The 115,343-nt window shown below is 53.6% G+C and carries 75 protein-coding genes, 1 pseudogene and 1 riboswitch (1 of these 77 only partly in view); of the genes and pseudogenes, 27 read left to right on the forward strand and 49 right to left on the reverse strand.

Annotated features, from left to right (window positions below):
- Positions 1-99 precede the first annotated feature (99 nt).
- The 5 genes from MKY86_RS21065 (at position 100) to MKY86_RS21085 (ending at position 8,125) form a co-directional block, all read left to right on the forward strand.
- Positions 100-1,923, forward strand: a complete 1,824-nt coding sequence (locus MKY86_RS21065) for a sensor histidine kinase (RefSeq protein WP_076085894.1) — start codon at positions 100-102, stop codon at positions 1,921-1,923.
- Between the two features lie 100 nt (positions 1,924-2,023).
- On the forward strand, positions 2,024-3,646 hold the full coding sequence (locus MKY86_RS21070) for a response regulator transcription factor (protein WP_076085897.1): 1,623 nt from the start codon (positions 2,024-2,026) through the stop codon (positions 3,644-3,646).
- A 44-nt stretch (positions 3,647-3,690) separates the two neighbouring features.
- The gene (locus MKY86_RS21075) at positions 3,691-4,218 is read left to right on the forward strand and encodes a phosphotransferase-like protein (protein WP_076085899.1); all 528 of its coding nucleotides are present in this window, start codon (positions 3,691-3,693) and stop codon (positions 4,216-4,218) included.
- A 500-nt stretch (positions 4,219-4,718) separates the two neighbouring features.
- Positions 4,719-5,714, forward strand: a complete 996-nt coding sequence (locus tag MKY86_RS21080) for a LacI family DNA-binding transcriptional regulator (protein WP_076085902.1) — start codon at positions 4,719-4,721, stop codon at positions 5,712-5,714.
- A 116-nt stretch (positions 5,715-5,830) separates the two neighbouring features.
- Entirely contained in the window at positions 5,831-8,125 is a 2,295-nt protein-coding gene (locus MKY86_RS21085; protein WP_076085905.1) for an alpha-galactosidase, read from the forward strand.
- A 117-nt stretch (positions 8,126-8,242) separates the two neighbouring features.
- Here MKY86_RS21085 and MKY86_RS21090 read toward each other — a convergent pair whose 3' ends face one another.
- Both MKY86_RS21090 and MKY86_RS21095 read right to left on the reverse strand, forming a co-directional pair.
- Positions 8,243-9,667, reverse strand: a complete 1,425-nt coding sequence (locus MKY86_RS21090) for a flotillin family protein (protein ID WP_076085908.1) — start codon at positions 9,665-9,667, stop codon at positions 8,243-8,245.
- Positions 9,668-9,685: 18 nt separating this feature from the next.
- Complete coding sequence (locus MKY86_RS21095; RefSeq protein ID WP_340827421.1) at positions 9,686-10,042, reverse strand: hypothetical protein; 357 nt, start codon at positions 10,040-10,042, stop codon at positions 9,686-9,688.
- Positions 10,043-10,909: 867 nt separating this feature from the next.
- A riboswitch (cyclic di-AMP (ydaO/yuaA leader) is annotated at positions 10,910-11,092 on the reverse strand.
- Positions 11,093-11,692: 600 nt separating this feature from the next.
- On the opposite strand from MKY86_RS21095, the gene MKY86_RS21100 reads away from it, so the two are divergent.
- The 3 genes from MKY86_RS21100 (at position 11,693) to MKY86_RS21110 (ending at position 15,407) form a co-directional block, all read left to right on the forward strand.
- Positions 11,693-12,313, forward strand: a complete 621-nt coding sequence (locus MKY86_RS21100) for a TetR/AcrR family transcriptional regulator (protein ID WP_036731586.1) — start codon at positions 11,693-11,695, stop codon at positions 12,311-12,313.
- 29 nt (positions 12,314-12,342) lie between these two features.
- The gene (locus tag MKY86_RS21105; RefSeq protein WP_340827422.1) at positions 12,343-14,784 is read left to right on the forward strand and encodes an MMPL family transporter; all 2,442 of its coding nucleotides are present in this window, start codon (positions 12,343-12,345) and stop codon (positions 14,782-14,784) included.
- A gap of 200 nt (positions 14,785-14,984) precedes the next feature.
- Positions 14,985-15,407, forward strand: a complete 423-nt coding sequence (locus MKY86_RS21110) for a GNAT family N-acetyltransferase (RefSeq protein ID WP_076084426.1) — start codon at positions 14,985-14,987, stop codon at positions 15,405-15,407.
- A 77-nt stretch (positions 15,408-15,484) separates the two neighbouring features.
- Here the strand turns inward: MKY86_RS21110 and MKY86_RS21115 are convergent, their stop codons facing one another.
- From MKY86_RS21115 to MKY86_RS21125, 3 genes are read right to left on the reverse strand one after another with little or no spacing between them, the layout of a single operon-like run.
- The gene (locus MKY86_RS21115; RefSeq protein ID WP_076084423.1) at positions 15,485-15,934 is read right to left on the reverse strand and encodes a DUF1877 family protein; all 450 of its coding nucleotides are present in this window, start codon (positions 15,932-15,934) and stop codon (positions 15,485-15,487) included.
- Between the two features lie 48 nt (positions 15,935-15,982).
- Positions 15,983-17,425 carry a cardiolipin synthase gene (gene cls, locus MKY86_RS21120; protein WP_076084420.1) on the reverse strand — a complete coding sequence of 481 codons (1,443 nt, stop codon included), beginning with the start codon at positions 17,423-17,425 and terminating at the stop codon, positions 15,983-15,985.
- A 36-nt stretch (positions 17,426-17,461) separates the two neighbouring features.
- The gene (locus tag MKY86_RS21125) at positions 17,462-17,833 is read right to left on the reverse strand and encodes a winged helix-turn-helix transcriptional regulator (RefSeq protein WP_036731582.1); all 372 of its coding nucleotides are present in this window, start codon (positions 17,831-17,833) and stop codon (positions 17,462-17,464) included.
- Between the two features lie 169 nt (positions 17,834-18,002).
- On the opposite strand from MKY86_RS21125, the gene MKY86_RS21130 reads away from it, so the two are divergent.
- Entirely contained in the window at positions 18,003-18,590 is a 588-nt protein-coding gene (locus tag MKY86_RS21130; protein ID WP_076084417.1) for an NAD(P)H oxidoreductase, read from the forward strand.
- 22 nt (positions 18,591-18,612) lie between these two features.
- On the opposite strand, the gene MKY86_RS21135 is transcribed toward MKY86_RS21130, so the two are convergent.
- From MKY86_RS21135 to MKY86_RS21235, 21 genes are all read right to left on the reverse strand, one after another.
- Complete coding sequence (locus MKY86_RS21135) at positions 18,613-19,500, reverse strand: PhzF family phenazine biosynthesis protein (RefSeq protein WP_076084414.1); 888 nt, start codon at positions 19,498-19,500, stop codon at positions 18,613-18,615.
- 662 nt (positions 19,501-20,162) lie between these two features.
- Positions 20,163-21,653 carry a beta-N-acetylhexosaminidase gene (locus MKY86_RS21140; RefSeq protein ID WP_340827425.1) on the reverse strand — a complete coding sequence of 497 codons (1,491 nt, stop codon included), beginning with the start codon at positions 21,651-21,653 and terminating at the stop codon, positions 20,163-20,165.
- A gap of 43 nt (positions 21,654-21,696) precedes the next feature.
- The gene (locus MKY86_RS21145; protein WP_076084408.1) at positions 21,697-24,498 is read right to left on the reverse strand and encodes an alpha-mannosidase; all 2,802 of its coding nucleotides are present in this window, start codon (positions 24,496-24,498) and stop codon (positions 21,697-21,699) included.
- Between the two features lie 6 nt (positions 24,499-24,504).
- Positions 24,505-25,503: a glycoside hydrolase family 130 protein gene (locus tag MKY86_RS21150; RefSeq protein ID WP_076084405.1), complete on the reverse strand. Its 999-nt coding sequence runs from the start codon at positions 25,501-25,503 to the stop codon at positions 24,505-24,507.
- A gap of 71 nt (positions 25,504-25,574) precedes the next feature.
- Entirely contained in the window at positions 25,575-26,894 is a 1,320-nt protein-coding gene (locus MKY86_RS21155) for a glycoside hydrolase family 125 protein (protein ID WP_076084402.1), read from the reverse strand.
- A 295-nt stretch (positions 26,895-27,189) separates the two neighbouring features.
- The gene (locus MKY86_RS21160; protein ID WP_076084452.1) at positions 27,190-30,339 is read right to left on the reverse strand and encodes an alpha-mannosidase; all 3,150 of its coding nucleotides are present in this window, start codon (positions 30,337-30,339) and stop codon (positions 27,190-27,192) included.
- Positions 30,340-30,356: 17 nt separating this feature from the next.
- Positions 30,357-32,651 carry a glycoside hydrolase family 3 N-terminal domain-containing protein gene (locus MKY86_RS21165; RefSeq protein ID WP_076084399.1) on the reverse strand — a complete coding sequence of 765 codons (2,295 nt, stop codon included), beginning with the start codon at positions 32,649-32,651 and terminating at the stop codon, positions 30,357-30,359.
- Between the two features lie 95 nt (positions 32,652-32,746).
- Complete coding sequence (locus MKY86_RS21170) at positions 32,747-33,664, reverse strand: carbohydrate ABC transporter permease (RefSeq protein WP_076084396.1); 918 nt, start codon at positions 33,662-33,664, stop codon at positions 32,747-32,749.
- Between the two features lie 29 nt (positions 33,665-33,693).
- Positions 33,694-34,620 carry an ABC transporter permease gene (locus MKY86_RS21175; RefSeq protein ID WP_076084393.1) on the reverse strand — a complete coding sequence of 309 codons (927 nt, stop codon included), beginning with the start codon at positions 34,618-34,620 and terminating at the stop codon, positions 33,694-33,696.
- Between the two features lie 94 nt (positions 34,621-34,714).
- On the reverse strand, positions 34,715-36,220 hold the full coding sequence (locus MKY86_RS21180) for an ABC transporter substrate-binding protein (protein WP_076084390.1): 1,506 nt from the start codon (positions 36,218-36,220) through the stop codon (positions 34,715-34,717).
- 206 nt (positions 36,221-36,426) lie between these two features.
- On the reverse strand, positions 36,427-37,944 hold the full coding sequence (locus MKY86_RS21185; RefSeq protein ID WP_076084388.1) for a response regulator transcription factor: 1,518 nt from the start codon (positions 37,942-37,944) through the stop codon (positions 36,427-36,429).
- Positions 37,937-39,760, reverse strand: coding sequence for a cache domain-containing sensor histidine kinase (locus MKY86_RS21190; RefSeq protein ID WP_076084384.1), 1,824 nt, complete (start codon positions 39,758-39,760; stop codon positions 37,937-37,939). Before MKY86_RS21190 ends, MKY86_RS21185 begins: the two co-directional genes overlap by 8 nt.
- A 146-nt stretch (positions 39,761-39,906) precedes the next feature.
- Positions 39,907-42,705: an endo-beta-N-acetylglucosaminidase gene (locus MKY86_RS21195; protein ID WP_076084382.1), complete on the reverse strand. Its 2,799-nt coding sequence runs from the start codon at positions 42,703-42,705 to the stop codon at positions 39,907-39,909.
- 929 nt (positions 42,706-43,634) lie between these two features.
- Positions 43,635-44,630 carry a glycoside hydrolase family 43 protein gene (locus MKY86_RS21200; protein ID WP_076084379.1) on the reverse strand — a complete coding sequence of 332 codons (996 nt, stop codon included), beginning with the start codon at positions 44,628-44,630 and terminating at the stop codon, positions 43,635-43,637.
- Positions 44,627-46,150, reverse strand: a complete 1,524-nt coding sequence (locus MKY86_RS21205) for a glycoside hydrolase family 43 protein (protein WP_340827430.1) — start codon at positions 46,148-46,150, stop codon at positions 44,627-44,629. The genes MKY86_RS21200 and MKY86_RS21205 overlap by 4 nt, the downstream gene beginning before the upstream one ends.
- 309 nt (positions 46,151-46,459) lie before the next feature.
- Positions 46,460-52,420, reverse strand: coding sequence for an S-layer homology domain-containing protein (locus tag MKY86_RS21210; RefSeq protein ID WP_076084376.1), 5,961 nt, complete (start codon positions 52,418-52,420; stop codon positions 46,460-46,462).
- A gap of 217 nt (positions 52,421-52,637) precedes the next feature.
- Complete coding sequence (gene treR, locus MKY86_RS21215) at positions 52,638-53,357, reverse strand: trehalose operon repressor (protein ID WP_076084373.1); 720 nt, start codon at positions 53,355-53,357, stop codon at positions 52,638-52,640.
- Positions 53,358-53,554: 197 nt separating this feature from the next.
- Complete coding sequence (gene treP, locus MKY86_RS21220; protein ID WP_076084370.1) at positions 53,555-55,537, reverse strand: PTS system trehalose-specific EIIBC component; 1,983 nt, start codon at positions 55,535-55,537, stop codon at positions 53,555-53,557.
- A gap of 94 nt (positions 55,538-55,631) precedes the next feature.
- Positions 55,632-57,350, reverse strand: coding sequence for an alpha,alpha-phosphotrehalase (gene treC / locus MKY86_RS21225; protein WP_083685682.1), 1,719 nt, complete (start codon positions 57,348-57,350; stop codon positions 55,632-55,634).
- 574 nt (positions 57,351-57,924) lie between these two features.
- Positions 57,925-59,028, reverse strand: a complete 1,104-nt coding sequence (locus tag MKY86_RS21230; RefSeq protein ID WP_076084367.1) for a Gfo/Idh/MocA family protein — start codon at positions 59,026-59,028, stop codon at positions 57,925-57,927.
- A gap of 24 nt (positions 59,029-59,052) precedes the next feature.
- Positions 59,053-59,712, reverse strand: a complete 660-nt coding sequence (locus MKY86_RS21235; RefSeq protein ID WP_076084364.1) for a ThuA domain-containing protein — start codon at positions 59,710-59,712, stop codon at positions 59,053-59,055.
- Positions 59,713-59,936: 224 nt separating this feature from the next.
- Here MKY86_RS21235 and MKY86_RS21240 point away from each other — a divergent pair, with 224 nt between their 5' ends.
- From MKY86_RS21240 to MKY86_RS21280, 9 genes and pseudogenes are all read left to right on the forward strand, one after another.
- Positions 59,937-60,764 (forward strand): AraC family transcriptional regulator, encoded by an 828-nt coding sequence (locus MKY86_RS21240; protein WP_076084361.1) that lies wholly within the window; start codon positions 59,937-59,939, stop codon positions 60,762-60,764.
- 121 nt (positions 60,765-60,885) lie between these two features.
- A pseudogene (locus tag MKY86_RS21245) lies at positions 60,886-61,074 on the forward strand (BclA C-terminal domain-containing protein); the annotation flags it as partial.
- 234 nt (positions 61,075-61,308) lie between these two features.
- The gene (locus tag MKY86_RS21250; protein WP_076084355.1) at positions 61,309-62,511 is read left to right on the forward strand and encodes a collagen-like protein; all 1,203 of its coding nucleotides are present in this window, start codon (positions 61,309-61,311) and stop codon (positions 62,509-62,511) included.
- A 178-nt stretch (positions 62,512-62,689) separates the two neighbouring features.
- Entirely contained in the window at positions 62,690-64,945 is a 2,256-nt protein-coding gene (locus MKY86_RS21255; protein ID WP_340827435.1) for a hypothetical protein, read from the forward strand.
- A 283-nt stretch (positions 64,946-65,228) separates the two neighbouring features.
- Complete coding sequence (locus tag MKY86_RS21260) at positions 65,229-66,944, forward strand: hypothetical protein (protein WP_076086883.1); 1,716 nt, start codon at positions 65,229-65,231, stop codon at positions 66,942-66,944.
- Between the two features lie 113 nt (positions 66,945-67,057).
- A complete protein-coding gene (locus MKY86_RS21265) occupies positions 67,058-68,104 on the forward strand; it encodes a tetratricopeptide repeat-containing glycosyltransferase family 2 protein (protein WP_076086880.1) in 1,047 nt (348 codons plus the stop codon).
- Positions 68,105-68,297: 193 nt separating this feature from the next.
- Positions 68,298-69,530: a hypothetical protein gene (locus tag MKY86_RS21270; RefSeq protein ID WP_083685847.1), complete on the forward strand. Its 1,233-nt coding sequence runs from the start codon at positions 68,298-68,300 to the stop codon at positions 69,528-69,530.
- Between the two features lie 369 nt (positions 69,531-69,899).
- Positions 69,900-72,041 (forward strand): hypothetical protein, encoded by a 2,142-nt coding sequence (locus MKY86_RS21275; RefSeq protein ID WP_340827440.1) that lies wholly within the window; start codon positions 69,900-69,902, stop codon positions 72,039-72,041.
- Between the two features lie 363 nt (positions 72,042-72,404).
- Positions 72,405-73,604 (forward strand): MFS transporter, encoded by a 1,200-nt coding sequence (locus MKY86_RS21280; RefSeq protein WP_076084224.1) that lies wholly within the window; start codon positions 72,405-72,407, stop codon positions 73,602-73,604.
- A 102-nt stretch (positions 73,605-73,706) separates the two neighbouring features.
- On the opposite strand, the gene MKY86_RS21285 is transcribed toward MKY86_RS21280, so the two are convergent.
- Positions 73,707-74,387, reverse strand: a complete 681-nt coding sequence (locus MKY86_RS21285; RefSeq protein WP_076084189.1) for a GDSL-type esterase/lipase family protein — start codon at positions 74,385-74,387, stop codon at positions 73,707-73,709.
- 240 nt (positions 74,388-74,627) lie between these two features.
- Between MKY86_RS21285 and MKY86_RS21290 the strand changes: the two genes are divergently transcribed.
- The 4 genes from MKY86_RS21290 (at position 74,628) to MKY86_RS21305 (ending at position 77,839) form a co-directional block, all read left to right on the forward strand.
- Positions 74,628-75,311 carry a pectate lyase gene (locus MKY86_RS21290; RefSeq protein ID WP_036731535.1) on the forward strand — a complete coding sequence of 228 codons (684 nt, stop codon included), beginning with the start codon at positions 74,628-74,630 and terminating at the stop codon, positions 75,309-75,311.
- Positions 75,312-75,618: 307 nt separating this feature from the next.
- Complete coding sequence (locus MKY86_RS21295; RefSeq protein WP_076084186.1) at positions 75,619-76,392, forward strand: amino acid ABC transporter substrate-binding protein; 774 nt, start codon at positions 75,619-75,621, stop codon at positions 76,390-76,392.
- Between the two features lie 28 nt (positions 76,393-76,420).
- Entirely contained in the window at positions 76,421-77,080 is a 660-nt protein-coding gene (locus tag MKY86_RS21300) for an amino acid ABC transporter permease (protein ID WP_076084183.1), read from the forward strand.
- A 15-nt stretch (positions 77,081-77,095) separates the two neighbouring features.
- Entirely contained in the window at positions 77,096-77,839 is a 744-nt protein-coding gene (locus MKY86_RS21305; protein WP_076084180.1) for an amino acid ABC transporter ATP-binding protein, read from the forward strand.
- 584 nt (positions 77,840-78,423) lie between these two features.
- Here the strand turns inward: MKY86_RS21305 and MKY86_RS21310 are convergent.
- The 9 genes from MKY86_RS21310 to MKY86_RS21350 all read right to left on the reverse strand — a co-directional run bounded on the left by MKY86_RS21310 (position 78,424) and on the right by MKY86_RS21350 (position 90,052).
- On the reverse strand, positions 78,424-79,578 hold the full coding sequence (locus tag MKY86_RS21310; RefSeq protein WP_083685659.1) for an AI-2E family transporter: 1,155 nt from the start codon (positions 79,576-79,578) through the stop codon (positions 78,424-78,426).
- Between the two features lie 206 nt (positions 79,579-79,784).
- Positions 79,785-80,849, reverse strand: a complete 1,065-nt coding sequence (locus MKY86_RS21315; protein WP_076084221.1) for a suppressor of fused domain protein — start codon at positions 80,847-80,849, stop codon at positions 79,785-79,787.
- A gap of 174 nt (positions 80,850-81,023) precedes the next feature.
- Positions 81,024-82,208 carry an NAD(P)-dependent malic enzyme gene (locus MKY86_RS21320; protein WP_076084177.1) on the reverse strand — a complete coding sequence of 395 codons (1,185 nt, stop codon included), beginning with the start codon at positions 82,206-82,208 and terminating at the stop codon, positions 81,024-81,026.
- A gap of 268 nt (positions 82,209-82,476) precedes the next feature.
- The gene (locus MKY86_RS21325) at positions 82,477-83,835 is read right to left on the reverse strand and encodes a 2-hydroxycarboxylate transporter family protein (RefSeq protein ID WP_076084174.1); all 1,359 of its coding nucleotides are present in this window, start codon (positions 83,833-83,835) and stop codon (positions 82,477-82,479) included.
- 836 nt (positions 83,836-84,671) lie between these two features.
- Positions 84,672-85,379 (reverse strand): response regulator, encoded by a 708-nt coding sequence (locus MKY86_RS21330; RefSeq protein WP_076084170.1) that lies wholly within the window; start codon positions 85,377-85,379, stop codon positions 84,672-84,674.
- Between the two features lie 49 nt (positions 85,380-85,428).
- Complete coding sequence (gene dcuS, locus MKY86_RS21335) at positions 85,429-87,027, reverse strand: DcuS/MalK family sensor histidine kinase (RefSeq protein ID WP_076084167.1); 1,599 nt, start codon at positions 87,025-87,027, stop codon at positions 85,429-85,431.
- An 85-nt stretch (positions 87,028-87,112) separates the two neighbouring features.
- Positions 87,113-88,705, reverse strand: coding sequence for a sensor domain-containing diguanylate cyclase (locus MKY86_RS21340; RefSeq protein WP_076084164.1), 1,593 nt, complete (start codon positions 88,703-88,705; stop codon positions 87,113-87,115).
- A 182-nt stretch (positions 88,706-88,887) separates the two neighbouring features.
- Positions 88,888-89,445 carry a 5' nucleotidase, NT5C type gene (locus tag MKY86_RS21345; protein ID WP_076084161.1) on the reverse strand — a complete coding sequence of 186 codons (558 nt, stop codon included), beginning with the start codon at positions 89,443-89,445 and terminating at the stop codon, positions 88,888-88,890.
- 460 nt (positions 89,446-89,905) lie between these two features.
- On the reverse strand, positions 89,906-90,052 hold the full coding sequence (locus tag MKY86_RS21350) for a lmo0937 family membrane protein (RefSeq protein WP_143803867.1): 147 nt from the start codon (positions 90,050-90,052) through the stop codon (positions 89,906-89,908).
- A gap of 234 nt (positions 90,053-90,286) precedes the next feature.
- Between MKY86_RS21350 and MKY86_RS21355 the strand changes: the two genes are divergently transcribed.
- Positions 90,287-91,312, forward strand: coding sequence for an alpha/beta fold hydrolase (locus MKY86_RS21355; protein ID WP_143803866.1), 1,026 nt, complete (start codon positions 90,287-90,289; stop codon positions 91,310-91,312).
- Between the two features lie 33 nt (positions 91,313-91,345).
- Here MKY86_RS21355 and MKY86_RS21360 read toward each other — a convergent pair whose 3' ends face one another.
- The 9 genes from MKY86_RS21360 to MKY86_RS21400 form a co-directional block, all read right to left on the reverse strand.
- Complete coding sequence (locus MKY86_RS21360) at positions 91,346-92,002, reverse strand: class I SAM-dependent methyltransferase (protein ID WP_076084158.1); 657 nt, start codon at positions 92,000-92,002, stop codon at positions 91,346-91,348.
- A 382-nt stretch (positions 92,003-92,384) separates the two neighbouring features.
- Positions 92,385-95,162, reverse strand: coding sequence for an alpha-mannosidase (locus MKY86_RS21365; RefSeq protein WP_076084155.1), 2,778 nt, complete (start codon positions 95,160-95,162; stop codon positions 92,385-92,387).
- Positions 95,163-95,177: 15 nt separating this feature from the next.
- Complete coding sequence (locus MKY86_RS21370; RefSeq protein ID WP_076084152.1) at positions 95,178-95,999, reverse strand: carbohydrate ABC transporter permease; 822 nt, start codon at positions 95,997-95,999, stop codon at positions 95,178-95,180.
- Positions 96,000-96,020: 21 nt separating this feature from the next.
- Positions 96,021-96,887 (reverse strand): carbohydrate ABC transporter permease, encoded by an 867-nt coding sequence (locus MKY86_RS21375; protein ID WP_076084149.1) that lies wholly within the window; start codon positions 96,885-96,887, stop codon positions 96,021-96,023.
- A gap of 67 nt (positions 96,888-96,954) precedes the next feature.
- Positions 96,955-98,337, reverse strand: coding sequence for an extracellular solute-binding protein (locus MKY86_RS21380; protein WP_076084146.1), 1,383 nt, complete (start codon positions 98,335-98,337; stop codon positions 96,955-96,957).
- Between the two features lie 99 nt (positions 98,338-98,436).
- Positions 98,437-99,729, reverse strand: coding sequence for a glycoside hydrolase family 125 protein (locus MKY86_RS21385; protein ID WP_445669905.1), 1,293 nt, complete (start codon positions 99,727-99,729; stop codon positions 98,437-98,439).
- A 302-nt stretch (positions 99,730-100,031) separates the two neighbouring features.
- Positions 100,032-101,180, reverse strand: a complete 1,149-nt coding sequence (locus MKY86_RS21390) for a GntR family transcriptional regulator (protein WP_076084143.1) — start codon at positions 101,178-101,180, stop codon at positions 100,032-100,034.
- A 111-nt stretch (positions 101,181-101,291) separates the two neighbouring features.
- A complete protein-coding gene (locus tag MKY86_RS21395; RefSeq protein ID WP_076084140.1) occupies positions 101,292-102,572 on the reverse strand; it encodes an MFS transporter in 1,281 nt (426 codons plus the stop codon).
- Positions 102,573-102,668: 96 nt separating this feature from the next.
- Positions 102,669-103,118, reverse strand: coding sequence for a CBO0543 family protein (locus tag MKY86_RS21400; RefSeq protein WP_076084137.1), 450 nt, complete (start codon positions 103,116-103,118; stop codon positions 102,669-102,671).
- A gap of 174 nt (positions 103,119-103,292) precedes the next feature.
- Here MKY86_RS21400 and MKY86_RS21405 point away from each other — a divergent pair, with 174 nt between their 5' ends.
- From MKY86_RS21405 to MKY86_RS21420, 4 genes are all read left to right on the forward strand, one after another.
- Positions 103,293-103,904, forward strand: coding sequence for a LysE family transporter (locus MKY86_RS21405; protein ID WP_340827446.1), 612 nt, complete (start codon positions 103,293-103,295; stop codon positions 103,902-103,904).
- Between the two features lie 168 nt (positions 103,905-104,072).
- Positions 104,073-106,334 (forward strand): beta strand repeat-containing protein, encoded by a 2,262-nt coding sequence (locus tag MKY86_RS21410; RefSeq protein WP_076084134.1) that lies wholly within the window; start codon positions 104,073-104,075, stop codon positions 106,332-106,334.
- A 31-nt stretch (positions 106,335-106,365) separates the two neighbouring features.
- Positions 106,366-108,564: a hypothetical protein gene (locus MKY86_RS21415; RefSeq protein ID WP_076084131.1), complete on the forward strand. Its 2,199-nt coding sequence runs from the start codon at positions 106,366-106,368 to the stop codon at positions 108,562-108,564.
- Positions 108,565-108,602: 38 nt separating this feature from the next.
- Positions 108,603-110,804: a pyocin knob domain-containing protein gene (locus tag MKY86_RS21420; protein WP_340827447.1), complete on the forward strand. Its 2,202-nt coding sequence runs from the start codon at positions 108,603-108,605 to the stop codon at positions 110,802-110,804.
- 59 nt (positions 110,805-110,863) lie between these two features.
- Here the strand turns inward: MKY86_RS21420 and MKY86_RS21425 are convergent, their stop codons facing one another.
- The 4 genes from MKY86_RS21425 to MKY86_RS21440 form a co-directional block, all read right to left on the reverse strand.
- Positions 110,864-112,267, reverse strand: coding sequence for an amino acid permease (locus MKY86_RS21425; protein WP_076084128.1), 1,404 nt, complete (start codon positions 112,265-112,267; stop codon positions 110,864-110,866).
- A 258-nt stretch (positions 112,268-112,525) separates the two neighbouring features.
- Complete coding sequence (locus tag MKY86_RS21430) at positions 112,526-113,470, reverse strand: NAD-dependent epimerase/dehydratase family protein (protein ID WP_076084125.1); 945 nt, start codon at positions 113,468-113,470, stop codon at positions 112,526-112,528.
- Positions 113,467-114,939, reverse strand: a complete 1,473-nt coding sequence (locus MKY86_RS21435; protein ID WP_083685655.1) for a glycosyltransferase — start codon at positions 114,937-114,939, stop codon at positions 113,467-113,469. Before MKY86_RS21435 ends, MKY86_RS21430 begins: the two co-directional genes overlap by 4 nt.
- Positions 114,940-115,062: 123 nt before the next feature.
- Positions 115,063-115,343, reverse strand: the 3' end of a protein-coding gene (locus MKY86_RS21440; protein WP_076084119.1) for a hypothetical protein. It continues 628 nt past the right edge of the window; only the last 281 of its 909 coding nucleotides appear in the window; the start codon falls outside the window, past its right edge; it ends in the stop codon at positions 115,063-115,065.

Here is a 115,343-nt window from a genome sequence, read left to right on the forward strand (position 1 = left end):
TCTCCGCACGGCCTGCCCCGAACCTGTAATTTCTTATCCGAAACCTGTAAAATTCTCAGCTTCTCCCCCTGGCTCTATAATGAAACGCAGGAATATGCTATGGTAGTTGAAAACGCTTTAAATAGGTTCATTATTCTTGAAGGAGTGTTCACCACGGTACGTAAATCTACTATTAAAAGCCGCATTATTCTGCTCATGACCGCCTTTGCGCTGCTGATTGCGACGCTGCTGTCCTGGTTTAGCTACGAACTGATTACGTATTACCAGCGCAAAACAACGATCCAGGCGACGGAATTCAACCTCCAGCTCGTCTCCCATATTATCGAACAGGATCTGATTAATCTAACTACGCTGGCGATGACCAGCAGCACCAACTCGTCCACGAACACCCTGCTTACCGAATATTTCGGTTCGGCGGAGGCCAGCCCCAAGCAGGCGCTGAATGTCTTCAATGCGATGCAGGACGATGTGCGGATTAACCGTTCCTACAGCTATGTACGCCGCCTGATTGCCACAGATAACAGCGGAAAGTTCCTGCAGGTGGAGAATTTCGGCACCTCCATTCCGCTTACGATCCATAATATCGGTCAAGTGACCGGTCTGACGAATGATGCCCAAGAGCAATGGGACCGCGTCATTAAGGACCCGCTCTCCAATTCCTACGGTATTCCCTTCGTGTTCCCGATCTATGGCCGGGGGGCCACCCGGGTGGGGACTGTCTACCTGCTCGCGAATACCTCCGTCATTACGGACAAGCTGAAGGGCTATGCCCTGCCAGAGCACTCCCGGCTGCTGCTTACGCTTGGCGAGCATCATTATCAGCTTAACGGAGATCAGGTCAGAGCCATCGAAGAGCCGTATGAGCCGGTAGCCTATACCAGTGACAAGCCTGTCGGCCCCGATACCGAGCTGTCCATGGTGAAAATGCAGGATGATGGGGAAAGCCATATCGTGGTATCGTATCCGGTACGCAGCGGTGTCATGCTCTCGCAGACCTTATCCAGCGACCAGTTCGCGCCCCGGAGCAATATATGGATTCTCGTCCTGCTCGGCGTCTGTCTGCTCGTGCTTGTCTTAAGCGCGATCATTACGCTGTATTTGACCCGCACGATCAGCCTTCCAGTCGAGAAGCTGAAGAAGCGTATGGACAAGATCGCCCAGGGCAACTTCCTGCTCGACCGTAATATTGAATGGAACAGCGAGCTGGGCGATGTCGGCCGGGGTATTAACCGCCTGTCCCAGGATATCGTAGCCCTCATGGACAGCCGGCTCGCGGACGAGAAGCAGAAGCAGGAACTGGAATACCGGATGCTCCAGAACCAGATTAATCCGCACTTCCTCTACAATACCCTGAATTCGATCAAATGGATGGCTACGATCCAGAACGCCACCGGCATTGCGGAGATGACGACCTCCCTGTCCCGGCTGCTCCGCAGCATTGCCAAGGACAACCGGCGGCTGATGCCGCTGAAGGATGAGCTGAGCCTGCTGGAGGATTATTTCCTGATTCAGAAATACCGGTACGGCAGCACGGTTAGCATGGTCACAGAGATTGAAGAGGAGGCGCTGCTCGGCGGGCTTATTCCCCGCTTCACGCTCCAGCCCCTGGTGGAGAATGCGATTTTCCACGGCATCGAGCCCAAGGGCCGGGGCGACATTGTTGTCCGGGTCACGAAGAGCGGATTCACGGATCTGCTCATCACGATCGAGGACAACGGGGTCGGGATGACGGCGGAGCAGATTGCCACCATTCTAACCGTTCCCGGGGACGAGGCTAAGGGAATGCTGGAGAATATCGGGCTGCGCAGTGTGAACGAACGGCTGCAGCTCGCTTTTGGCAGAGAGTACGGCTTGTCCATTGAGAGCGAGCCCGGCCGCTATACCTTAATGAAGCTGCTGCTCCCCTTCCGGCAGAAAGAATAGCTAAGAATCCCCCACAAAGTGAGGCCTTAGCTTCGATGAGTACTCAGGTACTTTGCGGGGACCCCAAAACAATAGCATACCGAGCAAGGATGTGATGAGCTTGATCAAATTATTAATCGCAGATGATGAAGCCCTGGTCTGCATCGGACTCCAGTCCATGCTGAAATGGGAGCAATATAACATTGAGATTGTCGGCATCGCCCACAACGGCGCACAGGAGGAAGAAATGATCGACACCCTCCGCCCGGACATTGTGATCAGCGATATCAAAATGCCGATCAAAAGCGGCCTGGAGGTCGCCGGCTCGGTCCGCCGCAAGTACGGGCGGCTTCCGCTATTCATCATGCTGACCAGCTATGAGGAATTCCAGTATGCGCGCGGAGCGATCGAGATCCAGGCTACCGATTACCTGGTGAAGCTGGAGCTGACCCCGGAGGCGCTGGCGGAATCGATCCGCCGGGCCACCAGTATCCTGGAGGAGTACCAGACCATGGAGAGCTATCCGAAGCTGGTCCATCGCGGCAACCTCCAGGCCCAGCGGGATAAATTCTTCATCCGGCTGTTAAGCGGCCTGTTCGAGAACAAGAACCAGTATCTGCTGCAAAAGGAGGATCTGGAGATGGACCTCTCCGCGCCGGCTTATCTGGTCTGTACCTGCCGCATTCTCGGGCCGGACACCGTCCCGCCGCGCGGGGATAAGCTGGTGGCCTTATGCTCAAGCACCGTGCAGATGGCAAAGGATACACTGGCCTCCAGAAGCGCCTGCTACGTCACCAGCCTGGATCTGCGCAACTTCGCGCTGACCCTGCCTGTGCCGGGCCCGGACCCGCAGCTCTGGATGCAAGACATCCAGAAGCTGCTGGCGGACATGGCCTCCGTACTGCATAATTACTTCAATGTGACCATTATCGGGGCGATCGGCTTCGCAGTGGAAGATCCGTTTTTGCTGCAGGGGAGCTATCTCGCCGCCCGGAAGGCGCTGCCCGCCGCTGTGAAGGAGCGCTCCTTCGTCTTCTTCACGGAAGGCGAAGCCCCGCTGCAGGAGCACCTGCTGTTTGATTTCTCGGAATCGCGGCTTGAGATCCGCAGAGCTTTTGAAGAAATGGATACCCGCGCCCTGCACAGCATCATCTCCCGGATGATCGAGATCTTCGACGGACGGGCCGATCTGCTCGTTCCCGCCACCGATGCCGCCTGCAACATTCTATATATGGCGACCTCCCTGCTCGCGGACGGGGAGAACATGGTGGAGCAGATCTTCGAGCAGGAGCCGGAGGGCTACCGGGCGATCTATCAGATGCATACCATTGAAGAGATTACCGGCTGGCTCGTCCAGTTCCGGGACGGCTGTGTCCGGATGCTCGCCACCCGCAGACAGAGCTATAAGGAGCAGGTGGTGAAGAATGTCCAGGAGTATATCAAAAGAAATCTCGGTACCAAGCTGTCGCTTAATCAAGTTGCGGATGTGTTCAACTTCAGCCCCAACTATCTAAGCCACCTGTTCTCCAAGGTCGCCGGGGTGAACTATGTTGAGTATATCACAGAGACCAAAATCACCGCCGCCAAGGAAATGATGGTCCGCGGCGAAGGCCGGATCTACGAAATCTCCCAGAAGCTGGGCTATGAGAGCGCCTTCTATTTCAGCAAGGTGTTCAAGAAGGTCACCGGGCTCTCTCCCCGGGATTATATGCAGCAGATTGAAGGGAATGCGGGAGGAGACTAGATGAAGAACGAAATTAAGCGAAGCATGAGAGGAAGGAAAAGCAAATGAACCAAGGACAAATCGTGTTTCTGAACGGAGTGACCAGCTCCGGCAAAACCTCAATAGTTGAAGCAATACAATCGAGATCGCCGGAATTTTTTTATGTGGTCGCCAATGATCTGTTCGAAGAAACGATCGGGGAGCGTTACCTGCGTGAAGATTACTGGAAGTATCTTAGTGAGGCAATTATCATGATGTATCATACCGCCAAATTATTCTCGGATCATGGCAAGCATGTGCTGATTGACGGCATCCTGGTGGAGCGGCCCGGACTTGAGCCTCATTATGAGAAGGTAAAGGAGATTTTCAGCGGATACCCGCTATCCATTGTGGAAGTGTTCTGTCCCCTGGATATCTGCCGCCAGCGCAACCTGGCCCGGGAGCACCGGAGCGAAGATCAGTCGGAGGAGCAGCACAAGCTGATGGCCCGTGACATCGGGTATAGCTATAGGGTGGATACGCATGAGAACACCTCTGAAGAGTGCGCGGATCTGATTGTGGGGCATGTGTTCGGTGCGCGTACTGTAGAATGATATGGATGAGATGGCGTAATAATGCGGAAAAGTAGACAGGGCTGCCGGTATAGGCAGCCTCTTTTTTATTTGCGTACAAACGGAATCATGAGCTGAGGCCTAGCTGTTTCCGCAGAGCAAGAGCCGAACAACAAAGTAGGACTTGCTGTAACCTTGGTCCAAACTCCTCTTAGCCTTATTCAGCATCTAGCGGACTCAGATGAAGCTATAACGCGAAAAAACCAACTTTTCTTGTGCTTCCGGACTCAAGAGCGCTTATGTTGCCATTTGCAGCTATAAATGAGGAGTAATGGGTTAGTTAACGGCCTCTGAGTCCGCCTGGCCTGCCTAATGGTGTAATTTAGCGCTGATAAGGTCTTTCCAGTCCGCGAGGATGCTGGGGCGGGGCACCACCTCCCTAATGTAAGCGCTCCTCAAAATCTGCTTGAAAGAACTCTAAAGAGATGATAGGATTAAGACGAATATTTAGTAAATTTATTAACTAAAAAGGCGTGAGCAGCTTGGCAACGATTAAAGACATCGCCCGCGAGGCCGGCGTATCGGCCGCAACCGTATCAAGAGTACTAAATAATGACCTGTCTCTGGCGGTCAGTGAGGAGACGCGCAGCCGGGTGTTCGCTGTGGCCGGGCAGCTTGGCTACAAGCCCTCACGAGTACGGCAGCTGAAGCGGGAGAACGAGCTAGGCAGCAAGACCGTCACGCTTCTGCTCTGGTGTACAGCCGAAGAGGAACGGGACGACCCTTATTACGGCTCGATCCGGCGCGGCGTGGAGCTGCGCTGTGAGGAGCTGGGCATCCGGCTCGGCCAGACGCTGCGCGGACACAGCACGCCAGCCCCGCTCCGGCCCACAGGTGACGGGCTTATTGTAGTCGGCGGGAGCTTCCAGCCGGGAGAGCTTGCGAAGCTGCACCCGGATTCAAGCACCACCGTACTGGTCGACCATTATTCGGAGCGCACGGAATATGACTCCGTGCGGACACATTTCCGGCAGGCTGTCGATCAGGCGCTGGGCCATCTGCTGGAGCTCGGTCACCGCGAGATCGCCTTCATCGGAGGCGGCAGCGAGGAGGAGCGCCGCAGGCATCATTACACCCGGATTATGCAGAGCCAGGGTTGCTATGATCCGGCGCTGATCCGCACCGGAAGCTGGACCAGTGCTGACGGCTACCGGATGATGAGCGAGCTGCTGGCAGGGGTAAAGCGGCCTACGGCCTGCTTCGCCGCCAGTGATCCGCTGGCGGTCGGCGCTCTGCGCGCCCTGCATGATCACGGGATACAGGTGCCTGCCGGGATGGCTGTCGTCGGCTTCGATGATATCGAGATGGCGGCCTATGTTCAGCCTCCGCTGACAACGGTCCGCGCCTATCCCGAGCAGATGGGCAAAGCTGCGGTTCAACTGCTCGCCGAGCGGTTCGAAGGACGCGAAGCCCCTTCGCATTCGATGATCGGCACGAAGCTGATTGTCCGGGAGACCAGCGGCGGGATAGCGGATTAACCGCAGCCCGACTGCACAGCAATCGTTGATTGCCTTTTCTAAGGTATCAGCAGAAATAATTCTCAGTTGGTCCAGATATCCGGACCTTATCCCATCACACAAGGAGTGTTATGATCATGAACATTTTTGCAGACGAATCACGTGGATTGTTCCACCTTCAGTCCAAAGATACCAGCTACATTATCCAACTGATTGAAGGTTATCCTGCCCATGTCTACTGGGGAGCGAGGCTCCGCCATGACAGCAGCCTGACTGGAGTGCTTGAGCTGCGCGAACGTGCCTCCTTCTCGCCAACCCCGGTGCTAACGCGGCCTTCGCTCTCTCTGGATGCCCTCTCTCAGGAGTATCCGCAGTATGGAACGAGCGACTTCCGGCGGCCGGCCTATCAGGTTCAGCTAGCGGACGGCACGCGGATCTCTGAACTCAAATATGCGGGATATACCATTACACCAGGCAAGCCGGCACTCGAAGGACTGCCTGCCGTGTATGCGGAGAATGAAGAAGAAGCACTGACACTGGAGCTTACCCTGAAAGATGACTACGCTGGTCTAACGGTTAGACTGCTCTACACCGTATTCGCCGATCATAACGCGATTACCCGTTCCGTCCGCTTCGAGCATAACGGCGAAGCCCCGCTCCGGCTGGAGCAGGCGCTTAGCGCATCCGTCGATTTCGCCGATTCCTCTTACGATACGCTGCATCTGAGCGGCGCATGGGCCAGAGAGCGCCATGTTCAGCGCCGTCCGCTTACTCCGGGCGCTGCCTTGTCACTGGAGAGCCGCCGCGGCTCAAGCAGCCACCAGACCAATCCGTTCATTGCGCTGCTACGTCACGGCGCAGATGAAGACCAGGGGGATGTCTACGGCTTCAGCCTCGTCTACAGCGGCAGCTTCGCCGCCACTGCCGAGGTTGAGCAGTTCGGACAGACCCGTGTAAGTATCGGGATTAATCCGTTCGACTTCTCCTGGCTGCTGGAGCCGGGCCAATCCTTCCAGACCCCGGAGGCCGTGCTCGTCTATTCCGGTGAAGGTCTCGGCGGCATGTCGCGTACCTATCACCGGCTGTACCGGACCCGGCTCTGCCGCGGTGTTCACCGTGATCAGGCCCGGCCGATTCTGGTCAACAACTGGGAGGCGACTTACTTCGACTTCGATGCGGACAAAATCGCAACCATCGCCAAAGCAGCAGGCCCGCTCGGCATTGAGCTATTCGTCCTTGACGACGGCTGGTTCGGCAGACGCGACAAGGATAACAGCTCACTCGGCGACTGGTTCGAGGACCGCCGCAAGCTGCCTGAAGGTCTGGCGGATCTGGCCGGCCGGGTCAACAAGGAAGGCGTACAGTTCGGTCTATGGGTGGAGCCGGAGATGGTCTCGCCGGACAGTGAGCTGTACCGCAAGCACCCGGACTGGTGCCTGCATGCCGCAGGACGCCGCCGCACAGAAGGCCGCAACCAGCTAATCCTGGACCTCTCCCGCCCGGAAGTCTGCGACTATCTGTATGAGACCTTAAGCGCCGTATTTTCCAGTGCCCCGATCCGCTATATCAAGTGGGACATGAACCGTAACATGACCGAGATAGCTTCTGCCAAAGCCAGCCCTGAGCGGCAAAAAGAAACCGCCCACCGCTATATGCTGGGGCTGTACAATTTGCTGGAGCGCCTGACCTCGCGCTTCCCGGACATTCTGTTCGAGAGCTGCTCCGGCGGCGGCGGCCGGTTCGATCCGGGAATCCTGTTCTATATGCCGCAGACCTGGACCAGTGACAACACCGATGCGGTAGAACGCCTAGCGATTCAATACGGCACCAGTATTGTCTATCCGGCCAGCAGCATGGGCGCACATGTGTCTGATGTTCCGAACCATCAGGTAGACCGCATCACCACCCTAGCTACACGCGGGGATGTGGCGATGAGCGGCAACTTCGGTTATGAGCTGGACCTCACAAAGTTCACCGAAGCGGAGAAGGACCTGGCTACCCGGCAGATTGCCCAGTACAAGGAGATCCGCACACTGGTGCAGCAAGGGGATATGTACCGTCTGCTGAGTCCGTTCGAGGGTAGTGGCGACACCGCCTGGATGTTCGTCAGCGAGGACAAGACCGAAGCCTTCGTCGCTTATTTCCGCGTGCTGGCCATACCGAATCCTCCGATCTCGCGCCTTACGCTCAAAGGACTCAATCCCGAGCTGGATTATGTCATTGAGACGGGGGCAAAAGGCAGCAACGGGCATGTCCACGGCGGCGCAGAAGCCTCTGCACCTGCAGATGGCGTCAGCTCCGCTCCATTCCAGCCCGCCTTTGACGGCACACCGCTGGGCGGTGACCGCCTGATGCGTATCGGTCTTGTGGTCTCCGACCTGCGCGGGGATTACGCAAGCTGCACTTACCGCCTGAGAGCGGTGCAGCGCTGATCTACAGCTTCAGACATACCACAGGCGTCAGCCTCCTTTTGGAGATTGACGCCTTTTTTTTTGTGGAGAGATGCAGTCAGGAAGGCGGCTTACTGCCGGTTTATTAACGACTAACGCCTACTCCTGTTCCTGTTTCCGGCCAAGCAGTCCGCTGAGCGCCTCGGTTACGTTCATGCCGGTAAGTGTCTGCGTCAGCTCTGGAACCTGAGCCATGATTTTGGCGATATCACCCGTAATCTTGTTCACGCCTGAGGAAGCCCCGTCCTGGGAGATGACGGTGATCTTATCTACCTTGGCCAGCGGGGAGGCGATTTTCTCAGCCAGCTCCGGCAGGATTTTCAGGAATTCCACGGTCAGGGCGGCTTGAGTGAACTGTTTGTACGCCTCAGCCTTCTTCTGCAGCGCTCCCGCTTCCGCCGCTCCGGCGAGCTGGACGATCTCCGCATTCGCCTTCCCTTTTGCCAATTCCGCCTCCGCTGTTGCCAGTCCGCGCTTGGTCGTCGTAGCGGCTTCGGCTTCCGCCTCCAGAATCTGCCGCTGCTTGGCGGCTTCTGCTCTCATAATCGTCGCTTGATTCTCCGCCTGGGCCGGCTTGATCACTGTCGCCTCCAGCTCCCGCTGTCTCAGCTCGACCTCGATCTCCCGGACCGTCCGGTTAGCCTCCGCTTCCATCTGTGTGATTTTGACCTGCTCGGTAACCAGCGACTGCTTGATCTTATTCTGCTGCAATTCGTACGCCAGATCCGCCTGCGCCTTCTTCACCTCGGTCTCCAGTTTGAAGTCCGCCTGCTTAATGTTCAGCTCCTTCTCGAACAGCGATTCCTTCGCACGGGCAGCGGTTCCTGCTTCAATTGTCGCCTGATGCGCATTGGCTTTGGCAATGGAGGATTCCTTCTCCGCCTCGGCCTGCTTGATCTGAATATCGCGTTCGGCTTCGGCCTTAGCAATACTAGCGTCGCGGCGGATACGCTCAATCTCGGGCACCCCCATATTGTCGATGTACCCTTTGTCGTCGGTAATCTTCTTGATGGTGAAGCTGACGACCTCCAGCCCCATCTTGTCGAGATCCTCCGAGCAGGTCTCCCGCATCTTGCTGTTGATTTCGTCTGGGGTCTTGAGTATAGATTCTACACTGAGCTGCCCGATCAGGCCGCGCAGATGGCCCTCCACCGAATGCAGAATAATCGTCTCACGGTCCTCTTCCGGCCGGTCAATGAACTGCTCGCTGGCTGTGAGAATAGCGGTTGGATCGCTTTTGATCTTAATCTGGGCGACCGCCTCCAGGTTCAGCTTGATGCCCTGGCGGGAAAACATGGCCTGCGCCGGGATCACATCGAAGCTCATCAGCATCATGGAGATGGTTTTATTGTTCTGGAAGCCGGGGATGACGAATGTCCCGCCGCCCTGAACCACTCTTTTGCCGCCGAGACCGTATACGATCATGGCCTGATTGGGCGGAACCTTTTTATACGCGGTCACAATACTGGTTAAAGCCAGCAGAATCACAACAACAATAGCTCCGGTTACATATAAAATTAACATTTGTTCCGACACTCCCCGTTAGTTTTGTTCCATTTCCCTCTCGAACAAAGTGACCGCTGCGATCCCCTTATCCGTCTTCACAATAATTACCCGATCGCCCCGCAATAGCGACTGACCGGATTCGGCCCGCACGCCGATGGAGCGCATGGTCCCGTGCAGCACATACTTCATCTCTCCCACGGTCCCATCCGCTGCAGCAATGCTGATATAGCCGAGCTGGCCTGCCGGATCATAATCGAGTTCACTCATACTGCTGTCATACCGGGTCATCACCCGGGCCAGTACCGTGTAGAGCAGGATGCCCGGCAGCAGGGCGATCAAGGTACAGACCAGTACTACGGCGAGCAGTTGCATCCCGCTGTACTTGACAAGCATATACCCCGTGCCGCCCCAGACGGTGACAAACACCATCAGCGGAAGAATCGGCAGAAAGCCCGGCCCCCCGGCATCGCTTCCCCCTACATGCAGATGGCCTGCCAGGCCGTGCCCATGAATACTGCCACTAAGAATAAGCAGAAGTCCAACCCAAAAGCAGACGATAAATACAGTAGCGATGGTAACCCCCTCCTTTCAATGTAATATGGCTATAAGAAAACTGACTGTAGTGGCGATGCGGAAACTGACTAATGTGGTACATAAACTGAATAATTAGTGTTGTTATAAGATTCAATTGTGCTTCCACCTGTCACTATTGCCCCTAATTTTCACTTTAGACTGCTTGGTTGTGTATGGCAGAGGCGCAATTGGATTCAGGTGCACTTGTGCTCTTCATTTGCTCGTTTAGCCAACATTCCCGGAATTCAGGGGCACTTGTGCTCTTCATTTGCTCGTTTAGCTAACTTTCCTGGAATTCAGGTGCACTCGTGCTCTTCATTTGCTCGTTTAGCTAACTTTCCTGGAATTCAGGGGCACTTGTGCTCTTCATTTGCTCGTTTAGCCAACTTTCCCGGGATTCAGGGGCACTTGTGCTCTTCATTCGCTCGTTTAGCCAACTTTTCTGGAATTCAGGGGCACTTGTGCTCTTCATTTGCTCGTTTAGCCAACTTTCCCGGGATTCAGGGGCACTTGTGCTCTTCATTTCCACTTCCAGCACACTTCCAGCGCAATCAGTAGGATTTATCCCTCTCATTTCCGCATCCAGCCCATTTTCAGGGCATTCAGTGGGATTAATCCCCTTCCCTACACAGCAAAAAGACCACAGCAGCAGGGCTCTCCGTGGTCGGTTACTCGATCATGGCGCTCATCCTCTCTCTTCGAGGCTTACGGGGTTAGCTGACGGATTCGGGCAGCGAGATTGCCCTACCTTACCGGAGCCATAGTAGCACACTGGCAAGGATTCACCCCGGGTATTCAGCAGCCTATCCTTAAGCCGCCTGCACCAGTTGGTTCCCCCGTTCCCGTTACGGAATTCAGCCATTTCAAGAACAGTGTCATTTCATTCGGTTGTTGATTGAATCTTACGCCTGCAGCCATTTAATGTAAAACCTCACGGATGACAAAAGAAGTCAATAATGCTGTCCCTTCGTGAATGAAGGCGCATTCTTCAGCTCTGCTCTTATCCGCCCGGGGATTTGCTCGCGCTATCGTCTGTTTACACCCATGTTACTCTTCCTCTCACGTACTGCTCATTTGCTCACCTAATCCCCTCCCACTCTCATACTCACTTATTCCCCTACTCTTACTCCCACACTAACTCTCACTTACCTACTTACTCATCTACTCATCTACTCACTTACTCACTTACTCACTTACTCACTTACTCACTTACTCACTTACTCTCCTTCAATTACTCCCACTCTAGCTCTCACTCCTCATTTACTCACTTACTTCCCACTCCCTTCCCCACGCCCTTCTAACTTAATCTCCTAACCCCCCACCTTTCTTTCTCAGCCCATTACTCCAAATTTAAAATATTCACATTTCCGTCACTCGATGCTCATTGTGCAATCTTTCCCTTTGAGCAATAATAGAACCTATAGATTCTCTAGAGCTTATAGATTCCAGAGAAAGGAGGAACATTGACATTTGAATTCCAAACTGAATCTGCGGGACAAAAAAAAAGAAGCCACCGCCTATGCCTTAGCCGTAGCGGCCTTCGAGCTTGCGCTTGAGCATGGGATGGATGGCTTCATTGTGGATGATGTAGTTCAGAAGGCTGGATATTCCCGGCGGACTTTTGCGAATTACTTCTCCTGTAAGGAGGAAGCAGTCGCCGCCTATTTCATTGGCATTATTGCTGTCCAAGAGAAAGAGAATAACCCGCTGGCTGCTCTGCCGTCGGATGCTACACCGCTCGATGCCCTGTACAATCTGCTGAAGCTGCAATTCACCTCGGAGTTCCTGCATAAGCTGCGGCAGTTTGTCTCCCTGGCAAATCAATATCCGTCCCTGGAGCCTTACATTCTCAATGTCTTCCGGCATTTGCAGATCACCGCCCAGGAGACACTGGAGCAGTTCACCCGTGGACGGTATGCCGATGGATATACCCACCTGCTGGTAGGTGCCGTCTATGGGGCCTTCGTGCCTATCCTGGACGGACGGCTGAACGTCATGCTGCCGGGTGAGCAGCAGAGCGGGGACTCCGGGGCTATGCCGTTTGAACAATACCTGAATTCCATGTTTGCTTATTTACGCAACGGCTTCTAAATTCACAGATAAAGAGGAGAAACCACTACATGTCTACCTTTCTATACCGCTTAGGTAAATCGGCTTATGCCAAGCCCTGGGCCTTCATTGCAGTCTGGATCATTGTACTCGGAGTTGTAGGCACCTTGATTGGAGTCAATGGCATTCAATCCAGCTCCGAGATGAAAATTGAAGGCACAGAGTCGCAAAAGGTGCTGGATAAGCTGACAAAAGAGCTGCCCGCTGCGGCCGGAGGCCAGGCTAGTATCGCCTTCACTGCACCGGACGGCGAACGTCTGGATACGCCTGAGCGTTCCGCACTATTGCTGAAGGCCATCAATGATGTATACAACATGGAATATGTCATCAACCCTGCCGAACTGGCAGCACAAGCAGCGGCAGCCGCTGCCGGTCAAGCTGCAGCTGATCCTTCCGCTGCGGCCGGTCAAGCCGCTACTGATCCTTCCGCTGCCACTGGTCAAGCCGCTGCCGATCCTTCTGCCGCCACTGGTCAAGCCGCTGCTGATCCTTCCGCTGCCACTGGTCAAGCCGCTGCCGATCCTTCTGCCGCCACTGGTCAAGCCGCTGCTGCTCAGGCAGCACCGTACGGTCCGCTGATTGCCGAAGGCGCTCCGGTTCCCGGCGTGATGCTGTCGGCTGACGGCAGTATTGCCCTGTTCCAGTTCCAGTTCACGGTTCAGCAGACATCACTGCCATCGGAGGTGCCGGACAACATCATCGATGCCGTGACCGAAGTTGAACAGTCCGGCTCAGGCATTACCGCGATTCCAAGCGACTCGCTCAAAAGCATGCCGGCCATCGGCTCCACGGAAGCTATCGGCGTAGCCGTTGCTGCCGTCGTATTGTTCCTGACGCTGGGCTCGGTTGTCGCCGCAGGCTTGCCGCTGTTGACCGCACTTCTCGGAGTCGGCATCAGCGTCGGAGGTGCCTTTGCCCTCGGCAGCCTGATCCAGATGAACGATATTACACCGGTTCTTGCCGTGATGATCGGTCTCGCGGTAGGGATCGACTACTCGCTGTTCATTGTGAACCGGCAGCGCCGTCTGATCCTGGATGAGAAATTAAGCGCAGCCGAAGCAGCCAGCCGGGCACTGGGCACCGCAGGCAGTGCCGTATTCTTCGCCGGTCTGACCGTTATTATCGCCTTGTGCGGCATGCTCGTCATTGGCATCGGCTTCTTATCGACAATGGCACTTGTGGCTGCGGCCAGTGTTCTGATTAACGTCCTGCTGGCCTTGTCCCTGCTGCCTGCGCTGCTCGGCCTGGTCGGTGAACGGATCGTAACCGCCAAAGCCCGGACGAAGAACACCACTGCCGCCGCCAAAGCGCAGCACAGCTTCTCGCACCGCTGGGCAAATGCCACGGTGAAATACCGTTGGGCCATCATTTTGCTGGTGGTGCTGGTGCTTGGCACAGCCGCCATTCCAGTGACCAAGATGGAGCTGGGTATTCCATCCGGCGCCTCGGCGAACCTGGATACTCCGGCCCGCCAGAGCTATGATGTCATCTCCAAAGGGTTCGGCGAAGGCTTCAACGGCCCGCTGCTGCTGGTTGCTGAGACAAAGAATCCGTCTGAGAAGATCTCCATGCCGATCCTGGGCAAGCTGGTTCAGGAGCTGCAAATGCACGATAATGTGACCCTGGTCTCTCCGCTCGGTGTCAGTCCCACCGGCGATATCGCTATTATCAGCCTGATTCCGAAAACGGGTCCGACCGATACCGCAACCAGAGACCTTGTACAGGAGCTGCGCGATCCGGCGTCCAGCCTGACCACAGGCAACAATATTAATCTTGGCGTAACCGGCTTCACCGCCATCAATATTGATATGTCCTCGAAGCTGTCCGATGCCTTCCCTGTATACATCGGGATCATCGTGATCCTGTCGCTGATCATTCTGCTGCTGGTATTCCGGTCCATTATCGTACCTATCAAAGCAACCGTCGGCTTCGTGTTAAGTATTATTGCCACTTTCGGCGTAACCACCGCCGTCTATCAATGGGGCTGGCTGCATTCGCTGTTCGGCTTCGATACCGGCGGACCGCTGCTGAGCTTCATGCCGATCCTGGTCACCGGTATTCTGTACGGACTCGCCATGGATTATCAAGTCTTCCTGGTCAGCTCCATGCGTGAAGCTTATGTCCACGGCCGCCATGGCAAGGACAGTGTTATTCACGGCTATGATCTGGCCAGCCGAGTCGTACTGGCCGCAGGTGTGATCATGGTGTCCGTCTTCGCCGGCTTCATCTTCGCCCCTGATGCGATGATTAAACAGATCGGCTTCGCCCTGGCCTTCGGTATCCTGATCGATGCCTTCATCATCCGGATGACGCTTGTTCCGGCCGTCATGGCTGTCTTCGGCGACAAAGCCTGGTGGCTGCCGAAATGGCTGGACCGCCTGCTGCCGAATCTCGATGTCGAAGGCGATAAGCTGATCGCCAAGCTGAATGCCGAGAGCGGACACAAGCACTAAACTCGCCACACACAAAGCGGAGACCTGGCTTCGATGAATAGTCAGGTACTTTGCGGGAACCCTAGACATGTACATCTCCCCGGAATAACGGACGGCACTCCCGCCGTTCTCCATGTACAAATAGAGCCTGCGGCATCGTCCGCAGGCTCTATTTTGATATAATGGCTATAATTGAATTCAAATCCTAAGGAGGAGTACCCATGAACATCATAGAACTGGATCTTACCCAGAATCAGCAGGAAATCTCCCGCTTACTGGAGGAACACAGCCGCCGCATGGACAGCAGCATTCCGCCCTATCAGCGCGAGGTGATCTCCCTGGCGGCCTACGAGAACGGCGTCTTCATCGGCGGCGTTACCGGGGATATGGTCTGGAATATTCTGAATGTGCACTTGCTGGCTGTGGATCCCGGGTACAGGGGCCATGGACTCGGCAAGGCCCTGCTGGAAGAGCTGGAGCACAGAGCTAGGCAACGCGGCTGTAAGGTAAGCGAGTTGACCACGATGAGCTGGCAGGCGCCGTTTTTTTATCAGAAGCAGGGGTATGAGATCTTCGGCGAGATCAAAGATTGTCCCCGCGAAGGCCAGACGAAATATTATCTTCAAAAAAAATTGCAGCCGTAATTCTCACTCTAAGCAGAAACGGTACCTCCTTTTGACAAGGACAGTACCCTTTCTGTAAGCAATGCAAGGAGGATTGTTCAAACCACACTGAAAATCACGTGCTTCCCGGCCGCCAGCGCCTTCCCGTAGAAGTCCAGCAGGCCTGCAAATTCACTCTTCAAAGCTGCCCTCAGCTCCTCCGCAACACCATCCGTCTTCAATTGATCGAAGTCCACCTGCTGCATCGCCGCAATAATGTCCTCCAATTCATCCTGCTCGGTGCACGCGAAGAACCCCTCCTCCTCTTCCACCTCAAACACATGGACCCCGACAACAGCTTCACTTAACGGATCGCCTTCGATAGGTTCACTGGCCGAGACGCCGGTTAGCGCGAGATGCAGCTCCTCCCACAGCTTGTCGATATCGTAATATTCACTTCCGCCTTCAATCAGCTTCTCCAGCGTATCCATCAGCTCTGAACCATCCATCTCCATCATGCGCTCCAGCGTATCCTCATCCACCATGACATATTGACCCAGCATCCCCATCTGTCATTCCTCCCTCAATAAAATACAGCTGCCCGCGCTCCACTCTCCTTACAGAATAGGCGACAACAGACGGGAAATCCCCTCTTTCAGCTTGATCACCAGCGAGCGCTGCGCATACCGTTCAACCGTAAGCTCCGAGCATAGTCTGGTATCATTCAGGAAAATGTCCTGGAGCTGTTCGGCAATCGCCCGGTCATACACAATGGCATTCACCTCGAAGTTCAGCCGGAAGCTGCGCGAATCGATATTCATCGTTCCGACAGAAGCAACCTCTCCGTCAGCGACAATCGTTTTGGCGTGCAGGAAGCCATTCTCGTAGAGCAGGATTTTGGCCCCGTAATTCAGCAGATCTCCGGCATACGCCCAGGTGGCCCAATACACGAACGGATGGTCAGGCTTGTTAGGGATCATAATCTGCAGATCGACTCCGGAGAGCAGGGCGATTTTGCAGGCATCCATGAAGCTTGTGTCCGGTATGAAGTACGGGGTCTGGATATACACACTTTTCTTAGCCGACAGAATGAGCTTGATGTACATATTCTTCAGGTGCTCAGTGGACGAATTGGGGCCGCTTGTAATAATCTGCACCGGGCTTGTCCCTGTATGGGGCTCCATGTTGAAGACGAATTCCCCGTAATCCCCGCGCTCATGCATCCCCGCCTGATGCCAGTCCAGGATGAATCTGCCTTGGATATGGCTGACTGCATTTCCGGTAATCCGGAGATGAGTGTCCCGCCAGTAGCCGAACTTCGGAACCTGCCCCAGATATTCATCCCCCACATTGAACCCGCCGATATAGGCGATGCTTCCGTCAATAATACACAGCTTGCGGTGATTCCTGTTGTTGATCCGGAAGTTCAGCGGCTTGATCAGGGACGGGAAGAACACTTCAACCTCGCCCCCTGCTGCACGCAATTCCCTGAAAAAATGCCGTGAAATCCGCTTGGAGCCGACCTCATCATACAGCAGCCGCACCTTCACGCCTTCCCGCGCCTTCAGGACCAGCGCATCCCTCAGCCTCGTGCCGAGCTGGTCCGGCTGAATGATGTAATACTGAATGTTGATCTCTGCGCGGGCAGAGCGGATATCCTCGAACAACGCGGCGAACTTCTGATGGCCGTCACTGTAAATAACAATCTCATTATCGCTGGATAACAGGCCGTGCGACGAACGGATATTCATGTTGATGAGCTGGGCATAGTTCGTCAGCAGCTGCGACCTGTCATCCGCCCCTTCTGCGAAGGCTGCCAGCTGCTTGTCCGCTTCAGCCTGGACATATTCCTGCTCTTCGATGAAGAGCTTGTAGAAATTCTTTTTTTTGAGATTGCGTCCGAAGAAGATATACAAGACAAATCCCAGAATCGGGATGAAAAACAATACCATCAGCCAGGCCCAGGTATATCCAGCCTCCCTGCGCTCAATGAACAGAAAGCCCAGTGCCAGAATGATGTTAATGAGGGTGAGGACTGTGGTTAGACTTGCAAATTCCATGCTCTTTCCCCTTTTCTCTCTGTCTCTCTCTGCTGCCTAAAAGTCCTCCAGCACCTTGGACCTGTCGCCATGGATCCTGTCCAGATGCTCCTCTCCCCAGTAGCATAACAGGTCCAGCGCGGGCTTCAGCCCCCAGCCGTAGGCCGTCAGCTCATACTCCACTCTAGGAGGAATCTCCTGGTAGATGGTCCGTGAGATAATCTCATCGTTCTCCAGCCCTCTTAGCTGGGCAGTCAGCACTTTCTGGGTTAAGCCCGGAATGAGCCGCAGCAGCTCGGAGGTTCGCTTCTGTCCGGTCATAAGATGGTAGATAATTAACGGCTTCCACTTGCCGCCCATCACTTCCAGCGCCGCCTCTACGCCTACTTTGTACTTTTTGGGAACGCTATCGCCATTCTGTTCAGTCATTGCCTCTGCCTCCATTATGTAGGGTACCTCAAAGTTCCTATGGAACAAACACCTTCCTATAGAACAGCAAAGTGCGTACTTCCAGATTATTTTATTCCTGTTTATAATAGCATCAGCCACGGAACATGGCTACAAACCTGCTGTTAAGAAAGGTAGTGAAGATACCAGCATGAGCGTATTAATCGTCGTATCGCACCCAAGACAAGATTCCCTGACCTTCCAGGTCGCCCGCCGTTTCGCAGAGGGACTTACCGCAGCCGGACACGGCTATGAGATATTGGATTTGCATGGAATTGGCTTTGACCCTGTTCTGCAGGGGAGGGAGGAACTCCATATGACCGCAGGTGAACAGGAACAGCCCTATTCTCCTGAATTAGAGCGGGAAATGGAGCGGTTGCGGCAGCATGACAGCCTGGCATTTGTTTTTCCGCTGTGGTGGTGGCATCTGCCGGCCATGCTGAAGGGGTATATCGACCGGGTACTGAACAACAGGGTTGCCTACGGCACAAGTAATCTGCATGATTATCGTGCGCTATGGCTGGCTCTGGCAGGCGTATCGGAGGAGCAGATGAAGAAACGTAATTATGATGAGGCCACTACGCGTCTGCTGAACGTGGGAATTGCCGATTACTGCGGAATCACAGACTCCAAGGTTGAATTCTTTTACGAGACCCTGGATTCGCCGCCCGCGCATTATGAAACGCTGCTGGAACAGGCCTATCAGGCGGGATTACATTATGGCCAGGGGGAGAACTGACACATCACAGGAATGAGGGAAATCACAGCATCACATCAAATTCATTCACATAAACTGCATTGCCAGTCACTTCTATAGTGTTGCCGTTGTCCGATACGGACACCTGCACTCTACCGTCCCTGCCGATCTCAAGGCCCTGCTCAATCAGCAGCTCGAAGGAGGAGGCTTGTCCTTGTACGCCGATGTACCTGGAATAATAAGCCCCCATCACCCCGGAGGCGGTGCCTGTAACCGGGTCCTCAACCGTCCCTGAGAAGGGGGAGGAGAAATGGCGGGCGTGCATATGCGCCTCAGGATCATACGTCTCCAGACAAAACGGGTGGATGGACGAGCGGGGCATCTCCTTCAGCACCTCAGGGAACCGCTGGTTGTCCGGCACCATCCGTGTGAAGGCGGCTAGGCTTGTAATCGGTACCAGTAAGGTCCAAGTTCCAGTGCTGCCGTACATGGTCGGCAGGGTCTGATCAATATCACCGGGTTCAAGGCCGATCGAGCGGGCCAGATCCTCAAGCGATCCGTTAAAGGGTTGAAACTGCGGACTGGCCTGTCTCATCGTCATATAGAGGCTGTCGTGATCTTCTGTGAAACGGACCGGGAGAATCCCTGCCTTAGTCTCGATGTTCAACTCACTGGCGTCTCCCAGCAGCCCCTTCGTCTTCAGGGCATACAACAACGCCATAGTCCCGTGGCCGCAGAGATTGATCTCATGCCCGGGGGTAAAATAGCGGATTCTGAGATCCGCCTGGGTGGATTTTAACGGAAACGCCGTCTCATTGAAGCCCACCTTCGCTGTAATCTCCTGCATTTGCTGCTCCGTAAGACCCTCGCCGTCCAGCACAACCCCTGCCGGGTTCCCCTTGTTCGGAATGCTGCTGAACGCATCGTAATGATAGACTTTGATGTTCTGCACACCTGCACCGCCTGTCTTTTTTGAGTAATATGATAGCATAAATGTATATAATGTGAATTATAGATATTTAGGCATTATGATATGTTCGGTTTTTCGATTACATTTAGAGCACGCGCCCCCGCCACGCCCAATGTGGTCGGTTTTTCGATTACATTTGCACCAAGCGCCCCCGTCACGCCCAATGTGGTCGGTTTTTCGATTACATTTGGACTACATGCCTCCGCCACGCCCAATGTAGTCGGATTTTCGATTACATTTGGACTACATGCCTCCGCCACGCCCAATGTAGTCGGTTTTTCGATTACATTGGGACCACGCGCCTACGTCACGCCCAATGTAGTCGGTTTTTCGATTACATTTGGACCACGCGCCTACGTCCCTGCCCATTGTGTTCGGTTTTTCGATTACATTTGGACTACATGCCTCCGCCACGTCCAATGTAGTCGGTTTTTCGATTACATTTGGACTACATGCCTCCGCCACGCCCAATGTAGTCGGTTTTTCGATTACATTTGGACCACATGCCTCCGTCACGCCTAATGTGGTCGGTTTTTCGATTACATACAAAAAACAGCAACGGACTCGCCCTAAAGCGGACGACATCCGTTGCTGCAATTATAGAAAGCTATACAATTTGTCTACTCTGCTGTCTATTCAGCTATCTACTCAGCCGTATCCCGCTTCCCCAGCCAGGCCAGCTCCGCCATCGCCCGCAGCGGGCTGCGCAGTCCTTCCGCCACTTCCGCTTCGCTCTGTGCTTCCGGCTTATCGCTCCAGATAGAGAAGGTGGTGCCGACCAGTTCGCGCGGATAAGCTTCGCTGTATTCCTGCTTAGCTTCCCCGGTACGGTTCGGGAACAGCCCGGGATGCCAGGAGGCGCGGATTTTCTCGCCAGTCGGATACGTGTAGCCTGCATGCTCTCCCAGCACATAATACAAGTAGCCATCGTTGTAGTTGATCACCTGATGCCCCTTAGCCAGAATGTCTTCCACCGGGGCCATCATCGGATGCCACTTCGTCCAATACGTGATTTGAATGGACGGCTTGGGCGCAACCCGCTGGGTCTGATCCGCACGATAGAGGCCATCATTCCAGGCACGGACCGTCCAGCCCATCGACTCCAGATGCTCAGCGACCTCGTTAAGGTAATCTATATAGGTGTCCACGCCTGTGCCGCCGCTGATGTTCAGGACATTCTGAGCATACTCCGCGAGCTGCGGATACTTATCGAACTCCGCGAAGTTGATGAATTCATCCCCTCCGATATGGAAATACCGGCTGCCGGCAAACAACTCCGCATACTCGTCAATCAGTTCCAACGCGAACCGGCGGGCTGCCGGATTCGTAATATCCAGCGCCCCCGGAGCCGGAGTTCCCGCTGCATCCTTAAGCAACCACTCGGGATGCGTGCGGAGCGCCTGCCCCAGATGTCCCGGCGAATCCAGTGAAGGAATGATATCCACATGATAACGCTGTGCCGTGAGTATAATCGCCTTCATCTCTTGCTTGGTTAAATGTTGCTCTGACACCACCTCAGGATGGCTCTCGCTCATCAGCCGGAAGCCCTCGTTCTCGGAGAAATGCAGCTGCAGCGTATTCAGCCGCAGCCGGGACATCTCCCTGATCCGCTCCGCAATCCAATCCTCGCTGTAGAATTTGCGGCCGATGTCGATATGCAGCGCCCGCTCAGGCATGACAGGGTAATCGGTGATGGTTCCGCAAGGCACGGAGCCGTCATCTGCCAGCCGCTGCAGCAATGTCCACAGACCATACATCACGGCCCGTTCACTTGAGGCGCTGATCTTCGCATAAGTCCCGATGTCAATGACGTAAGCTTCCTGGCTGTCCAGGTCTCCCGCAGCTTCATGATCTGTCAGTTCAATGACGATATCGCCTGAAGCGGGCGGCTCCGCCCCCCCGTGAACAAGAGTCATGATGTAGTCAGCGGGGGTCAGAATGCCCGAGAATTGGCCCAGAACCATAAAGACTGTTTCGTTCAGAACACTGTTATTATCCGATCTCGCATTGTCCACAATTCGCGCTTTGAACCCGGCAGACAAGCGCCATTGTCCCCCGGATACCGCCGCAATCTGCTGCTGTACACCGGTAAGCGGGCCGTTATTGGAGGCTTGCCGATCTAATGGTTCATCCATATCCATCCCCATACTTTTCTCACCTCTTCCTTCTTCGCCTGGATCAGCTCAGCCGGATACCAACCGTTGTAATCTCATGTCCGCCAAGCGGAAGCTTCAGCGAAGCGGCTCCTTCTAGCTGAAGCTCTTCCCCTTCTGTTTCCAGTACATTTGAAGCATAGATGGCGGCAGCCGGAAGCGCTGGTTCCAGCTCCAGTATACAGGACTCGCCCGTCATGTTGAACCAGCGGAGCAGCACATCGCCGCGTTCCTTGTTCAGCTTCATAGAGGAGAACGCAGCGGTCGCGCCGTTCCAGCGGACGGCCGAATACACTGCGGGAATCGTTCCCGCATGAATCTCTGCCTGCGCGCAGGTCCACGGAATCTGGAACTGGTAAGCAGCAGCGGCGGCACCGGAGGTTACGGCATCCCCGCTATGCGGCAGAAGCAGCATATCCGCTGTCTGTTCCCCCAGGCACTGGGCTTCAGGCGTAGGGAACCAGCCCCAGTCGCCCATCTCTCCTACACTGCGGAGCAGCGTGACGGCAATGGTGTTGCGGCCATCGCGCAGAATCTCGTATTCGTGTAATCCGAGGTTAGCGACCGTCAAGCCTGCGTTCTCCCCGGCAACATCCACGAAGCACTGCTGATGCTGCGCATTACTCGGGTTCTGCCATTCCGGTGCCGGCTCGTTCGGACGCTCCGCCAGCTCGAACATCGAATCTACTCGATGTGACGCTGCGGCCAGATCCGCAGGGAAAAGCATCCGCAGACGGTGGTCCTTAGCCGTATTATCGATATAACTCTTCACTTCCAGACCTTTGCCGCTGCGTTCCAGTCTTAAGACGGTCCGCAGCTTCAAGGTTACCGTAGCGGCAGCGCGCTGCGCCAGACGCTCCGGGTAATAGACCAGCGCCCGCTGCTCTTCTTCCAGCAGGGCATCGGCCGAAGCCGGAATCTCCCATTCATGGGTGATTTCGATGGAAGCCCGGTATAGCGTATCTTCAATAACAGCGATATCTGCGTTAAGGCCTAGAGTCGTGAGCGGCACTTCGCCCGCAGGCTGTCTGTACATATATTCGTTCCCGATGTCACCTGTGTTCTCATAGACACCGAGGTCACGGTAGATCTTGCCGCTCGGCTTATGCTCCAGTGTGAAGGAGCCGTCAGCCATAACCTCTACCCGCAGCGTATCGTTCTCCAGTACGCGCGCGCCTTGAACCAGCGAAGCTTCGGCTGAAGCTCCCGCCTGATTACTGGCGGAAGCCCCCTCCATATCTGCTCCGCCGCTTCCGGCAACATCAGCGGCGTTCGCTCCAACAGGGCGGACCCAGGCATAGGTGCGCAGCCCCAAGGCAGGCACATCCGCCGCCTCGAAGGTTAGCCGCACCTTGCGGCAGCTATACGGCTGGCGGAACCGGTCATCCGGCAGATCATAGCCGAAGGACAAGCCGAGATCCTCAACCGTACAAGGAACCGGCTGGCCTTGTTCATCGACCAGGACCCGTCCCTCCAGCTCCACAGCCTTCATAAGCCGGGCATTCTCATCAAGCGGCAGCCCATCGCGCAGGTACTGGCGGGCCGCATCCAGCTCCACGGTCACCGTACCCGTGCGGCTCCAGCCGCTGGTATTCGTTACAACGAGCGGAAGGGCCTCTTCACCGTAAGCGGCGAAGCCGGAGGTGTCCACCGCTGCGGTGATCGCCTGCATACTATCCGCCACGATGCCTTCGGCGGTGTGGTAGCTCTTGTCGAAGCGGGTGACCATCTCGCGGTGCACCTCATCCACGCTGCAGCCGCAGATGGAATCATGCGGATGGTTCTGCAGCAGCGTCTTCCACGCATAATCCAGCAGATGCTGCGGATACTCCCCGCCGTGCAGCCCCGCGATAACAGCCAACGGCTCGGCTACCTTCTCCAGCATGGCCTGGCCACGCTGGTTGAGCTGCTTCAGGTACACCCGGGCGGAGGCGGTATTGACCAGCGTTCCCCATCCGTCCGTGCGCTGGCTCCGCAGCTCGCCCTTCACCGTGGACAGGCTGCGGCCAGCCAGCGAAGCTTCCACAGCCCGGATGTAATCCGGGAAATTCGAGTGAACGAAGTTGACCTCCGGGTGCAGCTTCTCCGCCGTGCGGATCGCCTCCGGCAGGTCGGTCTGCAGCGGCTGGTGATCGCAGCCGTTCATGAACAGCAGCTGGTCGGTCGCTGCATACTGCCGGGCATCGCCCAGCTTGCGCTCCCAGAAGCGGCGTGCCTCCTCTAATTCCACCGGAACCTCATTCCCGTTGGAATACCAGTTGGCGAATAGAATGCCCAGCACCTGCGAGCCATCCGGCCCCTCCCACACCAACTCCGAGAACGAGGATTCATAGCCGTCATCCGAGACCATATTGTTGAAGCCCGTCGGCTTCACTCCGCGCCCGAAGAAGGCGTTAGTGATGCCGGCCTGCTGCATAAGCTGCGGAATCTGTCCGGTCAGACCGAACGTATCCGGGAAATAACCGATTTTGGACACTTCCCCATAGACTGCCGCATCCTGATGTCCCAGCTGTAGGTTACGCACATTGGCTTCCGGGCTGGTCAGGAATGCATCCTGCAGAATATACCAAGGCCCGATGTAAATCCGTCCCTCCCGGATATGCCTCACCAGCCGCTCCCGGTTCTCCGGGCGGACCTGCAGATAATCCTCGATGATAATCGTCTGGCCGTCGAAGAAAAAGCTGCGGAAATCCGGGTTCTGCTCCAGCGTGTCCAGCAGTGTATCTACCAACTGTATCAGCCGGAGATGATGGCGTTCATAAGGCAGATACCATTCCCGGTCCCAATGCGTATGCGAGATAATATGTGCAGTCTGTTTTGTGGTCATAATCGGTTACCCCTCAATCTCCAGCGGATATTCCTCCATATAGCTGATCAGCTCATCTACCGTCGTGAACGCCAGTCCAGTCACTGTATCTGCACAGCCGTAATAGATGGCAATCCGGCCGGTAGCCGCATCAGTCAGTGCCGCGCAAGGGAACGTCACGTTCGGCACATCGCCCACACATTCATATAGCTCTTCCGGGCCGAGGATGTAGTTGCGCGAGCGGGCTTTTACCTTCCAAGGCTGATCCAGGTCCAGCAGCGCGACCCCCATGCGGTAGACGAACCCGTTGCAGGTGTTGATAACGCCATGATAGATCAGCAGCCAGCCCTTGTCGGTTTCAATCGGAATCGGACCGGGACCAATCTTTTTGGACTGCCAAGCAGAAGCGTCACCGTCAACCGTACCCATCACATAGCGGTGCTTGCCCCAGAAGGTCAGGTCAGGACTCTCACTGTAAAAAATATCGCCAAACGGCGTATGCCCCGTATCACTCGGACGGCTGAGCATCGCATAATTGCCGCCGATTTTGCGGGGGAGCAGCACTCCGTTGCGGTTATACGGCAGGAAGGCATTCTCCAGCTGGTGGAAGGTTTTGAAATCGAATGTATACGCCAAGCCGATTGTTGGGCCATGATAGCCGTTGCACCAGGACACATAATAACGGTCATCAATCTTGCAGACACGCGGATCATAGCGGTACTCGCGCTTAGTGATCTCTTCATCGCCCTCGAAGACGATAGGCTCATGGTTGATCTTCCAATTCACGCCGTCTTCACTGAAGCCCGCGAAGATGTCCATGCTGACCGACCGCGAATCACAGCGGAACACCCCTGCGAAGCCGCCTTCAAACGGAATGACCGCCGAGTTGAACACACTGTTCGAGTTCGGAATGGCGTTGCGCGGAATGATCGGGTTGGCGGAATATCTCCATACCGGGGAATTCGTGCCCTCAGGCTTCTCCTGCCAAGGGATGTTCGGTAGTGCTTCTCCAATAATTGTACTCATGATCAGGTCTCCTTTATCTGTGAAAAAATAGTATATTACCAGGACCGCATCTTACGTGCCGGACCGTATGTTTAAAGAATGCCTTCCTTCAGCGCCCGCAAAATAAGCTGGGAGAACAAGCTGTTCGACCAGGCGAACCATTTGCGCGTAAACACAGCCGGATCGTCGGCGTGGAAACCTTCATGCATATAGCCAGTATCGGCGTCAGTAGCTTCCAGCATGGCGATCACTGCCAGCCGCTCTTCCTTGCTGTTTGCGGTAATGCCCTGCATGGACAGCGCCATATGCCAAATATAGCCGGGAGGGGTGTGCGGACTGCCGATTCCTTTTGCAGCCTTGCCCTCGAAGTAGAACGGATTCTCCTTGCTCAGTGCGAAGCGTCTCGTATTCTGGTAGACCGGATCGTCATTGTTCAGATAGCCCAGGTACGGAATGGACATCAGGCCCGGTGTTCCGGCGTCATCCATCAGGCTGTAATTGCCATACCCGTCTGTCTCGTAGGCGTAGATCGGTCCGAATTCCGGGTGGCGGTAGGTGCCGTACAGCTTGATGCCGTGATCGACCTCCTGCTCCAGCTCCTTGAGCTCAGCCAGGAAATCCAGGTCCCGGAACACCCACTCGGCGAAATCCTGCATCTGCCGCAGCGCCACCACGGCGAACATGTTCCCCGGAATGTTGTAGTGGAAATCGCAGGCATCGTCGCTGGAGCGGAAGCCGGACCAGATCATCCCGGTGTAATTGACGGGCATCCCCAGACCGCCGTTACGGATGGAATCCTCCATAATCCCGTTGTTCCGCGTGAAGCGGTACGGGGACTGCTCGGCATGATGCTGCTCGCGCTTGAACAGGTCGGTGATGACGCGGAGCATTTTTTTGAAATCGGCGGTGAAGAAATCGGTCTGCTTCGTCTCTTCCCAGTAAGCATGGGCCAGCCGGATCACGAAGCACAGCGAGTCGATCTCGAATTTGCGCTCCCACACCCAGGGCGACATCTCCGTCACATCGGCGGCATTCCAGTGCCAGTCATTGGCCGATTCATTGAACGCGTTGGCGTAAGGATCGATCAGCACATACTCCGTATGGCGCTTGATCAGCCCGCCGATAATCCGCTGGAGGTCAGCATCTTCCGCGGCAAAAGGCACATAATGAATGACCTGCTCCACTGAATCGCGCAGCCAGCAGGCGGGGATGTCCCCCGTAATCACAAAGGTGGTTCCGTCATCAAGCAGCTTGGTGGTCGTCTCCAGTGTATTCGGGAAGCAGTTGCGGAATAGGCGCTGCAGCTTAGGCCGGTGAGCCAGCTTCGCTTCGGCGTCGGCCAGCACGGCCTGAATGGATGACGGCAGCGTAAGCTCCGGCATCTCGATGCGGGGAAGTCTGAATTGTTCCAAGGTAGTAGTCTCCTTCTTGCTAATCTATAGTTTGGATGCTGAATTTCTTGATGAGAGTGGGAGTTGCGATAGGTTTAATTGCAAATTGTACAACTAAAGCATCTGATTTATAGCCGACAACCCGTTTAGTTGCACTTCATACATTTAAAAAAGCCATAAGCTGTTGATTTTCACCCTTTTGGGCAGTTTTAGTTGTACAGACTACAGTTATACGATAAAAGAATGCATTTCCGCTGTTTTTAAGTGTACGTTCTGCAACTATCCCAGGACCTTACGCTCAGCCCCTCATTTGCCTCTATTCGGCATCGGCATGAATAATCTTAATCGTCTTTATCTCGAACGGATGGAAGTCTAGCGTCAGCATGCCGTCTTCATCCGGCAGCAGCTCAGTCTCTTCCTCCAGTGCATTGGACAGATAGATAGCGGAATGCGGCAGCGGCCAGCTGATCCGCACGGTCTCGCGTCCACCTGCTGATTCATACAGCCGCAGGATGCTGCCGCGTCCGTCTTCCGCCAGCTTGACGGTATCCAGCACCACCTGCTTCCCTTCGTAGGGAAGGAAGGCGCCAGTGGACGGATGCTGCCCTGCACTTGCCTCGCAGGCTACCGCATACGAACCGTGATTCAGCTCAGCAGCCTTGCGCTGGGTATGCGCCGTACGCCAGTCTCCGGTATGCGGGTAGAGCGAATAAGTGAATTCATGCTCTCCCTGATCCGCCGAATGATCCGGCCAGCGCGGAGCGCGCAGCAGGGACAGACGGATGGTGCTGCCCTGCGTGTCATAGCCATATTTGCAGTCGTTCAGCAGGCTGACGCCGTAATCATGCTCTGACACATCGGCATAACGGTGCCCGCAGACCTCATACTGCGCCTGCTCCCAGCTGGTGTTGCGGTGCGTGGTCCGCTCCAGTGCGCCGAACGGAATCTCATACGTGGCCTTGCTGGTCACTACATCGATCGGGAAGCCAACCTTCAGCAGCTTGTGTGCTTCGTGCCACTGGACCTTCGTCTTGAAGTCGATCCGCTTGTCGGTGTGGTACAGGATCAGCTCCTGCTGTATTTCCGACTCTCCGAGACTCCAGCGGAAGCTCAGCACATCGCAGACCGGTCCTGTGGAGAGCAGCCGCTTCTCCAGCAGAACCGCTGCTCCGGCAGGCTGCTCCTCATACCGGCTGTCAATATCCCAGGCATCCCATAGAATCGGCCGGTCATGGAAGAAATGCAGCCGGTTCAAGGCTTCGCCGGACTTCACAATCTCACGCCCGGCTTCCTTGTCATACAGGCTGATGATTTCGCCCAGCTCATTGAACTGGAGCCGGTAATAGCCGGTCTCCCAGCGATCTTCGAACGTAGCGGAGTTCGCCGCAGAGATTGAGTTATTGCCTGCATCCGATGCGTTTGCCCCCTGCTGCTCCGCTTCCCGCAGCCACACGGTTGCATAACCGAATGCTGGAACCTCCGGCACCCGCACACGCAGTACCGTTTGCTTTCCTGCTGTAGTCAGCTCTGCCGGAAGCCGTGTTCCGTTCCCGTCATAGACAGCAACAACGGCAGGCTCCACTTCTGAGGCAACCGCAAGCTGGGCCACCATATCCCGGGTCCAGCCCAGTCCGTTCAGAATGACATAAGGCTGTCCCTCTCCACGGGTATCAATATCCGATACAGCGGCCTCCATGACGGACTTCAGGCTGCTCTCCCCAAGGATGAAGATATTCTTGTATTCCTTGTCCGAAGTCTCATAGACCTCGGGAATCGACGAACCGGGGATAATATCATGGAACTGGTTCAGCAGAATCAACTTCCAGCCTTCATGCAGGGCCTGACCCACCTCTTCGCGCCGCTGCGGTGACAGCCGGTGTCCGGCCAGAGTCTGCCACAGCTCCGCTTCCCGGTACAGAATCTCGGCCTTGCGGTTATTGCGCTTGTTGCGAGCATGAGTTGTATAGGTTCCCCGGTGCAGCTCCAGATAAAGATCACCCTGCCAGACCGGCAGCTCTGGTGCAGCCTGCTCGATGCCGGCGAAGAAATCTGCCGCCGTGCTATAGCTAGAGGCAGGTTGACCTACCATAAGCTCTGAGCGCGACAGGTATTCCAGCATCTCCCGCGTCACGCCGCCACCGCCGTCGCCGTGTCCGTAGAGCAGCATTTGCTCACTGTGAACGGCTTTTTGGCGGTAGGACTGCCAGTGCTCATGGATATCCTTCGGCAGCGTACTCTCATTCACACCATGGTTCATATAGGATAATAGCGCTGTCCCGTCGATTCCGACCCAGTGGAACAGATCATACGGGAACAGGTTCGTGTCATTCCATCCAAGCTTCGTGGTCATGAAATAACGGACCTTGCCGTGCTTCAGGATCTGCGGCAGAGAGGCGCAATAGCCGAAGGTGTCCGGCAGCCATTCAATCTCGGACTGCTGTCCGAACTCCTCCTGGTAGAAGCGCTGCCCGTACAGCATCTGCCGCATCAGGGATTCTCCGCTCGGAATATTCAGATCCGGCTCAACCCACATCCCTCCGACCAGCTCCCACCGGCCTTCCTGAATCCGCGCCTTCACCTTCGCGTACAGCTCAGGATCATTGTCCTTCAGATAAGCGAACAGCTGCGGCTGGCTCTGGGCATAGCGGTATTCCGGGTACTCCTCCATCAGGGCATGTACCGTCGAGAAGGTCCGGCTGGTCTTCCGTACGGTCTCCCGGGTAGGCCATAACCAGGCAATATCGATATGCGACTGCCCGATCATATGAATGAAGCCCTCGCTGTTGCCGCCGATGGCCTGCACCTTCGCGGCCAGCTCCTGCTCAATCTTCTCTATCTTCTTGCCAGCCTGCGAAACGTCAGGCCCCAAATTCACATAAGCATCCATTGCCTGATGCAGCGCCTCCAGCATGCGGACACGCCGGAAGTCCTGCTCCGGCAACAGCAGCATGGAATCCCGGATGACGGTCACTGTGTACATCAGCGACTGCACCGGCAGGTTCACTCTGACAAGCGCTGCAGTGATCGACCGGACCGGCGGCTGAATAACCGCCTGCTTATTGAGCGGGTCATCCGGCTCAGGGATCGGATCATAGAGCTCAATCTCAATCTCCGGGTGTCTGCCGCCCGTTTCCGGGTTCAGGGAAGCATAGGTATGATTGCGGTCCATTCCCTGCCGCGAGGCTCCATTCACACGCAGCAGCCCTTCGCCGCCGGAGTGGAAGATCAGCCCGGTGTCCGCATCGGTCCAGTCCGCCGGGATATCCAGAGTAGTGCGGAAGTAATAGGTGGTGCCTTGCACACTCGGAAACAATCCGAACGATTCACTGCCCGAATAAGGCTGCGATTCGTCATAGTGGCCCGGCTGCCGGTAGACGGTGGAGAAGACCTTCCAGTCGTCGAGCACCCGGTATTCCAGCCATTGCTGCTGCGAGCATTCACGGATGAACCGGTTAATCCGTTCGATGTTGATCTGCTCCATCTCTAATCCTCCATGACCGTAAGATCTATATTCAGCGTGTCGTTCACATTCCTGCCGACCCCGATGCGGAAGCTTCCCGGCTCGACTACCGGTGTATACCCCGGCCCGATGTAGCTCAGATGCTCTGCACTCAGCGTGAAGGTCACCTTCTGCTTCTCGCCCGGCTCCAGTACGATCTTGCTGAATCCCTTGAGTTCCTTGGCCGGTCTCGTTACCTTACTGACCAGATCGGAAATATATAATTGCACGACCTCCGCACCACTGCGGGAGCCTGTATTCTCTACTTCCACTGTAACTTCAGCCGTTCCGTCTGCTGTGATCACTGCCGGCTCTACCTGTAGCCCGCTATAGCTGAATTCGGTATAGCTGAGTCCGAAGCCGAACGGATAACGCGGCTGCGAATTTCCTTCCAGATAGCGTACTCCCCGGGAACGTTTGCCTAAGTAATATACTGGCAGCTGTCCTACATCCTCAGGGAGGGAGAGAGTCAGCCTGCCGGACGGATTTACATCACCGAACAGAATGTCGGCAATGGCGTGGCCGCCTTCCTGCCCCGGATACCAGGCTTCCAGAATGGCATCCGCCTGCTCATCGATCCACGGCTCGGCTATGGGACGGCCGTTGATATATACGACGACTACCGGCTTGCCAAGCGCCTTCAGCTCCTTCATCAGCTCCAGCTGAACACCGGACAGATGAAGCGACATCCGGTCGATGCCTTCGCCGCAGTCCATATCGCTAAGCGCATTCTCTGTGACCTTCGAGGCTCCGGTCCGCAGATCGATGCTGCCTTCGCCGAAGTCACGGGCACTTGACCCGCCCAGAGCGAGCACAATGATATCCGCTTCCGCTGCTACCTCACGCGCAAGCTCGAAGCCCTCGGTGGAGCTGTCTTTGATCCGGCAGCCCGGCGCATAAGCTACACGCTCCGGCTGTGCGGCAAGCTTGGTCCGTATCCCGGCCAGCACCGTAGTTACCCGGTCACGCGGCTGCGGCGAGGTGTAATCGCCGAGCTGATTGTAGCCGATATCCGCGTTCGGCCCGATTACCGCAACCTTTCCATGGGCCGCAGACAAGGGAAGCACTCCGTTATTCTTCAGCAGCACAATTCCCTCTGCCGCCACGCTACGTGCCAGCTCTGCATGCTCTGCGCTGCCGATTACCTGCTCTGCTACATCGGGATCGGCATATGGCTGCTCAAACAGGCCCAGCCGGAACTTCAGCTCCAGCACACGCGCTGCCGCCTGATCCACCAGCTGCTCGTCGAGCCGCCCGGAGCGCAGCGCCTCCAGCAGATATCCGCCGAACATGACGCCAGACATCTCCATATCAATCCCGGCGGTGAGTGCCTGTACGGCTGCATCTTCCCCGCTGTCCGCTGTATCATGGCCCGAGGCCAGCATATCGATCGCGCCGCAATCGGTAATCACCATGCCCTCGAAGCCCCATTCACCGCGCAGAATCTCTTCCAACAGCTCCCGGTTCGTGGTACAAGGCACGCCGTCAATCTCGTTATAAGCCGGCATGATGGAGACCGCACCGGCTTCCACCGCTTTGCGGAACGGGTACATATCGACTTCCAGCAGCTCCCGCTTGCCGATATGCGCCGGACCGGCATTGCGGCCGCCCTCCGAGCTGCCATAGGCTACGAAGTGCTTGAGGGTTGCCCCCACACTGGACGCGCTGTCAAGCCGATCGCCCTGTAGTCCTTCCACAGACGCTACGGCATATTCGCCGATGAGATACGGATCTTCTCCGAAGCATTCCTCGGTCCGGCCCCAGCGCGGATCACGTACCACATCCAGCACCGGGGAATAGGTTACAGCGCCGCCCTGAGCACGGGTCTCGCGCGCGACCGCCCGGGACATCTCCCTGTAGAGGTCCACATTCCAGGTGCTGCCGATCAGCAGCGGAACCGGGAATACTGTGGCCCCGATGGCCATATGCCCATGCGAGCATTCCTCACCAATTAATAGCGGAATACCCAGCCTCGAATGCTCCAGCGCATAACGCTGAATCGAATTCACAGCCTCTGCTCCGGCCCGTGCATCCAGTCCGCTCTCCAGCGTAACTCCTGTCCAGGGATCGGCCCGCAGGGTTCCGTATAATGCGCCTACCCCGCCTTCGCGGATCTGGCGTTTGAAGTCTTCCGTCAATTCAATCGTTCCATCTGTATGATCATAGGTCTGCCACCCGAACAGCTGCACCAGCTGACCGACCTTCTCTTCCGGCGTCATCAGCCCGAGCAGATGCTTCGTCCGCTCCTTGACGGGCTGTGTACGGTCTCTATATAACATCTTGGCTCCACCCTCTCTCCTTATGATCTATATAAAATATATTTAAGATTTGGATTCGAAGCTTGGTCGTCACTGCGGTGAACATTTGGACTTGCCTACTCCTTAACCGCCCCGACCGTAAGACCCTGAATGAAGTAACGCTGGAAGAACGGATACGCGAAGATAATCGGACCGGTCGCCAGTACCACCATCGCCATACGCGAGGTATCCTGCGGCATGTTGCGGAGGGCTTCCAGGCTGAGCGAGCTGTTCTGCGAATTCTGCAGAATGAACTGCATACTCGTCTCGATCCGCATCAGCATCGACTGCAGCGGCACCAGATTCGGATTATCAATATAGAGCAGCGCGTTGAACCAGTCGTTCCAGTACCCGAGCGTGCTGAACAGCCCGATCGTAGCGAGGCCCGGCAAGGACAGCGGCAGCACGATTTTCAGGAAGGTGCGGAACTCTCCGGCGCCGTCGATTTTGGCCGATTCGATCAGGGCATCCGGCACACTGGTAATATAGAAGGTACGCAGAATCATAATGTAAAAAGCATTCACCGCCAGCGGCAGCACCAGTGCCCAAATGCTATCCTTCAGGCCCAGCATCTGTGTTACCACAATATAGGTCGGAACCAGCCCGCCGTTAAAGAGCATGGTGAAAAAGGAAAAAAACGCGAAGAAATTGCGGTATTTGAAGCTTTTACGTGAAATGGCATACGCATAAAGTGAAATAATAAGCAGGCTGACAATCGTACCAATGACCGTTACCGCAATGGTCACTCCGTAAGAACGGAGCAGCGTGTCCCCTGAGCTAAATACATATTTGTAGGCTTCCAGACTCCATTTGGCCGGAATTAACCGGTAGCCGTCCCGCGCAAGCGCCCCTTCGTCCGTGAACGAGATGAGGACAACGAACAGGAACGGGAAGATACACAGGATGGCAAAGCCTCCGGCGATACAGTTGAAGATGGTATTGAGCACCGACGACAGCCGATGGAAATCGCGCGATTTCGCAGCATTAGCAGACATTTGGATGACCTCACTTTCCTTCATTTTCCCTAGAATAATGCACTGTCCTTGTCGAATTTGCGCACGATGTAATTAGAGGTAAGAACCAGCACGAACCCGACCACTGATTGATACAAGCCCGCAGCCGTACTCATTCCGATCTCGCCGGTAGTCTTAAGTCCACGGTATACATAAGTATCGATTACGTTGGTCACACTGTAGAGCGTCCCCGAATCTCTCGGCACCTGATAGAACAGCCCGAAGTCGGCATAGAAAATCTTCCCGATCGCAAGCAGCGTCATAATGATAATGATCGGCTTCAGCATCGGCAGCGTGATGCTGCGGATCTGCTGGAGCTTGCTGGCTCCGTCGATCATCGCGGCTTCGTACAGGGACTTGTCTATGCCCATAATTGCGGCGAGATAGACCACGCTGTTATAGCCGACGGCCTTCCATAGAAAGACGAATATAATAATGAACGGCCAGTATTTCGATTCCGAGTACCAGGAGATATTGCTGCCGAACATGGCATTAAGCAGCCCCCGCTCCGAGCTCAGGAAGCTGAACGCGAAGTATCCCACAACGACCCAGGACAGAAAGTACGGCAGGAACATGCCTGTCTGATAGAACTTGGCTAGCTTTTTATTGGCAATCTCGGACAGCACCACCGCCATCAGCACGGACAGAATCAGGCCCAGGCCAATGAAGGCTATGTTATACAAAAGAGTATTGCGTGTGATCAGATAGGCATCATTGGTGCTGAACAGGAACTTGAAATTATCCCAGCCGACCCACTTACTGTTGATGATGCTGGCCCAGAAGCCATCCCGGCTGAAGCGGTACTCCTTAAACGCAATAACCGTACCCACCATCGGCAGGTAAGAGAAGAATAAAAACCACAGTGTGCCCGGCAGAACCATAAACAGCAGCACTTTGTTTCTCAATATATCCTTGGCGGACTTTCCTATTTTCCCCATACTTCTAGTTCCTCCTATGCCGGAAAATTCTTCTTCCGTTGATACAAAAAGATCGGGCAAAGTCTATTCACCCGCCCGATCCTCTAATAGAATGCTACTTATTATTCGCTGCTTTCCAGGCGTCGATCTGAGTTTGAGCTTCGGCAATAATTTTATCCAGACCGGCAGCTTTCAGCTTCTCGTTAGCCTTGGTCAGGTACTCTTCCGAATCTACAGATCCGGTCATCAGCGGTGCCCAGAATTCTTCCTTCACGTTCTGAACAGCGGCGATTTCATTCGTCACCTTGGACGTATCGAAGTTGAAGCCGAGCAGCGGTGCGTTGATACCGGCATCATTGAACTTCTTGAATTCTTCCCATTTGTTCTCAGGGTCGCCTTCATTCAGATAGTTGATCATGATGTTACCCAGGGAGAATGTCGGCATGTCGTAGTTCTTCGCATCCGGCAGGTTCTTGATCATGTTGTCGCTGATTTTCTCGTAATGTACACCCTCGATCCCGGAGTCAATCATGTTGCGCAGCTTAGGATCTGTGTTGAGCAGGTTCAGGAATTCCATCGCTTTCTCAGGGTACTCGGAATTGGCCGAGATCGCCTGCATGGAGCCCATTACGGACCAGTTGTAGATATAAGGCTGGCTGGCTGGTGTCGATACCACCGGATACCCGTAGCTTGCGGACCACAGATTGTCGGCCATCGGCTGGGTGGATGCACGGTCAGTGAACCATTTGCCGGCTTTGTACAAATCATCTACCGATGAGGTAGTCGCTACTTCAGGGGAGATGTAACCCGCCTGATAGAATTTGCGGACGGTCTTAAGCGCTTCCTTAATCTCAGGTGTTTCCAGGATGTTGACCACTTTGTAGTCCTTGGTGTCCATATAGACAGCCATCGGCATCTTCTCGATCACATAGTCAAAAGGCATAATCGGCATGAAGTCCTTCACCATTGCGTAAGGAGTGACTCCAGGCTCGTTTTCCTTGATCGTTTTGAGCAGCGGCTCAAGATCAGCCATCGTCTTCACGCTGGTCAGATCCAGCTTGTATTTGTCGAGCAGCTCTTTGTTGAAGCGGAAGACTTCTTGGGCCGGAAGCTCTTTGTTGGCCGGAATCGCATAGTTGTGGCCGTCTACCTTGGAGCCTTCCAGGAAGGCCGGATCAATGGTATCCACAATGCCCTTGCCCTGATTCTTCAGCAGATCATCGAGCTGCAGGAAGGCGCCCTTACGTGCATTCTGCACATAATCGAAGGCCCATGAGGAGGTGAACAGGATATCCATAGGCTCACCGGAAGCCGCCATAACCTGCATTTTTTGCGTGTAGTCCCCGAAGTCGAGCATTTTGATATCGAGTGTGGCGTTGATTTTTTCAAGTGTGTATTTATTGACTTCTGTGAGGACCTTGTCCATATCCTTCTGCGGCGGCCCGATCGTATACCAGATCAGTTCCACTGGCTTTTCGGTATTCTCCGAGGCTTTGTTGCCGCCCGAAGCTGCTTCCCCGCCTGCATTGTTCTTACTGTTTCCCCCGCACGCCGTTAGCGCCAGTGAAACGGTTAAAAGCGTTGTCAACAACAAGGAGAAGTGTTTCTTTTTCTTACTCATTTGCCGTACCCCCTTTTAATTAGCTGTCCGGAAAATTCAGGCCCGCCGGGCATTTCCGGCTGCTGGTTTCCTTGGGCTATACCTTAACTTTATAAGATGAAAGCAGTTTCAAATAGAAGAGAAACTATATATTTTCAGGTATGAAATAAAGAAAAATAACTCCGTACCTAACATATAATTTCTTTTCTTTTCAAAAAGAGCCGCCTTCAAAGGAGCCCCTTGAACTCTGTCGGGGAGATCCCGACATATTTCTTGAACTGCTTGTAGAAGTATCCCATTTCCCAGTATCCCACGCTTCTTGCGATTTCATGCACCTTCAGGTTCGTCGTGCGAAGCTGTTCCTTGGCCTTATCGATCCGGTAGCGGTTCATATATTCCGCAAAGGATTCGCCGGTCGTCTTGTGAAACAGCTGTCCCAGATACACCGGATGAATGTTGAACATGAAGCCCAGCTTCTTCAGCGACAGATCCTCACTATACGATTTCGCGATATAATTCAGCACCTGATTCACCACCGGGCTCTTCAGCTCCCGGTCCAGCATCCCGATGATGCCAGCCGAGGTCTGCCGGAGCGCAGCGGACAGTGCGGGCAGCGAATTCGCCCGGCGGATCGCCGTCAAGCCATCGGCAATAGACTCACGCTCCGTTTCACTGCGGATATCCTTGATCAGCACCCGGAAGAACAGAATCCATTCCAGCGAGATCTCCTCCAGCATCGCTGGCGTTAACCCTTCCATACTCGGGGCCGCAAAATATAGCTCTAGCTGCTCCGACAGCCCGGCCACATTCTTAGACATAATGAGCTTGGCGTAATCGCTCCAGTCCTCAGGCAGGACCGATTGCAGATCCTCCTTCCGGTCCCTCAGCTGCTCATAATAGATAATGCTGCGCTCCGGGTGAATCTCCAGGAACTCCTGTGCCTGCTTCGCCTGCTCGTAGCTTGCGGGAGCGGCGTCTACCCCGTAGACAGGCGAGCCCACTGCTGCGCGCAGCTTCTCACCGCCGGTGCATAAGCCGGTAATCTCCTCCAGCATGAACGCCATCTCCGCAGCTCCGGCGGAGGCTTCTTCATAGTTATGTATCAGCACCAGATCATTGTCCGAATCCCAGAACATGAAGAACGAAGCCTCTGCCTCTGCCAGATCGGATACCCTCTTCCTGAAGGTATCCGTTGCCGGCTCTACCTGCAGCAGGGCAACCTGCACATAACGGCTTGTGAGCGGCAAGCCGATCAGATTCAGCCGTTCGGAGCGCTCCTGCGGATCAATCTGCCCCCGCAGCCAGCGCAGCAGCACATTATCCTTCAGTACGGAATTCGTATATTCCCACCACTGCATATCCAGCCTGGAGACGTTCAGCTTCTCCACAATCGTCTCCAGCGTCTGCTGGAATTCCTCCAGATTAATCGGCTTCAGCAGATAATTCTCGATCCCGAGCGCCAAGCCTTCCTTCACATACATGAATTCATCGAAGCCGCTCAGCACCACCACCTTGAGATCAGGGCGGAATTCCCGGACTGCGCGGATCAGCTCAAGGCCGGTCATCACCGGCATGGAGATATCGGTAATCAGAATATCAGCGGGAATCTCCCGCAGCTGCTCCAGCGCTTCCTGCCCGTTCTCCGCCTGCCCCACAATCGTGAGGCCCAGCTCCTCCCAGTCCAATATATCCTGCAGGCCGCTAAGAATGAACGGCTCATCATCCACAATAAACACCTTATACATCTGCGTTCTCCTCCTTCAGCGGGTATGGAAAAGTAATCGTAACCACTGTTCCGCTGCCCTCCTCACTCTCCAGCTCTACACCGTAAGACTTGCCGTACATCAGTCTCAGCCGCTCATGAATACTGCGCAGCCCGAACGACTCGGACCCGGCCAATTCGCCGTGATCCTCCAGCACCCCGCGGAGCCGGGCCAGCCGCTCCTCCGCGATTCCTTTGCCGTTATCCGTAACCACCGCGCGGATATTCTCCGGCTCTGCTGTGATCACAATACGGATCACATTATCAGTCTGACCTGTCCGCATGCCGTGCAGAACATAGTTCTCAATGACCGGCTGCAGCGACATTTTGAGCACAGGAAGCTCTTCCAGCTCTGGACTGCATTCGATGGTGTATGCGAACCTGTCCTTATAGCGGATACGGAATAATTCCAGATACAGACGGCAGGCCTCCAGCTCATCCTTGAACGTATATTTCAGCTTCGGACGGACGTACGACTTGAACAGCATGGACAGGCTGTAGATCATTTCCCCCACATCCTTTGCCCCGCTCGAAATCGCCCGCATCCGGATAACCTCTAATGTATTATACAGAAAATGCGGATTCACCCTGGCCTCCAGCGTAGCGATCTCCGTATGCTTCTGTTTGATTTCCGCCTTATAGACCTGGTCGATATACTGGTTCAGTTCATCCAGCATGCTGTTGAAGCTTTTGGCAATCTGGCCTAATTCATCTTCCTTGCCGTCCACAATCCGGGTGTTCAGATCCCCGTTCTTGACTTTGCGGGTGAAGCGGATAATGCGGTGGGTCCGTTTGGCAAAATTAGAAATGAACATCGCCGGCAGCAGCACGGCAAACAGAATACAGACGAGGGCGATGGATACAATGGTGCTCTGTGCACTACTGTAGGTCTCGGCCAACTCCTTTTTGGAGATCATACTGACTACCGTATACCCGGCCTGGCTCTGCGTCTGGCTGGTGACCACCATTCCATCCACTGTAACCTCCTCGCCGGCGTTAATCCCTTGCAGCTTCGGCAACTTCCGGCCGTACCCCTTACCCGAGGAATCGAAGATGACTTCATTCTGGGCTGAGAGCACGAGGATGTCCCCTTTGAAATCCTGCTTATAGTTATTCATGGCCTGCCAGATCGCCTCGGAGTCGAAGTAGACCAGCAGCTGGCCGATATTGAGCAGCGAGGACTTATTGTTGATGGGTATTTTCACAGAGAACATTGGGGCTGTCGGCATCCCTATACTTTTCAGCACCCAGATATTCGGAACAGAGACGACACTCTCCTCACCCAGAACCATGGAATCGGGGATGAAGGAATGCGCCGCATTGGTCGAGATTCGCTCGAACTGCCTGCGGTTGTCGTAATAATACATAACCTGCTGGTTGGCGCTGTACAGGATCAGGCCGCGGATGTCGGGATCATCGTCAATCTTGTTCTGGAAATACTGGATGGCGTTCGAGGTGGACTGTTCTCCCAGCAGAAAGCGGTCCAGCCGGTGCTCGATATAATCGCTTAAGGGATTCTCCAGCAGGAAGGTTGTATTACTGGCCAGACTCGCGTCCCGGTACACATCACGGAGCATATCCTGAACGGATTGATATTTGTTCTCCACATAATTGCTGATGCTCTCCATACTCTTGCGCTGGATATCCATCTGGCGCTGCACCGCCGAATCCGAGATTAACAGGAGCACCAGATAAGAGAAGGCGATAATGGTGGCTATGAAGATACAGGACACGATCAGCGTGAAGCGCAGGAACATATTGTCTTTAAAATACTTGCGGTACAGCGAAAGGCTTCGCATGATTCACCTCCTTCCTATTGATTAGCCTTGCAGGCACGGCTAGCCGGGATACACAAGAAGCGCTCCCCCCTGCTAATTGTGCCAGAGGGTGAGCGCTTTGTGTATGTTGTGCAGAATGGGCGGTACCTATTCCCGGTTACTTCACATTACTGGCCTCTAAGATATACAAGCTGCGATTTGTTGCCGCTGTAATCCTCCATGACCACTGTAACTACTGCTGCGGTAGAGGTGAAGCTCAGCGCGGCTTTGGTCGTGCGGCCACGGATAATCATCGGCTTCATGCCCGCAGTACCGGACAGATAGGTGACCGGGAACGACCGGTTCTGGCCGTCTTCCTTAATGTACATATACCGCCAGTCCCGGGTGCTTGGCATCGGCAGATTCAGCGTATTGCCGTTCCAGGACCAGTTCTCTGCATAAGGCTCGGACACCTTGTCGGTGAACGTTCCGTTATAGGTTATTTTATCGGTATTTCCGGCTTGAACGGTAACCGTATACTCATCACCGTTCACCGGCATATTCTGGAACAACGCTGAGGTTGCCCCCTGCGGCACGGTCAATTCCTTCGATACCGGCTGCGGCGTGGTAGTCCAGTTCACCGACTTCACTGTTACCTTGATACTGCCCTGGGCTGCGGCGGGATTCGTCCACTTCACCAGGAAGTCTCCATTCGCAGCGGATTCGGCAGTCACCTTGGATACCGAAGCATTCAGGTCGAAGGACAGCGTGGCCGGATCGCCCTCCAGCCCGTCTGCACCTACCGCCGCCACCTTCAGCACGCCGGATTTGGCCGGAAGCTTCTTGATATAGAAAGTCTCATCATACTTCCCGCCCACATAGATATCATTCACGTAGACATTGTATTGCTTCACCTTGGAGTAATCCGTGTCCATGCTCCACTTCACGATCATCTCATCCGTGCCGGACAATGCCTGTGCAATGGAAAGACCAGTAGGAGCGGATGGCTTGACCGCCGAGCCGTCATGAATCCGCAGCTGGCCGATGTTCATCTGGTAATTGGCTGGTGGAGTAGCTCCAGGGGTGAACACCAGACCGAAGGCAGCGATCTCCCGGCCTGCATACGCGCCGAGATTAAGCTCAGCCGTGGTCCAGCCTGTGGTATGCTTGCCGCTATTTGCCACAGGAACCTTCACCACTTGATTCGGGTTGTCGCGGAAGATGAGTCCTGCGCTCAGCACTGAGGTGTCGTTTGCCGACGGCTTGTTGTAAACGATGGACAGCTTGGAACCAGCTTTTACAGCAAGATCGCTCTTATAGAGACGCAGGAAGTTCTCGCTGTTCAGATTGCCGCTCACCGCCAGCGAGCTTCCGCCGTTGTAGCCGCCAATCTGCTGGTAATTCATACGCGAATTGGCAGTCTGGTCATAACCCGGACCATAATCGAAGTCCACGTTCAGGCGGTTGCCTGTAGTATCCTGCCACCATTGCCAGGTGACCGGAACATCCTGAAGGCTCATATTGGACCACTCCGCTGCGCTGGATACCGCTCCATCCTTGTAATAGGAGAGGCCGTGGCCGGTATTGAAGCTGGTATAGAAGTTGGCATCCTTCACTACCGAGCGCTCGGCAATGACCGAAGCGATCCCCGGCCAGTAGCGGTTATCGGCATACACATCGGCCACCGTATTATTGGAAGACACGGCTGTATTCTTCGGATTTACCCGTGGTCCTGACCACCATAGCTGCTCGCGCAGGTTCGTCATCCATTGGTATTTGTTATCCGTGCGGTTCGAGACCGGCCAGGACTGATTCATATCCTCATCCAGACCAGCATGGACAAAATCCGTGCCCAGTGTCGCCAGGCTGGTCCGTGGAATTCCCCCGGACAGCTTGCTGCTCAGCGCTGAGCCCTGCACGCTTTTGAAACGGTCGCGCCCGGCTTCAAGGCCGGCGAAGCCGGTCTCAAAGAGATTGTAGCTCGTCCCCTGGGCCGCATTGAAGGTATTCAAGTAATTCGCCGCCGAGGTAATCTGCGAGCTGCCCATACCGTAATCGAAGAAAAATGAATTCGATACCGGCTTATTAGCCGCTTTATCGTAGAGCATGGAGATATTATTGTTATTGAAGGTTCTGGCGAAGACATTGGCTCCCGTGGCTGTATTCAGGGAATCGTACCACTGCACATACAGCCCGCCATCCTGTAGCGCTTTCATAAAAGCAATATAATCGGGAATATCCGCTGTCGCCACATTCGGATTCTGCTCCTCCTGATTCAGGAAGTACCCGTCATACCCGAAGTATTCGGCCATTTCAATCATTTTCTCGGCTACCGGGAACTTCCCGCTCGCGTCCTTCACGATCATCTGCTTATAGGTCTGCTGCCCCCGGTCATTGTTCGAGAAGAACACTCCGGCCAGCGACATAACCCCATTCTTATGCGCGGCATCGGTATAGGTAGGATTCGGAATGTTCAGCATGCCGAACTCGAACCATTTCTGCTGCCAGTCAGACTGGGCCAGATCGTCGTAATATTCCGGCGGTGTATACGCTGTCGCTGTTCCGTGCCAGTAGGAATAATAGTCAATGTACTGCCAGAAGTTGAAGTGGTACTGGGCGAACTTGTTGGTGTACGGGGCATTCTCGATAAAAGCATTGCCATAATCGCCCGCAACATTCATCATCTGCACCGCCGGATTCAGCGCCGGATTGGCCTGAGTCTGCTGGAAAGGTGCAATCCGCTGCTGCAACGGCACCCTGGAGCGCAGCAGCGCCGCGTCCTGATCTCTCTGCGGACTCCAGTCCGCAATGTGCTGGCTGGTATAGCCGTGTACGCTGGGCTGATTCGCACCGTGTGCGCTTTCACCTTTGAACGGCCAGGTGTCTCCGGCCATGGCTGTCTGCGGCAGTAGGGTCACCAGCAGCGCTGTACCTAATACCGCTGAAGTCAGCTTACGAATTCTGTGTGTCCGGGATGTAGCTACCATTGTTCACTCTCCTCATTCTTCAGATTGATGAGAACGCATTCATAATAACCGACTTCTTAACCATCGAAATCATCACACTAACTACTCGCAACTTACTAATTAACAATAAATTCCATCATCCTCCTATTTATTGTTCATCCAAGTTTACTATATAGCAGCTCAAACCCAATTTAATAGAAGTCAAATTAAAGATTCACTAGTCAAATTAAAGGAAAAATATAGTGGTGCAGGCGCGGAAGTGTGGTGGGCGTCTGCTTAAAGAGTTATTGGGAGTTGGCTCTGGTGGTGGCTGGCTCTGCTGTCTAGTTACTCTATTGGCTGCTGGCTCTGCTGATTGCTACTCTACACCTCTTCCCCTGCGATCTGCTCATACTCCCACCCTCCAGCCTTAGTACTTGCCGGAAGCAAGTGGAGTAACGTATCTTAATTTTCCGATTTCAGACAGATGCCAGAAAACAAGTGGAAAAACAACAACTAAAATTGGCACTTTTGCTGTTATGGGAGAATTAGTAGGAATTAAGTGACGTTTTTCCAATTATTATTCTTGAACCCTCCATTCCTCGAGCAGCAAGTGGAGAAAATCCAACTGTTTCCGATATAGCCTAACCCGACCAACATCTCCTCACGCCAAAAGCACCCGCGCCTGCCCAATGTGTTCGGTTTTTCACATACATCCGGCCGAAACGCCCCTTGCCAGCACATTGTATTCGGTTTTTCGCACACATCCGACCCACTCGCACCCGCACCTGTCCAATGTGTTCGCTTTTTCGTATACATTCAGCCCGAGCGCCCCGAACCAGCACATGTGTTCGGTTTTTTCGCATACATTCGGCCCTCACGCATCCTTGCCACGCCAAAAAGCAGCCCCTCTAGGAACTGCTTCATGGTTACCTCATATGTTACTTACCTTCATTAATCTATCCGCCAGCTTACTCCGCATCCGGATAAGGATTGATACTCTGGATCGTGCCGTCGGCGTTGTACTTCAGCTCGGTGTATTTCACGCAGCGCTTGTGGTTGACGCCTTCAGAGAGGGAGCTGTCGTGATAGAACAGATACCATTTGTCTTCCACTTGCACAATGGAGTGGTGAGTCGTCCAGCCGATGACCGGAGACAGAATCTCGCCCTTGAACGTGAACGGTCCCATCGGATTCTTGCCGATCGCATACACGAGCTTATGCGTGGTTCCTGTTGAGTAGGACAGGTAGTAATCGCCGTTATATTTGTGCATCCATGGGCCTTCAAAATATCTGCGCTCCTCATCCCCGGCCAGAATCGGATTCCCGTCTTCATCGACAATCGAGATCTCGGCAGGCTTGCCCTGGAAGGACAGCATATCGTCGCTAAGCAGCGCAACTTGCGGTCCAAGCGCCGGCTGGTCGGCAGCCGGTCCTTCCGCATCCGGCACGAAGCTGCCGGTCTGCCACTTCTCCAGCTGGCCGCCCCAGAGTCCGCCGAAGTAGATATACGCCTGGTTGTCGTCATCTACCAGCACGGCCGGGTCAATACTGAAGCTGCCTTCCATATAATTCGGCTGCGGGGAGAACGGGCCTGCGGGAGACTCCGACGTTGCCACACCAAGACGGAAGATGCCGTCATGGTCGCGGGCCGGGAAGAACAGATAGTAGGTGTTGTTCTTATATGCGGCATCTGGAGCCCAGAGCTGCTTGGAGGCCCATGGAATATCTCTCACATGCAGCGCTTCGCCGTGATCGACCACCGGAGAATTGAAGCTGTCCATCGAGAGAACATGGTAATCTTCCATTTTATACTGGTCACCGTTATCATTGCTCGGCTCGTCATGATCCAGATCGTGGGAAGGATAGATATAGATTTTGCCTTCATAGACATGGGCGGACGGATCCGCTGTATAGATGTGAGTTACGATCGGTTGATTAGGCTTAGGTGGTTGTTGCTGATTCATAAGGCATCTCCTTTGATATTGGAATAATAGAATCCTTCATAGTAAGCAGGGCTGGCATTCTCTGTACCGTTGCCCGAGGCATGTACGCCGAGGCAGACACCGGTGAAGCCGCCGTTGACCTCCGGGCACAGGACCGATACATGAACCGTCTCCGGGACTTCATGCCAGGACACCCCATCTGCCGAATAGGAGCAGTGGTAGTGATAGCCGTCGCAGCGGAGGCGAAGCTGAACGGCACCTTCACCGCTTACCTCATACTGGTGAACCTGCCGCTCCTCGCCGTTCTTCACTACAAGCTCCATCACCCGGCGGCCGCTGCGGCAAGTAAGTCCCCAGAAAAGATATCCGCGGTTGTTAAGCCGCGCAGCCAGTCCGGCATGCTCGCCTTCGGTCACCGGCGTGAAGTCAAGGCTGACGCCTGTCTCCATCCGGTGGTGCTGCTGGCGGAGGCACGCGAACACGGCGGGCGCTTCATCGTCCAGCGTGTAGGCATTCCCGCGCACGGTCAGACTGCCTTCGCGCTCGGTCCAGGAATACCGTTCCGCTTCATAAGCGCGGAGGAAGGCCCACTCCGGCCCGAAGCCGTCCTCTGGCGTAAAGCGCCGCACCTGTTCCTCCAGGCTGGACTCGTCCGCGGCTATGACGGTGCCTTCATTATTGTCAATCATCGGCCAGCCGTCCTCCGTCCAGGTGACCGGAGCCAGGAAGGTCTCCCGGCCCAGCGGGGAATACCGGCCTTCCACCGGGCGCATGCCCAGGAAGACGGCCCACCACTGCCCGGACGTATCCTCCACCAGATCGGCATGTCCAAGGCATTGTACCGGGTGGTCCTTCAGTCCCCGGTGGGTCAGGATCGGCTCCGGCTTGTCCTCGAACGGGCCGTAAGGGCTGCTGCTGCGGGCAATAATCTCCCGGTGATCGCCCGCCGTGCCGCCGGAGGCGGTCATCAGGTAGTAGACTCCCTTGATCTTGTACAGATGCGGGCCTTCGACCCACGGGCCGTCATCGCCGCTCCAGATGTTAACCGGCTCCGACAGCACTTCCCCGGACAGCGGATCAATCTCATACTGGATAATGTGCGACTCATAGCCTGCACCGTTCTGCACCGTAACATAGGTGCGCCCGTCATCATCGAAGAACAGGGACGGATCAATGCCCCCGTGCGGCAGCAGAATCGGATCAGACCAGGGCCCCTCAGGCTTGTCCGCAGTCACATAGAAATTGCCGATGCCTCTGACATCTGTAGTAATCATGTAGAATCGCCCGTCATGATAACGGATGGTGGCGGCGTAGATGCCTGACGAGCTCTTGGTGGTCCGCAGATCCAGCTGGGACTGGCGGGTCAGCACATGCCCTATCGGGGTCCACTCGATCAGGTCCCTGCTGTGGAAGATAGGCACACCCGGAAAATATTCAAAGGTGCTGTTAATCAGATAGAAATCTTCATTCACACGGACCACACTGGGGTCCGGATAATACCCGGCAATAACGGGATTCCGCACATTCATGGATTGCATCATACCCTCCTCTGGAATGAAAGCAAGCGTTTACAATCGCTAGTGTTATTGTACAAGCCCGAATTGAACTTTCCTATGCGCAGACTAAAGAACTTCCCCCGAAAAAATGTGCAATTTCCGCCTACAACCGATTGTACTGGAAAAACACACCGGTTGCTCGCCATTTTGCTTGAGTTAATGGTCATTTTTTGCGGAGTTTAACGGCTACCCTGTAGTGGTCTCAAAAGTTAACAAAAAGCCGTCCCCCAACCATAATCTGGCTTGAGGGACGACCCTGATCTTGCTTATACAATGGTTATGTGATGCTTATACTTACGGATTAATCAAATTCGATTGAATCAGCAATCTGCGGATCGCCGCCGATGCCTCGGCGCGGGTAATATTCTCGTTCGGCGCAAGACGCTGTTCGTCTCTGCCCAGAATAATACCAGCTGCCAGATTCTGCTTCACATTAGCAACCGCCCAGCCCGCTACCGAAGCGGAATCGGCGAAGGACTTCAGCAGTTGCTGAGTCTGCTCTTCGCTGCGCGAAGACTTCAGTTCTGTGATGCTCAAGGCTCTGCTGACAATTGCCATGGCTTCCTGTCTGGAGATATTGTTGTCCGGTCTGAAGGTTCCGTCCGGATAACCGGTGATCAGGCCGTTCTCGATGGCAACCTGAAGCTCCAGCCCGTACCATCCGCCTGCGGAGACATCGCTGAACGTAACAGGCTGCTCCCCATGGGTGACAATGCCGAGCGCTCTTGCCAGCATGGCAGTGAATTCAGCCCGTGTGATCGCCCGCTGCGGTTCAAAGACCGCTTCCTTCGTGCCGCTTACCACCAGTCTTGAGCCCATGTCATTGACATCCGGCTTACCCCAGTGCTTCGCTACATCCGGGAATTCCAGCGGATTCCAGATTAAGCCGAATTCTCCGCTCTCCAGGCTGTTGATCGTAGCGTAGTAACGTCCGTCTTTAACGGTTACATATGTCGGCTGATGATAGATTGCACCATCCCGGTATAATACGCCAGTGGTAATCTTCATATCTGCCGGTACTTCAAGCGTGTACTTCGCCCAGCCGTGGCTGGTTACCTGTACCGTCTGTCCCTGATACTTCGCCTTAATAGAGAAGTTCACCAGAGTGTTACCAGGCTGTACCTTCTGCTTCGCGGCCGCAAGCTTGAAGGCTTCCAGGCTGTCAGAAGAGGATGCTGTCAGCTCAGCTGTGATGACAATGCCACCCAGATTGTCATTCTTCAGTCCAAACTGCTTGCTGAGCGCTGCCAGATCGATAGCAGCTGCGTCAAGCTTAACCGTGCCCAGCTTCGACTCGATCACAATTTCACTGCCCTTATTCTGCAATTCCTTCACTTGATCTGCGGTCAGTTCTACACTGGCCGAAGGAACTGTCTCGCCTTTTACCCCAGGGACAGTTACAGGTGCAGTTGTAGGTGCGGGTTCAGTTTCTTTAACAGGCTCCGCAGCCTTATCTGTAATCCGTACAATCTGGAAGGTACTGAATTTGTTAATCTGAATCTCCAGCGCTACAGGCTCGCCGCTCCGATTATACACAATTTCTGGAGTGTAGATTGTAATCTCGCCATCGCTGTGTTCAACGTACACCCGCAAGCTGTCCAGGAAGGCGTCGCGCACCCCGGAGCTTTGCAGCGGAATCTGATCCGCGAACTCGGACAACGGGAGCTGAATCATAGTATTGATCTTGCTGTAGTTCGTCTCAATCTCGCGAGGCGAACCCAGATTCTGAAGCGTCTTGTCACTGGCCAGTGCCAGCTTGGAAGAACCGTTCAGGATCGCGTTGCTCTGGACGTTCGCTTTCGCCTGCGGGTTCTTCACCGGTACAATCCGGAAATACAGGTCGGTAGCACTCGCATCAAGCTGTGCCAGGCTGGCTGCATCCAGATGGATCGAGCCGAGTGCAGTTACAATATCCAGTGAAGCCTTGCGCCCGGCAAGAATCGAAACGGCCGTTGATGGAATTTCAACTGCAATCTCATCCGCGCGCGCAGCCGGATCATCCACATGGGTGATGGTTACACTCCGGTTGGCTGCATCCGGGTCATTCGGGTTCACGCCTTCCACAAGGTTATATACTTCGTTCTCATCAATTACGATGGTGTCAATCTTCGTTCCGTTTGACAGGTTCGTTCTAAGAATCGTCACGCCCTGCTCCAGCGGCTTGCCGTCATTAGGGGTAGACAGTCCGGCTTGTCTGGACGTTGCTTCACGAACGGCACCTTCCTTGACTACGCCCTTCGCCTTCACAATCAGCAGGTATTGCTTCACTGCACTCTTACCGTTCCGGGTGAAGGTAGCGGTCAGAATGACATTCGTATCCTGGGCCGGAGGTGTTACATTGCCCTTGGCCTCGTCCGCATCCTGCTGGACGGCAATCACCGAAGGCAGGCTTGAGGTCCAGGTAATCTTAGTGTCGTATTTGCCAGTCTGAAGCAATACAAAGGCTTCAGTGACACTCTCCCAGGTATCTCCCTCAGCGAACGTTGCCGCAGGATGGATTCCTGTAGTTCTGGCCGCTTCCTCTGCCGCTTCCTGATCACTGAGTTTTTTGATAACAATTGTAAAAGTCTTCGCCAGAGTCCCGCCCGGATGGTCCGGGTCTGCGAGCTGTACAGTAAGCTCTACCGTAACATCCTCTTCATCCGGCCCCGGTCGCTTAACCCGTCCGGTATTCGTCAGAATATCCGGCTTGTTCGAAGTCCAGGTCAGCACAGATCCGGTCTCTCCTGTCTTAGGCAGGAACAGATTCCGGGTCACCGACTCCTCTGAATCTCCAGGAGCATAACCGATCTTGATATTCACCTCATCCTGAGGAAGATCGACCGTGGCCGTTCCTTTGACCGTAATGTAGAAGTCATGCTCCCGGAAAAAGCCTTCCTTGGCAACGCGTGCCGTCAGCCGTACTACTGTATCCTTCAGCGGACGCTGCACTTCACCTGTGTTGCTGACAATATCGCCGCGATGGCTTGTCCATACAACCTCGGAATCATAGTAGCCCTTGGAGATCAGCTCAACGTCTTGCGTTACGCTCTTGGCTGTATCCTGTCCTTTGTAGCCGATTCTCAGCAGCTTCATAGCTTCATCTAGCTGATCGTCGATGCTCTGACGCTTAGCCTTAACAGTTACTATGAATTCTTTCTGATAGGTCACACTGCCTTTGGTCACTGTTGCTGTCAGGGTAACCTTCTGGTCTCCATCTGCATAAGCAGGGCGCTTCACGCCACCATCCGGAGTAATCACCGAATCCTGGGAGGAGGTCCAGGTGATCATGCTGCCGCTGGTGCCTTCGGTAATCAAGTCAAGATCCGTCAGGACCTGCTCCTGCTCCTCGTTATCTTCCCGAATCATGTCCCAGTCCAGCTTGGCCAAGGTCTCATTTACAGATTCTTCATCTGTCATTGGACGCTTGATGACCGTAAGCACGAATTCTTTGGTCAGCACGCTGTCTCCCTTACGGATGACCGCTGTTAAGGTTACCGGCTTGTCCCCCTTTGAAAAGGAAGGTGGTGTTACCGTTCCGTCAGTGGCAATCACCTCTTCATCGGAAGAGGTCCAGGTGATCGTGCTGCCATTCGTCCCATTCTTCGGCAAATACACCGCAGAGGTTACGGATTCCTGCTTCACATTCTCCTCGCGGATCGTATTCCAGGTAAGCAGGTAAGTATCTTCGGTTACCGATTGTTTGTCGGTGCCGGCCTGCTTTTTGACAATCAGCTCGAAGGTCTTCGTTAGCTCGGATGCCCCATTCTTCAGCACCGCTGTCAATGTAACCGGCTGATCGCCTGTATTGAACGGCGGTCTTGTCACCGTCCCGTCTGTGGCAACGACCGTTCCATTGGTGGAGGTCCAGGTAATCGTGCTACCGTTAGCTCCTTTTAGAGGTAAATCTAGTCCGCTCAGCACAGAGCTCTGCAGGGCATTGTCCTTACGGATCAACTCCCAGGTTAAGGCTTCCATATCGCGTTTCACCAACGCATCAGCACCCGGTAACTGCAGATCAACGTTATTGGAGGTCACAGGCTTAACCCCGTCTACAATAATAGAAGGATCTACCGTGACTGAAGCAAAAGCAGATGCCTCGTATTTTCCAGCCGCCTGACCGGTGAAATGAATCTCAAGTACCGTGCCGCTAATTCGCACCACGCTGAAGCTTAAGCCTTCAGGCATATTATTAACACTTACACCGCCTTCGACCTCTTCTGTAAATACGCCGTTACGCAGGGTCACCGTCAGCGTCTCTGCCGCTGAGCCGTCACCCGCATCGTGGATTACATCAGGAGACGCGGCAATCACTGCCGGAGGAGAGCAGAACAGAATAGCGAAGGTTCCTGACGGAATGCCTGCTAGCGTAACCGCTGCCCGGTTCACACTGTCAGCAGTCTTATGGCTGGCAGCCTGGCCGGTAATGGCCACCGTAATCTGGTTCGGAGAATCCACGGTAATCTTGCCTGGCGTAAGGCCCGGCGGCCAATTCACCGCTTCGATGGCATCCATAACCGACTCATCGAAAGAACCGTTCTTCAGTTCAAGAACAAGCACATCCCCGATCGTGCCATCATTCAGATCCGATTCATAGAGCTGCGGTGTCTTGACCACCAAATAAGGCTCTTTGTCCATGAAATCGAATTTGAAGGTGTTCGTGCTTATATCCGCCGGACTTCCTTCAAGCTTCCCGGAAGCCACAGTCACGTATGCACCGTAGACATCGCTGGTCACCGTAGCTGCACCGGTGAACTGAAGCGTGAGCTCTGTGTCGGATACTCTTGTCACGCTAGTGCCAAGACCGGCTGGCAGACCATGCACCTGCACATCGGCTGCATCAATCGTTTCATTGAATTTGCCGCCAGTAATCGTCACGCCAAGCGTCTCAGTGATTTCACCCGAGCCATAGACCGCTTCGGATACAATCCCTTTATTCAGGCTAAGCGCCGCAGGATCTCTGAACGTTACACTGAAGGTCTTGGTCGTCAGACCGGAGGAGATCCCCAGCAGATTCTCCTTATCGACCGTAACGGACAGGTTCTTCGTTGTCGCATCCTTGCCGTGATCAACCGCCGCACCAGTCAGTGTGAAGTTAAGCTCCGTATCACTCAGCCGGGTTACTGCGAAATCAAGTCCTTCCGGCAGATTGTTGATACGGATATGGCTTGGATCAATAGAATCAGCAAGGGTCGCACCGACTATATTCACCTTCTGGTTGCCGGTAACCGTTCCATCATTCGCCTTGGCTTCCACCAGCTCGTTGCTGGCGCCTTCATCCAGCTCAATGTCAGAGATGACTTCACTGAAATCCCTCTCATCGAGACTCGTGTAATAGGTGAATTTCTTGCTTGCGTTCGGAGCCAGCGTACCAGAATCCCAGGTCATGGTAATCCCTGCATCAGCCTTGACTTCCACGTTCTTCGCTTTCGGACTGTTGTAAGCTTCCAGCGCATAAGGGTTAGTATTGGTAAACCCGAAGACGGAAGCCTTCGCCCGTGGATCACTGGAATAGAAGAAGATTGGGGCTCTTGAATTAAAGGCCTTGTACAGCGGATCATTATCAGCAATAGTACTCGCCTTCACGACTGCAGCGCGATCTTCCTCAATGGTGTGGGTCACAATATTAGAGGTGACATATGCCCCTCCTTGATCCACCGTATTATCCGGGTCCATTGAGCGCATATACCGCGCCCCGTCCCAATTCTTATCTGTAAGATTGGTAATAGTCACATCATTGCGGTAGAATTTCTGGTTCTCCCCAAAGCTGATCACCTGCTTAATCTCCATAGTGTCAGTCCATGTGGATACCGTAGTCGCACTCAGAATTCCTTTATCCGTCTGCGAGGTATTTACAACGGTGGTCGGCATATCCATCGAGTGCATCTGCGCTGAATTGGACTTCGCATATGTATTTCCGCCGATCTGGTATCCTACCGCGAACCGTTCTTCAGGGGTACCCGGCAAATAATAATCGACTGGCAGATCTTTGCCTGTTCCATATCCGTCATGATCCGCACTCATTCCCAGATAAGGTCTGGAATTCGTTCCACGGAAATTAGCGGGCTTACTGCCCATCGTACCGAAATTCCCCCAGTTGCTTATCCCCAGTTCAATGAATTTCCCTCCCAGGAAAAGCTCTGTTCCGCCTTCCCCGCCATAGGCAGCCCTTGCTCCCCAATCTGCTGAATCTGCATGTACAGCCAGGGGCGCTGGGAACATAGACAGGATCATTGTGGGCACCATTAGCAGTGCGAGCAGCTTCTTACGCTTCATTGTCTCACTCCATTCTTCATCATTGAAATGCAAGCCTATCCCTAATAAAAGCAAATCATTCTCACAAAATTCTCACAAATGATCGAAAAATGTCGTTAATTTGCGCAAAAAGCAAAAAAAGAAGCAGAGCGCACGATTATACGTGAACGCCCTGCTTTATGATGCTTCATATTCAGCTATTTCAGGAATGCTCCTTCGCCAGCCTGTGCCTAACCGTTTACCGCCTAACCCTTCTGGCAAAATCCACAAATTGAAATTTGTCCAGCCGGTGCCGGGATTCCGTATATTGAAACAGCACCGTATTCTCCAGATACACATAGTTCCGCACTACGACGATATGCAGGTATTGCTTCAGGTCCAGCAGGCGCTGATCCTCCCCGGTCGAGGGCTCAACGGAAATCAGCTTTTTGGCATAGCTGATTTTAAGACCCAGCTCAGACTCCAGATATTCATAAATAGAGCCTTCTGCAATCTCCTTGCTCAGAAATGGGACGATATCTGAGCGGAAATAGTCCTTGTCCAGAATAATCCGTTCGGCTTCAATCTCTCTGGCGCGAATGACCTTCCATACCGGCGTCTCTTCAGTAATGTGCAGTTGCCGGGCCAGCAGAGAGCCTGCCGGCTCCAGGACCGTCTCCTCTACCAGTGTCCGCGAGGGAACCCCGAGTGTCCCGGACATTTCCTGAAATGAAATTAGTCCGGTCACCGGGAAATCCAGCCGGGTCATATCCAGCACGAACGAGCCTTTGCCTTTGATCTTGTTAATATAGCCCTCACGGAACAAGAGATTCAGCGCCTTGCGCACCGTCTCCCGCGAAGTCTGGTAAGCCTCCGCCAGCTCACTCTCCGAGGGCAGCTTGGTTCCGGGCGCAAGCTGGCCGGAATGAATACGGTTGCTATATTCCGTATAAATCTGCAAAAATATATTCTCTCTCATCGATCATCACCGCCCTATATTGTAACATGCCCTCACTTCATCCGTGTATGAACAAAACTGCCTTAACAGGCGAATTCAGGGCACTTGTGCACCTCTTGTGCCCGTCCTGATTTCCTGTATATCTATATAAAAACAGCCCCGCAGGGCTGTCTGACTATCCTTATAAGTCTTGCTTAGTCCTGCCTGATCCGCTCAGATCAACCCTTCAGATGAACCGTCAGAATACTTGTCTGCTTCGCCGTTGCCGGTCCGGTCTTCTCCTCAATCCGCTCCACCATATCCTGCCCTGCGGGGATAATGATTGGAGTGATTAATGGATATCCTGCGGCGCGGATGGCCTCCATATCGAATTCCAGCAGAAGCTCGCCAGCCTGCACCTTGTCGCCGATTTCCTTGCGCGCCGTGAACCCGCTGCCCTTGAGCGACACGGTGTTGATCCCGACATGGATCAGCACCTGGACTCCGCTGGCATGCTCCAGAATCAGCGCATGCTTGCTCTTAATCACATGGGCCACTGTAGCATCGAAGGGAGCGTAGACCTTGCCTTCGGAAGGTTCAATGGCAATCCCTTCCCCCATCTGCTTCTCGGCAAAAGCGGGATCAGGAACCTGCTCCAGCGGCACCGCCGTTCCGTTGAGCGGCGAGGCCAGCTCCAGAATATTCACCGGCTCCTGCGAGCCTTGGACGGAGCTGCGGCTGCTTAGCTCTTTGCTTGTATCTGATGGACTGGATACTGCCGCGCTTGCTCCAGCAGCATCTGATTTGTTCGCCGCCCGCTGCACGACTGCCCGGCCATACAGCACCGTGGCAACAAACGGCACAATCAGTACAATCGCCATCCCGACGAAGAATACGCCCCACTGGTTGGGGAAGATCGACAGGAAGCCGGGTACTCCCCCTACGCCAATGGAAGTGGCGCGGACTTGATTAACGGTCAGCAGCACTCCGGCCATCGCGGAGCCGATCATCCCGAAGATGAAAGGGTAACGGTAGCGGATATTTACCCCGAAGATCGCCGGCTCGGTGACTCCGAGGAACGCCGAGACGGAAGAGGTGACGGCCAGACCTTTGGCCTTCTGCTCTTTGACCACGAATATCATGGCAAGAGCTGCGGCACCCTGGGCAATGTTGGAGAGGGCTAGCATCGGCCACAGGAACGTCCCTCCTTCGCTGCCGATCAGCTGAACGTCCACGGCCAGGAAGGTGTGATGCATTCCCGTAATAACCAGCAGCGAATAGAATCCGCCGTAGATCAAGCCGCCAAGGATGGCGAAATGATCGAAAACATAGATCAGCCCGGAGGTAATGGCATTCGCAATGCCGAACGTAACCGGTCCGATGATGGTGAAGGCCAGGAACCCTGTAATCAGCAGTGTCACTGGTGCGACCACGAGCAATTTGATCGAATCATGGACCCGCTTATCCAGGAATTTCTCAATACTGGCCAGAATATAGGCCGATACCAGGACCGGCAGGACCTGCCCCTGATAACCGATCCGCTCCAGATGCCAGCCGAACAGGTTCCAGGTAGGAACGGTCCCTTCCGTAGAAGCATTTGCATAGCTGTAGGCACTTAACAAATCCGGATGAACCAGAATTAGCCCTAATACAATCCCGAGCAGCGGACTGCCCCCGAAGCGGGTCACTGCAGCCCAGCCGATCAGAGCCGGCAAGAAGGTAAACGCCGTGCTGGCAATCGTATTAATAATGGCAGCAATATCCTTCCACTGCGGATAGACATCCACCAGCGATTGGCTGAAGAAGATGCCCGGCCCCGTCAGGAGATTGTTGATCCCGAGCAGCAGACCCGCTGTAACGATGGCCGGAAGAATAGGGATGAAGATATCCGCCAGCGTCTTGATTGCCCGCTGCAGCGGGTTCTGCTTGCGGGCAGCAGCTGACTTCACCTCATCCTTGGAGGAGCGGGAGCCGCCGGTCAGTTGAATCATCTCGTCATATACTTTATCTACCGTGCCCGGACCGATAACAATCTGGAATTGTCCCTGGGAAGAGAATTGTCCTTTCACAAGGTCATTTGCGTCCAGCGCCGCCGAATCCACCTTGCTCTCATCATAGAGCGAGAATCTTAGCCGGGTCACACAATGCGTCGCAACCTCAATATTCTCCTTGCCTCCCACCGCCCGGACAATAGCTTCAACATTTTTGCGGTCTATAGCCATATTGTCACTCCTCGCATAGTTGATGAATGCTTAGTTGATGTTGCTTTTGTTGATGTTGCTTCTATAAGTACATGTTCCCTTAGTGCTGACTTTCTCAGTTCTGACTGATCAGCCACATATATGAAGCATACGAACTGAGCTGAAGCTCTTGCTTGAATGGAAGATCCTCTCCCGTATTGCCGAGCAGAAGCTTATCTTGACCCGCTGCGCTTAAGTCTGCCCACTGATGATCCGCAAGCCGGAAGGTGATTTCCTTACTGCTGAAGTTCGAGACCACCACCAGTGCCTCGCCGTCCCCCATGCGTGCATAAGCGAACACCTCGGGATGTGCTTCGTCCAGTCTGCGGTAGATGCCGTCCGTGAAGACCGCATGCGCCTTGCGCAGAGCGATCAGCTTGCGGTAATGATGGAAGATCGAATCCGGCCGCTCCAGCTCTCTTTGCACATTGATGTCCGGGTAACGTTCATCCACCTTCAGCCAAGGCGTACCCTTGGTGAACCCGGCGTTCGGGCTGTCCTCCCACTGCATCGGCGTCCGGGCGTTGTCCCTTGAACGTTCCTGAAGGATTGCAAGGGCCTGCTCAGGACTTGTTCCCTGCTCACACAGAATACGGTACATATTCAGCGATTCAATATCACGGAATTCTTCGATGCTCTTCCATCTCGGATTCGGCATCCCGATTTCTTCACCCTGGTAGACATACGGTGTGCCCTGTAGTCCATGCAGTGTAGTCGCCAGCAGCTTGGCGCTCTCCTTGCGGTACGCAGTATCATCGGTGAACCGGGAGAGGGCGCGCGGCTGATCATGATTATTGAAAAATAATGCGTTCCAGCCCCCACCCTCCTGCATCCCGGTCTGCCACTCACTGAATAGCCGCTTGAGTGCTTCGAAATCGTAAGGCATCAGCTCCCACTTCCGGCCGTTCGGATAATCCACCTTCAGATGATGGAAGTTGAAGGTCATCGAGAATTCCCGCTGCTCAGGGCTGGAGTAACGGATGCACTCTTCAAGCGTAGTAGAGGACATTTCTCCAACCGTGATCATTTCATGCGGGCCAAATACCTCATCATACATCGCTCTGATGAATTCATGGACACGTGGACCATCTGTGTAGAATTTCCGTCCATCTCCCGGCGGCACACTTCCGTCATCATCCGGGAAGCTCTGGTCCTTGGAGATCAGGTTAATCACATCCATGCGGAAGCCGTCCACACCCTTGCGGGCCCAGAACAGCATCATCTCATTGACCTCTCTGCGAATCTGCTCATTCTCCCAGTTCAGATCTGCCTGTGTCTTATCGAAAAGGGTAAGATAATATTGGCCTGACGCCTCATCGTACTGCCAGGCGGGACCGCCGAACTTCGACTGCCAATTGTTCGGTACTCCCCCGCCTGGCGCCGGGTCCTTCCAGATATAATAATCGCGGTACGGATTATCCCGGCTGGAGATCGCCTGCTTGAACCACTCATGCTCTGTCGAGGTATGGTTGACTACGATATCCGTCATGAGCTTCATTCCGCGCCGGTGCAGCTCCGCTACCAGCTCGTCGAAGTCCTCCATCGTGCCGAATTCGGGGTTAATCCGCTCATAGTCGGCCACATCGTAACCGTTATCATGTCCCGGCGAGACATAGACCGGCTGGAGCCAGACAATATCAATCCCCAGCTCCTGCAAATATTCCAGCTTCTCCGTCAGGCCTCTGATATCGCCGTTTCCGTTCCCCGTCGTATCCTTGAAGCTCTTCGGATACACCTGATACACGGTAGACCGGCGCCACCATTCCGCTGTCCGGGCTTGACTCACTTGATTCAACTAAAGCACCTCCATGAAGAACTTGTTGACATACATTACACTTGTATATACAAGTTCAAACAGAGGGTGCCCGAATGTGAGGAGGATGCTCTCGCACCAACGGATACATTAGGCCCACGCGCCGTCCCCCGGCACATTGTGTTCGGTTTTTCACATACATTCGGGCCGTGTGCCGCTTGCGAACACAATGTATGCTGTTTTCCGCATACATTCGGGTCGTGTGCCTGCTTGCGAGCACAATGTATGCTGTTTTCCGCATACATTCGGGCCGTGTGCCTGCTTGCGAGAATGTATGCTGTTTTTGACATACATTAGGCTCACGCACCCCCTACCTGTAAATTGTATTCGATTTTTCGCACACATTCGGTTCACGCGCCCCTACCTGCAAATTGTGTGCGGTTTTTCGCATACACTGGGTCCACGTACCTTCAGGCCGAGCATCCACCACTCCACCTCACGAAAAAAACAGCGCCCCTCCCCGCAACCGGGGACAGAACGCTGCTTGTTAAAATGCTATTAACTCTACACTCTTCGCTTATTCGCGCTACTTTTCGCTATGCTTAGCTACTATTTACTACTCCAAATATCCCTTAATCAGTCCCAGTGGCAGCAGCTTCGGCTGCTCGCAGGTGGTGGTCAGCTCGGCATAGCGCTTCGAATCGGAGCTGGTGTGGAAGGCGTGCATGATCTCCAGCACATGATTCGCCAGCTCGCCGTTAGCGCGCGGGGTCTCTCCACTCCCGATGCAGCGGGCCATATCCGCCACGCCGATGCCCCGGCTGTTGCCCTCATAGCTATGGACCACCGGAATCTCCTTGAATTCGGAGCTATGCGCCGGACGCAGCAGGATCGGGCCGCCGAAGGTGTTCGGGTCCGGCACAATCAGGGTGCCCAGCGAGCCGTAGATCTCGATGCGCGGCAGCGTGCTGTGCCAGACATCGAAGCTGGTAATCATCGTGGCAACCGCACCGCTGGCGAACTGAATTGTTCCGGCCACATGCGTAGGGACTTCAACGTCCACTACCTTGCCGAACTTCTTCTCACTGGTGATTGTCCGGGTAGGGAACGAAGTCTTGGTCATGCCGCATACCGTAGTTGCTGGGCCCAGCAGAGATACCAGAGCCGTCAGATAATACGGGCCCATATCGAACATCGGGCCGCCTCCGGCCTGATAGTAGAATTCAGGGTCCGGGTGCCAGCTCTCATGCCCGTGGCAGAGCATGAAGGCCGTCGCCGCCACCGGCTCACCGATATATCCGTCCGCGATCAGCTTGGCGCAGGTCTGTAGTCCCGCTCCAAGGAAGGTGTCCGGCGCGCAGCCGATGAACAGTCCTTTTTGCTTAGCCAATTCCACCAGCTCAGTCCCGTGCTCAAGCGATAACGACAGCGGCTTCTCCACATAGACGTGCTTGCCTGACAGCAGCGCCTGCTTACACACCTCGAAGTGGTAATTCGGCGTGGTCAAATTCACGACAATCTCAATCTCCTCCGAAGCCAGCAGCTCCGCTGTCGTCCACACATTCGGAACTCCGTATTGCTCCGCGGCCTGCTGCGCCCGCTCCAGATTCAGATCCGAACAAGCGTAGACCTCTGTATTCTTGAAGGTTCCCGTCAAATTCTCGAAATAAATGCCGCTGATATTTCCGCAGCCGACAATCCCAATTTTTACTTTACGCACGCTGTCTCCCACCTTGTCCTTCGTTTATTTGGCTGCCCACAAGAAGCCCCGGCGCATCAGTTCCTTGGCCTCCGGAATATCGAACACATCCGCATGATGTCCAAGCGCGTTATAGAATACCTTGCCCTGGCCCCATTTCTTCGTGTAGACGACCGGCATCGTGATGACACCATTGGCCGAATGCTCCCCTTCACTCATAACAAAAGTAGTGGTAGCCAGTACATTCACCGCCGGATCGACGTGCAGATAATACTGCTCCGACTTCACCATGAAGTCCTGCATGCCTTCCACAATCGGGCTGGAGCCGGATTTCACGATGTTCACTTCATAATCCACCCCATCATTGAAGGGATGTGCCACCCATTGCGATCCGGTCAAAAATTGCCATTCCGTATTGGTACGGAAGGAATCGCACATCCCGCCGTGACAGCCCGCGATGCCTACGCCGGAAGCCACAGCCGCCAGAACCGCCGAGCACTGCTCCCCCTTGATTTCACCCATGGTCCACACCGGCACGATCAGGTTCAGCGCCTTCAGCGCCTCAGCATCATTGAAGCTGTCCAGCGTATCCGAGACTTCAACCTCGAAGCCTTCATTCTTAAGAATATCCGCAAAAATCGCTGCTACCTCATTCGGTTCATGCCCGTCCCATCCGCCTTTTACAATCAATGCCTTCTTTGCCATATCAAGCTCTCCTTTTTGTCCTATTTATCCAAGTTCGGGTTATAGATTGATTAAGATCCGGTCTTCCTGAAGAAATTGTAATCCATTGCAGACGTTCTTGCTCGTCATTTTGCTTGTGGGAATGGTCATTTTTTGCTAAATTTAAGACTGCATTATGCGATAAGCAGCAAATCACTGAAACCGCTTCCCGACGAACTGCCGGGAGGACGAGAACAGGAGTAACCATGAGAGCATTTCACGAGAACCGGACGTATGGCTATGCGTTTCCCTTCACTGCCTTTGTAAGCCGTAATATTGATTTCCTGGCCCACTGGCATAATGATCTGGAGATTGTCTATGTCCTGGAGGGATCGATCCGGATGGGGATTAACTCCGAGACACGGGTGCTGACCGCCGGGGATCTGGCCGTATGCAGCAGCGGGGATATTCATTATTATGACAGCAAGAACAGCCAGTCCAAGCTGCTGATGGTTATTTTCAATCCTTCACTGATCGGATATCCGGCCGGCTGGCCCCTGAATATGCGGCTGATGTCTCCTTTTCTGGACCAGAGCCAGTCTGTTCCTGAGCAAGGCAATCCCCGCCTGTCCGCGATTATGCAGGAGCTGCTCAAGGAGTATCTGGAGAAGCCACCGCATCATGAACAGCTGGTGACCGGCTTGCTGCATGAGCTGTGTGCGCTGATTCTGCGGCAGATGCCGCTGGATATCGTGAATCCGCATAAGGATAAGCGGCGCATTACCAATATGAAGATTATGCAGGAGGTGCTGGAGTATCTGGATGTCCATTACATGCACCCCATCACCCTGGCCGATGCCGCCCGGCATGCCAATATGAGCCTGTTCTACTTCTCCCGCTTCTTCAAAAGCATCTCAGGCATGAGCTTCGTCGCCTACCTGAACAGCATCCGCGTCAACCAGGCGGAACGGCTGCTGCTGGGCACCGACAAAAGCATTCTGGATATCGCCCTGGAATGCGGCTTCACCAATATCCGCACCTTCAACCGGGTGTTCAAGCAGGTCAAGCTGCGGACACCGAGCGAGCTGCGATAGCATCCCGTTGCCTCTTTTACAGAGGATTGGCGAAATATTGGATACTTATAGGTTGTTACCGTCTCATCGGGTAATTTCCAGGAATATGATGACAGTACCCTACTTCAAGGAGGCTAACCTGTTGTCCAATCCCAGCATCCCTAACATCAGCCCTACGATTACGTTAACAAGGGACGATGCCATTAACCTGCTGTTATCCTCCATTGCTATGGAAGAACTGGCACTTGCCCATATTATTAACGCCGAAGGCGAGAAGCTCCAATTTGCTTTGGGGACGCTGACTGGAATCAGCGGTCCTCCAGCTACACTCGCATAGGTGCAAACCTTAAACTATTGGATAGAAAGAGGCAACTTCGGAAGCTTGATTACTCCTGAAGCTGTCTCTTTCTTTTATCCATACGCTTAGTTGTAGTAGATTCTGACCTAACTCCGCACCAAACCATTAAACCTGAATATTCATATATTAATTATTATTAATTATGTTGCAGACTCCGCATGTGCACTGAAACCGTTCTCAAATATAATGGCAGGAAGTGATGAAGGAATGGCCTTTTTATCAACAGGACCCATCGAGAATAACCTGGTTAACGGGATAAGGCCAACTCAGCAGGTTACTGTTAAAATCGTTAACAGCAGTGGGATCTCGGCTTCCTCAGTCTCCATTCAGGGGTATTATCTAAATGCAGGAACAAGGCACATGTATGTGAACGAAGTACTCGCTATTATAGAGAATCAAGTCATCACGAAGGAATATTATGCTGATTTTAATGGTTTTGAATTTAAATTTATTACATCCGATACTCCCACTAATAGGAATCAATCTGTTCAAATATCGGTGTGGGGCAAGAGTAGTACAGGTCAACTGGTAACCGCACACCGTCTGGTATCTGAAGAACTGCTTGGTGAAAATAACGTCGGAGCGACAGGACCTGCTGGAGAACAAGGCCCTCCTGGAGAGGCTGGACCAACCGGAGCAGGGCTTCCCGGGCCTACCGGAACTACCGGCATCGGACTCCCTGGACCTACCGGAACTACCGGGGCAGGGCTTCCCGGACCTACCGGCACTACCGGCATCGGACTCCCTGGACCTACCGGCACTACCGGGGCAGGGCTTCCCGGGCCTACTGGCACTACCGGCATCGGACTCCCTGGCCCTACCGGCACTACCGGGGCAGGGCTTCCCGGGCCTACTGGCACTACCGGCATGACAGGTGCTACCGGCCTTACGGGCGTTACCGGGCTCACAGGCGTTACGGGTCTCACGGGCGTTACAGGCCTCACGGGCGTTACCGGGCTCACGGGTGTTACCGGGGCTACAGGTACCCTTTCAACAGCTTATGCCGTTAGCTTTGCAGATTCTTCTACTACTGCGGTTATTCTTACTCCAAATGATAAAATAGGTTTCATCGCACCAGCTCAATCTCTTGGTATTACATGGAATGCCGCTTCAAAAGATTTTATAGTTCCTGAAAATGGAGTTTATCATGTAACGTGTACTGTTTCTGTTGCAAGTGGTTCGGACGGAGTGTTTGAGTTCATGAGTGGACCTACACCATCAGCGGTAAGCAGGTCAATTGCATATGCAAGTTCCTCTGGTTCTGTTACCATGTTCGATATTTTCTCCTTGAACGCTAACGACAAAATTGCCGTTAGAAATGGCGGCAATGCAAGTGTTACGATGCTAACCGGCACCAATGACGGAAGAATTCCAAATTATTCAATGATCACTATCATCAAAATCTCCTGAGCATAACGCTTGCCAATCTGAACGGCCTGATTACAACAACCACGAAAGCCTGAATTACCGGTTCCATCTGGTACTCCATCTTCCACTGAGATCATTGGTCAATAATAGGTAACTATCCGTTTCACCAGAAAGATTCATAGAATATTGTGGATTAATCCAACTTGAGGAGGTTAAACTCTTGTCGAATCCCAATATTCCAAACATCACACCTACGGTTGCATTATCAAGGGATGATGTTGTCAATCTGCTATTCTCTTCCATTGCCATGGAAGAGCTTGGACTTGCCCATATCATTAACGCTGAAGGGGAGAAGATCCAGTACGCCTTGGGCACACTGCCGGGCCTTACCGGCCCTCCTGCCACACTTGCCCAGTTGCTGGAGATCAATGACAGCGCCCGGTCCTTGCTGAATACCATCTCCCGCCAGGAGATGATGCTGGATTCCAAGCTGACGACCGCTGCCAGCCTTCCGACACTGGCTGGACCTACCGGTCCTGCCGGTCCTACCGGAGCCCCTGGGGCCGTCACCAGTGTGAATGGTCAGACCGGCGATGTCGTGCTGGATGCCGAAGATGGTGTCTTCCCGATCAACAATGATGAGTTTTCGGGGAGTGATCTGAATCAATTCAACCAGCCGGGGGTCTACAGTTCGGCAAACCCGTTCGGTCCAGATGCACTGAACAGTCCACCTGTCCTCCACAAAGCCGTCTGGACCCTGTATGTCTCCCGCGTCGGCGACTTTGTCCAGCAGCTCTACATCTCCAATCCTTCCCTCTACTACCGCAGCAGTCAGGATGGCGGAACCAGCTATCCGGGTGGTTGGATTCCCATTGGCGAACAAGGACCCACGGGGCCGACTGGGGCCGGAGTTACTGGCCTTACAGGAGAGACTGGAGCCACAGGACTCACCGGGGTGACCGGTGCCACGGGACTTACCGGGGAGACCGGGGCCACGGGGCTTACCGGGCAGACTGGGGCCACGGGGCTTACCGGGCAGACTGGGGCCACGGGGCTTACCGGGCAGACCGGTGCCACGGGACTCACCGGGCAGACTGGGGCCACGGGGCTTACCGGGCAGACCGGTGCCACGGGACTCACCGGGGAGACCGGGGCCACGGGACTTACCGGGCAGACTGGGGCCACAGGACTTACCGGGGAGACTGGGGCCACGGGACTTACCGGGGAGACCGGTGCCACGGGACTCACCGGGGAGACCGGAGCCACGGGACTTACCGGGCAGACTGGGGCCACAGGACTTACCGGGGAGACTGGGGCCACGGGACTTACCGGAGAGACCGGCGCTACGGGACTCACCGGGGAGACCGGTGCCACGGGACTCACCGGGGAGACCGGTGCCACGGGACTCACCGGGGAGACCGGTGCCACGGGACTCACCGGGGAGACCGGTGCCACGGGACTCACCGGAGCCACGGGACTTACCGGCGTTACTGGCTTAACGGGCGTCACCGGACTCACCGGCGTAACCGGGCCGACTGGAACCTTGCATCCCCCAATGCTGTATGTAGGCTCTAATGGAACTAATAAATATGTGTCTGTCATTAACGCCTTAACGAACGAAATCGTTTCAAGCTTTGCAATTACGAGCACGTACTTTGGAAGTGCGACAATAGATACACAACGTCATCTTTTGTATTATTCTGATGCTGGCAACATTATTCAGTATGACGAAATAACGAACCAGATAACCGCCACTTACCCGGTTGGAGGAACGCCCCGCGGAATGGCCATTAATACCCTTACGAATAAGCTGTATGTAGCCAACTCTCAAGGTGCAGCCAATAATATTTGGCAAATCGATATCTCCTCAGGAGCAGTTACAACAATTCCTAATGTCACAGCTTTTCCTGTTCAGATTGATATCAATCCACTTAACAATAGAATTTATATTGCCGGTAACTATGTTTCAGTTATTGATGGGAACAATAACTCAGTTATTACGACGTTTTCACTTCCTTCTTCCGGCAGACCTCATGGAATCATAATCGACCCCCTGCGTGACCAGCTTTGGGTGGCAAATTATGCGGACCCAGGCATTGTAAATGTTATTGATCCGATCACCCATGCGATTGTGGGTACAATTACTGTTGGCAGGAATCTTTCGAATATTGCAGGGAACTTGCTGACCAACCGCTTTTATGTATCCAATTACAGCACATCCTATGTTAGCGTCATAGACGGAACTACTCCTTATAACATAGTTGGCACGATTGCAACAGGGACCAACCAAGACTCTCCTGCTGTTAATCCATTCATAACATTACTGCTGAACAGTGTTCAATCTAATCTGGTCTATGCCAGCATTGGAGGGTCGAATGCCGTGGTCGTTATTGATCAGAATACCAATAAGGTGCTTGCTACCATTCCAGTTGGAAACACCCCTGTTTGGAGTGTTATTGATCCATTTATGTCATAACGCACGCTAAGAACGGATCAACAGTCTGTGTCTCAGGTATTACAAGGAGAGGTGCGCAAGCAGTTGCGCACCTCTCTTCTATGTAATGGTGGATAGAATTCCGCAGAATAACTGCCTCAACCTTCAAAGTCCACACCAAACCGCTAAGTCTGAATATTACTGTATTAATCATTAAGTATGCTGCTGACGGGAGTATTTCCGGTTATGTGCAGACTCCGCATGACATGTTATTACGCACATACTTGAAAGAAATCTAAATATACAGACAGGAAGTGATAATGTAATGGCCTTTTTATCAACAGGACCGATCGAAAATAACCCAGTTAGCGGAACGAGGCCTACTCAGCAGGTTACCGTTAAAATCGATAATCGCAGCGTTGGCTCAGCTTACTCAGTATCTATTCAGGGGTTCTATCTAAACGCGGGAACAAGAGTCTTGTACGTTAGCGAAGTAGTCCAGCTTGCAGCAAATCAAGTCATTACGAAGGATTATTACGCTGATTTCAATGGTTTTGAATTTATATTTGTTACATCTGAAAATGCACCTGAGTTAAGTGACTTCGTTCAGATTTCGGTGTGGGGCAAGAGCAGTACAGGTCAACTGGTAACCGCACACCGGTTGGTGTCCGAAGAACTGCTTGGCAAAAATAACGGCGGAGGGACAGGTCCTACTGGTGCAAACGGACCCACCGGACCCACCGGCGCAGGAGTGACGGGGCCGCGGGGAGTAACAGGACCTACTGGTGCAGGGGCTGGGGTAACCGGACCCACAGGAGCGACGGGGCCTCGAGGAGTGACCGGACCTACAGGTCCAGGAGCTGGGGCAACCGGACCCACAGGAGTGACGGGGCCGCGGGGAGTGACCGGACCTACCGGTACTGGGGCTGGGGCAACCGGACCTACAGGGCCTACCGGGGTCACTGGGGTCACTGGTCCTACCGCCGTTACCGGACCTACCGGAGCCACCGGGGTCACTGGTCCTACCGCCGTTACCGGGCCTACCGGGGCCACTGGGGTCACTGGTCCTACAGGCGTTACCGGGCTTACCGGATCCACCGGAACTACGGGTGTACCTGGAACCTTGAATCCCCCAATGCTGTATGTCGGAACTAATAATACCGTGTCTGTCATTAACGCCTTATCGAACGAAATCGTAACAACCTTCGCAATCGCCAAAACGAACTTTGATAGTGCAGCAGTAGATACACAACGGCACCTTCTCTATTACTCTAACGACACCGACATTATTCAATATGACGAAATGACAAATCAGATTACTGCCACTTATCCTGTGGGGGGACTCCCTCGCGGAATGGCCATTAATACCTTTACGAATAAACTATACGTAGCTAACTTTGCTGTCGGGTCCACTAATATTTGGGTAGTAGATATCCCTACAGGGGTAGTTACAACCGTTTCTAATATTGCAGCCAGACCTGTTAACATCGATATCAATCCGCTCAGTGACATCATTTATATCTCTTCAGATTATGTTTCAGTCCTTGATGGAAATAACAATACAGTAATTACGACATTTACCGCTGCCACCAGACCACATGGAATTCTGATCGACCCTCTTCGCAGGCAGTTATGGGTTTCACATTATACGACCCCAGGTGTTGTGAATGTTATTGATGCAACAAGCTATGCCCTATTAGGCACGATTACTGTTGGCAACAATCTTACGAATGTTGCAGGGAACCTGATAACCAACCGCTTTTATGTAACGAGCTATAGCGCTAACTATGTTAGTGTCATAGACGGAACCTCCCCTTACCCTATCGTCGGTACGATTACAACAGGAACCAATCAAGACTCTCCTGCAGTGAATCCATTCATTACACTATTGCGGAATACCGTTCAATCTAATCTGGTCTATGCCAGCATTGGAGCGTCGAATGCCGTAATTGTTGTTGATCAGAATACGAACACGGTGCTCGCTACCATTTCAGTTGGAGCCTCGCCGCTTTGGAGTGTTATTGATCCGTTTATGTCTTAATGCAGAGTTAGAACAAATCAACAGTCTGTGTCTCCCCTAATACAAGAGAGGTGCGTCTAAGCAGTCGCGCACCTCCTTTCTATGTAATGATCGACAATATAGGAGGGTAAGCTGTGGCTACAATCAGTTTGTGTCTAATCGTCAAGAATGAAGAGCAGAACCTGGATCATTGCCTCTCTTCCATAGAAGGCATTCCCGATGAGATCATTATCGTCGATACCGGCTCAACAGACCGCACCAAGGAGATTGCAGCAAAGTGGACGCAGCATATCTACGACTTCGAGTGGATTGACGATTTCTCTGCTGCCCGGAACGAATCCTTCAAATATGCTACCAAGGACTATATTCTGTGGCTGGATGCCGACGATATTCTGACTCCCGAGGACAAGGTCAAGTTGGAGCATTTAAAAAATACGCTCACAGAAGAGGTAGACGCTGTCTCCATGAATTACGAAATTCCGCAGGACAACAGCCGGAAATTCATCAGTAACACCACAAGGCTGCGGCTTCTCAAGCGTACCAAAGGCTTCATCTGGAAGGGAATCGTACACGAAGATATAACAACAGAGGATTCGTACCATCTAATCAAATCAGATATTACTGTTACTCATACCAAAACAGGAAGTGCTCCTGACGCAACACCTTCTAGACGAAATCTGGACATCTATGAACGCCATCTGGCCAGGGGCTACTCCTTCAACGTATCCGATATGCTGAATTATGCCAGAGAATGCCACTCGCATAAGCAATTTAAACAAGCCATTCATTATTACGAGCTGTGCAAAGATCATCCTGAAATACCCTTGGAGAACAGGGTGTTCATCCTTCACAAGCTGGCAACCTGCTATGTATATAACAATCAGCCGGAGAAAGAGCTGGAGCTTACACTTGAGGCTCTATCCATGGATGTCCCTTATCCCGCCTTCAGTTGCCGGATGGGGGAACATTTCCTGAAAACAGGCAATTTAGAGGCTGCCATATTCTGGTATACATCGGCTTATTCATCCCCTCCGGGAGAACGGTATGCTTGGTCTGCTATTGACAACGTCTATCACACCTGGCTTCCGCATCAGCAGCTCTCTCTCTGCTATCAGGCTCTGGGAGATATGTCTCAGGCGAAGCATCATCAGCAATGGGCAGAATTCCATCGTAAAGGATAGGTATGACAGTACCGTTTCAGCGAGAAAGATAAGGAAAATTTATTGCACTTCCTGTTAGTCATTTGCCCTGTTATACCGGACTCAACCTCTAAGTCCGCACCAAACTGCTAAGTCTGAATATTATTAAATTAATCATTAAGTACGCTGCTGACTGGAACGCAATCCAAATTCATGGACAGGAAGTGATGAAGTAATGGCTCATTTATCCACAGGGCCGATCGAAAATAACCCGGTTAGCGGAGTGAGGCCTACTCAGCAGGTTACCGTTAAAATTGATAATCGCAGCATGGACACTGCTTCCACCGTATCGATTCAGGGTTATCATTTGAGTGCCGGAACGAGAGTCCTGTATGTAAGCGAATTACACCCTCTTTCTGCGAATCAAGTCCTTACGAGGAATTATTACGCTGATTTTGATGCCTTTGAATTTGTCTTTGTTACACCAAGTACATCTGAAGACAGCGATCCGCTTCAAATTTCAGTGTGGGGCAAGAGCAGTAGCGGCCAGTTAGTAACGGCTCACCGGCTAGTGTCGGAAGAACTTCTTGGAGAACATAACGGCGGAGGGATAGGACCTACTGGAGAAATAGGTCCTACCGGACCTACCGGGGCAGGAATGACCGGCCCTCAAGGAACAACGGGTCCTGGCGGAGCGACCGGACCGACTGGTCCTGGTGCGGGGGCAACCGGAAATACAGGAGCGACGGGACCTGGCGGTGTAACCGGTCCAACCGGTCCTGGCGCAGGGGCAACCGGAGCTACCGGGCTTCGAGGTGTAACTGGACCGACCGGTCCAGGGGCAGGGGCAACGGGTGGTACAGGTGCTAGAGGAGTTACCGGCACCACTGGTGCTACCGGACTCACGGGTGCTACTGGCCTCACCGGTGTTACCGGACTCACGGGTGCTACTGGCCTCACCGGTGTTACCGGACTCACGGGTGCTACCGGACTCACCGGTGTTACCGGCCCTAGTATCGTTGGGAACAATGCATACTTCGAACCTAATGCATCACCGATTTCAACGACTGGCTATTTGCCAATTGCATTTTCTCAAATCTACAATAATGGAACCGGAATCTCGCTTACTGGCGGAGGTCAATCCGTTACCCTTCAACCCAATAGTATTTACTACGTTTCATTTGAGATTAGAACTAACCTAACTCCTCCCGCGTCCGAGGTTACCGTCGGTGAAATTCTTGTTAACCTAAACAGTGCTGCTATAGGAATAAACCCACTTGGAGAACAAAGCTCTTCTGGTCCACTGGCCTTTACATTGGGAGGGGGCGGAATGATTCGAACCGGAGCCACTTCACCACAAGAACTTTCAATTCGTGCCCTATATACACTCCAAGGTCCTACGGGTTCTACACCCGTTGCTACACTTGTTCCTTCAAGATCAAATTTATCTATTTTTCAGATCATGTAAATCGAGAACATCACACATGGCTTCCTCACCAACAGCAATGAGACGATTTCTATCCTAAAGGATAGGATCGCAGCGCATTAGTGTTTCTTATTTAAAGATTGTAGGTTAAGGAAGCCGGCAGTTGAAACTGCCGGCTTCCTTTAGATTTGTCCGGTGAATTGACCGGACCCCATAGTAAAATGATAGGTTCGTATACGTTTCGGAACACAGATTCATACAATGCGGCCGATGAATCCAATTATAGGAATCCTTTCTTTGATACAGTACTAGTCAATTGTACTGGACAGCTCTACAAATAGGCACATGTACGTTTCCGCAAGGAATATTTCGAATATATTAAATGGTCCCCAATAATAAGGAGGTGGTCTAATGTCGAATCCCAATCTTCCAAACATCACGCCTTCGATCACATTATCAAGGGATGATGTCGTCAATTTGCTGTTCTCTTCCATTGCCATGGAAGAGCTTGGACTTGCCCATATCATTAACGCTGAAGGGGAGAAGATCCAGTACGCCCTGGGCACACTGCCGGGCCTTACCGGCCCTCCTGCCACACTTGCCCAGTTGCTGGAGATCAATGACAGCGCCCGGTCCTTGCTGAATACCATCTCCCGCCAGGAGATGATGCTGGATTCCAAGCTGACGACCGCTGCCAGCCTTCCGACACTGGCTGGACCTACCGGTCCTGCCGGTCCTACCGGAGCCCCTGGGGCCGTCACCAGTGTGAATGGTCAGACCGGCGATGTCGTGCTGGATGCCGAAGATGGTGTCTTCCCGATCAACAATGATGAGTTTTCGGGGAGTGATCTGAATCAATTCAACCAGCCGGGGGTCTACAGTTCGGCAAACCCGTTCGGTCCAGATGCACTGAACAGTCCACCTGTCCTCCACAAAGCCGTCTGGACCCTGTATGTCTCCCGCGTCGGCGACTTTGTCCAGCAGCTCTACATCTCCAATCCTTCCCTCTACTACCGCAGCAGTCAGGATGGCGGAACCACCTACCCGGGTAATTGGATTCCCATCGGCGAACAAGGACCCACGGGGCCGACAGGGGCCGGGGTTACGGGCATTACAGGCTTCACTGGCCTTACCGGCGCAACAGGAGTCACGGGCGTTACCGGAGCCACTGGTAATACCGGCTCTACTGGAAATACTGGTGAAACAGGTGCTACTGGAGTCACTGGTGAAACAGGTGCTACCGGAGTAACCGGTGAAACAGGCGTTACTGGAGTCACTGGTGAAACTGGCGTTACTGGCGTTACTGGCCTTACTGGCGTTACTGGCGTTACTGGCGTTACTGGCGTTACTGGCGTTACTGGCGTTACTGGCGTTACTGGCGTTACCGGCGTTACCGGCGTTACTGGCGTTACTGGCGTTACTGGCGTTACTGGCCTTACTGGCCTTACTGGCGTTACTGGCGTTACTGGCGTTACTGGCGTTACTGGCGCTACTGGCGTTACTGGCGTTACCGGCGTTACTGGCGTTACCGGCGTTACCGGCCTTACCGGCCTTACCGGCCTTACCGGCGTCACTGGCCTTACCGGAGCCACTGGAACCACCGGTACGATGCAATTTCCCAAAGTATATGTTGGCGCCAACTCTGGGTTTGTATACTCCATTAATGCACTTACCAATCAAGTGATCGCCTCTTGGCCTCTTAATCAACCAGCTCCGGGTCTTAAAACAGGTTATGGAAGTGCAGCAATTGATACGCTTCGTCACAAGCTTTTCTATTCGGATGGATATAGCGTCGTCAAAGTGGATGAACTGACAGATCAGATAGAAGCAGTCTATGTGGTGGGAAATCAAGCACGAGGCATGTCCATTAACACCATTACTAATACGCTTTATGTCACAAATTGGAGTACGGGCAGCACTAACATTTGGTCTATCGATGTTGATTCGGGTACGGTAAGCACGATTACGGTTGGAACAGCGCCTACTGCAAAGCCTATCCAGGTTGAGGTTAATCCTTACACTAACCAGGTGTACACATTACAAGAAGTAGTACCTGCGTTTACTGTATACGATGTTGACACTGCTACAATTGTTCAAACAGTTACACTGACCACTGCCGCCCCCCATGGACTCGTATTAGACCCGTTCCGAAATAGACTATGGATAACATACTCCGGCACTAGTTATATTAATTCCTATAATCTCTCGACGAATACGCTTGAAACCAACATCGCAGTAGCCAGTGGCATGGCTAATCTATCTGCGAATCTGGTCACTAATCTTTTGTACACAACTGGCACGGTAGTTAATGTAATTGATGGAGATAGCAGGACTGTGATCGCAACGATTAATACAGGCGGCATGTCAAATGAACTACCTGCCGTTAACCCTTATACGATCCTTATTGGAGATTACCCTGCGAATTCTGTATATGTCCCTGTAGGTCAGAGAAATTATGTGACAGTTATCGATCAGAAATCGAATACCCAAGTCGCTTCAATCACAGTGTCACAAACCCCGCTTTGGTGTGTCATAGATCCTTTTGTCAACTAAGGACAGGACAAGAAATTACTTGAGGAAGATATACTCCTCACAAGGGAAAGCAGGATGATATCCATTAGTTAATGCATGATTATCAAGAACTTCTCATGGGTGGTGTATTCACTACCCCCACTTAAGAGCACCTTCAAGCCGAACTCCATCTATCCAGATACGGGAGCGGTCCTGAAGGTGTTCTAATCCACAAATCTTAGTCTTGTCTCCACGGGACAAATGCCATGAATACAATCCCCCCTTGCCCTTTCGCCGGAAACTGACTACAATAACACGTATTCCAACAAGCAATCATTCAGGAGGCACTCTACCTTGAAAGCTCAACCCACCCCTTCTACCAGCAAACGCAACACCGTCTATATCATGCAACTCGTCACGATCTTCCTCGGCTTTGTCGTCTTTGGAATCTCGGAAAATATCAAGGGTCCCGCGATTCCGCGGATTCAGCTGTCGTTCAACCTGGATGAAGGCCAACTCGGCACCCTGCTCTCGCTCAACGCGCTGGGCTATCTGCTCGCCTGCTCCTTCACCGCTATTCTTGTCCGCAAATGGGGCATCAAGGCAGTCACTATGATTTCGTTTGCTTCCATGGTTCTCTCAGGGGTGCTAATCTTCCTGTCCCACAGCTATCCGCTGTTTGCTTCCTCTTACTTTCTGATGTACATAGGGAACGGGATGCTCGAGATCGGGCTGGCGATTCTAGGGGCACGTATTTTCGTCAAAAACACGGGGATGATGATGAACCTATCCCACTTCTTCTATGGCCTAAGCTCAACTGTAGCGCCGCTGCTGGCAACCGGGGTTATGTCGCTGAGTGTATTCGGCCATACGCTGGACTGGCGGGGCATGTATCTGGTCATGCTATCGCTCTGCCTGCTGCCGATCCTGTCGGCGCTGCGCAGCACGTTTCCCGGGGATGATCTGCCACAGGAGGACCGCACCTCCTTCCGTACCCTGACGCGCGATCCCGCGCTCTGGATGATGGTGATGATCCTGTCCTTCGGCGTGGTCTCAGAGCTGGCGGTGGGCGGCTGGCTGGTTAACTTTCTGGAAAAGGCTTATGCCTGGGACACTGTCCGGGCTTCCGGCTTACTGTCAGCCTTCTTCCTGCTATTCTCCCTGGGACGACTCCTGCTGGGTGCGCTGACAGACCGGATCGGCTTCGTGCTCTCGCTGATTATTTTCTCCTGCTTCTCGGCCGTCTGCACCTTCGCCGCCCTGGCCGGCGGGGAGCGTCTCGCCTTTCTGTTCGCCCTATCCGGGGCTGGGATCGCTATTATCTATCCTACCGTGATGGCCTTCATCGCCCGCCGTTACCCGAACGGAAGCGATACGGCCATTACCTTTGTGGTCACCTTAATGGGCCTCGGGAGCGTCATCGGCAACTATATTATCGGCTGGGTTATTGAGTCCGTCAAAGCATTCTACGGCTCCACCACCGAGCTTGGCCTGCTCCGCGGACTCCAGGCGGGGTACGGGTTCATCGGGCTATGCGCAGCGGTCTGCTCCGTGTCGGGAATTGTGCTGTATGTGTATTTGAAACGGAGACGGGAGCTGATCTGAGGGTTGGGACCCGACTCAGAGCCCCGTTTACTGCGACCTCAACAGCAAGAGCAGCGCCTCTCCGGCTACCGGAAGACCGCTGCTCTTGCTGCGTGAGGCTGCTTATAAATATTTTTTCAGATTACCAAAAACCACCGCATACCCGTTCCCATACATATGCACACCATCCATCGTATACTCTTCCTTCAGATTCCCTTCGGCGTCCATCAGTCCCTCATTCACATTGATGAACTGATATCCGTGCCCAAGCGCAAGCGCCTCCACTGCCCGGTTCGCTTCCAGCAGCGCCGCATTGGTTCTCGTTCTGAAGTAATTCTCCCGCATCTCCTCATCCATTCCGGGGAAGTCGGCCTTAGCATTCACCGGATAATACGCCATGACATACACCTTGCACTCCGGCAGCCTGGCCCCGATCCGGGTCAGAATCTCATTGTAATTCGCAAGCAGCTTCCCAGGCTCATATTCACCATCCGCTGAACTGATGTCGTTGGTGCCGATATTAATGAACAGCTTCGAAGGCGCAAGCTCCAGCACACAGACCTCCAGCGCTTCAAGCAATTCCCGGGTCACATAGCCTGCAATACCGCGGTTATAGATCACCGTCTGCTTCTCCAGCGTCTGCTGTAATTCATTTACCGGAAAAAACTCCATCAGCGAGGAGCCCGCCAGAACGGTCTGCCCTTTAAGCGCCAAGGTATTCAGAATGCTGTACTTCTTCACCTTCTCTTCTTTCTCTCTCTGCCACTGAATCTCCATCATCTCGTCAAATTCTTCCTGGGTCATTCTATTCTCCTCCGCTTCTATTGCTCTATTATTCTACCATTGTTATCCTTTATCTCTCAGCTTGCAACCCTTGCCCAATTGTGTCGGAAATATGGAAATTGATCTCCATGTAAGGTTTATGTTCTATGCACACGTGTTCTGAATAGGTTAGATATCGGGTGCAGTCAGAGGTGCACATCTGGCTGGATTGCCCGCAAGGGACCGGTGCGCCGGATCTCAATTCTACAGTTGAAGGGCGGAATGTTTTTGAAAAAGGTAGTTGGCTTGCTCCTGTCGGTTGCACTATTGTCTTCGTTCTATGTTGCCAGTCCCCCCGAGGTATCAGCCGCATCGCCAATTGTGGTGAATTCGACGATTGTAGTGAAGGCCGGTGAGACGTATAACGGCAATGGCCAGACGTTCGTCGCCAATCCGAGCACGCTCGGAGACGGCAGCCAGGCAGAGAATCAGAAGCCCATCTTCCGGCTGGAAAAGAATGCTACACTCAAAAATGTAATTATCGGCGCACCCGGCGCAGACGGGGTGCACTGTTACGGGAATGCTACCATCTCCAACGTAACCTGGCAGGATGTCGGCGAGGATGCCCTGACCCTGAAGGCCTCCGGCACCGTCAATATTACAGGCGGAGGTGCGTACAAAGCCTACGATAAAGTGTTTCAGGCGAACGCTGCGGGCACCATCAACATTAAGAATTTCAGAGCCGATGATATCGGCAAGCTGGCCCGCCAGAACGGCGGCACCTCCTACACGGTGAACTTCACACTGGACAACTCGGACATTTCGAACGTCAAGGATTCCATCTTCCGCACAGACAGCAGCAGCAGCGCAGCCCGGATTACCAATACCCGCTACCGCAATGTGCCCACCCTATTCAAGGGCTTTGCCTCGGGCAAGACCAGCCAATCGGGCAACACGCAATATTGAGATTAAATAAAGTCAGGGCAGCTAGTGTAAATCCAGCAGTCTGATGCCCGCAACATACCGCCGTTAACAGTAACCGCCTTCATTTCCGGCTCTTCCGGGATGGAGGCGGTTACTGTATATACGGAGGATAAGCACACATGAACACGGTCAGCACCGGGACGGAGAGTTTGATTTATTTTGGACACATCTGCCTCTATGAACTCTATCGACATAAGCTCACATGATATGCTATTATGATAGCCTGATAACGTATTAACGAACTAAAGCGGGCGGATGCGGCACGCAATCTACTAGGGGGATTAGAGAGATGAAGAAGCAAGGATTATGGATACTATTATTAATGGCGCTGGCTGTTGCTGTACTGTCCGGCTGCTCCAGTTCAGGGAATAAGGACGGCAAGCTGGTGATCGGCATAGACGACAAGTTCGCCCCGATGGGCTTCCGGGATGACGACAATGAGCTTGTCGGCTTCGATATTGACTATGCGCGAGCGGCTGTCAAGAAGATGGGCAAGGAGGTTACCTTCCAGCCGATTGACTGGTCCGCCAAGGAATCCGAGCTGAACAGCGGCCGGATTGATATGATCTGGAACGGATACACCATCACGGACGAGCGCAAGGAGAAGGTGCTGTTCACCAAGCCTTATCTGGAGAATAGCCAGGTGGTAGTCGTGCTGGCCGGTTCATCGCTGGCGAAGCTTCAGGATCTGGCCGGCAAGGAAATCGGACTTCAGAGCCTCTCTTCTGCCGCCGATGCCCTGGATGCCAGTCCGATCAAAGCCGAGCTTAAGGACGTGTCCGAATACCCCGACAATGTCCTGGCTCTGACAGACCTCAAGTCCGGCCGTGTGGATGGGGTAGTTATTGATGAAGTTGTCGCCAGATATTACATAGCCAAGGAGCCGGATACGTACAAGCTGATGGAAGAATCACTGGCTCCTGAGCAATATGGTATTGGAATCAAGAAGGGCAATGATGAACTGCTGAAAGAGCTGCAGAAGGCGCTGGACGAGCTGAACAGTGACGGAACAGCCGCTGAAATCTCAACCAAGTGGTTCGGAGAGAATAAGGTATTGAACTAGATGCTATCGTTTAGGAGCCGGTTAAGACATGGATATCGATTATATTATTAGAATTTCCGGACCGATGCTTGAAGGTGCCCGGACCACGGTGCTGCTGTTCCTGATCGTGATCGTGCTGTCCATTCCGCTCGGGATGGTGGTCACTCTGATGGCCAAAAGCACGCTAAAGCCGCTGGCCTGGATCGCCCACGCTTATATTTACGTCATGCGCGGAACGCCGCTCTTGCTGCAATTGTTCTTCTTCTGCTTCGGTTTGCCGCAGATTCCCGTAATCGGGGAATATCTGGTTATGGACCGTTTTGTAGCGGCCAGCCTGGGCTTCATTCTCAATTACGGCGCTTATTTCGCCGAGATTTTCCGGGGCGGGCTGCTCTCGATCGATAAAGGCCAGCATGAAGCGGCCAAGGTTCTGGGCTTAAGCCGGTGGCAGACGCTGCGCAAGGTGATTCTCGCCCAGATGTTCCGGGTGGCGCTGCCTGCGGTTGCCAATGAGTCTATTACACTGGTCAAGGATACCGCGCTGCTGTATGCCGTGGCGGTGCCTGAGCTGCTGAATTTCGCCAAGACGGCGGTGAACCGTGATTTTACCGTCACTCCTTTTGTCGTAGCGGGCGTTATTTATCTGCTGATGACACTGGTGCTGACACTATTCTTTAAGCTGCTGGAGAGACGTTTCAAATTTGAGTAGAAGGGCTGTTTGGCTATGAGTAGCATGATTGAAGTACGGCAATTGAAGAAAGACTTCGGCAGCCTCAGTGTGCTGAACCAGATAAGCTTTGACGTGAAGCCCGGCGAAGTCGTTGCCGTGATCGGACCCTCGGGCTCCGGCAAAAGCACCATGCTGCGCAGTCTCGTGCATCTGGAGGAGGTCACCGGGGGCAGCATCTCGATCTGCGGGAAAACGCTGGTTGAGAACGGGCGCTACGCCGGTACGGCGGAGATTAGAGACATCACTTCAAGTATGGGGATGGTGTTCCAGCATTTTAATCTTTTTCCGCATCTCAGTGTGCGGGACAACCTGGAGCTTGCCCCGCGCACGCTGAAGCGGGAAAGTGTGCAGCAGATTACGGCCAAGAGCCGGGAGCTGCTCTCGAAGGTAGGCCTGGCTGACAAAGCAGACGTCTATCCCTCCACACTGTCGGGCGGGCAGAAGCAGCGGGTCGCCATCGCCCGGGCGATGATGCTCAGCCCGGACATTCTCCTGTTCGACGAGCCGACCTCGGCGCTTGATCCTGAATTGACCGGCGAGGTGCTCCGCGTCATCCGCCAGCTCGCCGAGGAGAACATGACGATGATGATCGTCACCCATGAGATGAGCTTCGCCCGCGATGTCGCTGACCGTGTATTCTTCATGGACCACGGGGACATTGCCGAATCCGGGACACCGGAGGAGATCTTCGGCAGCCCGAAGCTGGAGCGAACACGGGCGTTTTTGATGCGGGAGTAGCAGTGAGTAGAGCATTCGGTACTGGCCGGGATGTGCACGGATAATTTCCAAGCAGTTAAGCTATGGGGGCATAACGGCTGAAGCCACATGCTGGCCCGTCCACATAGCGGCCCCCTTCTGCTCATGGTGATTCTAATTGAAGAAGGTCTATCCCGGCCGTATGATGGCTTTGGGGATAGACCTTTTTTCTGGTTCAGATCAGTATGCGATTGTATGCTTACAGCTCATAGTGCTGCAGATGAAGCAAGTGGATTTAATACATCTAATTTCGCGCTAGAGATACACTTCCTTATATTAGTTGGATAAACAACACTTACTGGGGCCGACTTTCGGCGAATCCTTATAATTTGGAAGATTAGATGTACTTTTTCCAACTGCTGCCCCGTAACCGGTCATTCGGAGCGCAATAAGTGCCTTTTTTCCACCTCTGCCCCAAGCTCGGACCAACTCCACTCTTACTTCAACCTACTCGCTCTCACTTCATCCAAGCTCACCCTTGCTTCATCCAACCTCGCACTTTCTCTGCCCCATCCACGCGCTAATCAGCGCTAATCCGCCCTAATCTGCCTTATTTAACTCTACTACTACTCCGCCACTTCCGCAGAAGACACCGTGCCTCCGGGCACCGGCTCCGCCGGCCCTATTGGCGCTGTCGGCTCCGGCTCCTCGTCCCAGCGCTTGCGGATGAAGAGCTGATAGAGCTTGACGATGATGATCTTGAGCATCATATAGACCGGAATAATGACCAGGATGCCGATGATTCCGCCGAAATCGCCGCCGGCCAAGACGAGAATAATGGTGGTCAGCGGGTGGATATCCATGCTTTTGCCGAAGATATAGGGGGCAACCAGGTTATCCTGAATCTGCTGCGCAACGAGCACGACCACAATGGACCAGACCGCCGTAGACGGGGACTCAAACAGACCGATGATGAAGATTGGCACAGTAGACAGAATGGCTCCGATAAATGGGATAAAGTTCATCAGCACCGCCACCAGCGTCAGCAGCAGCGCATACGGCAGGCCAATAATCAGAAAACCGATGTACATCAGGACGCCCAGCGCCAGATTAACCAGCACTCTGCCGACGATGAAGCTGCCCATCACGCCGTCAATCTCGGCAATCACCCCCGCGCCCTCCTCGTGATAGCGTCTCGGGAAGAAGCTCACGAGCTTATCGCCGAACTTCCCGCCTTCCTTCAGCATGTAGAATAGCAGGATCGGAAAGGTGAAGAGCACAATCGCAAAATTAGAGACAAAGGAGAACAGCCCGGACACATAGCCCGTTGCCAGCGAAAAGCCTGTATTCAAATAGCCCATCAATTGGCTGGACAGGTTCATATTCTCGGGAATCAGACCTGACAGCAGCTCCGTGTTCTCCAGCTTGCTTAACTGCTCTCCCACTGCTCTCAGCACACCCGGCATATTGTTCCCCAGGTTCAGCAGCTGACTTTGCAGCGATGGCCATACGCCTACCGTGAAGCCCAGCAGCAGAACAGCAATGACCAGATAGACCAACAGGATCGCCAGCGTCCGCTTCAATTTGCGCGAGGACAGGAAGTCAATCAGGGGCCGAAGCAGATAATAGAAGAATACGGCCAGCATTAACGGCACCATCACAACATTGAAGAGCGAGATAATAGGGGTAAAAATAAAGTCTACCAGTGAGCCTACGTAGATAATGCCCAGCACCAGCAGCACGGCAATACAAATGCGGATAAACAAATTCAATTTGGCCATAGTGGACTCCCGTTCCGTTATTTTGAGCAGCGTTTCTTGTTCACTTAAATATAGCCGGGGTTTCTTAATTCTGACTAAACCAAGTCTAAAGATAAGCTAAAGATTGGGTCTCCAGGCCGGAATACGGCTATGTTTAATTTCCTAATGAAACGGCGCTGAGATAGACGGGTATCTATTTGCCGAAAAGAAAGCTGTCGTCCGCGCGGTTAGCCGATAGTTTTGACCACATTGCCTTCCTGGTCTTTGATGTAAGTCTTGCGGATCTGCACCATCAACGCTTTGGCGGCAGACAGCCGCAGCTCCCCTTCCTTAGGCTGGAGCTTCGCCTCCAGCTCCAGGACTGCCTCTTCCGTTAGGCCGATGCTGACAAACTCCTCGTTGACCACACTCTCGTTATCAGGTCTGTGCTCCAGCATCACCTGCCGCTTCTTGCTGGTCAGCGTCAGCGGCTTCCCCTTCAGCAGCCGGCCGCGCAGCAGCTTGGCTATAATCGGTGCCTGCCGTGCGCCTATAGTCAGGACGGCCGGTGCTGTGCCAATCAGACGGCTTGTGCCAGGCTCATAGCCCAGCTCATCCACATACAGAATGCCCGTCTGGGAACCGTCACGGTCGATACCCTGACGCACCGCTTCCTGGATGGCCGGAAGTTCGAGCAGTGAACCCCGGGCAAGATCGGTGATATAGTGGGGGAGAACCTCCCTGCCGGCCTCCAGAAAGGCGTTGGTATTCCAGGACATCATCGCTTCCAGCTCGTCCGCTGTGATCCCTACCATCTGCAGAAATTCCACACGGCCGTTCGGCGTATCCACAGCCGGAAGCTCCGGGTCATCGGTGAACGCCAGCGCCGTCAGCCCAGTATCTGCTCCCAGGCATATCGGGCCATTGGCATCCAGGTGATGGCCGGAAGCAAAGATATTGCCGCTGGAGAACACATATCTGGCCATGTTCTGCAGCAGATTGATCGCCCAGGCTGGAGGCTCCTGTTCTTCTGCACTGCGCGCCAGGCGGAAGGTCAGCTCGAAGCCATAGCCGCTGTATTCAGGGTCCTCGGACTCCTTCTCGAACAGTTCGGTGAAGCCGAAGGTTACGAAATGCCAATGCGGATATGGCTGCTCGGCTGCATAGGCGCTGATTCCGTTCAGCGGGTCATTGCCTCCCAGGCTATACGGCAGCATTGCCGCATAATGCTTCGGCTCCTGTTGCCCGTACAGTACCTTCATCTGATCTTCAATGGCATCCCAGCCGATAGCTTCCACTTCTTGCTCACTCATCTTGTTCCCTCCAGGTTCATATTTATGTACAGCCGGAATTCCCATATCCGGCCCAGAATCTCCCGTTCATTACCCCAATTCCATCATCACAAATCCCAAAGCTATAAATTCCGCAAAAAACGGCAAGCTCATCTGACGAGCTTGCCGTTTGGTGTATCTTCATTAATATAGGTATCAGTTAACGCCGACCAGCAGGTCCTTACGGGCTACGCCGCTCTTAGCTGCCGCTTCGGCTACAGCCATGCGGATTCTCTCTACTACACGCGGATCGAAGGCGTCTGGAATGATATATTTCTCATGCAGCTCAGACGGGTCAATCACTGAGGAGATCGCCTCTGCTGCCGCCAGCTTCATGTCTTCATTGATATCCGTAGCTTCACAATCCAGCGCCCCTCTGAATATCCCAGGGAAGCACAGCACATTGTTAATCTGGTTCGGATAGTCGGAACGGCCGGTCGCCATGACTCTTACATGCGGCGCAGCAATCGCGGGATCAATCTCTGGCATCGGGTTCGCCATGGCGAACACAATCGGATCTGTGGCCATGTTCAGCACATCTTCCAGCTTCAGCACGTCCGGTGCAGAGACTCCGATGAAGACATCCGCGCCTTTGATTACATCGGACAGACTTCCGATTTCAAGATAAGGGTTCGTAATCTGGGCGTAATCGCTCCAGTGACTGCGCTCATAATCCGCCAGCCGGTTAATCGCGCCCTCCCGGTCCACGCCGATCAGGTTCACCGCTCCGGCATGCAGCAGCATTTTGGAGACGGAGATGCCGGCTGCGCCGATGCCGTTGACTACGATTTTGACATCCTTGATATCCTTGCCGCATACCTTGAGCGCATTCAGAAGTCCGGCTGTCACGACAATTGCTGTACCGTGCTGATCATCATGGAAGACCGGAATGTCCAGCTCGGCTCTTAGTCTGGCTTCAATCTCGAAGCAGCGCGGAGAGGAAATGTCCTCCAGATTAATGCCGCCGAACGTCGGGGCAAGCGCTTTTACAATCGCAATAATCTCTTCGGTATTCTTGGTGTCCAGGCATATCGGCACGGCGTCGACGTCTGCGAACTGCTTGAACAGCGCCGCTTTGCCCTCCATAACCGGCATGGCTGCCTTCGGCCCGATATCGCCAAGCCCCAGTACAGCCGTACCATCGGATATGACAGCTACGGTATTCTTCTTCGTGGTTAGCTCGTAAGCCTGGGACTGATCGTCGGCAATCGCCTGACAGACCTTCGCCACACCCGGCGTGTAGACTTTGGACAGGTCGTCTTTGCACAGAATCGGATGCTTCAGGGTAGTTTCGAGCTTACCGCCTTTATGCAGCAGCATAATTTCTTCTAATAGTTCCATATTAACTCCTCCATTCAGCTGGTTAACCGTTTGTTGCATCCCTCTCGGATCTTTCTATATATAGCGGATCTTCCTGCATCCGGAACCGTACCAGACCCGTATGCAGGCCCGTCAACTCTGCATTTCATATACTCCCTTAGTCATTCTCCGCGATAATTATCGGATTGGCAAGATAAAAGCTGACACCTGAAGATTGTCCACGATTTAGACACGATTGGATGCGATTTCATGTGATTCTGGCATCTCTTCTGCTGATTGAGCTCCCTGATTAGCCACCCCATACTGCGATGAGCAGCGTGGCCACAACCACCGTAATAGCGCCACCGATCCGAGTGGAGATCTGTGCGAACGGCATCAGCTCCATGCGTCCCGAGGCAGACAGAATGGCTACATCGCCTGTTCCTCCAAGGCCGCCGCGGCAGCCGGTAACAATGGCCGCTTCTACGGGATACATATTGACCCATTTGCCGGTAAAATAGCCGGTGATCGTCATCGCCACAATAACGGTAGCGCAAACAATAATATAAGGAAGCGAGATCAGGGCGGCGACATCCTTCAGCGGAATGTACAGCATCCCGAGGCCGACCATCAGCGGCCAGGTTAAAGTACCGGATACCAGCTTGTAGAGCTGATAAGCACCCTGCTCAATTTTGGCAGGCAGCAGCTTGGAAATCTTCAGCAGCGCCGCTGCGAAGATCATCAGGATCGGACCCGGAATACCGACGAACGGCGACAGCAGATGTCCGGTGATGAACAATCCGCAGGCGAACAGCAGGCCCGCGCCCATCAGCAGGAAGTCCGGTTTCAGACTGTCATAGGTGCTGCCGGCCAGCTTTTGGCCGTCCTTCGCCTTCACGAGTACACCGTTACCGGTGATGGACGGGTTTTTGTCAGCCATCCGCTTGAGCAGCCCCGCACCGATAATCGCAAACACGTTGCCGATCACCGCCGCCGGAATCATCTGCGCCACATACGACCCGGATTCGCCGCCAAGAATCTGCGAGAACGCGATGGACAGCGGGAGAATCCCTTCACCGACGCCGCCGCCAATAATAGGCACAACGATGTAGAACAACGTCCGGTGTGCGCTATAGCCGAGCAGCATCCCTACGCCCATCCCCGCAGCGACTGCGGCGATTGTTCCGGCCATCATCGGAATGAAGATGCGGATGAAGCCGTTGATGAGCGTGGTACGGTTCATCCCGGTAATACTTCCGGCTACCAGAATCGAGATGTACAGGTACAGGAAGTTCGATGTCTTCATTAGGGTGTTGACCGATTCGAGCACCGAAGGGTCCAGCACATTCCAGAAGACCAGGAAGGATGGGATCATTAACGAGAGAATCGCCGGACCGCCGATATTCTTGAGAATCGGAAGCTTGAAGCCCAGATCACTGAGCAGCACCCCCAGTACAATAATTACTGCAAAGCCGCCGATCATGTCGTTTGGCAGTTCACCAAGCACAGAAGCCGCAAAAATAATGAGTGCAAATACCACATACAATGGGAGCGGAATAACGCCTACTTTTAAATGCAGAAGCTTCTGGACGAAACCCTGTTCTCCTTGCTTCAGTACAACAGGCTGCTGTTCCGGTACCGAAATCGGGGGTTGAATTGCTTTTTGCATGTTAACCTTACCTCCTTAACTCTTTTACAAATTCATCATAGCTGCTTTGAAAGCGCTTTTGTTTTTATGAAAGTAATAAAGGGGTTTTGTAAATTATTAAAGTAAGCGCTGTCAGGAGAGGGGGCTGGGGGACGCTGGGATTGGCGGGGATTAGTAGAGTGGATTGTAGAGTAGGTTAGTACAGCGCATTAGTGTAGAGAATTAGTAAAGAGCATTGGTAGAGGGCAGTGGTAGGAGCATTGTTGGTAAATGATATTAGTAGAGTGCTCCAATTGGTCGAATCTGACTATAGTTGCTGGGGAGGGCGTAGATGGAGTCGGGTAGGGTCAGATGGAGACAGGTAGTATCAGGGGGAGGCAGGTAACATAGTTAGTATCAGGGAGTTGCAGAGGTAGCCTGATTACATCAGGTGCATTAGTGCTCTTCATTTTGGCTTACCACTGACTTTTGGCTGATTCAGGCGCATTTGTGCTCTTGATTTGCGTCTACCGCCGACTTTTGGCTGATTCAGGTGCATTAGTGCTCTTCATTTTCGCCTATCGCTGACTTTTGGCTAATTCAGGTGCATTAGTGCTCTTCATTTTCGCCTACCGCCAACCTTTGGCTAATTCAATGGGATTTATCCCTCTCATTTCGGCTCCCCACCCCACTTTTGGCTGATTCAAAGGGATTTTTCCCTTTCATTTCCCCATCCAGCCCACTTTCGACCAAATCAAAGGGATTTTTCCCTTTCATTTCACCTCCCAGCTCACTTCCGCTGTCTTCGCAATACAAAAAGCTCCGCCGCAGGTTGCACGGCAGGAGCTCCAGAATTAGTTAGTCATACTCTCACACACTCAAATATACTTAGTAATCAATCCCTTACCGTTCGGAGCGAGCCGGTATTTCTGCACAGGCCTGCCGATGCTCCCGTAGACGAGGTCCATTTCCAGCACTCCCATCTCCGTTAGCCCGATCAGGTATTTGCCGGCGGAGACGCGGGAGATGCCGGATACCGCTGAGATCTCCTCAGCGGAGAACAGCTCGCTGCCACAGGCCTCCACGGCACGCCAGATCGTCTGGAGTGTCTGACGGGTGAAGCCCTTGGCCAGCTCCTGCGAGGACGTCCGTTCCTGCTTGAACCGGGACAGCCTGTCCAGCTCCGACTGGTTCAGCCGCTCCTGGCTGCGGAATAGCTTGTTCTGTTCCCTGTATCCATTAAGCGCTGCCCGGAGCCTGGAGAATTCAAACGGCTTAATCAAGTAGTCCACCGCTCCGTTCTGCAGCGCTTCCTGAATGCTCTCCTTGTCGCTTGCGGCCGAGATGACAATGACATCAATCTTCACGCCTCTGCGCCGGATCTCGGACAGCAGCTCCAGCCCGTTGCTCTCCTTCATGTAAATATCCAGCAGGATCAGGTCATAGGCCTGCTTCTCCAGCATACCCAGCACTTCTTCCGCCGAGCTGGCCCAGCCATCGGCACGGAAGCCCTCCACCTGCTGCACATAAAACTTATTCATCTCCGATACCATAGGATCATCTTCAACGATAAGTACTTTTATCATAATCGTTATCACCACTCTTCATGGGCTATCCACCCTTTTCATGATTAATTTAATTCTTCGCTCTATACGGAATCTGCACCGTGAATTCGGTGCCTTCCCCCTCCAGGCTGTCATACGTAATCGTACCGCCCAGCTTGTCTACACTTCGCCGCACCAGATACAGCCCTACGCCCCGGTCTCCGCCTTTGGTTGAATAGCCCTGCTCAAACAGGTGATCTCCATTCTCCGACGATATGCCCGTCCCGTTATCACTGACCTTAAGGGTAAGCAGGTTGTCCTTATGCCGGAACCCCATCTCGATCTGCTTGTTGTCCGCGCCTTGGAGAGCCTCCAGCGCATTGTCCAGAAGGTTGCCCGCGATCGTGACCAGCTCCCGCGCCACCTCGTGATCCGCCGCTTCAGGCAGCAACCCATCATCCCGGATAACCAGCCGCACATCGGCCTCCCTGATTCTGCTGAGCTTGCCGAGCAGGAAGCCGACCATCACCGGGTCTTTGACCAGCCGGACTACTGAATCCGCCTCTGTCTGGATGCTCTGTACAATATCCGTCAGATATTCTTCCAGCCGGTCGTACCGCCGCATCGTATTCAGCCCCATAATGACATGCAGCTTGTTCATGAACTCATGGGTCTGGGCACGCAGTGCCTCGGCGTACAGGGAGATGCCGGAGAGCCGCTCCATCAGAATACTGATCTCGGTCTTGTCCCGGAACGTGGCAATAGCCCCTTCGATGATTCCGTTCACCCGGACCGGAACCACATTCACCAGCAGCGTAATGCCACTCTGCTCCACTTCCTTATCCAGCAAGGCTTCACCGGTATCCAGCACCTTCTCCATCCGCAGCAGCGGCCAAAACTGCCCGGCCTGCTTACCTACCGGTTCCTGGTTCAAGCCGACACTGCCCATCAGCCTGCGTGCCTCGGCATTCACCAGGGTAATCCGCGATTCCTTATCGACGGCCAGAATCCCTTCCTTGGTCGATTGCAGCATGGCGCTACGCTCCTCCAATAACTTGGCGATCTCTCCCGGCTCCATGCCGAACATCATCCGCTTGATTTTGCGGGCGAGCAGGATGGCACCGAATATCCCCATCAGCCCGCCGACCAGGATGCCCGAGTAGATAATCCAGCGGTTCTGCTGAACGGCGGAACGGACGCTGCCAAGCGATATGCCTACAGCTACTGCTCCAACCTGCTTGCCGTCAGCGGCGAAGATCGGTGAGAACGCTCTCACAGAATAACCAAGCGAGCCTTCAGCCACGGATATGGTCTCCTTGCCATGCAGTGCATCGGTCTCATCCCCGCCCATGAAATGCTTGCCGATCAGGGCCGGATCGGGGTGGGAACGGCGAATCCCTCCCATATCCATGACCACCACGAATTGAACGTCATTGATGGCGCTAATATCGGTTGCATAACGCTGGATGCTGCCGGAATCGGACTCTGCAAGCAGCCCGTCCACCACTCCCGGCGTGCGCGAGACCGTGCGGGCAATCGTGATGGCCTTGTTCTCCAGAGAAGCCCGGGCTTCTTCGGAGAATCTCATGCCGAACATTACATACACAATCAGCAGCACCAGCACGACGATGCCGCAGGTCATCAGGGTGATGGCGGTCTGAAGGCGTAATCTTTTTGTACCAATTCTCACATTGCTCCACCTTCAGGAAATTTTTCTCGATTATAACGCAAAAGCGCTCAAAGCGCGATAGTCCACCCATTCAAACTAATTCCTGCTATTGCTCCGCAATCACGGACTGGTTGCGCCCTCTGCTCTTCGCCAGATACAAGGCCTGATCCGCCTTCACAAGCAGTTCCGTAAGGTCAGCAGCATGGGAAGGGTAGTGGGCAATTCCCTGTGAAACCGTAAGCCTCGCCGCAATCGGCCCCTGGCTCCGCTCAACCGCAAGACGGATTCGCTCAGCAGCGCTGAAGGCTTCAGCAGGCGTGGTCCGGGCCAGCAGAATAACAAATTCTTCCCCGCCGTAGCGGTAACAGATATCATCCGGGCGAAGCGAGGTTACGATGACCCGGACAACATGCTTCAGAACCTCATCACCCAGGTTATGGCCGTAAGTGTCATTGACGAGCTTGAATTTATCTATATCCAGCATCACCAGCGAGAAGGGAGCACCGGAGCTTATCCGCTGGTTAATCGTATGTTCCAGGGATCTGCGGTTCATCAGACCGGTCAGCACATCCGTTGCAGCTTCATGGGTCAACTGCTCAGTCTGCTGCTGGATATTGGCCAGGGCAAGTGACACCCCGTCTGTCAGTAAGTACGCCTCCCGGCTCCAATACCGCTTCGCTTCCTGCAGCTCTATCTGTTGCTTGCCCATTCTGCTTACGACATCTGCCAGATAGACGAAGGGACGCGCAAACTTGCGGGCCAGCAGAATAACGCCCAACAGCAGCAGAATGAACGGTAAGGAGGAATACCCGATCAGGGTACGGAAATGCCCGATCAGCTCCTTATGAATCTGGCTAATCGGGGAGACAACCACGATTCCCCAGCCATTGGCGGGCACACTGGAATAACCGGCCAGCATCTCGATGCCCCGGGTGTTCGTGACACGCTGTTCTCCGCTTTGCTTATTCATCAGCTGCTGCACAACCTCATTAATGCTGACATCTGTGCCAATCCGCGTTTTATCCGGGTGATACACCAGATGCCCTTCTGAATCCACAATATAATAATAAACCCCCGAATCATCCTCCTGTCCATTGTCAAAAATCTCAGACAGCACATTATTCTCCTGAAGATAGATGGTGCCGCTAATAATTCCAGCATAGGTTCCCGCAGCATCGAAGATGGGCTGGCTCAAAAATACGATTAACCGCTTGGTATTGGCCGTCAAATAAGGGGAAGAAATATACGGCTTGCGGAGCGCTAATGCTTCCTTGCTATTCTCTGAGGTGATGTGCTTGCCTGTAGTCCCTATGCTGGCAGGTGAGACATGGCGGATGAATCCGCTGGCGTCGACCACAGTGATGGAATTGAAGAAATTGCTGCTGCTGCGCATCAGATCTAGGGAATCATTCACTTGCTGCGGCGGCATAGCTTCTATGTCAGACAGCCTGGCGGCGTTGTATTCCAGAGTCCCGTGCATGGACTGAAATAAGGAATCCATGGTCCTCGACATACGATCAGCATTGAGGTAATTCAGATGAAGCGTGGTCTCCATTAAGGACCGCTTCTTGGACTCATACGAACCGAGCAGAAGAATACTCGAAGTTAGCAGAACCACCAGTGTCACCAAACCTGTGAGCAGCGTGGTGAGACTCAGCTTTTTGCTTTGATTAACCTTACTCTTTAACCCTTTATACAAAACTGCAATCCTCCTTGAAGCAAGAAACGCAAAGTTACACCCATCATACCGCAAATATTGATAATGTTCGACAGCGGATTTATGGCAGTACAGACGGCGAAAGTATCCCGGACATAGCAGAATAAGCCCGCAGCAGCGAGGCTCATCTTCAAGCAATTAATCATGTTAAGATCAGTTTCACCCTACGCCTGCAAAATCTCATCCACCCGCGCCGATGCACCCTCCCAGGAGGTCATCAGCGGAAAAGAGTATTGCTCACGTGCCCTCAGGTTCCACGGATGCGGGATACAGAGCACCTTCTTCCCTGCCTGTACGGCAGGCAGCAGGTTATGCGGGCCGTCATCAATCAGCAGGTCATAGCCGATCAGATGCTTCCGCTTGCAGGTGAAGAAATTGTCGGCCGGGATATACGGCATATGCTTTTGCAGCCAGTTCCATTTCTCCAGCACCGTCTTCGGGACAGCGGCCGTCACAATAATAACATCATAGGCGTTGTGCAGCTTCTCCATCTCTTCCACCACATATTCGTCGAACAGCTCCAGCTCCTCGTACAGGCCGGGTCTGCCGAAGAACAGATCCATGGTGCTGTCCGGGTGGCGCAGATGATCCGTGTTCCAATCCATCATATCTTCGTAGCGAAGGGGATGTGTAGGAAACTCAATGTTATTGTGGTATATCGCACGTTTGACGAGATGGCAGATGGTATCATCCATATCGACGGCGATGATCGGTTTACGCATTGATTCTCCTCCATGTACATTTTCATTCATTTTCATTTATTATAGGCAACCGGGGAATAGGTGTCCAGACATGCACCAGACTGAACAGAACAAAATCATCCTAACGAATGAAAGTGCTATGGATCGCATTGTTGCACATTTTGCAGGATTCCTCTAAAAATGTTACCGGCTACGCTACATTGTTGCATCATTTGCAGGAATTCCGGTGTTTAAAGCAAGTTAGCGTTGGTTTTGTTGCATTTCATGCAGGATTTCAGCATCGCCCGCTTCTGTTGGGTAATATTCCTGCACTTCTTGCAGGATACTCCACAATGTTACGGACTGTGGAGTGGGGCCCCTCCCTCTTCGCAAAAGCACCGAAAAAAGCACATGCCCGCCTTCATAGGGACACATGCTTTGCTGCCTAACGCAGCCACTGTGTATTGTGAACATTCAGCTTCACCTATCCACTCATTTCCCGTTATCTCCGCGACCGTCCCTTGAACAAGTTAATCACGAATAGGACCGCTGCGACAAACAGCAGAAGATGGATCATATTGCCCATGAAATCAAAGATAAGGCCTAACAGCCATACCACCACTACAAGTCCGATTAATCCCCACAACATAAGCTTACCGCCTTTCTCTTCCGGGTTATTTGTTTGTACTTTACCCTTGTGGAGGGGGACTTAAACGGCTGGTCCGGCAGACTTGAAGGCACAGCTCTTCTACGCGACCGGCAGATCCGGCTGTGGAGACGCTATTTTTCCAGGTCTCAGCAATTGCTTAATTGCGGGACAGGCTGTTATACTGTTTTTTAAATAATACAATTGTATTTTAAAAAAGGAGACGTACCTACTACCATGACTAACTCTTCCAGTCACCCGAAGACTCCTGCCCCGAAGCTGCGGAGCAGACTGCTCAAATTCCTGCTAATCCTTATGTCTGCGTCCTTGCTTGTCACAGGCTCGGGCTTCCTGTATGAGGCCATCGCCTCTACCACTGCCCGTAAAAACTATCCTGCACCAGGTCAACTGGTGGATGCCGGAGGCTATAACCTGCACATCCGCCAATCTGGGGCAGGAGCCCCCACCATTATTCTGGAAGCAGGCAGCGGTGAAACCAGCCTGTCATGGAGAGACATTCCTGAACAATTAGCCGAACAAGCCACCGTTGTCACTTATGACCGGGCGGGATATGCCTGGAGTGAACCGGCGGATTCGGAACGCTCCGGCGCCAACATTGTGCGTGAGCTGCATACCGCGCTGAAGAATGCGGGTCTTCCCGGCCCGTACCTGATGGTCGGCCACTCCCTCGGGGGCATGTATGCCAGGCTGTTCACCCAGACCTACCCGGAGGAAGTCACCGGGCTGGTGCTGATTGATACCAGACCCGAGAATGACGACCGGGAGACGAAGCCGATTCTGGAGGCAGAGAATGTGGCCGGTAACCCCAGCGCTTCCCTGCTAAGCCTGCTCAAGCGCTCCGGGGCGCTTCGCCTGTTCCAGGACCAGCTCCTCGCGGGCCTGGTTGCGGAGCAGGATCGGGCACAGTTCATTAACGTTATTTCCATGCCTGCCTATTTTACCGCCAAGGAGCAGGAAGCAGCACTGGCCGGCTCTACCGAGGATGCGATACGTGGGCAGCACTTCGGCTCCCTTCCGGTGAAGATTATTGCCCGGGGTTTGCCTCAGGATTACGCTGCGTTTGGGATTTCGGAAGAAGCCGGCCGCCGGCTTGAGGGTATCTGGCAGGCCGGCCAACGCGGAATGCTGAAACTGTCATCGAACAGTGAACTGATTGTCGCTGAGAAGAGCGGTCATATGGTGATTCACGATCAGCCGGAGCTGGTTGTCAAGGCGATCCGAAGTGTGCTTGAAGCGGATTAATCCGGAAGGAAGCGAGGTTGCTTCAGTAGTAACTTAAGGATACATCGGCTTGATTCTCCCCCAGTTAGCCACCATAGAAGAGGTTAAGGGGGAGTATCCCTTGGGCATCAGAACACCGAGCCCGAAGCAATGTTCGAATTGTACCGCCGGGTAGTGCATCTGCAGTTCTCCCCACAAACGGTAGACGCCGAAGTCATCTTTTACAACGGTAACATCATGTAGCAGAACAACACCTTGATCCGCCAGCTTGGGCAGCCATGACTCAAAATCATGTTTAACCGCTTCGTAAGTATGCAGACCGTCAATATGAAGCAAGTCTATGCTCTTGTCCGGAAATTCATTCAATGCTTCGTCGAAGGTCATACGCAGCAGATGAGAAATGCCGGGGTAAAAGATAGTTGCGCACGATTGCACGGACTGAAAAAAATCTTCATCATAGGTTCCCGAATGCTTATCGCCTATCCAGGTATCAACCGCATAGCTTTTCGTTGAAAGACCGTGATCTTTTACGGCCTGACAGAATGAAAAATGGGAAGCGCCAAAGTACGTTCCTAATTCTACTATTGTGTTAGGCTGCATATGACGAACCAGATCGTAACCAAATCTGCGGTGCCCCTCCCAAGCGGTATAATAATGCGTTCCCCGTACATCTGTTTCAAAGACCGGTCTGCTGCTATTCCATGAATTCATATTTGCTCCTCCTGACAGAATCACAATTGGCTTCAGCCATAGTGACTTTCTGATATAAGTTAATGTATTCAGGAGATGTTGTTTTGATTATCCAATTATCCAAAAAATCCACGGACTTTGTGGCCCTTGGCCTACCGCGCATGCTGGCGCAATGCAGTCCCTCTCTTGGGTGTGGAACTACCGTGCGTATTCCGGACCCCGCCGACGGTGATCCGCCAGCATCGGCAGCCAGGACTCAAGCTGTCCGCCAAATCCGCTAAAACTACCAGATTGTCCGGATTGCGCACGAAAAAACGGTACAAACCAAAGCTCAATTTTGAATGAGCATCTAGTTTGTACCGCTTAACTTCCATTTCAAGTCACTTCACTAACAGGGTGCTGCTTAGTCCTCCAGCTGATACACCTGCGTGACGATCTTGTAGCCGTCCACGGTCTGCTCCGCTGCCGCTAGCTTCGAGACCCGGCGCTCCAGCACATCACTCTCGTAGACCGCCCCGCTCTTGAAGGATGGCGTAACTTTAAGCTCCGCCGCTTCTGCACCCAGATTGTACCAGCGGGCCACGAGATCGCCCGTCTCCTCGGATAGCTTCAGGGTGGAGAAGGCCAACGGGGAAGCTTCGGCATTCCAGCTTAGCCACTGCCCGGATACCGGCAGAGCCATTCCGCCTGCATGCGGACGTCCATTGACGGCCGGTACGCGTGCAGCCGGGCCTTGGGTCTGAAGGACCGTCCATGGAATCTGGTATTGGTAAGCCTGGGCATAAGCACCGGATACAGCGCCGTCACCAGTGTAAGGGATGATTGCATATTCTACGCTCTGCTCGCCCAGGCACTGGGCCTCCGGCGTCTCGAACACGCCCCAGTCTCCCAGCTCAGAGGAGGAACGCAGCAGGGTCACGGCAATCGTGTTCTTCCCGTCCAGCAGAACCTCGTATTCATTCAGGCCTTTGTTCGCCACGGCAAGTCCATGGACTCCGTCTGCAACACTGACGAATACCTGCTGATGCTGGGCGTTGCTCGGATTGATCCATTCTGCCGCTGGCCGGTTATTACGTCTGGCCACCTCGAAGACGGAGTCCGCATAGTGATGATCCGCTTCGAGTCCTGTAGGGAACAAGGCTCTGAGCCGCTGATCCTTGGCCTGGTTATTGAAGCGGGTTCTGACCTGGAGCATTCCGCTTCCGGCTTCCAGCGTGTAATGGGTTGTCAGTACAAGCGAAACCATCTCCTCCGAACGCCCGGCATTGCGCTCCGTGAACGGAACCATCTCCCGCTTCTCAGTGAGGAAGGCCTCGTCTGCACTTGCCGGAACCTCCCACCGCAGCACGCTCTGCATGACCACGCGCGAGCGGGACTGCTCGATGCAAGTGATCTCAGCCGTTAAGCCTTCGGTGGTCAGCACTTCGCTGCCTTCCGGCTGGCGGTAGACATACTCATTGCCGATATCACCGGTGTTCTCGTATGCGTTCAGCCCGGCATATACCGCACCGGACTGCTTATCTGTAACAGTCACGGTACCATTATCAGCAACCGCAACAATCAGCTTGGCATTCTCCATGGTGTGGCCCTGCACATGAACTGCGTCTAGCGGAGCCGCTTCTGATTCAGAGGTTCCGGCCACCAGAGCATACGTGCGGTAGCCCAGCGATAGTACATCCGCTGCCGGGAAGGTTACCCGGACCTTGCGCGCCATATATGGTTGGCGGAAGCGGTCCTTCGGCAGCTCGTACCCGAAGTGGACGCCCAGGTCCTCAATCTCTGCCGGAATTACTTTACCCTCTTCGTCCCTTACCAGCCACTGTGGCAGCGGCTCCTGCCCCAGCTCCTTCGCCAGAGACTGTGGCGTAGGTCCCTGCGGGAAATATTTCTTCGCCGTAATCAGCTCCGCCGTTAGGGTTCCGCTTCTCGACCAGCCGCTGGTATTGAACACGGTGAACGGAACGGCTTCCGGTCCCCAGGCCGCTACCGAGGAGACATCGATGGCTTCGGTGAGTGCCGCCGCGCTCTGGGCGGCAATCGCCTCAGCCATCTGGCTGCTCTTGGCGAACCGGGTCACCATCTCCCGGTGTACCTCGTCCACGCTGCAGCCGCAGATACTGTCATGCGGATGGTTCTGCATCAGCGTCTTCCACGCATACGTCAGCAGATGATGCGGATAAGCCTGCACCCCTGCCAGCGCGGCGAACGCCGCCAGCGGCTCAGCCACCTTTTCCAGCAGGGTCTGGCCGGATTGGTTCAACTGCTTCAGGTATACCCGCGAGGATGCCGTATTGACCAGTGTCCCCCATCCATCCGTATGCTGGCTGCGCAGCTCGCCCTCCACTGTAACCAGATCGCCGGGAAGATTATTCCCCAGCGCCTTCAGATATTCGTCGAAGTTGGAATGCACGAACTCTACCTCGGGATACAGGCTGGAGGCGGTGCGGATGGCCTCGGACAGATCCGTCTGGATCGGCTGATGATCGCACCCGTTCATGAACAGCAGATGCGGAGTAGAAGCGAACTTCTCGGCGTCTGCGAGATTCTTGTCCCAATAAGCCTTGGCGGCCACCGGATCGGCCGGAACCTCCATCCCGTTGCAGTACCAGTTGGCGAACAGCACGCCCAGCACCTCCGAGCCGTCCGGCGAACGCCAGATCATCTCGGAATAAGGAGACTCGTAGGTATCGTTCTCGCTGACTTCATTATTGAAGCCTGTCGGCTTCACGCCGCGTCCGAAGATGGCATTCGTAATTCCGGCCTGCTGAAGAATCTGCGGTGCCTGGCCCATATTGCCGAAGGAGTCAGGGAAATAGCCGGTTTTGGAGATGATCCCGAAGGGTCTGGCGTCCATATGCCCGATCAGCAGATTGCGCAGATTCGCCTCCCCACTGGTCAGGAACTCGTCCTGGAGCACGTACCACGGACCGAAATGAATGCGTCCTTCACGGATATAGCGGTCCAGCCGTTCTCTCTGCTCCGGACGGACCTGCAGATAATCCTCGCGGATAATCGTCTGTCCGTCCAGGTGGAAATAACGGTACTCCGGGTCTTGATCCAGCGTATCCAGCAGCTTGTCCATCAGTTCAATCAATAACAAATGATGATGTTCATAAGGCATATACCACTCGCGGTCCCAGTGGGTATGCGAGATGATATGCGCCTTTTTGTGCTTAGTCATAGGGGTAATCCTCCATTATCCTTTTGTCGCTCCGCCCATGCTGAACCCTTTGGACATATACCGCTGGGAGAACATATACAGCACTACGGAAGGCATCGTATAGAGCAGTGAGAAGGCAGCCAGTCTGCCATATTCGACCATGCCGTGGCTGCCGAAGAATTGATAGATCGTGACGGATGCCGGCAGCTTCTCCGGCGTCTGCAGCAGAATATACGGCACGAAGAAGTTGCCCCAACTGCCTGAGAAGGTGAAGATGGCAATCGTTGCGATACCCGGAAGCATGAGCGGGGCAACGATCCTTCTTAATCCGCCCCATACCGAGGCTCCGTCGATCCATGCTGCTTCCTCCAGATCAATCGGCACGGAGTCCATGAAGCTCTTCATCATCCAGATGCCATACGGAAGGGAAGATGAAGTGAGGAAGAGCATGGTAGCGAAGATTGAATTCTGTAATTTGAAGAACAGGAACATTTGAAATACCGGAACCATGACAGCCGTAATCGGCAGCGCCGTCATGAACAGGATGCTGAGTAGAAAGCTTTTTTTGAAACGCATCTCATAACGGGATAAGGGATAGGCAGCCAGTACGGATGCAAGGACGACCAGGGTCGCCTGACCTCCGGAGAGAATGACACCCACGCCGAACGAGCGCAGATTGCCGCTGTCTCCGAGCACTGCCGAGAAGTTATCCAGCGTGAAATTGGGGAACCTTATACCCTGCTGGGCATTTGTATCAAACGAAGCGAGCAGAATCCAGAATAACGGCAGCAGGAAGCAGAGTCCCAGAACCACCAGAATGCCGTATTGTATATTACGTTGAAGCCTATGCTTGACCACAGTGATGCACCTCCTTCAGGGTTAGACCTTGACTTTCATTGATTTCATGTAGAACAAGCTTGCAACAATTCCGATCACCAGCAGCACAAGTGAAATCGCGGTACCGTATCCGAATTGATAATTGACGAAGGCCTGATTGTACATAAATACCGGCAAGGTCTGAGTGGCCGTACCCGGGCCCCCTCCGGTCATGGTATAGATCAGTGTGAATACGCCCAGCGTCTGTAGCGTTACGAGCATCATGTTGGTGACAATCGAACCTTTAACCATTGGGATGGTGATGTAGCTTAGAATTTTGAAGTTGCTTGCCCCGTCGATAGTGGCGGCTTCCTCGATATCCTTAGGAATCTCATCCAGTGCCGATTGATAGACCATCATCGAAAAAGCGGTCCCGTGCCAGATGTTCGCAATGATTACACTCACCATCGGGAAGCTGAACAGCCAGGAGACCGGGCTAATGCCAAACCAGCCGATGATCTGATTGAGGGACCCGTTATCACTGAAGAACGCAACCATACAGAAGGCGACTACGATCTCCGGTGTAACCCAGCCCGCAATGACAATAATGCCGATGATCCGGCGGAAGGTTACATTCTTCTCCTTCATTAACAAGGCCAGAATGAAGCCGAGCACGACCTGGCCGATGACCGCTGAGAAAATCAGGAAGACCAAGGTTCTTAAGACGCTGATCCGGAAATCCGGGTCCTGGAACATGTTGGTGAAATTCTGGAACCCGATGAATTGCAGGTTACGGGCGGCGCTCCCCGTCAAGGCCATATTGGTAAAGGCAAAGCAAATCGTTAGAATAATCGGTACGATAAAGAATATCAGCAGCAGCAAGACAGAAGGCGACAGAAATAAAAATGCGCCCCGCGACTTTCTTTTCATAGGTCACTCCCCCTCCAAATCCGAAAGAGGAGAATCGCTTCTCCTCTTATCCGAATTCTCAAATCCTCTATTTAACTTCTACTTTATCTTCGCCAAGCGAGCGGGCTACGTTATCCTTCAACTGCTTCACGCCATCTTCCGGTGTAAGCTTGCCGGATGCAATGCTCTCTACAATGCTCTGAAGCTGTGCGGATACGGTAGCATACTGATCATTGGCCGGACGGAATTTAGCCACTTCCAGCAAAGCCTGAGCTTCGGCGGTAAACGAACGGTCAGTATAGCCTGCTACATCCACGGAATCGTTACGCGGGCTCAGGTTGCCCTCTGCTACTACGCGTCCTGTAGCATTCTCCTGATTCATCAGGAATTCAAGGAATTTCCATGCCGCTTCTTTGTTCTGCGATTGTGCCGGAATCGACCAGGCCCAGCCGCCGGACATGGTGATGGCCCCAGGGGCTTGACCGTTCTGCGTCGGGAACGGGGCGAAGCCCATCTTCTCTGCTACATTTGCAATTGGAGCCGCGCCGTTCTCGAACCAGGTCGATCCTGCCCAGCTTCCATCCACCGCCATAGCCAGCTTGCCTTGCGGAAAGAGCTGCTGGAAGGCAATGCTGCCGGCTTGTCCGTTAAGGGCAACCTGCATCGTTGGTCCTGTTTTATCCACATTGAATACCTGATTGATGAATTTGAAGGAGTCAAGCAGACCCGGGCTGTTTACCACCCATTTCTTCGTTTGGTCATTATAGAGCGTGTCGTTCGTTCCATACAGCAGCATTTCCAGGGTCTGCATGGTTACGCCTTCTCCGCTGGACTTGCCCACGATCATATTCAGCGGGGTTACACCCGGCAGCTTATCCTTGATGGTGCGTGCGGCCTGAAGTACTTCTTCCCAGTTCGCAGGCTTGAAAGGCACCGGCAATCCCGCTTGCGCCAGCAGCTCTTTGTTATACCAGATTCCCCGGGTATCGGAGGTGGCCGGAACGCCGTAGACTTTGCCGTCTTCACCGGTTACCCCTTCTTTGAGGTTCTCAATGAACTTGTCCTTCCAGTCACTCCAGCCTGCAACCTGTGTATCGAGCGGCTCCAGATAGCCGGCTGCCGCATCCGACTTGATGATTGAGGTGTCTTCAGCCACAATGTCCGGCGCTGTGTCAGGAGACTTCATCTGCAGTACGATCTTGGAAGTATAGTCCCCTTCACTGGCCAGTACCGGGGCGATATTAATCTTAATATCCGGGTTCGCGGTTTCGAATTTCTCAATCAGCCCGGATTTGAAATATTTGGCCAATGTGTCTTCTGAGCCTGACGAACGGAAGGTAATGGTGACTTCTTCCTTGCCTCCAGCATTTCCCGAACCCGCATTGGAATTGCCGCTTGAACAGGCCGTTGTCAACAGAAGAAGGGAAGCCATGGCCGCTGTCATCGTTACTTTTAATTTATTTGTTTTCATTTGTCTTTGCCCCTTTGTTTTATGGTTTCATAACGCTTTCATAAAAGCTTCAGGAAGAACGGCTAAGCCGTTTCTTCCGCAGATCAAACCGTACCAGAGCTACTTCAACACCCGAAAACCGCAATAATCCATAATCAGTTCACTGAACAGCATATTCGACCAGGAGAACCATGGACGGGTGAACTGTGAAGCATCCTCCACGGAGAAGCCTTCATGGGTCAGGCCGGTTCCGGCATCCGTGTCTTGAATGAGCTGGAGTAAGCGCGCTTTCTCGCTGCGTTCCGGGGAAGTCAGGCCCTGCATCGACAATGCGATGTGCCAGATATAACCCTCCGGGGTATGCGGGCTTCCGATGCCTTCCGCCGCGCGTCCTTTATAGTAATAAGGGTTATCCTCACTCAGAATGAACTTCCGGGTATTCCGGTACACCTCGTCACTCTCGTCGGTGTAGCCCAGATACGGCAGGGACAGCAGGCTTGGAACATTGGCATCATCCATCAGATTGTAGTGGCCCAGCCCATCCGTCTCATAAGCATAGATTCTCCCATATACGGGATGATTATAGATGCCATGCTCTTGTATTCCCTGATTGATCTCATCGCCCAGCTTCTTCGCGGATGCTGCAAGCTCCTGATCCCCGTAGATCTCACGGGCAATCTCTTCCAGATAACGCAGGACAACGACAGCGAACATATTGGACGGAATCAGATACCCGTATTCACAGTTATCGTCACTTGGACGGAAGCCTGACCAGGTCATCCCGGTATATGCGGTCTCACTGCCTTTGCCTTCTCTGGCCAGTGTGTCCGTAAGCGGGGCATCCAGACGCTGGAAGGTATACGGGGACTTGGTCTCATGATGCTGCTCCACTCTCCACAGCTTCAGGATCGCAAAGGCAGCCCGGCGGAAGGTCTCATCGAACTGCGTGACACAGCCGCTATTCTTCCATAGCAGATAACTGAGCTGAATCGGATAAGCCAGCGAGTCAATCTCATATTTACGTTCCCAGATCCATGGGCTCATCTCGGTCAGATCGGATTGATGTCCGTGGCCGTTCGCCGTTTCATTGAAAGCATTGGCATACGGATCAAGCAGGATATAATTCATCTGCCGCTTCACCAGCCCCGCGATCATCGCCTCCATCCCCGGGTCCTCGGCGGCAAGCAGCAGATACGGGCGGACCTGCGCCGCGGAATCACGCAGCCACATAGCTGGTATATCACCTGTTATAACAAAAGTGGTCCCGTCCGCTTTTGGTGAAATCGTGGTACCAATCGTATTGATGATGCAGTCCTCGAACATCTTGGCCAGCTTGGAAGAGTCTGGAAGCTCTCTCTGTACCCTCTCGATCAAATCATGGACGGACTTTGGAATTTCATTCTGCAGTTTCAAGGTTGTATGTTGCACCTCCAAATAGTATATATCAATATTTCAAACGCTTTCATCATAGTAAACAAATACTATAAACATGTCAATATATTATTGGTATATTTATAGACTATCCTGATCTAATGGTATAAATATTATGTACAGATATGTTATTTCTATGTATGGGGAAATTACTTTGATGGGGGTGGAATGAAGAACCTACATACCGAAACGACAAAAAAGCCTTCGCAAACGAAGGCTTTAATCTCACTCCGGCCATTGGGCATTCTGCCATTTCAGGCACATTGGTCCTCACACCAACCAACTCACTCCTGCCGCGCCTGTGCGGTTGAGCGGCCAGGAATGAATTGAGCCGGCAACAGAATCCGGGTGATGGGCTGTTCTTGTCCCTGCATCGTCAGCACATTCTCGAAGGCTTGCTTGCCGATGCTGAACTGATTCTGACGCATATGCGTCATTCGGCAGCCCTCATGCGGATCGGGACTGTCGAAGCAGATGACGGACAAGTCTTCGGGAATGCGCAGTCCCAGCTGGCCTGCCGCCTCCTCCACCAGCAAAGCGATGTCATACTCCGCAGCAAACAATGCCGTAATCTGCGGATATTTCCGCAGATGCTCCACCAGCCTGTCCACATCTCCGATCCGGGCCTGCGGGTCGAAGACATTCGGCATGGTGGACGTAATCGTCTCCATCCATAGCTCTCGGTTCAACAGCAGATTATGCTCCACATGAGCTTCAATAATGCCGTCGATCCGTTCCTCAATGGCTGTGGTATTCGCCGGCGGCGGAGCCAGGAATCCGATATGCCGGTGTCCCAGCCCGAACAGATAACGGGTTGCCTCCTTGGCGGCCTGCACATTATCCGTACTGACGGACGAAGCGGGGATCCCCTTCAGGTAACGGTCAATCATGACGAACGGGAATTTCTGAATGACCAGCTTCAGAATCTCGGCGCTGAAGTATTCGCCTTGTGCCGGAAAAATAATCAGCCCATCCACACCAATCCCCAGAAGCTGCTGAATCGCCTTCTCTTCCAGTTCTGGAATCCCGAACGACCGCCGCACCACCAGGAAGGCGTCATGGTCCCGCGAAGCCTCTTCCATCCCGTAGATCAGCTCGGTACCGTACATATCACTGAAGTGTGTAATGACCAGTCCAATAATCTGTTTCTTGCCGGGGGTCCCGGGCGGCTGCTGGAAATCAAACGGTTTCATTAATAACGAATTCGCATCGGCGACGAAGGAGCCCCTGCCCGGCTGGCGGATAATCAGTTGTTCATCGGCCAGCAGCTTGAGGGCTTTCTTGGCTGTAATCCGGCTCACCCCGAATTCACTGCACAGCTCTTTCTCGGAGGGAACCCGGTCCCCGGCTTTATATTCATGTTGTGTGATCCGTTCGCGCAGCGTTCTAAAAATCATTTCATACATCGGGATCGAGCCCGAGTCATTGGCCATATTCAAGCACCTCCATTACCACTTTCTCTCAAAGACACATCCTAATATACCATGTTATATTAGGAATGTGAAGAATGGGTTATGCTTGCATATGGTTGATATGATCTTAAGTTACCGTGCACGCTGGCGCAATGGGTTCGCTTTCTTCGGCTTATACTGGCTTCGCTCCGGCTGGCCTTCTCCTTCCGAATCCTCCTTACTGGGAGTCACCGCGAAGAAGGACAGCAGGCCGCCGACCGCGCCGACACCAGCCATGGTGCCGAACAAGGTCCAGTGTCCCCGGTTCATTAAGAGTGACACCACCGGCGGTCCCAGCGCAACCCCGATGAATCTCATGCTGCTGTACAGGGAAGTAATCGTGCCCCGATTTTCCTTCTCAATTCCTTCTGTAATCAGCGCATCCATGCAGGGCAGAACCACCCCGATCCCGATTCCGCTTACACTCAGGAAGCCTACCATGTAATAGATGTTCTCGTTGAAACCTGTCACTAGCGTGGAGGCTGTCAGTAAGGCCATGCCGCCGAAGCCGAGCCATTTCATAAGCTGCTTGTTTTTCCCGATGATCTTGCCGCTTCCGTAGGAGGCCAGACACAGCAGAGCAAGCGGAATGGCCAGCACGAAACCTTTGTAGGCGCCATGCAGGTTATATTTCGACTCCAGGATCTCCGATAAATAGAACAATACCCCGAAGGTTGCAAACATACAGATGCCGCCAATCGCAAAGATGGCATACAGCCAGCGCCCCCGCTCATGCAGAATCTCTCTGATCCCGGTCAGGAATTGCTTAAGGCTTGTCTTGACTGCCTGCTCCCCGGTCTTCGGCTGCTTGACCAGGAAGATCACCAGCAGGAACGAAATTAGGCACAGGACCGGAATGGCAATGAACGGAGCGTACCACAATAGAGCTCCCAGATAAGCTCCCAGGATCGGGCTCAGCACCTTGCCGAAGGTGTTGGAGGTCTCGATCAGGCCGAGCCCCTTACTGACCTCCTTCTCATCCTTGAACAGATCGCCTACGAACGGAAGCACGATGGGAAAAGCGCCTGCGGCTCCAATCCCCTGAACCAAGCGTCCGGCCAGTATGATCCAATACGCAGTGATTCCCGTGAAGAACCAGGCTGCGGCCACACATCCTGCTCCGCCCAGGGCAGCCAGCAGCAGACTGGGCAGAATAACGATTTTCCGCCCGAAACGGTCCGATAAATACCCGGCAATGGGAATCATCACTATGGCGATCAGGCCATAGACCGTGATGATCATACTGACTTGAAAAGCACTGATCCGCAGCTCCTTGGAAATCTGCGGCAGAATCGGCAACAGCATGGAGTTGCCCAGTGTCATAATCAGCGGGATGGATGATAGTGCAATTAATGCCCCTTTTGACCCTTTCATCGTCGAACCACCTTCAATTAGTTTCGCATCCTGTTTATTCTCGGTCTAACGACTGCATTTATACCCTTGAATCGGAATGCTACTGTGGAACCTGAATTAGTTGAAGAGGAACCTGCCCTTAACAATCAGATACCAGACGTAGCATAACGAACAAGCCAGTAAATAAGATACAAACGTCCAGCCCAGATTCCAGCCGTGAGCATAGCTTACTTTCCCGCTTAACACCAGGCAGAACTCAAACATAGTTTTGCAGAACGTAAAGAGCAGGAGAAGCAGCAGCGAATTCAGGGAAGACCTCCTTACCGTATAGATAAGCAGACAGGAGACCACCGGAAATATCCCCAGATTATAGGGAAGAAAGGATAGAATGCCCGAGCCGGCCGGGGTAATGCTCCACCACTTCATATGGTATCCGACCTCATCGAACACAAAGGCGATTACACTTGCAATAGGTGCGATGAGCAGGATAACTGAGCTGTCTTGTCTGAGAAAATAACTGGCAATACACCAAGGAATAATCCATCCGATGATTACGTTAATAAGCATTTAATTCCATTCCTCCATCTGATTTCACATCTGCCTATTATTGCTTAACGAATTGCCCCTTATGCGTGTAGGCGGTCATCCGCGGGCCTCTTGCTGGTTGTCCTAATCCTGACATTGGCTGAATAAGTTAGCTATATCAAGGAGGTGGACAACATTAACATATTTATAGGTTATATGGTTCTGGGTTTATCCCTGTCGGCACCGATCGGCCCCATCAATGCGGCGCAGCTCGACAAGGGATTGCGCGGAGGCTTCATGCATTCCTGGGCAGTCGGCCTCGGTGCGGTCAGCGCCGATATCATTTACATGCTGCTGGTATATTTCGGCATGATTCATCTGCTGGATGCCCCCTTCATCAAGGCGTTCCTGTGGTTGTTCGGGTTCTTTGTCCTTGTCTACACCGGAGTAGAGAGCATCCTGCATTCTGGGCAGATTGAGACAGCAGAGACGAGGGGCAGCGGGGTCACACTGTTCAGTTCCTTCGTGTCCGGGTTCCTGATGTCGCTGTTCAACCCCCTCTCCATCCTATTCTGGCTAGGCATCTACGGCTCCATCTTAGCCAAGGCGGTCAACGAATACCCGATGCAACAGCTCCTGATCTACAGCGGTGCCATCGTCCTCGGGATTCTGCTCTGGGATGTGACCATGGCCGCAGCCTCCAGCATGTTCCGCAAGTTCCTGACGCCCCGGGTGTTGAAGGCAATCTCCGTCCTGTCCGGCCTGTCGCTGGTCGGCTTCGGCTTCTATTTCGGCGTTCAGGCTGCCAGGCTGCTCTTCTTCCGTTAGAAAGGCCCTCCACCGGGGAGTGTCCGATCCGTTGCAATCTGCCAGAACATCGGGCGCTCCGTACCAAAAATCCCATGAACAAACTACATAACTAGAATAGGCTAGACTCCTTCCCATAATTGAGTATCGACATATACTGAACTACCCAATTATGAAGGAGGTATTTATTTGTCAACGCCAAATGTTCCCAATATAACTCCGTCAATTACATTGACGCGGGACGATGCAATTAATATGTTGTTCTCTTCCATTGCCATGGAAGAACTCGGTTTGGCTCATATTATTAATACAGAAGGAGAGAAAATCCAGTTCGCACTGGGTACACTGCCGGGACTCACCAGTCCACCTGCCACTCTGGCACAGATTCTGGCGGTGAACAATAGCGCACAAGGGTTACTGGGCACCATTCTCCGTCAGGAAATGATGCTTGATTCCAAGCTGGAGGCTGCTTCAAGTGTTCCCAGCATGATTGGTCCCTCAGGTCCTGTTGGGCCTGCGGGTGCTGCAAGTCCTGTTACCAGCGTCAATGGCCTGACTGGAGATGTTGTGCTGGACCCTGCAGAAGTAGGAGCAGTTCCCCTCACAGAGAATCCTTCTTATTACCCCTTAGGCTCATTTACCCAAGCCGGAGTCTACAGTTCCAACGATCCTCATGGATTCCCCCCTGTTGACAGTCCGCCAGTAGCGCATCGAGCCGTCTGGACCCTGTATGTATCTCGGGTTGGGTCTTTCATTCAGCAGATTTATATCTCCAATCCTGCCCTTTATTATCGCAGCAGTCCAGATAACGGAGTGAACTGGACTGCATGGCAAGAGATTGGCGAACGCGGCGCGACAGGTATCACAGGCCCGACCGGTCCAGATGCTACTGTAGCTCCACAAGGCGTTACCGGGAACACCGGACCCGAAGGTATCACCGGAAACACGGGCATGACCGGGAACACAGGGGTTACCGGTCATACAGGCGTCTCCGGAGCCACAGGCGATACTGGAAATACCGGTGTTACCGGGAACACGGGTGTGACCGGACCTACAGGTGCCACTGGACCTACTGGTGTCACCGGATCGACAGGTGTCACTGGACTTACAGGTGTCACCGGGCCAACGGGTGTTACTTCTGGACCCACGGGCGAGACCGGCCTCACTGGCGTTACGGGCGTTACGGGATTCACAGGCGCAACGGGTGTTACCAGCGCTACAGCTTTCACCGGAGCAACAGGTATTACTGGCGACACGGGCGTGACCGGAAACACAGGCGTTACCGGTGACACGGGGGGGACGGGCGTCACTGGGGACATTACGGGCGACACGGGTGTTACCAGCGTTACCGGCGGCGTGACCGGTGACACAGGCTTCACCGGTGTTACGGGCCTTACCAGCGTCACGGGAGGCGTGACCGGCGACACGGGCTTCACTGGCGTTACGGGCGTGACTAGCATCACGGGGGGCGTTACCGGCGATACGGGTTTCACCGGCGCTACGGGCGTGACCAGCGTCACGGGGGGCGTTACCGGTGACACGGGTGTGACCAGCGTCACTGGCGGCGTGACCGGTGACACGGGCTTCACAGGTGTTACGGGCACAACAAGTATTACAGGCGGTGCTACTGGGGATACAGGGTTCACCGGCGTTACCGGCGTTACCAGCATCACAGGGGGCGTTACCGGCGACACAGGCTTCACCGGTGCTACGGGCGTAACCAGTATCACGGGGGGTGCGACTGGCGACACGGGTGTTACCAGCGTCACAGGGGGCATTACCGGCGACACGGGCTTCACCGGCGCTACGGGCATTACCAGCGTCACGGGGGGCGTTACCGGTGACACAGGCTTTACTGGAGTTACGGGCATTACCAGCGTCACGGGGGGCGTTACCGGTGACACAGGCTTCACTGGCGCTACCGGCGTTACCAGCGTTACAGGGGGCATTACCGGCGCTACAGGCCTCACTGGCAATACAGGCTTTACCGGCGCTACAGGGGTTGTCACAGGAGCGACTGGGGCAGCAGGATTATCCAGTGACTTTGCCAATGCCACTATCGACAGCGGCACTCCTACTGTTAATGGGAATTCCCCGGTTCCCTTCAACACCATTATTCCTACAGGTGGAAGTAACAATATATCACTTGATACCACAACAGGAATATTCACTTTGGCTGGCGGTCATATTTATCTAGCCATCTATTCTGTAGGGTCCGAGCGGGATAAGTCCTTTCAGTTCGCTAGAGGTGTGTTTCCGGGTCCTCCAGATACAGTGATACCAGGAACTCTGACACTAGCAACAAGCGGCTCCGACGCTAATCACACTTCGACTACGGTTATTGATCTTATGACAGTCTCTTCAATTACACTAGCAGTCCTGAATGCTCAAAGTTCAGCTGCTATTGTTAATGGTGCCAGATGCCAGGTGACGATTGTGACACTAAGATAATGAACGATTAAATCATGAAGGAGGGTTTTATTTGTCAACACCTAATATTCCAAATATAACACCATCGATCACATTGACGAGGGATGATGCCGTTAACCTGTTATTCTCTTCAATCGCTATGGAAGAACTCGGTTTGGCTCACATTCTCAATGCAGAGGGAGAGAAGATCCAGTATGCTCTGGGCACGCTGCCGGGACTCAGCGGTCCGCCAGCTACTGTTGCCCAGTTGCTGCAGCTGGGCAACAACGTACGCTCCATGCTGAATACGACCTCCAAGCATGAAATGATGCTGGATTCTGTTTTAAGCACTGCCTCGAATCTTAAAATTGTAATTGGAGCGACGGGGCCAACAGGAACCACGGGTGCTGCTGGCGGCGTATTAAGTATCAACGGCCAAACTGGAACAATTGTGCTTGATCCTGAGGACATAGGGGCTCTGCCTTTAACCCAGGAGCTGTCTACTTCCAACCTGGACTCGTTCACAGAAGCCGGTGTCTATAGCTCCGCTGATCCTAATGGAGGAGATCCTGACAACGGTCCGCCGCTTGTAGCTCATCCCCCGGTCTGGACCTTATATGTCTCCAAGGTGGGAGAATACGTTCAGCAGCTCTATATCTCTAACCCCGTCCTCTATTATCGCAGCAGCCAGGATGCGGGAGCGAACTGGACACCCTGGCAAGAGATCGGGCAGCAAGGCTTCACCGGACCGAAAGGCGCTACTGGCGCAGGCCTTACGGGTGTAACTGGGATTACCGGAGACACGGGAATTGAGGGGCAGACCGGTGCGACCGGACTAACCGGTGTTACTGGAGCCACCGGCGTCACCGGGCCGACGGACATCATTGGGCCAACCGGTCTCACAGGATCAACGGGGATAACAGGCGTGACGGGCGTAGAAATAATGGGCGTCACTGGCGCGACCGGCCTCACCGGAGAGACGGGTGCCACCGGAGAGACCGGCCTCACCGGAGAGACGGGCATGACTGGAGCAACCGGGCTTACCGGATCCACCGGCATCACCGGAGAGACCGGCGTTACCGGGCCCACTGGGATTACAGGGCCAACAGGGGTTACCGGACCGACCGGGCTTACCGGACCAACGGGCATTACCGGGCCGACGGGCATTACTGGGCCAACGGGCGTCACCGGACCCACCGGGGTTACCGGACCGACCGGGGACACAGGTCCTACCGGCGTTACTGGACCCACAGGCGTCACTGGACCGGACGGCGTCACCGGATCGACTGGCGTTACGGGCCCCACTGGGGTTACCGGGGCCACCGGCGACACGGGACCCACTGGTGCAACGGGAAATACAGGGATAACAGGGCCGACGGGTGTCACCGGGCCAACAGGCGTCACCGGACCCACTGGCACCACCGGACCGGACGGCGTTACCGGACCCACCGGCGTTACCGGACCCACCGGCGACACGGGTTCCACCGGCGTCACTGGACCGACCGGCGTTACCGGACCGACCGGAGACACTGGACCAACAGGCGTCACTGGACCGAACGGCATCACCGGAGCGACCGGGAACACCGGACCGACAGGCATTACCGGGCCCACGGGGGATACCGGACCTACGGGCACTACCGGGGCGACCGGCGTTACCGGACCTACAGGGGACACCGGGCCGACCGGCGTCACTGGACCGACCGGCATCTCAGGGCCGACCGGGGACACGGGTCCCACCGGTGTTACCGGACCCACCGGCGTTACCGGGCCCGCAGGGGTTACCGGACCAACGGGGGTTACCGGATCGACCGGCGTTACCGGACCGACCGGCGTTACCGGGCCAACAGGATTTACCGGGCCGGCAAATGACTACCTCTATGCTAATATAACCGCCGACCCGTCTCCAACTGTTGGCCCTAATGCAGCTGTTCCGTTCGACGCTTATGTTGGAACAAGCAATAATATTGCACTTGCCGCAGGAACCTTTACTTTACAAGCCGGGCACGCCTACCTGGCTATTTACACGGTAGGAGCCGGTAATAATAACTCCTTCCGCTTTGCAAGGGGTGTAGCTCCTGGCGCTCCAAATACTCTCGTTCCGGGCACTCTTACGTCAGCATCCAATAATACAAATGTCAATCACACGACAAGTGCCATTATTGATCTTCGCGGTGAGACAACTGCTGCTACTTTGGAGGTTCAAAATGTTGGAGGGGGAAGTATAACAGTTGTCTCTGCCAGATGCGGAGTTACGATAAATACGTTGACATAACGATATACTGATCATCAAATCATGAAGGAGGGTTTCATTTGTCTACGCCTAATATTCCCAACATCTCTCCAACGATCACATTAACAAGAGATAATGTCGTTAACATGTTGTTCTCTTCCATCGCTATGGAAGAGCTCGGTTTGGCCCACATTATTAATGCGGAAGGGGAGAAAATCCAGTTTGCTCTAGGCACACTGCCAGGAATAAGCGGTCCGAACGCCACTCTGGAACAGGTGCTGGAGGTGAATAACAGTACTCAAGCCATGCTGAATACCATCATCCGCCAGGAAATGATGCTGGACTCAAAATTACAGACCGCCTCTGGTATTCCAACGATAACAGGACCGACTGGACTGACTGGAGCTACTGGACTTCCAGGAGCCGTCACCAGTGTCAACACCCAGATCGGAGCCGTTGTAATTGATGCCGAGGACATAGGCGCTCTACCTTTAAGCGAGGAAACGTCTGAGTCTGATCTAGACTCATTCACCGAAGCCGGTGTCTACAGCTCCGATAATCCCAATGGAGGAGATCCTCATCACGGTCCGCCGCTTGTAGCTCACCCCGCAGTCTGGACCTTGTACGTCTCCAAGGTTGGAGAGTATATTCAGCAGCTCTATATCTCTAATCCTGTCCTCTATTACCGTAGCAGTCAGGATGACGGAGAGCACTGGACAGACTGGCAAGAGATTGGGCAACGCGGCTCCACTGGCCCCCAGGGTGCTACTGGTGACAGCATTACTGGTCCAACAGGGACGACGGGCGTCACCGGGCCAACCGGCACCACCGGGCCCACAGGGTTCACCGGGGCTTCGGGCGTCACCGGGCCGACTGGAACCACCGGGCCCACAGGGTTCACCGGACCTACTGGAGTTACAGGGCCGACAGGCGTCACCGGAACCACGGGGGCTACCGGAGCTACTGGCGTTACCGGACCCACCGGCGTCACCGGACCCACCGGCGTTACCGGGCCCACCGGCGACACAGGAAATACAGGGGTAACAGGACCGACGGGCGTCACGGGGCCCACGGGCGTCACGGGGCCCACCGGCACCACCGGGCCGACGGGAACCACCGGACCCACCGGCGTCACCGGGCCCACCCGCGTCACGGGGCCTACCGGCACCACAGGGCCCACCGGCGTCACCGGACCGACGGGCGTCACCGGACCCACCGGCGTCACCGGGCCGACGGGAACCACAGGGCCCACTGGTGTCACCGGACCCACTGGTGTCACCGGGCCGACGGGAACCACCGGGCCCACTGGCGTCACCGGGCCCACTGGTGTCACCGGGCCCACTGGTACCACCGGACCCACTGGCGTCACAGGGCCCACCGGCGTCACCGGACCCACCGGCGTCACTGGACCCACCGGCGTCACCGGGCCGACGGGAACCACCGGACCCACCGGCGTCACCGGGCCCACCGGCACCACCGGGCCGACGGGAACCACCGGACCAACTGGTGTCACTGGACCTACCGGCGTCACCGGGCCGACGGGAACCACCGGACCCACTGGCGTCACTGGACCTACCGGCGTTACCGGACCCACCGGTGTCACCGGACCGACGGGCGTCACCGGGCCGACAGGCATCACTGGACCCACTGGCGTCACCGGACCCACCGGCGTCACCGGGCCCACCGGCACCACCGGGCCGACAGGCGTCACCGGGCCAACTGGCGTCACCGGACCCACGGGTACTACTGGGCCAACAGGCACCACCGGACCCACTGGTGTCACCGGACCCGCCGGCGTCACCGGACCCACCGGTGTCACCGGACCCACCGGAGTGACAGGACCAACTGGGGTGACAGGTGTATCAGGTGAACCTCTTAACGCTGTGTATGCTACTATATCGGTTACCGGTCTGACTGCCGAGCCTCAAGGTCCGGTGCCGTTTGATACTCTTAATGGAACAAGCGACACAGTAACACTTACACCACCTGGAACCATTAATTTAACCGCTGGGCACTCTTATCTAGTCATATATTCTGTAGGAGGTACTCCTGATAACAGATACCAACTTTCGATTGGTACTTTCCCTGATCCCCCAACGAATTTTGTTAAGGGAACATTATCTTTATCCACTAACTCCTCAAATGTCAATCACACTGCAAATGCGATTATTGATCTTATCGGAGGAGTAAATACTACCATGCAGGTCCAAAATATGTTAGGTACTCCTGTAATTATTACTACCCCAAACAGATGCGAAGTGACCATCATTACTTTAATTTAAAATTAGCTATAAACAAGGCAGCGATTCTCCCAAACCGGAGAATCGCTGCCTTTATTCCATTAGATCTTGTTCTTCCGCAGCCGAATGCCCTTAATCCGAATTCCTGGACCCCCATGCAGTGAAGGATAGGGTACGGCTGCATGCTTGCTGCGGACATGCTGAACGATCCAGTCCCCCAGCGCAATCAGCGCTACAATCAGCAGGCTGATGTAGAAGCCCGGGCGGCTCAGCTTATGGAACAAGGTTCCGGTGACCGCCACCAGAATCAGTATCAGTCCGCTCCAGCGCTTCACTGCGCCCAGCGTACTCGGCTTCAGCAGCCTGCCCGAGGAGAGCAGAATGAAGGCCCAGTTATAGAGAATCATCAGTCCGGCAGCGGTGGTGATGTATTCATACACCTTCCCCGGCAACCATAAGGACATCATAATGGCACCGCTCAGACCGGCGGCAATCAGGCACAGCGCGAAGAACGGGTACTTCTCCTTCCATTTCTTCGAGAACATCTTAGGGGCATCCCCCTCCTGGGCCAGCGTAAGCATCATTGAGGTGATTGCGTACAGCGAGGCAGTCATAGTAGAGAAGCCGGCAATGATCAGCACGCCATTGAACAGATGCGGCACGAAGGCCAGATGTTCGCTGCGCAAGGCCAGCACGAAGGGACTTTCCTTCGGGTTAAAAGCGCTCAGCGGTACCATAATTACCGCAAGTCCAATAGACAGGATATACACGGACGCCAGTCCCACCAGCATCACCTTCCCTGCCTTCGGGGCATCCTCCGGATTCTTGAGCCTGTAAGACATAATCCCCAGCACCTCAATGCCCCCATAGGCATAAAAGGCAAAAATAAACGCAGAACAAAGCCCGATACCTCCCGCAGGAAAGAACCCCTTATAACCCTGCGGCAGCTTCGGGGTGTACTTGCCGCCGCCAATCCAGCCTGCCAGCAGCGCCGCCGCCAGCGCCAGGAACATCAGAATGGCCGCCATCTTGATGACGGCCAGCACATTCTCCACCCGGTCGAAGCCTGTATTCCCGAAGAATACAATCCCCAGTCCAACCGCCGCGAACCCGGCCGCGAACACCCACATGGGTACGGCCGGGAACCAAAAGCGCGAGAATATGGATAATGCGGTGAGCTGGCTGCCCATAATCAGCAGCTCCGAGAACCAATACAGCCAACCGCTGCCGAAGCCGGCCCAATTCCCGAACGCTTGCTTCGCATAGGAGCGGAAGGAGCCTTGTTCAGGCTGCTCCGCCGTCATCCGGGCCAGGGCATCGAATACAACATAAGTCCCCGCCGCAGCTAACAGATATACCAGCAGCACCGCCGGTCCGCCGATTGTGATTGCCAGCCCCGAGCCGAGGAAATACCCGGTTCCAATCGTCCCCGCAATCCCAAGCAGGCTTAGCTGCCACCATTTCAATTTCTTATCTTCTTCAGTTGTACCGGAAGCTTGCTTCATGAATTCCGTCCTCACCGCTTTCAGAATGGTAGATAACTCTCCAGTTCTAGAATTCCCTGAGGGACGGGAAACATGAATTTCATTTGATCTGTCATTGACTCAGAGCGGAGTTGAAGGTCCACTTCGTCTCATACGGGTAGTTGCTGTACGTACCGATGCTTTCGGAAATTGATCCGGTCGATCCCCAGACGGAGAACCGGACAGCTCTCTTAGAATGGTGTTTGTTCACATAGCACGAACGGAGAATATGGTATTTAGTTATACGCGTATCAATTGATCATAACCGTTCTTTATGCTCTGGAGCGACGTGTAACGGGGCAGGTAGCCTATTTGGGTGGCTCTGTGGTTAAGAGAATAATAGTTAGTCTTAGAGCCGGTTATGGAGTTATAGGAAGGATTATCTTGTATTTCATACTTAAGCCCGTAGGAACCTGCGAAGTAATCCAGAATCTCAAACTTCGCCGCAGGCTTTAGTGAAAATACATCATATACATTATTCCGTACATCTTCCTTCATACACAGCTTGATGAGCTGGAGCAAATCCCAGGGGTGCACATAGTCTCTAACGATGTTGTCCGATGAGGTGTGCAGAATCTCTCCCTTTCTAAGGTGATCAATGATATCTGTCAGCAAATACCGTGAATCCAGATCAATAAACTCGCTAAAAAAACCAAATATCCGTAGATCCACAATGCGGTACTGGCCCAGACTTCTGTGCTTGGCCTCCATGTTCAGCTTGGTGATCCCGTAAAATTCCTGAGCGGATAGATGGTTGGGATCAAGCTTGAGCCACTTCCCGTCTGTAGCAGGCTGGTCGAAGTCAGACCCGTATACCGCCCCGCTGCTTAGATTGATATATATGGCAGCCGGATTCTCATGCAGATATTCCAGAATCAGCTTGTCGTAATGCTCGGTAATCTCAAAGACCTTGAACGGATGCTGAATGAGGTCACGCGGATCTCCGATCCCCACCCCATTGATAATCACATCATAGTCCGCCGTAAGTTCGAATTGACTGTACTCACAGAGCCGGGCATGTTTCTGAAGCTGCTTTTCCTCCAGGAAAAGGGCCATTCTGTCTCTGAACCGTGAGAATAAATACAGCTCATACTCCTGTGAAGCAGCTAGACCGAGAATCAGGTTCCTCGCAATGTGCCCAGTGGCTCCCAGTATAGCAATCTTATTTGGTGTGGGACTCTTCACAGCCGCCTCGCCGAGATTTCCCGCAGCTTCATCAGCCCATCTTCATAGTAATCTTCATTTGCGTAGTATTCTGTATAATAATCTTCATAATTCGAGATGTCACTTGAGTATCCATATCTCACAATAATATCGTACAATGGAATAATCACCCCGTACACACGCTTCTTCTTCTCCTCACGAATCGTCTCACTTTTCAGAGTCCGGCCTTCATAATGCAGAAACACATCCAGCGCACTCTTAATTACCATTCTACCTACGTTATATCCCTCTGGCGCAACCCCTGCAAAATAATATAATTTTTGGTTTATTATACAAAACTTAGGGTCCAAAGCAAGAATATCATATAGCCAATACATATGAATGATCCCCGTGGAAGCATACTTCGTTGTATCCTCAATCTGACTCCAAAGTGAGCGTTTCATCGTATTCATGGTCATGTGCACCGCATCATTACTTGTATGTGTCAGGAATAGATCACTGCCCTCCATGGTAACTACTTGCCCATCCGTATCCAACTGATTCGTGTGAAACAGCGCACAATCAAGGTTGTTGAGCACAATCCCTATGAAATCAATCAGCGCCCCATCAAGCCAGTAATCATCGTCTCCATTCAATTTAATAAAGCTCCCTCTCGCCAGTGAGGAGACATGAGCCATATTGAGATCGAACCCTATGTTCTGTTCATTCCGGCTATAACGAAAGCTGGAGAATAACTTGGTATATGACTCACCGACCTCCTGTGTAGTATCCTGCGAGTGATTATCCGTGACTACCACTTCCACCAGGTCCTCATCACAAATTTGACTATAAATGGATTGAAGATTATTGTTCAGATGATGAGCACGATTATAGGTCGGAATGACTATCGACAACAGGGGATGCTCCCGGCGGCGTTCAAGTGCAGCTTTTGTTTCTTCCTCACCGTGCACGATAACCCATTCGAGTGTTTCAGGAATGAACACTTTGGTAACGACAGCGGGATTGCCGGAGACCGTGCAGAAGCTTGGAACATCCTCAACAACTACACTATTAAGCTCAACAATACTGAATTTTCCAATATTTACATTTCCGGCAATTACGCTATGTGCGCGAAGGACACATCCATCCCCCACCTCCAGCGTTTCCGGGCTATTCATCTCTTCTGAAGTGCTTACCCAACTTGGAAAACCCGGTCTAACCGTCCGGTCTGATATAATGACATAAGGTTCAATCTGCACATTCCGGCCTATGTGGACTTTATGGTTACTGTTAACATGAAAACCTGCTCCAATACTGCAACCGTCCTTAATTGTCAAACTAGGAGCATTGCCTGAATCCGCTCCCTTGATCCTCCAGTGATAACCCGCCTGCACATTTACATGGTTGCCTATAGAAACACAGGAGGGATTGGATACATAACCATTCTCCGCCAATACCGATTGTGATCCACAACTGAAATAGCTCCCTTGTTCAGGGTTCGGTACATCCATTATATTAACCCCTTTCAATTTCAAACTACGCCTCTGCTTCCCAAAAAACGCCTAACACCTCTTTTGATTAATATTCACGCACGACTTTTTTATACATAAAAAACAATTGGTTACAGCTTCTGTTCACACTCTGGGAAACCATAAATCCCAGTAAGGCTGGTACTCCGGCCATAATAATGTAGTGTCTGGCTCTAATCCACGGTAGTGACGCATGTATCCGGCCAGGTACGAAAAGGAGTTCCCGTGCGGACCCAGAAAGTGAGGAGCATTCAGGCAGACCAGCCAATCCACCAACGCCTGCTCTTCCAGAGACAGGGCTTGAAATTCCTCCCAAAGTCCCGAAGATCGCCGCAGAATTTCTTTTTTACTAAGCAGAACCGTATCTGGGAATCTTTCCGTCAGCT

The organism is Paenibacillus sp. FSL R7-0333 (genome assembly GCF_038000365.1).
GTDB classification, from domain to species: Bacteria; Bacillota; Bacilli; order Paenibacillales; family Paenibacillaceae; genus Paenibacillus_AQ; species Paenibacillus_AQ silagei.

What these genes read in the sequence shown, in the direction of transcription:
- MKY86_RS21065 (WP_076085894.1), top strand. Translation starts at nt 100, where the DNA reads ATGGTAGTTGAAAACGCTTTAAATAGGTTCATTATTCTTGAAGGAGTG.
- MKY86_RS21075 (WP_076085899.1), top strand. Translation starts at nt 3,691, where the DNA reads ATGAACCAAGGACAAATCGTGTTTCTGAACGGAGTGACCAGCTCCGGC.
- MKY86_RS21085 (WP_076085905.1), top strand. Translation starts at nt 5,831, where the DNA reads ATGAACATTTTTGCAGACGAATCACGTGGATTGTTCCACCTTCAGTCC.
- MKY86_RS21090 (WP_076085908.1), bottom strand. Translation starts at nt 9,667, where the DNA reads ATGTTAATTTTATATGTAACCGGAGCTATTGTTGTTGTGATTCTGCTG.
- MKY86_RS21095 (WP_340827421.1), bottom strand. Translation starts at nt 10,042, where the DNA reads ATGCTTGTCAAGTACAGCGGGATGCAACTGCTCGCCGTAGTACTGGTC.
- MKY86_RS21105 (WP_340827422.1), top strand. Translation starts at nt 12,343, where the DNA reads ATGTCTACCTTTCTATACCGCTTAGGTAAATCGGCTTATGCCAAGCCC.
- MKY86_RS21110 (WP_076084426.1), top strand. Translation starts at nt 14,985, where the DNA reads ATGAACATCATAGAACTGGATCTTACCCAGAATCAGCAGGAAATCTCC.
- MKY86_RS21115 (WP_076084423.1), bottom strand. Translation starts at nt 15,934, where the DNA reads ATGGGGATGCTGGGTCAATATGTCATGGTGGATGAGGATACGCTGGAG.
- cls (WP_076084420.1), bottom strand. Translation starts at nt 17,425, where the DNA reads ATGGAATTTGCAAGTCTAACCACAGTCCTCACCCTCATTAACATCATT.
- MKY86_RS21125 (WP_036731582.1), bottom strand. Translation starts at nt 17,833, where the DNA reads ATGACTGAACAGAATGGCGATAGCGTTCCCAAAAAGTACAAAGTAGGC.
- MKY86_RS21130 (WP_076084417.1), top strand. Translation starts at nt 18,003, where the DNA reads ATGAGCGTATTAATCGTCGTATCGCACCCAAGACAAGATTCCCTGACC.
- MKY86_RS21140 (WP_340827425.1), bottom strand. Translation starts at nt 21,653, where the DNA reads ATGGATGAACCATTAGATCGGCAAGCCTCCAATAACGGCCCGCTTACC.
- MKY86_RS21145 (WP_076084408.1), bottom strand. Translation starts at nt 24,498, where the DNA reads ATGACCACAAAACAGACTGCACATATTATCTCGCATACGCATTGGGAC.
- MKY86_RS21150 (WP_076084405.1), bottom strand. Translation starts at nt 25,503, where the DNA reads ATGAGTACAATTATTGGAGAAGCACTACCGAACATCCCTTGGCAGGAG.
- MKY86_RS21165 (WP_076084399.1), bottom strand. Translation starts at nt 32,651, where the DNA reads ATGTTATATAGAGACCGTACACAGCCCGTCAAGGAGCGGACGAAGCAT.
- MKY86_RS21170 (WP_076084396.1), bottom strand. Translation starts at nt 33,664, where the DNA reads ATGTCTGCTAATGCTGCGAAATCGCGCGATTTCCATCGGCTGTCGTCG.
- MKY86_RS21175 (WP_076084393.1), bottom strand. Translation starts at nt 34,620, where the DNA reads ATGGGGAAAATAGGAAAGTCCGCCAAGGATATATTGAGAAACAAAGTG.
- MKY86_RS21180 (WP_076084390.1), bottom strand. Translation starts at nt 36,220, where the DNA reads ATGAGTAAGAAAAAGAAACACTTCTCCTTGTTGTTGACAACGCTTTTA.
- MKY86_RS21185 (WP_076084388.1), bottom strand. Translation starts at nt 37,944, where the DNA reads ATGTATAAGGTGTTTATTGTGGATGATGAGCCGTTCATTCTTAGCGGC.
- MKY86_RS21190 (WP_076084384.1), bottom strand. Translation starts at nt 39,760, where the DNA reads ATGCGAAGCCTTTCGCTGTACCGCAAGTATTTTAAAGACAATATGTTC.
- MKY86_RS21195 (WP_076084382.1), bottom strand. Translation starts at nt 42,705, where the DNA reads ATGGTAGCTACATCCCGGACACACAGAATTCGTAAGCTGACTTCAGCG.
- MKY86_RS21200 (WP_076084379.1), bottom strand. Translation starts at nt 44,630, where the DNA reads ATGAATCAGCAACAACCACCTAAGCCTAATCAACCGATCGTAACTCAC.
- MKY86_RS21205 (WP_340827430.1), bottom strand. Translation starts at nt 46,150, where the DNA reads ATGATGCAATCCATGAATGTGCGGAATCCCGTTATTGCCGGGTATTAT.
- MKY86_RS21210 (WP_076084376.1), bottom strand. Translation starts at nt 52,420, where the DNA reads ATGAAGCGTAAGAAGCTGCTCGCACTGCTAATGGTGCCCACAATGATC.
- treR (WP_076084373.1), bottom strand. Translation starts at nt 53,357, where the DNA reads ATGAGAGAGAATATATTTTTGCAGATTTATACGGAATATAGCAACCGT.
- treP (WP_076084370.1), bottom strand. Translation starts at nt 55,537, where the DNA reads ATGGCTATAGACCGCAAAAATGTTGAAGCTATTGTCCGGGCGGTGGGA.
- MKY86_RS21235 (WP_076084364.1), bottom strand. Translation starts at nt 59,712, where the DNA reads ATGGCAAAGAAGGCATTGATTGTAAAAGGCGGATGGGACGGGCATGAA.
- MKY86_RS21240 (WP_076084361.1), top strand. Translation starts at nt 59,937, where the DNA reads ATGAGAGCATTTCACGAGAACCGGACGTATGGCTATGCGTTTCCCTTC.
- MKY86_RS21250 (WP_076084355.1), top strand. Translation starts at nt 61,309, where the DNA reads ATGGCCTTTTTATCAACAGGACCCATCGAGAATAACCTGGTTAACGGG.
- MKY86_RS21260 (WP_076086883.1), top strand. Translation starts at nt 65,229, where the DNA reads ATGGCCTTTTTATCAACAGGACCGATCGAAAATAACCCAGTTAGCGGA.
- MKY86_RS21270 (WP_083685847.1), top strand. Translation starts at nt 68,298, where the DNA reads ATGGCTCATTTATCCACAGGGCCGATCGAAAATAACCCGGTTAGCGGA.
- MKY86_RS21275 (WP_340827440.1), top strand. Translation starts at nt 69,900, where the DNA reads ATGTCGAATCCCAATCTTCCAAACATCACGCCTTCGATCACATTATCA.
- MKY86_RS21280 (WP_076084224.1), top strand. Translation starts at nt 72,405, where the DNA reads ATGCAACTCGTCACGATCTTCCTCGGCTTTGTCGTCTTTGGAATCTCG.
- MKY86_RS21285 (WP_076084189.1), bottom strand. Translation starts at nt 74,387, where the DNA reads ATGACCCAGGAAGAATTTGACGAGATGATGGAGATTCAGTGGCAGAGA.
- MKY86_RS21290 (WP_036731535.1), top strand. Translation starts at nt 74,628, where the DNA reads ATGTTTTTGAAAAAGGTAGTTGGCTTGCTCCTGTCGGTTGCACTATTG.
- MKY86_RS21295 (WP_076084186.1), top strand. Translation starts at nt 75,619, where the DNA reads ATGAAGAAGCAAGGATTATGGATACTATTATTAATGGCGCTGGCTGTT.
- MKY86_RS21300 (WP_076084183.1), top strand. Translation starts at nt 76,421, where the DNA reads ATGGATATCGATTATATTATTAGAATTTCCGGACCGATGCTTGAAGGT.
- MKY86_RS21305 (WP_076084180.1), top strand. Translation starts at nt 77,096, where the DNA reads ATGAGTAGCATGATTGAAGTACGGCAATTGAAGAAAGACTTCGGCAGC.
- MKY86_RS21310 (WP_083685659.1), bottom strand. Translation starts at nt 79,578, where the DNA reads ATGGCCAAATTGAATTTGTTTATCCGCATTTGTATTGCCGTGCTGCTG.
- MKY86_RS21315 (WP_076084221.1), bottom strand. Translation starts at nt 80,849, where the DNA reads ATGAGTGAGCAAGAAGTGGAAGCTATCGGCTGGGATGCCATTGAAGAT.
- MKY86_RS21320 (WP_076084177.1), bottom strand. Translation starts at nt 82,208, where the DNA reads ATGGAACTATTAGAAGAAATTATGCTGCTGCATAAAGGCGGTAAGCTC.
- MKY86_RS21325 (WP_076084174.1), bottom strand. Translation starts at nt 83,835, where the DNA reads ATGCAAAAAGCAATTCAACCCCCGATTTCGGTACCGGAACAGCAGCCT.
- MKY86_RS21330 (WP_076084170.1), bottom strand. Translation starts at nt 85,379, where the DNA reads ATGATAAAAGTACTTATCGTTGAAGATGATCCTATGGTATCGGAGATG.
- MKY86_RS21345 (WP_076084161.1), bottom strand. Translation starts at nt 89,445, where the DNA reads ATGCGTAAACCGATCATCGCCGTCGATATGGATGATACCATCTGCCAT.
- MKY86_RS21350 (WP_143803867.1), bottom strand. Translation starts at nt 90,052, where the DNA reads ATGTTGTGGGGATTAATCGGACTTGTAGTGGTGGTATGGCTGTTAGGC.
- MKY86_RS21355 (WP_143803866.1), top strand. Translation starts at nt 90,287, where the DNA reads ATGACTAACTCTTCCAGTCACCCGAAGACTCCTGCCCCGAAGCTGCGG.
- MKY86_RS21360 (WP_076084158.1), bottom strand. Translation starts at nt 92,002, where the DNA reads ATGAATTCATGGAATAGCAGCAGACCGGTCTTTGAAACAGATGTACGG.
- MKY86_RS21365 (WP_076084155.1), bottom strand. Translation starts at nt 95,162, where the DNA reads ATGACTAAGCACAAAAAGGCGCATATCATCTCGCATACCCACTGGGAC.
- MKY86_RS21375 (WP_076084149.1), bottom strand. Translation starts at nt 96,887, where the DNA reads ATGAAAAGAAAGTCGCGGGGCGCATTTTTATTTCTGTCGCCTTCTGTC.
- MKY86_RS21380 (WP_076084146.1), bottom strand. Translation starts at nt 98,337, where the DNA reads ATGAAAACAAATAAATTAAAAGTAACGATGACAGCGGCCATGGCTTCC.
- MKY86_RS21390 (WP_076084143.1), bottom strand. Translation starts at nt 101,180, where the DNA reads ATGGCCAATGACTCGGGCTCGATCCCGATGTATGAAATGATTTTTAGA.
- MKY86_RS21395 (WP_076084140.1), bottom strand. Translation starts at nt 102,572, where the DNA reads ATGAAAGGGTCAAAAGGGGCATTAATTGCACTATCATCCATCCCGCTG.
- MKY86_RS21400 (WP_076084137.1), bottom strand. Translation starts at nt 103,118, where the DNA reads ATGCTTATTAACGTAATCATCGGATGGATTATTCCTTGGTGTATTGCC.
- MKY86_RS21405 (WP_340827446.1), top strand. Translation starts at nt 103,293, where the DNA reads ATGGTTCTGGGTTTATCCCTGTCGGCACCGATCGGCCCCATCAATGCG.
- MKY86_RS21425 (WP_076084128.1), bottom strand. Translation starts at nt 112,267, where the DNA reads ATGAAGCAAGCTTCCGGTACAACTGAAGAAGATAAGAAATTGAAATGG.
- MKY86_RS21435 (WP_083685655.1), bottom strand. Translation starts at nt 114,939, where the DNA reads ATGGATGTACCGAACCCTGAACAAGGGAGCTATTTCAGTTGTGGATCA.